This is a genomic window from Celeribacter naphthalenivorans (assembly GCF_020524585.1).
GTDB classification, from domain to species: Bacteria; Pseudomonadota; Alphaproteobacteria; order Rhodobacterales; family Rhodobacteraceae; genus Celeribacter; species Celeribacter naphthalenivorans.
Genome location: NZ_JAIVLK010000002.1, coordinates 397,732 through 506,848, shown reverse-complemented (window position 1 = coordinate 506,848; position 109,117 = coordinate 397,732). Strand labels below are relative to the sequence as shown.

At 59.4% G+C, this 109,117-nt stretch carries 126 protein-coding genes, 3 tRNA genes and 2 pseudogenes (2 of these 131 running past the window's edge); 41 read left to right on the top strand and 90 right to left on the bottom strand.

The window, feature by feature from the left end; all coding sequences use genetic code 11:
• Positions 1-117, top strand: partial view of an efflux RND transporter permease subunit gene (locus LC094_RS06160; protein WP_226550891.1) — the 3' end only. It extends 3,609 nt beyond the left edge of the window; 117 of the gene's 3,726 nt are visible here — the last part of the coding sequence; its start codon lies beyond the left edge, outside the window; its stop codon occupies positions 115-117.
• 6 nt (positions 118-123) lie between these two features.
• Here the strand turns inward: LC094_RS06160 and LC094_RS06155 are convergent, their stop codons facing one another.
• The 7 genes from LC094_RS06155 to betI form a co-directional block, all read right to left on the bottom strand.
• A complete protein-coding gene (locus LC094_RS06155) occupies positions 124-936 on the bottom strand; it encodes a class I SAM-dependent methyltransferase (RefSeq protein WP_226550890.1) in 813 nt (270 codons plus the stop codon).
• A 17-nt stretch (positions 937-953) separates the two neighbouring features.
• Complete coding sequence (dusA, locus tag LC094_RS06150; protein ID WP_226550888.1) at positions 954-1,940, bottom strand: tRNA dihydrouridine(20/20a) synthase DusA; 987 nt, start codon at positions 1,938-1,940, stop codon at positions 954-956.
• A gap of 97 nt (positions 1,941-2,037) precedes the next feature.
• Positions 2,038-2,574, bottom strand: coding sequence for a flavin reductase (locus LC094_RS06145; protein ID WP_226550887.1), 537 nt, complete (start codon positions 2,572-2,574; stop codon positions 2,038-2,040).
• Positions 2,575-2,716: 142 nt separating this feature from the next.
• Positions 2,717-4,366: a choline dehydrogenase gene (gene betA / locus LC094_RS06140; RefSeq protein ID WP_226550886.1), complete on the bottom strand. Its 1,650-nt coding sequence runs from the start codon at positions 4,364-4,366 to the stop codon at positions 2,717-2,719.
• Positions 4,367-4,378: 12 nt separating this feature from the next.
• Entirely contained in the window at positions 4,379-5,842 is a 1,464-nt protein-coding gene (betB, locus tag LC094_RS06135) for a betaine-aldehyde dehydrogenase (RefSeq protein ID WP_226550885.1), read from the bottom strand.
• Positions 5,843-5,865: 23 nt separating this feature from the next.
• A complete protein-coding gene (gene betC / locus LC094_RS06130) occupies positions 5,866-7,380 on the bottom strand; it encodes a choline-sulfatase (RefSeq protein ID WP_226550884.1) in 1,515 nt (504 codons plus the stop codon).
• A gap of 23 nt (positions 7,381-7,403) precedes the next feature.
• Positions 7,404-7,991, bottom strand: coding sequence for a transcriptional regulator BetI (betI, locus tag LC094_RS06125; RefSeq protein WP_226550883.1), 588 nt, complete (start codon positions 7,989-7,991; stop codon positions 7,404-7,406).
• An 81-nt stretch (positions 7,992-8,072) separates the two neighbouring features.
• Between betI and choX the strand changes: the two genes are divergently transcribed.
• The 7 genes and pseudogenes from choX to LC094_RS06090 form a co-directional block, all read left to right on the top strand.
• On the top strand, positions 8,073-9,002 hold the full coding sequence (gene choX, locus LC094_RS06120; protein WP_226550882.1) for a choline ABC transporter substrate-binding protein: 930 nt from the start codon (positions 8,073-8,075) through the stop codon (positions 9,000-9,002).
• Between the two features lie 81 nt (positions 9,003-9,083).
• Positions 9,084-9,917 (top strand): choline ABC transporter permease subunit, encoded by an 834-nt coding sequence (choW, locus tag LC094_RS06115; RefSeq protein WP_226550881.1) that lies wholly within the window; start codon positions 9,084-9,086, stop codon positions 9,915-9,917.
• Positions 9,914-10,936 carry a choline ABC transporter ATP-binding protein gene (choV, locus tag LC094_RS06110; RefSeq protein WP_226550879.1) on the top strand — a complete coding sequence of 341 codons (1,023 nt, stop codon included), beginning with the start codon at positions 9,914-9,916 and terminating at the stop codon, positions 10,934-10,936. Before choW ends, choV begins: the two co-directional genes overlap by 4 nt.
• A 309-nt stretch (positions 10,937-11,245) precedes the next feature.
• On the top strand, positions 11,246-12,343 hold the full coding sequence (locus LC094_RS06105) for an ABC transporter ATP-binding protein (protein ID WP_226550878.1): 1,098 nt from the start codon (positions 11,246-11,248) through the stop codon (positions 12,341-12,343).
• Between the two features lie 67 nt (positions 12,344-12,410).
• Entirely contained in the window at positions 12,411-13,508 is a 1,098-nt protein-coding gene (locus LC094_RS06100; protein ID WP_226550877.1) for an extracellular solute-binding protein, read from the top strand.
• Positions 13,509-13,613: 105 nt separating this feature from the next.
• On the top strand, positions 13,614-14,900 hold the full coding sequence (locus LC094_RS06095) for an ABC transporter permease (protein ID WP_226550876.1): 1,287 nt from the start codon (positions 13,614-13,616) through the stop codon (positions 14,898-14,900).
• Between the two features lie 5 nt (positions 14,901-14,905).
• Positions 14,906-15,754 (top strand): annotated as a pseudogene (locus tag LC094_RS06090) (ABC transporter permease); the annotation flags it as partial.
• A 13-nt stretch (positions 15,755-15,767) separates the two neighbouring features.
• Here LC094_RS06090 and LC094_RS06085 read toward each other — a convergent pair.
• Positions 15,768-16,937 carry an aminotransferase class V-fold PLP-dependent enzyme gene (locus tag LC094_RS06085; protein WP_226550874.1) on the bottom strand — a complete coding sequence of 390 codons (1,170 nt, stop codon included), beginning with the start codon at positions 16,935-16,937 and terminating at the stop codon, positions 15,768-15,770.
• A 36-nt stretch (positions 16,938-16,973) separates the two neighbouring features.
• Here LC094_RS06085 and LC094_RS06080 point away from each other — a divergent pair, with 36 nt between their 5' ends.
• Complete coding sequence (locus LC094_RS06080) at positions 16,974-18,407, top strand: aminotransferase-like domain-containing protein (protein ID WP_226550873.1); 1,434 nt, start codon at positions 16,974-16,976, stop codon at positions 18,405-18,407.
• A gap of 295 nt (positions 18,408-18,702) precedes the next feature.
• On the opposite strand, the gene LC094_RS06075 is transcribed toward LC094_RS06080, so the two are convergent.
• Positions 18,703-19,371, bottom strand: a complete 669-nt coding sequence (locus tag LC094_RS06075; protein WP_226550872.1) for a TetR/AcrR family transcriptional regulator — start codon at positions 19,369-19,371, stop codon at positions 18,703-18,705.
• Between the two features lie 80 nt (positions 19,372-19,451).
• Between LC094_RS06075 and LC094_RS06070 the strand changes: the two genes are divergently transcribed.
• Positions 19,452-20,012 (top strand): pyridoxamine 5'-phosphate oxidase family protein, encoded by a 561-nt coding sequence (locus LC094_RS06070; protein ID WP_226550871.1) that lies wholly within the window; start codon positions 19,452-19,454, stop codon positions 20,010-20,012.
• 42 nt (positions 20,013-20,054) lie between these two features.
• On the opposite strand, the gene LC094_RS06065 is transcribed toward LC094_RS06070, so the two are convergent.
• From LC094_RS06065 to pdxR, 3 genes are all read right to left on the bottom strand, one after another.
• Positions 20,055-20,474 carry a carboxymuconolactone decarboxylase family protein gene (locus LC094_RS06065; RefSeq protein ID WP_226550870.1) on the bottom strand — a complete coding sequence of 140 codons (420 nt, stop codon included), beginning with the start codon at positions 20,472-20,474 and terminating at the stop codon, positions 20,055-20,057.
• Complete coding sequence (locus LC094_RS06060) at positions 20,413-20,838, bottom strand: MerR family transcriptional regulator (protein ID WP_226550869.1); 426 nt, start codon at positions 20,836-20,838, stop codon at positions 20,413-20,415. The genes LC094_RS06065 and LC094_RS06060 overlap by 62 nt, the downstream gene beginning before the upstream one ends.
• Before the next feature lie 148 nt (positions 20,839-20,986).
• On the bottom strand, positions 20,987-22,399 hold the full coding sequence (pdxR, locus tag LC094_RS06055; protein WP_226550868.1) for a MocR-like pyridoxine biosynthesis transcription factor PdxR: 1,413 nt from the start codon (positions 22,397-22,399) through the stop codon (positions 20,987-20,989).
• A gap of 90 nt (positions 22,400-22,489) precedes the next feature.
• Here pdxR and LC094_RS06050 point away from each other — a divergent pair, with 90 nt between their 5' ends.
• From LC094_RS06050 to LC094_RS21675, 4 genes are all read left to right on the top strand, one after another.
• Entirely contained in the window at positions 22,490-23,176 is a 687-nt protein-coding gene (locus tag LC094_RS06050; RefSeq protein ID WP_226550867.1) for an MOSC domain-containing protein, read from the top strand.
• Positions 23,173-24,033, top strand: a complete 861-nt coding sequence (gene pdxY / locus LC094_RS06045) for a pyridoxal kinase (protein ID WP_226550866.1) — start codon at positions 23,173-23,175, stop codon at positions 24,031-24,033. Before LC094_RS06050 ends, pdxY begins: the two co-directional genes overlap by 4 nt.
• Positions 24,034-24,398: 365 nt before the next feature.
• Entirely contained in the window at positions 24,399-24,812 is a 414-nt protein-coding gene (locus LC094_RS06040; RefSeq protein WP_226550865.1) for an arginase family protein, read from the top strand.
• Positions 24,809-24,940, top strand: coding sequence for an arginase family protein (locus tag LC094_RS21675; RefSeq protein WP_226551013.1), 132 nt, complete (start codon positions 24,809-24,811; stop codon positions 24,938-24,940). Before LC094_RS06040 ends, LC094_RS21675 begins: the two co-directional genes overlap by 4 nt.
• Before the next feature lie 134 nt (positions 24,941-25,074).
• Here LC094_RS21675 and LC094_RS06030 read toward each other — a convergent pair whose 3' ends face one another.
• Positions 25,075-26,082, bottom strand: a complete 1,008-nt coding sequence (locus tag LC094_RS06030; RefSeq protein ID WP_226550864.1) for a helix-turn-helix domain-containing protein — start codon at positions 26,080-26,082, stop codon at positions 25,075-25,077.
• A gap of 112 nt (positions 26,083-26,194) precedes the next feature.
• Between LC094_RS06030 and LC094_RS06025 the strand changes: the two genes are divergently transcribed.
• Entirely contained in the window at positions 26,195-27,259 is a 1,065-nt protein-coding gene (locus tag LC094_RS06025) for an alpha/beta hydrolase family protein (RefSeq protein WP_226550863.1), read from the top strand.
• A gap of 119 nt (positions 27,260-27,378) precedes the next feature.
• Here LC094_RS06025 and LC094_RS06020 read toward each other — a convergent pair.
• Positions 27,379-27,441, bottom strand: a tRNA-OTHER gene (locus LC094_RS06020).
• 467 nt (positions 27,442-27,908) lie between these two features.
• On the bottom strand, positions 27,909-30,320 hold the full coding sequence (locus tag LC094_RS06015; protein WP_226550862.1) for a calcium-binding protein: 2,412 nt from the start codon (positions 30,318-30,320) through the stop codon (positions 27,909-27,911).
• A gap of 340 nt (positions 30,321-30,660) precedes the next feature.
• Between LC094_RS06015 and LC094_RS06010 the strand changes: the two are divergent.
• Positions 30,661-31,926, top strand: a pseudogene (locus LC094_RS06010) (IS3 family transposase).
• A 724-nt stretch (positions 31,927-32,650) separates the two neighbouring features.
• On the opposite strand, the gene LC094_RS06005 reads toward LC094_RS06010, so the two are convergent.
• From LC094_RS06005 to LC094_RS05880, 26 genes are all read right to left on the bottom strand, one after another.
• On the bottom strand, positions 32,651-32,893 hold the full coding sequence (locus LC094_RS06005) for a hypothetical protein (RefSeq protein ID WP_226550861.1): 243 nt from the start codon (positions 32,891-32,893) through the stop codon (positions 32,651-32,653).
• A 1,477-nt stretch (positions 32,894-34,370) separates the two neighbouring features.
• Entirely contained in the window at positions 34,371-34,532 is a 162-nt protein-coding gene (locus LC094_RS06000) for a hypothetical protein (protein ID WP_226550860.1), read from the bottom strand.
• Positions 34,533-34,835: 303 nt separating this feature from the next.
• Entirely contained in the window at positions 34,836-35,570 is a 735-nt protein-coding gene (locus LC094_RS05995) for a lysozyme (protein WP_226550859.1), read from the bottom strand.
• A gap of 63 nt (positions 35,571-35,633) precedes the next feature.
• Positions 35,634-35,993 (bottom strand): tail fiber assembly protein, encoded by a 360-nt coding sequence (locus LC094_RS05990; protein WP_226550858.1) that lies wholly within the window; start codon positions 35,991-35,993, stop codon positions 35,634-35,636.
• A 1-nt stretch (position 35,994) separates the two neighbouring features.
• Positions 35,995-36,741 carry a hypothetical protein gene (locus LC094_RS05985; protein WP_226550857.1) on the bottom strand — a complete coding sequence of 249 codons (747 nt, stop codon included), beginning with the start codon at positions 36,739-36,741 and terminating at the stop codon, positions 35,995-35,997.
• The gene (locus LC094_RS05980; RefSeq protein WP_226550856.1) at positions 36,738-37,628 is read right to left on the bottom strand and encodes a hypothetical protein; all 891 of its coding nucleotides are present in this window, start codon (positions 37,626-37,628) and stop codon (positions 36,738-36,740) included. The genes LC094_RS05985 and LC094_RS05980 overlap by 4 nt, the downstream gene beginning before the upstream one ends.
• A complete protein-coding gene (locus tag LC094_RS05975; RefSeq protein WP_226550855.1) occupies positions 37,628-40,486 on the bottom strand; it encodes a phage tail length tape measure family protein in 2,859 nt (952 codons plus the stop codon). Before LC094_RS05975 ends, LC094_RS05980 begins: the two co-directional genes overlap by 1 nt.
• Complete coding sequence (locus LC094_RS05970) at positions 40,479-40,748, bottom strand: hypothetical protein (protein ID WP_226550854.1); 270 nt, start codon at positions 40,746-40,748, stop codon at positions 40,479-40,481. Before LC094_RS05970 ends, LC094_RS05975 begins: the two co-directional genes overlap by 8 nt.
• Positions 40,749-40,780: 32 nt before the next feature.
• Complete coding sequence (locus LC094_RS05965; protein ID WP_226550853.1) at positions 40,781-41,209, bottom strand: hypothetical protein; 429 nt, start codon at positions 41,207-41,209, stop codon at positions 40,781-40,783.
• Positions 41,210-41,232: 23 nt separating this feature from the next.
• Entirely contained in the window at positions 41,233-41,658 is a 426-nt protein-coding gene (locus LC094_RS05960; RefSeq protein ID WP_226550851.1) for a phage tail protein, read from the bottom strand.
• 25 nt (positions 41,659-41,683) lie between these two features.
• Positions 41,684-42,127 (bottom strand): HK97-gp10 family putative phage morphogenesis protein, encoded by a 444-nt coding sequence (locus LC094_RS05955; protein ID WP_226550849.1) that lies wholly within the window; start codon positions 42,125-42,127, stop codon positions 41,684-41,686.
• Complete coding sequence (locus LC094_RS05950; RefSeq protein WP_226550848.1) at positions 42,124-42,522, bottom strand: DUF3168 domain-containing protein; 399 nt, start codon at positions 42,520-42,522, stop codon at positions 42,124-42,126. The genes LC094_RS05955 and LC094_RS05950 overlap by 4 nt, the downstream gene beginning before the upstream one ends.
• Entirely contained in the window at positions 42,519-42,848 is a 330-nt protein-coding gene (locus LC094_RS05945; RefSeq protein WP_226550846.1) for a hypothetical protein, read from the bottom strand. Before LC094_RS05945 ends, LC094_RS05950 begins: the two co-directional genes overlap by 4 nt.
• Entirely contained in the window at positions 42,848-43,420 is a 573-nt protein-coding gene (locus LC094_RS05940) for a head-tail connector protein (protein ID WP_226550845.1), read from the bottom strand. The genes LC094_RS05945 and LC094_RS05940 overlap by 1 nt, the downstream gene beginning before the upstream one ends.
• A gap of 12 nt (positions 43,421-43,432) precedes the next feature.
• Positions 43,433-43,903, bottom strand: a complete 471-nt coding sequence (locus tag LC094_RS05935; protein ID WP_226550844.1) for a hypothetical protein — start codon at positions 43,901-43,903, stop codon at positions 43,433-43,435.
• A gap of 59 nt (positions 43,904-43,962) precedes the next feature.
• Entirely contained in the window at positions 43,963-45,276 is a 1,314-nt protein-coding gene (locus LC094_RS05930; protein ID WP_226550843.1) for a phage major capsid protein, read from the bottom strand.
• A gap of 95 nt (positions 45,277-45,371) precedes the next feature.
• Positions 45,372-46,280: a S49 family peptidase gene (locus tag LC094_RS05925; protein ID WP_226550842.1), complete on the bottom strand. Its 909-nt coding sequence runs from the start codon at positions 46,278-46,280 to the stop codon at positions 45,372-45,374.
• On the bottom strand, positions 46,277-47,569 hold the full coding sequence (locus LC094_RS05920; RefSeq protein ID WP_226550841.1) for a phage portal protein: 1,293 nt from the start codon (positions 47,567-47,569) through the stop codon (positions 46,277-46,279). Before LC094_RS05920 ends, LC094_RS05925 begins: the two co-directional genes overlap by 4 nt.
• Positions 47,566-49,233 carry a terminase large subunit gene (locus LC094_RS05915; RefSeq protein ID WP_226551011.1) on the bottom strand — a complete coding sequence of 556 codons (1,668 nt, stop codon included), beginning with the start codon at positions 49,231-49,233 and terminating at the stop codon, positions 47,566-47,568. Before LC094_RS05915 ends, LC094_RS05920 begins: the two co-directional genes overlap by 4 nt.
• A complete protein-coding gene (locus tag LC094_RS05910) occupies positions 49,220-49,660 on the bottom strand; it encodes a P27 family phage terminase small subunit (RefSeq protein ID WP_226550840.1) in 441 nt (146 codons plus the stop codon). The genes LC094_RS05915 and LC094_RS05910 overlap by 14 nt, the downstream gene beginning before the upstream one ends.
• Positions 49,661-49,783: 123 nt before the next feature.
• Positions 49,784-50,170 (bottom strand): HNH endonuclease signature motif containing protein, encoded by a 387-nt coding sequence (locus LC094_RS05905; protein ID WP_226550839.1) that lies wholly within the window; start codon positions 50,168-50,170, stop codon positions 49,784-49,786.
• Between the two features lie 122 nt (positions 50,171-50,292).
• Positions 50,293-51,138 carry a hypothetical protein gene (locus tag LC094_RS05900; protein ID WP_226550838.1) on the bottom strand — a complete coding sequence of 282 codons (846 nt, stop codon included), beginning with the start codon at positions 51,136-51,138 and terminating at the stop codon, positions 50,293-50,295.
• Positions 51,139-51,223: 85 nt separating this feature from the next.
• Complete coding sequence (locus LC094_RS05895) at positions 51,224-51,916, bottom strand: hypothetical protein (RefSeq protein WP_226550837.1); 693 nt, start codon at positions 51,914-51,916, stop codon at positions 51,224-51,226.
• Positions 51,913-52,509 (bottom strand): hypothetical protein, encoded by a 597-nt coding sequence (locus LC094_RS05890; RefSeq protein WP_226550836.1) that lies wholly within the window; start codon positions 52,507-52,509, stop codon positions 51,913-51,915. The genes LC094_RS05895 and LC094_RS05890 overlap by 4 nt, the downstream gene beginning before the upstream one ends.
• A 24-nt stretch (positions 52,510-52,533) precedes the next feature.
• A complete protein-coding gene (locus tag LC094_RS05885) occupies positions 52,534-53,262 on the bottom strand; it encodes a helix-turn-helix domain-containing protein (protein ID WP_226550835.1) in 729 nt (242 codons plus the stop codon).
• Positions 53,263-53,290: 28 nt separating this feature from the next.
• Positions 53,291-53,578 carry a hypothetical protein gene (locus LC094_RS05880; RefSeq protein ID WP_226550834.1) on the bottom strand — a complete coding sequence of 96 codons (288 nt, stop codon included), beginning with the start codon at positions 53,576-53,578 and terminating at the stop codon, positions 53,291-53,293.
• A gap of 292 nt (positions 53,579-53,870) precedes the next feature.
• Between LC094_RS05880 and LC094_RS05875 the strand changes: the two genes are divergently transcribed.
• Positions 53,871-54,425, top strand: a complete 555-nt coding sequence (locus LC094_RS05875; protein WP_226550833.1) for a hypothetical protein — start codon at positions 53,871-53,873, stop codon at positions 54,423-54,425.
• Positions 54,426-54,427: 2 nt separating this feature from the next.
• On the opposite strand, the gene LC094_RS05870 is transcribed toward LC094_RS05875, so the two are convergent.
• Both LC094_RS05870 and LC094_RS05865 read right to left on the bottom strand, forming a co-directional pair.
• The gene (locus tag LC094_RS05870) at positions 54,428-54,901 is read right to left on the bottom strand and encodes a hypothetical protein (RefSeq protein ID WP_226550831.1); all 474 of its coding nucleotides are present in this window, start codon (positions 54,899-54,901) and stop codon (positions 54,428-54,430) included.
• Positions 54,902-55,006: 105 nt separating this feature from the next.
• Positions 55,007-55,240 (bottom strand): hypothetical protein, encoded by a 234-nt coding sequence (locus tag LC094_RS05865; protein WP_226550830.1) that lies wholly within the window; start codon positions 55,238-55,240, stop codon positions 55,007-55,009.
• An 87-nt stretch (positions 55,241-55,327) separates the two neighbouring features.
• Here LC094_RS05865 and LC094_RS05860 point away from each other — a divergent pair, with 87 nt between their 5' ends.
• From LC094_RS05860 to LC094_RS05810, 11 genes are all read left to right on the top strand, one after another.
• On the top strand, positions 55,328-55,633 hold the full coding sequence (locus tag LC094_RS05860) for an XRE family transcriptional regulator (protein WP_226550829.1): 306 nt from the start codon (positions 55,328-55,330) through the stop codon (positions 55,631-55,633).
• A 229-nt stretch (positions 55,634-55,862) separates the two neighbouring features.
• On the top strand, positions 55,863-56,051 hold the full coding sequence (locus LC094_RS05855) for a hypothetical protein (protein ID WP_226550828.1): 189 nt from the start codon (positions 55,863-55,865) through the stop codon (positions 56,049-56,051).
• Positions 56,048-56,293: a hypothetical protein gene (locus LC094_RS05850; RefSeq protein ID WP_226550827.1), complete on the top strand. Its 246-nt coding sequence runs from the start codon at positions 56,048-56,050 to the stop codon at positions 56,291-56,293. Before LC094_RS05855 ends, LC094_RS05850 begins: the two co-directional genes overlap by 4 nt.
• A complete protein-coding gene (locus LC094_RS05845; protein ID WP_226550826.1) occupies positions 56,290-56,427 on the top strand; it encodes a hypothetical protein in 138 nt (45 codons plus the stop codon). Before LC094_RS05850 ends, LC094_RS05845 begins: the two co-directional genes overlap by 4 nt.
• Positions 56,424-56,717 (top strand): hypothetical protein, encoded by a 294-nt coding sequence (locus tag LC094_RS05840; protein ID WP_226550825.1) that lies wholly within the window; start codon positions 56,424-56,426, stop codon positions 56,715-56,717. The genes LC094_RS05845 and LC094_RS05840 overlap by 4 nt, the downstream gene beginning before the upstream one ends.
• A 30-nt stretch (positions 56,718-56,747) precedes the next feature.
• A complete protein-coding gene (locus tag LC094_RS05835) occupies positions 56,748-56,936 on the top strand; it encodes a hypothetical protein (protein ID WP_226550824.1) in 189 nt (62 codons plus the stop codon).
• A 91-nt stretch (positions 56,937-57,027) separates the two neighbouring features.
• The gene (locus tag LC094_RS05830) at positions 57,028-57,294 is read left to right on the top strand and encodes a hypothetical protein (protein WP_226550823.1); all 267 of its coding nucleotides are present in this window, start codon (positions 57,028-57,030) and stop codon (positions 57,292-57,294) included.
• A gap of 99 nt (positions 57,295-57,393) precedes the next feature.
• Positions 57,394-57,669 (top strand): DUF2312 domain-containing protein, encoded by a 276-nt coding sequence (locus LC094_RS05825; protein WP_226551007.1) that lies wholly within the window; start codon positions 57,394-57,396, stop codon positions 57,667-57,669.
• Positions 57,670-57,672: 3 nt separating this feature from the next.
• Positions 57,673-58,329, top strand: a complete 657-nt coding sequence (locus tag LC094_RS05820; protein ID WP_226550822.1) for a hypothetical protein — start codon at positions 57,673-57,675, stop codon at positions 58,327-58,329.
• Positions 58,326-58,475, top strand: coding sequence for a hypothetical protein (locus LC094_RS05815; RefSeq protein WP_226550821.1), 150 nt, complete (start codon positions 58,326-58,328; stop codon positions 58,473-58,475). Before LC094_RS05820 ends, LC094_RS05815 begins: the two co-directional genes overlap by 4 nt.
• Before the next feature lie 266 nt (positions 58,476-58,741).
• On the top strand, positions 58,742-59,824 hold the full coding sequence (locus LC094_RS05810; protein WP_226550820.1) for a site-specific integrase: 1,083 nt from the start codon (positions 58,742-58,744) through the stop codon (positions 59,822-59,824).
• A gap of 61 nt (positions 59,825-59,885) precedes the next feature.
• Here LC094_RS05810 and LC094_RS05805 read toward each other — a convergent pair.
• The 15 genes from LC094_RS05805 to LC094_RS05735 all read right to left on the bottom strand — a co-directional run bounded on the left by LC094_RS05805 (position 59,886) and on the right by LC094_RS05735 (position 70,385).
• Positions 59,886-59,962, bottom strand: a tRNA-Arg gene (locus tag LC094_RS05805).
• A 143-nt stretch (positions 59,963-60,105) separates the two neighbouring features.
• Positions 60,106-60,585 carry a hypothetical protein gene (locus tag LC094_RS05800; RefSeq protein ID WP_226550819.1) on the bottom strand — a complete coding sequence of 160 codons (480 nt, stop codon included), beginning with the start codon at positions 60,583-60,585 and terminating at the stop codon, positions 60,106-60,108.
• A gap of 95 nt (positions 60,586-60,680) precedes the next feature.
• Entirely contained in the window at positions 60,681-61,898 is a 1,218-nt protein-coding gene (locus LC094_RS05795; RefSeq protein WP_226550817.1) for a cysteine desulfurase, read from the bottom strand.
• Position 61,899: 1 nt separating this feature from the next.
• Positions 61,900-62,394 (bottom strand): YIP1 family protein, encoded by a 495-nt coding sequence (locus LC094_RS05790; RefSeq protein ID WP_226550815.1) that lies wholly within the window; start codon positions 62,392-62,394, stop codon positions 61,900-61,902.
• 5 nt (positions 62,395-62,399) lie between these two features.
• Positions 62,400-63,638: a Fe-S cluster assembly protein SufD gene (sufD, locus tag LC094_RS05785; RefSeq protein ID WP_226551006.1), complete on the bottom strand. Its 1,239-nt coding sequence runs from the start codon at positions 63,636-63,638 to the stop codon at positions 62,400-62,402.
• Between the two features lie 59 nt (positions 63,639-63,697).
• Positions 63,698-64,459 carry a Fe-S cluster assembly ATPase SufC gene (sufC, locus tag LC094_RS05780; protein WP_226550814.1) on the bottom strand — a complete coding sequence of 254 codons (762 nt, stop codon included), beginning with the start codon at positions 64,457-64,459 and terminating at the stop codon, positions 63,698-63,700.
• Between the two features lie 123 nt (positions 64,460-64,582).
• Complete coding sequence (locus LC094_RS05775) at positions 64,583-64,849, bottom strand: hypothetical protein (protein WP_226550813.1); 267 nt, start codon at positions 64,847-64,849, stop codon at positions 64,583-64,585.
• Between the two features lie 147 nt (positions 64,850-64,996).
• Positions 64,997-65,569 (bottom strand): hypothetical protein, encoded by a 573-nt coding sequence (locus LC094_RS05770; protein WP_226550812.1) that lies wholly within the window; start codon positions 65,567-65,569, stop codon positions 64,997-64,999.
• Positions 65,570-65,689: 120 nt separating this feature from the next.
• Positions 65,690-66,313 (bottom strand): hypothetical protein, encoded by a 624-nt coding sequence (locus LC094_RS05765; protein ID WP_226550811.1) that lies wholly within the window; start codon positions 66,311-66,313, stop codon positions 65,690-65,692.
• 12 nt (positions 66,314-66,325) lie between these two features.
• Positions 66,326-66,538 (bottom strand): hypothetical protein, encoded by a 213-nt coding sequence (locus LC094_RS05760; protein ID WP_226550810.1) that lies wholly within the window; start codon positions 66,536-66,538, stop codon positions 66,326-66,328.
• Between the two features lie 3 nt (positions 66,539-66,541).
• Positions 66,542-66,853 carry a heavy metal-binding domain-containing protein gene (locus LC094_RS05755; RefSeq protein WP_226550809.1) on the bottom strand — a complete coding sequence of 104 codons (312 nt, stop codon included), beginning with the start codon at positions 66,851-66,853 and terminating at the stop codon, positions 66,542-66,544.
• 2 nt (positions 66,854-66,855) lie between these two features.
• On the bottom strand, positions 66,856-67,176 hold the full coding sequence (locus LC094_RS05750; protein WP_226550808.1) for a hypothetical protein: 321 nt from the start codon (positions 67,174-67,176) through the stop codon (positions 66,856-66,858).
• A gap of 43 nt (positions 67,177-67,219) precedes the next feature.
• A complete protein-coding gene (gene sufB / locus LC094_RS05745; RefSeq protein WP_226550806.1) occupies positions 67,220-68,761 on the bottom strand; it encodes a Fe-S cluster assembly protein SufB in 1,542 nt (513 codons plus the stop codon).
• A gap of 76 nt (positions 68,762-68,837) precedes the next feature.
• A complete protein-coding gene (locus LC094_RS05740) occupies positions 68,838-69,887 on the bottom strand; it encodes a cysteine desulfurase family protein (RefSeq protein WP_226550805.1) in 1,050 nt (349 codons plus the stop codon).
• Positions 69,888-69,923: 36 nt separating this feature from the next.
• Positions 69,924-70,385, bottom strand: a complete 462-nt coding sequence (locus LC094_RS05735) for a Fe-S cluster assembly transcriptional regulator IscR (protein ID WP_226550804.1) — start codon at positions 70,383-70,385, stop codon at positions 69,924-69,926.
• Between the two features lie 374 nt (positions 70,386-70,759).
• On the opposite strand from LC094_RS05735, the gene LC094_RS05730 reads away from it, so the two are divergent.
• The 3 genes from LC094_RS05730 to LC094_RS05720 all read left to right on the top strand — a co-directional run bounded on the left by LC094_RS05730 (position 70,760) and on the right by LC094_RS05720 (position 72,991).
• A complete protein-coding gene (locus tag LC094_RS05730; protein WP_167600530.1) occupies positions 70,760-71,413 on the top strand; it encodes an alpha/beta hydrolase in 654 nt (217 codons plus the stop codon).
• A 10-nt stretch (positions 71,414-71,423) separates the two neighbouring features.
• On the top strand, positions 71,424-71,693 hold the full coding sequence (locus LC094_RS05725; protein ID WP_226550803.1) for a hypothetical protein: 270 nt from the start codon (positions 71,424-71,426) through the stop codon (positions 71,691-71,693).
• Positions 71,694-71,812: 119 nt separating this feature from the next.
• Positions 71,813-72,991: an HD domain-containing protein gene (locus tag LC094_RS05720; protein WP_226550802.1), complete on the top strand. Its 1,179-nt coding sequence runs from the start codon at positions 71,813-71,815 to the stop codon at positions 72,989-72,991.
• On the opposite strand, the gene LC094_RS05715 is transcribed toward LC094_RS05720, so the two are convergent.
• The 3 genes from LC094_RS05715 to ctaA all read right to left on the bottom strand — a co-directional run bounded on the left by LC094_RS05715 (position 72,988) and on the right by ctaA (position 76,648).
• Complete coding sequence (locus LC094_RS05715) at positions 72,988-73,929, bottom strand: SRPBCC family protein (RefSeq protein WP_226550801.1); 942 nt, start codon at positions 73,927-73,929, stop codon at positions 72,988-72,990. The two genes, LC094_RS05720 and LC094_RS05715, sit on opposite strands and share 4 nt — an antisense overlap.
• Positions 73,930-74,008: 79 nt before the next feature.
• Complete coding sequence (locus LC094_RS05710) at positions 74,009-75,490, bottom strand: carboxypeptidase M32 (protein ID WP_226550800.1); 1,482 nt, start codon at positions 75,488-75,490, stop codon at positions 74,009-74,011.
• A complete protein-coding gene (ctaA, locus tag LC094_RS05705) occupies positions 75,491-76,648 on the bottom strand; it encodes a heme A synthase (protein WP_226550798.1) in 1,158 nt (385 codons plus the stop codon). It abuts the gene before it with no gap.
• 199 nt (positions 76,649-76,847) lie between these two features.
• On the opposite strand from ctaA, the gene LC094_RS05700 reads away from it, so the two are divergent.
• The gene (locus LC094_RS05700; protein WP_226550797.1) at positions 76,848-77,267 is read left to right on the top strand and encodes an SH3 domain-containing protein; all 420 of its coding nucleotides are present in this window, start codon (positions 76,848-76,850) and stop codon (positions 77,265-77,267) included.
• 89 nt (positions 77,268-77,356) lie between these two features.
• Here LC094_RS05700 and LC094_RS05695 read toward each other — a convergent pair whose 3' ends face one another.
• Positions 77,357-78,106, bottom strand: a complete 750-nt coding sequence (locus tag LC094_RS05695) for an RNA methyltransferase (RefSeq protein ID WP_226550796.1) — start codon at positions 78,104-78,106, stop codon at positions 77,357-77,359.
• 116 nt (positions 78,107-78,222) lie between these two features.
• On the opposite strand from LC094_RS05695, the gene LC094_RS05690 reads away from it, so the two are divergent.
• Positions 78,223-78,849, top strand: a complete 627-nt coding sequence (locus LC094_RS05690) for a thiamine phosphate synthase (RefSeq protein ID WP_226550795.1) — start codon at positions 78,223-78,225, stop codon at positions 78,847-78,849.
• Between the two features lie 6 nt (positions 78,850-78,855).
• Here LC094_RS05690 and LC094_RS05685 read toward each other — a convergent pair whose 3' ends face one another.
• From LC094_RS05685 to LC094_RS05670, 4 genes are all read right to left on the bottom strand, one after another.
• Complete coding sequence (locus LC094_RS05685; RefSeq protein WP_226550794.1) at positions 78,856-79,596, bottom strand: hypothetical protein; 741 nt, start codon at positions 79,594-79,596, stop codon at positions 78,856-78,858.
• A 31-nt stretch (positions 79,597-79,627) separates the two neighbouring features.
• On the bottom strand, positions 79,628-80,485 hold the full coding sequence (locus LC094_RS05680; protein ID WP_226550793.1) for a lysophospholipid acyltransferase family protein: 858 nt from the start codon (positions 80,483-80,485) through the stop codon (positions 79,628-79,630).
• On the bottom strand, positions 80,482-81,270 hold the full coding sequence (locus LC094_RS05675) for a GNAT family N-acetyltransferase (protein ID WP_226550792.1): 789 nt from the start codon (positions 81,268-81,270) through the stop codon (positions 80,482-80,484). Before LC094_RS05675 ends, LC094_RS05680 begins: the two co-directional genes overlap by 4 nt.
• 194 nt (positions 81,271-81,464) lie before the next feature.
• On the bottom strand, positions 81,465-81,644 hold the full coding sequence (locus LC094_RS05670) for a DUF3553 domain-containing protein (protein ID WP_167600825.1): 180 nt from the start codon (positions 81,642-81,644) through the stop codon (positions 81,465-81,467).
• Between the two features lie 66 nt (positions 81,645-81,710).
• Between LC094_RS05670 and LC094_RS05665 the strand changes: the two genes are divergently transcribed.
• Positions 81,711-82,346: a histidine phosphotransferase family protein gene (locus tag LC094_RS05665; protein WP_226550790.1), complete on the top strand. Its 636-nt coding sequence runs from the start codon at positions 81,711-81,713 to the stop codon at positions 82,344-82,346.
• A gap of 171 nt (positions 82,347-82,517) precedes the next feature.
• On the opposite strand, the gene LC094_RS05660 is transcribed toward LC094_RS05665, so the two are convergent.
• The 8 genes from LC094_RS05660 to LC094_RS05625 all read right to left on the bottom strand — a co-directional run bounded on the left by LC094_RS05660 (position 82,518) and on the right by LC094_RS05625 (position 89,530).
• On the bottom strand, positions 82,518-83,783 hold the full coding sequence (locus LC094_RS05660) for a glutamate-5-semialdehyde dehydrogenase (RefSeq protein ID WP_226550788.1): 1,266 nt from the start codon (positions 83,781-83,783) through the stop codon (positions 82,518-82,520).
• Positions 83,780-84,883: a glutamate 5-kinase gene (proB, locus tag LC094_RS05655; RefSeq protein WP_226551005.1), complete on the bottom strand. Its 1,104-nt coding sequence runs from the start codon at positions 84,881-84,883 to the stop codon at positions 83,780-83,782. Before proB ends, LC094_RS05660 begins: the two co-directional genes overlap by 4 nt.
• Before the next feature lie 8 nt (positions 84,884-84,891).
• Positions 84,892-85,941, bottom strand: a complete 1,050-nt coding sequence (gene obgE / locus LC094_RS05650) for a GTPase ObgE (protein ID WP_226550786.1) — start codon at positions 85,939-85,941, stop codon at positions 84,892-84,894.
• A gap of 78 nt (positions 85,942-86,019) precedes the next feature.
• Positions 86,020-86,529 (bottom strand): GNAT family N-acetyltransferase, encoded by a 510-nt coding sequence (locus LC094_RS05645; RefSeq protein ID WP_226550784.1) that lies wholly within the window; start codon positions 86,527-86,529, stop codon positions 86,020-86,022.
• A 39-nt stretch (positions 86,530-86,568) separates the two neighbouring features.
• Positions 86,569-87,051 (bottom strand): GNAT family N-acetyltransferase, encoded by a 483-nt coding sequence (locus LC094_RS05640; protein ID WP_226551004.1) that lies wholly within the window; start codon positions 87,049-87,051, stop codon positions 86,569-86,571.
• A gap of 385 nt (positions 87,052-87,436) precedes the next feature.
• Complete coding sequence (gene rpmA, locus LC094_RS05635) at positions 87,437-87,706, bottom strand: 50S ribosomal protein L27 (RefSeq protein ID WP_167600543.1); 270 nt, start codon at positions 87,704-87,706, stop codon at positions 87,437-87,439.
• A gap of 22 nt (positions 87,707-87,728) precedes the next feature.
• On the bottom strand, positions 87,729-88,319 hold the full coding sequence (locus LC094_RS05630; RefSeq protein ID WP_226550782.1) for a 50S ribosomal protein L21: 591 nt from the start codon (positions 88,317-88,319) through the stop codon (positions 87,729-87,731).
• Between the two features lie 305 nt (positions 88,320-88,624).
• Positions 88,625-89,530 carry a DUF2059 domain-containing protein gene (locus LC094_RS05625; protein ID WP_226550780.1) on the bottom strand — a complete coding sequence of 302 codons (906 nt, stop codon included), beginning with the start codon at positions 89,528-89,530 and terminating at the stop codon, positions 88,625-88,627.
• Between the two features lie 195 nt (positions 89,531-89,725).
• Here LC094_RS05625 and LC094_RS05620 point away from each other — a divergent pair.
• Both LC094_RS05620 and LC094_RS05615 read left to right on the top strand, forming a co-directional pair.
• Positions 89,726-89,815 (top strand) — tRNA-Ser (locus LC094_RS05620).
• Positions 89,816-90,322: 507 nt separating this feature from the next.
• Positions 90,323-90,622 (top strand): hypothetical protein, encoded by a 300-nt coding sequence (locus LC094_RS05615; protein WP_226550779.1) that lies wholly within the window; start codon positions 90,323-90,325, stop codon positions 90,620-90,622.
• A 236-nt stretch (positions 90,623-90,858) separates the two neighbouring features.
• Here the strand turns inward: LC094_RS05615 and LC094_RS05610 are convergent, their stop codons facing one another.
• From LC094_RS05610 to LC094_RS05545, 14 genes are all read right to left on the bottom strand, one after another.
• Positions 90,859-91,161 (bottom strand): hypothetical protein, encoded by a 303-nt coding sequence (locus LC094_RS05610; protein WP_226550778.1) that lies wholly within the window; start codon positions 91,159-91,161, stop codon positions 90,859-90,861.
• Positions 91,158-92,651 carry a DUF3987 domain-containing protein gene (locus LC094_RS05605; RefSeq protein WP_226550777.1) on the bottom strand — a complete coding sequence of 498 codons (1,494 nt, stop codon included), beginning with the start codon at positions 92,649-92,651 and terminating at the stop codon, positions 91,158-91,160. The genes LC094_RS05610 and LC094_RS05605 overlap by 4 nt, the downstream gene beginning before the upstream one ends.
• A gap of 2 nt (positions 92,652-92,653) precedes the next feature.
• Positions 92,654-93,343 (bottom strand): DUF7146 domain-containing protein, encoded by a 690-nt coding sequence (locus LC094_RS21740; RefSeq protein ID WP_449727668.1) that lies wholly within the window; start codon positions 93,341-93,343, stop codon positions 92,654-92,656.
• 191 nt (positions 93,344-93,534) lie between these two features.
• Positions 93,535-93,840, bottom strand: a complete 306-nt coding sequence (locus LC094_RS05595; protein ID WP_226550775.1) for a hypothetical protein — start codon at positions 93,838-93,840, stop codon at positions 93,535-93,537.
• A 3-nt stretch (positions 93,841-93,843) separates the two neighbouring features.
• A complete protein-coding gene (locus tag LC094_RS05590) occupies positions 93,844-94,020 on the bottom strand; it encodes a helix-turn-helix transcriptional regulator (RefSeq protein ID WP_226550773.1) in 177 nt (58 codons plus the stop codon).
• A 698-nt stretch (positions 94,021-94,718) separates the two neighbouring features.
• On the bottom strand, positions 94,719-96,374 hold the full coding sequence (locus tag LC094_RS05585) for a DUF262 domain-containing protein (RefSeq protein ID WP_226550772.1): 1,656 nt from the start codon (positions 96,372-96,374) through the stop codon (positions 94,719-94,721).
• A 296-nt stretch (positions 96,375-96,670) separates the two neighbouring features.
• On the bottom strand, positions 96,671-97,876 hold the full coding sequence (locus LC094_RS05580; protein WP_226550771.1) for a tyrosine-type recombinase/integrase: 1,206 nt from the start codon (positions 97,874-97,876) through the stop codon (positions 96,671-96,673).
• Positions 97,877-98,194: 318 nt separating this feature from the next.
• Positions 98,195-99,055 (bottom strand): aldo/keto reductase, encoded by an 861-nt coding sequence (locus LC094_RS05575; protein ID WP_226550770.1) that lies wholly within the window; start codon positions 99,053-99,055, stop codon positions 98,195-98,197.
• A gap of 194 nt (positions 99,056-99,249) precedes the next feature.
• The gene (locus LC094_RS05570; protein WP_226550769.1) at positions 99,250-99,645 is read right to left on the bottom strand and encodes a (R)-mandelonitrile lyase; all 396 of its coding nucleotides are present in this window, start codon (positions 99,643-99,645) and stop codon (positions 99,250-99,252) included.
• Positions 99,646-99,673: 28 nt separating this feature from the next.
• The gene (locus tag LC094_RS05565; RefSeq protein WP_226550768.1) at positions 99,674-100,312 is read right to left on the bottom strand and encodes an NADPH-dependent F420 reductase; all 639 of its coding nucleotides are present in this window, start codon (positions 100,310-100,312) and stop codon (positions 99,674-99,676) included.
• A 19-nt stretch (positions 100,313-100,331) separates the two neighbouring features.
• Positions 100,332-101,105 carry a carboxymuconolactone decarboxylase family protein gene (locus tag LC094_RS05560; protein ID WP_226550767.1) on the bottom strand — a complete coding sequence of 258 codons (774 nt, stop codon included), beginning with the start codon at positions 101,103-101,105 and terminating at the stop codon, positions 100,332-100,334.
• 105 nt (positions 101,106-101,210) lie between these two features.
• Positions 101,211-102,113 (bottom strand): LysR family transcriptional regulator, encoded by a 903-nt coding sequence (locus tag LC094_RS05555; RefSeq protein ID WP_226550765.1) that lies wholly within the window; start codon positions 102,111-102,113, stop codon positions 101,211-101,213.
• A 104-nt stretch (positions 102,114-102,217) separates the two neighbouring features.
• Complete coding sequence (locus LC094_RS05550) at positions 102,218-103,255, bottom strand: PQQ-dependent sugar dehydrogenase (protein ID WP_226550764.1); 1,038 nt, start codon at positions 103,253-103,255, stop codon at positions 102,218-102,220.
• Complete coding sequence (locus tag LC094_RS05545) at positions 103,245-103,697, bottom strand: (R)-mandelonitrile lyase (RefSeq protein ID WP_226550763.1); 453 nt, start codon at positions 103,695-103,697, stop codon at positions 103,245-103,247. Before LC094_RS05545 ends, LC094_RS05550 begins: the two co-directional genes overlap by 11 nt.
• A gap of 199 nt (positions 103,698-103,896) precedes the next feature.
• On the opposite strand from LC094_RS05545, the gene LC094_RS05540 reads away from it, so the two are divergent.
• The 4 genes from LC094_RS05540 (at position 103,897) to LC094_RS05525 (ending at position 106,824) form a co-directional block, all read left to right on the top strand.
• Positions 103,897-105,099, top strand: coding sequence for an NAD(P)-dependent alcohol dehydrogenase (locus LC094_RS05540; RefSeq protein WP_226550762.1), 1,203 nt, complete (start codon positions 103,897-103,899; stop codon positions 105,097-105,099).
• A 60-nt stretch (positions 105,100-105,159) separates the two neighbouring features.
• Complete coding sequence (locus tag LC094_RS05535; RefSeq protein ID WP_226550761.1) at positions 105,160-105,612, top strand: cyclophilin-like fold protein; 453 nt, start codon at positions 105,160-105,162, stop codon at positions 105,610-105,612.
• An 87-nt stretch (positions 105,613-105,699) separates the two neighbouring features.
• Positions 105,700-106,341, top strand: a complete 642-nt coding sequence (gene cobO, locus LC094_RS05530) for a cob(I)yrinic acid a,c-diamide adenosyltransferase (protein WP_226550760.1) — start codon at positions 105,700-105,702, stop codon at positions 106,339-106,341.
• Between the two features lie 72 nt (positions 106,342-106,413).
• A complete protein-coding gene (locus LC094_RS05525; protein ID WP_226550759.1) occupies positions 106,414-106,824 on the top strand; it encodes a hypothetical protein in 411 nt (136 codons plus the stop codon).
• Here the strand turns inward: LC094_RS05525 and LC094_RS05520 are convergent.
• Together LC094_RS05520 and LC094_RS05515 are read right to left on the bottom strand one after the other, a co-directional pair.
• Positions 106,821-107,660: a fumarylacetoacetate hydrolase family protein gene (locus LC094_RS05520; protein ID WP_226550757.1), complete on the bottom strand. Its 840-nt coding sequence runs from the start codon at positions 107,658-107,660 to the stop codon at positions 106,821-106,823. The two genes, LC094_RS05525 and LC094_RS05520, sit on opposite strands and share 4 nt — an antisense overlap.
• Before the next feature lie 104 nt (positions 107,661-107,764).
• Positions 107,765-108,376 carry a GNAT family N-acetyltransferase gene (locus LC094_RS05515; protein WP_226550756.1) on the bottom strand — a complete coding sequence of 204 codons (612 nt, stop codon included), beginning with the start codon at positions 108,374-108,376 and terminating at the stop codon, positions 107,765-107,767.
• 88 nt (positions 108,377-108,464) lie between these two features.
• Between LC094_RS05515 and LC094_RS05510 the strand changes: the two genes are divergently transcribed.
• Positions 108,465-109,117 carry the 5' portion of an alpha/beta hydrolase gene (locus tag LC094_RS05510; protein ID WP_226550755.1) on the top strand. Its footprint extends 340 nt past the window's final position, so 653 of the gene's 993 nt are visible here — the first part of the coding sequence; the start codon lies at positions 108,465-108,467; its stop codon lies off the right edge, out of view.

The following is a 109,117-nucleotide window of genomic DNA, read 5'->3' as shown; positions in this document are numbered from 1 at the left end:
CAGCCCATGGCCACGCCCGAAAGCGTGATCGAGGTCGAACCGGAACGCCCGGAGACAAGGAAAATTGAAACTGGGAAGATTGAAACTGGGAAGATCGGCAAAGACGCGGCGGAGTGAGGCCCCTCACCCGTCGCGCGCGGCCAGCAGCGTGTAGCTCATCGGCAATTGCGCCGCGCGCCCCGCGTAAATGTCATATTCCGGCTCGCGGTTGCTGTGGCCGTGCTCTGTCAGACGCATGATCTTAAGCCCCGCCTGCACGCAAGATGTCACGATCTCGCCCATGGTGTGAAAATACCAATAGCTCACCGTGCCTTCGCCGTGGTCCACCCCGTCATAGGAAAACGTCTCGGTCGCGCTCAGCGGCGCGGTTTGGAAATAGTTGAACGACGGCTCGAACGGCGTCTCCGCCTCGTAATCGAACATCTCCAGAACCGGATGTGTCTCGTAGATCACCAGTTGCGCGCCGGGGGCCATCAGCCCCGCGACGATCTCGAAGAACCGCGGCAGGTCGGGCATCCAGTTGAGCACGCCAATGGTGATCAGGACAAAATCAAACGTGCCGATGTCGGAGGGCAGATCGTAAATATTGGCCTCGATCCAGTTCGGCGCAATTTGCGCAGCCTCGGACAAGACCCGCGCCTGATCCAGAAACGCGCCGGATTGGTCGATCCCCGCCACAGGCACCGCCCCGAAAGACGCCAGAGACAAAAGCTCGCGCCCGTTGTTGCAGCCAACTTGAACCGCGCGCTTGCCTTTGAGATCGAGCCCGGAGAGCGTCTCCGTCAAACAGGCATCGAAGGTGGAAAACCCCGGCTCAGAAGCTGCCTGTAAAAGCGCCTCCCAGCCCGCCCCCGCCCCATGTAAATGCGCAGACGCGTTCCAAGCGGCTCTGTTGGCGTCTGTGGCCTCGAACCAATTGGGTGTCTCTGTCATCATGTCCGTCTCCGACGATGTCAGCGCGGCAAAGCCTCGCGCACCAAATCAAACCCTGCGCCGTCTTTGTGCGCGCCCTCGGACAGCACACGTTTCCACCGCCGCGCGCCGGGTTGACCGGCAAACAGCCCGAGCATGTGTTTGGTCACCTGCGCCAGCTTGCCACCATCCGCGACATGCCGCCCGATGTAGTCCTCCATCGCGAAGACCACCTCGGCACGGCTCAGAGCTTGGCGGGCGTCACCGAACACCTTTTGATCGGCCTGACCCAAAATGTCATAGGGCTGATGATAGGCCGCACGACCGACCATGACGCCATCCATGACATTCAACTCTTCCTCAACCGTTTCAAGGCTTTGCACACCGCCGTTGATCGACAGATGCAGCTCGGGAAAGGCGCGTTTCATCTCATGCACGAGGGCGTAATCCAGAGGCGGAATGTCGCGGTTTTCCTTCGGGCTGAGGCCTTCGAGCCAAGCCTTGCGGGCATGCACCGTGATCCGCGTCACACCCGCGCCGCGCATCTTTTCCAAAAAGTCAGGCAGCACCTCTGTGGGGTCCTGATCGTCCACCCCGATCCGGCATTTCACCGTCACCGGCACGTCACCCGCGCCCTCCTGCATGGCACTCACACAGTCCGCCACAAGATCGGGCGATTTCATCAGCACGGCGCCGAAGGCCCCCGATTGCACCCGGTCCGAGGGGCAGCCGACGTTAAGGTTCACCTCGTCATAGCCGCGTTCGACACAAAGCGCCGTCGCCGCCTTCAACTCCGCCGGATCGGACCCGCCGAGTTGCAGCGCGACAGGATGCTCTTCCGGGTTATAATCGAGCAAATGCAGCGCGCCGCCACGCACCAAAGCGGGGGACGTCACCATCTCCGTGTACAACAGCGCATGATGCGACATCAGCCGATGCAGATAGCGGCAATGGCGGTCCGTCCAATCCATCATCGGGGCGACGGACAGGCGGGCGGCCTGCTCTAAATTCAGGGGCAAACGGCTCATTTCAGGGCTTTCAGACAGATCTCGGGCAGCAGCGCGTCGGATAACATTGCCCCCCTCAGATGCCAAGCCTCTTTGCGGTCAGGCAGCTGAGACGCGCTCAGCTTTCCAGCGCGTGGAATTTGCGGGCGTAATAGACGGAGGCACTCGGGCTGTCGGCGCGTTTCACGCTCAGCACCTCGCAGAACAGCACCGCATGGGTGCCGATCTCCTGACGCGCCGTCACATGGCAGTCGAAGGACACAGCCGCCCCTTTGAGGCAGGGCGCGCCCGTGACATCCGCACTCCAGTCCTCGTCGACAAAGCGTTCGTCCACCGGAAGTTTGCCGCCAAAGGCCATCGCCAGTTCGGCCAGATCGGGCCCCACGGTGTTCACGCAGAGCGCGGTGTTTTCCAGAAAAGCCGGAGCGACCGAGCTGGACAGGTTCACACAGACCAAAAGCGTCGGCGGCATGTCGGTCACGGAACAAACTGCCGTCGCGGTGAACCCCGCCCGGCCCGCAGGCCCGTCGGTGGTCACGATGTTCACCGCCCCGGCCAGATGCGCCATGCCATCGCGAAAGGCCTCGCGCGAGACATGCGGGAGAGTCGCCGAGGTCGTTTCCTGATCTGGTTTTGAACTCTTCGCGTCCGCCATGCCCAACTCCTTTTGCCCCCATATATGCCGTCCCGCCGGGGGCGGCCAGTCCTAACGCCGCCCGAAAGGCGTTGGAACTGGCTCAACCAGCATAGAGGAGGAGTGTCAACCGCGACTGAGGCCCGCGCAAAGAGGTCTAGACCTATCGCTGTGCCCTCTCCCATCGCGGATTGATCCAAGGCTCGGCGTTCGAGGCCGGCAGAGGCGTTTTGCCCAGAATGTGATCCGACGCCTTTTCGCCCGACATGATCGAGGGCGCGTTGAGGTTGCCGTTGGTGATCTGCGGAAAGATCGAACTGTCGGCAAGGCGCAGCCCTTCGACCCCAATCACCCGGTTTTCCGGGTCCACGACCGCCATCGGATCGTCCGCACGCCCCATGCGACAGGTGCCACAGGGGTGATAGGCGCTTTCAACGTGTTCCTTGATGAAGCCGTTCAGCTCGTCGTCGCTTTGGATCGCAGCGCCCGGTTGGATTTCGTGTTTGACGTAGGGTTTGAAGGCGTCTTGGCCGAAAATTTCACGCGTCAGGCGGATGCAGGTCCGGAAATCCTCCCAATCCTTCTCCTGCGACATGTAGTTAAACAGGATTTTCGGCGCCTCACGCGGGTCTTTCGAGCGGAGCGTGACCTCGCCGCGCGAGGGCGAGCGCATCGGGCCGACATGGGCCTGAAACCCGTGACCTTCGGCCGCTGCCTGACCGTCGTAACGCACGGCGATGGGCAGAAAATGATATTGAATATCAGGGTATTCCACACCGGCTTTCGAGCGGATGAAGGCCGCACTTTCGAATTGGTTCGACGCGCCCAACCCCTGTTTCGTAAACAGCCATTGCGCGCCGATCAGCGCTTTGGACAACAGGTTCCAGTGTTTGTAGAGCGTGATCGGTTTCGAGGCCGCCATTTGCAGGTAAAGCTCTAGGTGATCCTGAAGGTTCTTGCCCACGCCACGGCGGTCGGCTTTGACCTCGATGCCCAATGCGGCCAGCTCATCGGCGGGGCCAACCCCCGACTGCAAAAGGATTTTCGGCGAATTGATCGAACCCGCCGACAGGACCACCTCGCGCCGGGCCTTGATCACCCGACCATCGACCAGACGCACGCCGGTGGCGCGACCCTCTTCGATCTCGATCCGCTCCACAAGCCCCTGCACCAGATCGCAATTTTCGCGTTTCAACGCTGGTTTCAGATAGGCATTGGCGGCGGACCAGCGACGGCCTTTCCAGACCGTTTGCTCCATCGGGCCAAAGCCCTCTTGTTTCTCGCCGTTGTAATCGCCGGTGACCTCATAGCCCGCCTGCGCGCCCGCATCGACAAAGGCCTGAAACAGCGGGTTGTCGCGAGGACCACGCGTCACATGCAAAGGCCCATCGGTGCCACGCCAGCTCGGATCGCCGCCATGACCGCCGTCATGCCAGGTCTCCATGCGTTTGTAATAGGGCAGCACATCTTTATAGGCCCAGCCCTCCGCGCCCATCTCCGCCCAGGTGTCGAAATCGCGCGCATGGCCGCGCACGTAAACCATGCCGTTGATCGAGGACGAGCCGCCGATCACCTTGCCGCGCGGCGTAGCGAGGCGACGCCCGCCCAAATGCGGCTCAGGCTCGGATTGATAGCCCCAATCGTAGCGCTTCATGTTCATCGGATAGGACAGCGCGGCGGGCATCTGAATGAGGGGCCCCGCATCCGTGCCGCCATGTTCGATGACCAGAACCGAGGCGCCGCTTTCCGCCAGACGATAGGTCATGGCCGAGCCTGCGCTGCCCGCGCCAATGATGACAAAATCTGCTTCCATAACGTGGTCCTCTCAGAAGGCGGATTCGACCGGAGAGAGGCCGACATAGACGGATTTAACTTCGGAATAATGCTCGATGGCGGCATGGGCATTTTCGCGCCCGACGCCGGAGGCTTTGACGCCACCAAAGGGCATCTCGATGGGCGTCAGGTTATAGGTGTTGATCCAGCAGGTCCCCGCCTCAAAGCCTTTCACCACCCGATGCGCGCGGGTCAGGTCGGAGGTGAACACGCCCGCCGCCAGCCCGAATTCGGTGTCATTGGCGCGCGCCATGACCTCTTCTTCAGTGTCGAACGGCAGAACGGACATCACCGGGCCGAAAATCTCTTCGCGGGCGATGGCCATGTCGTCGGTGACGTCGGAGAACACCGTGGGTTCGATGTACAATCCGCCCATCTCATGTGCCTTGCCGCCTGTGATCAGGGTCGCGCCCTCCTCAATCCCCTTCTCGATATAGCGCAGCGTGATGTCGAGTTGGGTTTGCGACACCATAGGCCCGAAATTCGTCTCCTCATCCATCGGATCGCCGATCACCGCACGCTCGGTGCGGGTTTTCAGACGGGCGAGGAAATGCGGCAGGATGCCCTTTTGCACGAAAACCCGCGTGCCGTTGGAACAGATCTGGCCGGAGGAGTAGAAATTGCCGTTGATCGCGGCCGAAATCGCGTCCTCGATGCTGGCGTCGTCGAAAATAATCAGGGGCGATTTGCCGCCCAATTCCATGGTGACATGCTTCATGCCTGCCGCCGCCGCCGCGTAGACCTTGCGCCCTGTTGGCACGGAGCCGGTGAGCGAGACTTTCGCCACGCGGTTGTCCTCGACCAGCGCAGCGCCCACGTCGCCATAGCCCTGCACCACGTTGAACACGCCGTCCGGCAAACCGGCCTCAGAGAGGATTTCCGCCAGTTTCAACGCGCCCAGAGGCGTGACCTCCGAGGGTTTGAACACCATCGTATTGCCGCAGGCGAGCGCCGGCGCGGCTTTCCAACAGGCGATCTGCGTCGGGTAGTTCCACGCGCCCAGCCCCACGCAAACGCCCAAAGGTTCGCGGATCGTATAGGCGAAATCCGCGCCCAATTGGATGTGTTCGCCCGTCAGACCCGCCGCGATCGAGCCGAAATACTCAAGGCAATCGGCGCCGGAGGCGGCGTCGGCCACCAGGGTCTCCTGCAAAGGTTTGCCGGTATCATAGGTCTCCATGACAGACAGCTCATGATTGCGCGCACGAATGATCTCGGCGGCGCGGCGCAGGATGCGGCCGCGTTCGGAGCCGGTCATCGCGGCCCACCCGGCACGCGCGGCGTCTGCTGCGGCGAGGGCCTGATCCACGATGGCGGGCGTCGCGGAATAAAGCTCGGCAATCACCTCGCCCGTGGCCGGATAGGTGGAATTGAGCGCCGCGCCGTCACTGTCTTCGACATAGCGGCCATGGATGAAATGGCTCGCTTTGGGTTGCTGGAGGGGGGAGGTTGTCATCACTTAAGTCCTTCGGGTCAAAGTCATTCGCCACGCGGGAAACGCGCGATGTCTTCGACGACATTCAAATCCATGTGGTTGCGCATGTAGCGCTCGGAGGCTTTTTGCAGCGGCTGGTAATCCCAGGGGAAATAATCGCCGTTGCGCAGCGCCTCATAGACGATCCAGCGCCGGGCCTGGCTTTCGCGGACCTGCGCATCGAACAGGTCCAAGTCCCAGCGCGCATCCGCCATGGCTTGCAATCGTGCGAGCGTGTCGGCATGGGCCGGGTCGTCTGCGAGATTGGTCAGTTCGTGCGGGTCATTTGCCAGATCGAAAAGCTGCTCGGGGTCCAAAGCACAGCGGGTGAATTTGTAATCCCCGTCCCGCAAAGCGACGAGCGGCGCGTAAGAGGCCTCGGCGGCATATTCCATGGCGACGAGGGCGGTGCGGGCCTCGCCTTTGGCCAGCGGAATGAGGCTTTCGCCATCGGTCCAAGGCATGACATCCGCCATCGACACGCCCGCAATGTCGCAGAGCGTCGGCGTGACGTCGATGGTCGACACCGGCGTCTCGATCAGACCCGGCGCAAGATCGGGAGAGGCGATCATCAAAGGCACCCGCGCGGAGCCCTCGTAGAAGTTCATTTTGAACCACAGCCCCCGCTCGCCCAGCATATCGCCATGGTCGGAGACAAAGAGGATCACCGCCTCTTGCCGCGTCGCCTCCAGCGTGTCGAGGATGCCACCGATCTTGTCATCGAGATAGGAGATATTGGCAAAATACGCCCGACGCGATTTGCGGATGTCCTCGTCCGTGATGTCGAAATTGCGCCAGTCGTTGGCGTCGAAAATGCGTTTCGAATGCGGATCGTGGTCCTCATAACCCATCGCCGGAACTTCGGGCAACAGATGCTCGCAATCCTCGTAAAGGTCCCAATATTTTTGACGCGTCACATAGGGGTCATGCGGATGGGTGAAGCTCACCGTCAGGCACCACGGGCGGTCATCCTTACCGCGCGACAGGTCCTGAATTTTGCGCGTGGCGTGATAGGCGACCTCGTCGTCATATTCCATCTGGTTGGAAATCTCGGCCACGCCTGCGCCGGTCACCGAGCCCATGTTGTGATACCACCAGTCGATGCGCTCGCCGGGTTTGCGGTAGTCCGGGGTCCAGCCGAAATCGGCGGGATAGATGTCGGTGGTCAGGCGTTCCTCGAACCCATGGAGCTGATCGGGGCCGACGAAATGCATCTTGCCCGACAGGCAGGTCTGATAGCCCGCGCGGCGCAGGTGATGCGCGTAGGTCGGGATGTCGGAGGCAAATTCGGCGGCATTGTCATAGACGCGCGTGCGCGAGGGCAACTGACCGGACATGAAACTCGCCCGCCCCGGCGCGCACAGAGGCGAGCCGGTGTAGCTGTTGGCGAACCGCGTCGAGCGCGCGGCCAGGCGCTTGAGATTGGGGGCATGGAGCCACTCGGCCGGCCCGTCGGGAAACAACGTGCCGTTCAACTGGTCGACCATGAGGATGAGGATATTGGGGGTTTGTGCAGTCATGTGAGGCTCCCGTCAGACATGTGTCAGATGCCCTGCTCTTTCGGAAGGTGCAGGTTGAGATAGTCGAGCACGATGGCTTCCGGGTGCTCCGGTCGGTCGCGTTCGTCGCAAAGCACGAAACGGATGTAGGCGCCGTCGATCAGCGCCGCGATGCCTTCGGCCACCATCGGGGCCTGAGCGGGAATCACCTGCCGCAATTCAGCCAGAAGATTCGACCGCAACCGCCGGTGATAGACCCTGAGAAGGCGCGAAACCTCGCCTGATCTTTGGGCATAAACGTAAAAATTAAGCCATGCGCCAACCGTATCCGGCTGCATATTCATGTCGGAAAAACTGCTGCGAATGATCGTCTCGATGCGCGCTCTCGGATCGGTTTTGCCCTTGAGATCTTGCCGAATCTCTTCGCCGTATTTCGTCAGAATGTGACGCATTGCGGCAATGAACATATTGGTTTTGCTACCGAAATAGTGATGCGCCAAGGCGCTCGACATGCCCGCCCTTTTCGCAATCTGGCTGACGGTCACCTCCATGGAGCCGGTCTGTCCGATCTCCGCGATCACCGCTTCGATCAGGGCCGTCGTGCGGATCGGTTCCATTCCTACTTTGGGCATCGCTCTCTCTTTCTGTTGTCAAACCAGACTCAACACGTTTTGATTAACTCATCAATCAAAATAAAACAGGGACCACCTCAGATGCTCAGAACAACCGCTCTCGCGACCATTCTTGCAGCCACCCAATTCAGCGCACTTGCGGCCACTGCCGAAACACCCTGCGACGCCGTATCCTTTTCCGATGTGGGCTGGACCGACATCACCACCACCACCTCCATCGCCAAACAGATCCTCGAACCGCTGGGCTATGACGTGGACATCTCCGTGCTTTCCGTGCCGGTGACCTTTGCCTCGCTCTCTGGCGGCGACACCGATATTTTCCTCGGCAACTGGATGCCCGCACAGGCTGGCGCCGTGCAGCCCTACCTCGACGACGGCAGCATCGTCGCCGTGCACGAGAACCTGCAAGGCACCGTCTACACCCTCGCCGTGCCCGCCTATACCTATGAGAAAGGCCTGCATGATTTCGCCGACATCGCCAAATTCGCCGATGAGCTGGACGAAACCATTTACGGCATCGAGCCGGGCAATGAAGGCAACGACTACCTGATCGGCCTGACCGAGGCGAACACCCACGGTCTGGGTGAGTTCGACGTCAAGGAAAGCTCCGAGCAAGGCATGCTGAGCCAGGTGCGCCGTGCTTATGACAAGGGCGAAGACGTGGTCTTCCTCGGCTGGGCGCCGCATCCGATGAACGTCAACTTCGATCTGAAATACCTCACCGGCGGCGAAGAGTTCTTTGGCGGCGTGGGCGTCGTGAACACGCTGACCCGCGCAGGGTTCTCTGAGGAATGCCCGAACGTCGGCACGCTCCTGACCAACCTCGACTTCACCGTCGAGATGGAAAGCGAAATCATGGGCGCGATCCTCAACGATGGCGAATCCGCCGATGATGCGGTGAAAGCCTATGTGACGGCCCATCCCGAGATCCTCGACCCCTGGCTCGAAGGTGTGACCACCACGGCGGGCGAGCCGGGTCTTCCGGCTGTGAAAGCGGCTTTCGGTCTCTGATCAAACATGGCCCGGGGGCGCACACCCTCGGGCCTTTCGTTTTGAGACCTACCGCTAACACCCCTGAAGATCGGAAACGCAATGAGCTGGATCACAGAGTATAAAATCCCGGTCGGAGAGGTCGCATCCGACTATTTCGACTGGATGCAACACCACGGAGGCTGGTTCTTCGACGCGCTGTCTGCTGCGCTCGAATGGATGATCGAGGCCGTCCTTTGGGTGCTGCAAACCCCGCCGCCGCTGGTGGTCATCGCCGTTTTTGTGGCGGGCACATGGGCGGTGCAACGCAATTGGAAAGCCTGTCTGCTCGTCGCCCTCGGGTTTCTGTTCATCCTCAACCAAGACTATTGGGAAGAGGCCACCGAAAGCCTCACCCTCGTCGTCGCCTCCTGTGTCGTCTGTATGGCGATTGGCGTGCCCATTGGCATTTATGCCGCGCGACGTCCCGGATTTTACCGCGTGCTGCGCCCGATCCTCGATCTGATGCAAACGCTACCGACCTTCGTCTATCTGATCCCCGCCATCGTGTTCTTTGGCATCGGCATGGTGCCGGGCCTTTTGGCCACCGTGGTCTTCGTGCTGCCCGCGCCGATCCGTCTGACGCATCTCGGCATCAGCTCCACCCCGCCAGCGCTCTTGGAAGCTGTCCAGGCCTTTGGCGGCACCTCGCGACAACTCCTCTGGAAGGTCGAGCTGCCCTTTGCCCTGCCGCAGATCATGGCCGGCCTCAACCAGACCATCATGCTGTCTCTCTCCATGGTCGTGGTCGCCGCCCTCGTGGGGGCCGATGGCCTCGGCGTGCCGGTGGTGCGCGCGCTCAATCAGGTGAACACCGCTTTGGGCTTTGAAAGTGGCTTTGTCATCGTCGTGCTGGCCATCATGCTGGACCGTGTCCTGAGGATTGAACGCAAATGACCGCTGTGATTTTTGACAATGTTTCCATCGTCTTCGGAAACAAACCTGAGACCGCCCTGCCCCTCATGGATCAGGGCAAGGAACGCTCCGAGGTTCAGGAGAAAACCGGCCAGGTTTTGGGCGTGCACAACTGTTCGCTCGAGGTTCAGGAAGGCGAAATCCTCGTCCTCATGGGCCTCTCGGGGTCGGGCAAATCCACGCTTTTGCGCGCGGTCAACGGGCTTAACCCGGTGGTGCGTGGCGAGGTGAAGATCAGCGACGGCAACGGCATGGCCAGCGTGACCCACGCCGACGCCAAAGGCCTGCGTGCCCTGCGTCAAAGCCGGGTCGCCATGGTGTTCCAACAATTCGGCCTCCTGCCCTGGCGCACGGTGCGCGAGAACGTGGGGCTTGGCCTTGAGCTGGCCCATGTGCCACCGGATGTGCGCGCGAAAAAGGTCGATGCGCAGCTGAGCCTCGTGAACCTGACCGACTGGGCCGAGAACAAGGTCTCCGAGCTGTCGGGCGGTATGCAGCAACGTGTGGGCCTCGCCCGCGCCTTTGCCGCCGATGCGCCGATCCTTTTGATGGACGAGCCCTTCTCCGCGCTTGATCCGCTGATCCGCAACCACTTGCAGGACGAATTGCTGGAGCTGCAACGCAAGCTCAAACGCACGATCATTTTCGTCAGCCACGATCTCGATGAGGCGTTCAAACTGGGCGACCGGATCGCGATCATGAAAGGTGGTCGCATCGTGCAATGCGGCACGCCCAAAGACATCTTCGAGAACCCCGCCGACGATTACGTCGAAGAATTCGTCAACCATATGAACCCCTTGGGCGTTCTGACGGCGGGCGATGTGATGGAAGAGGCCAAGGGCGATCACGTCGAAACCATCGAGGCCTCCGTGCCGGTGATCGACCTCATGGCGCGTCTGGCGGAGCTCGACACCCCTCTGGGCGTGATGCGAGACGGGGTGCTGATTGGACAGGCCTCGCGCGCCTCTTTGCTCAAGGAATTGGCGAAGAAATCGACCTGAACCACACCCCTCGCGGGGATCAAATCCGCGAGGGGCCTCGACCCGCATCTGCGGCAGTGCTTGCGCAAACAATTTTGCTACGTTTCCAAGAGGTTTTTTGTATCTTTCGGAAAGGATGATCAAAATTTTCTTTGGACAGCGGCGTGAAAACACGCAAGTATGATCAAAAATCAACCAACCCCGACTGGGTGGCCCAAATCATAAAAGCGCGCGGTAGACATTCTCGCGAGGGCTGCTTTTCTTAAAGAACAACGGGGACGGCCCAGACGTCGCAAAGATGCAGAGGCCAAAAACAGGAAAATAAACACTGTGCTTGATCAAGGCTCAGACGACTTTGTCGTGTTCGACAAGGTGCAAAAAAGTTATGACGGACAAACACTTGTCGTCAAAGACCTCAACCTCTCGATTGGCAAGGGCGAATTTCTGACCATGCTCGGGCCGTCCGGTTCCGGCAAGACCACCTGCCTGATGATGCTCGCGGGCTTCGAGACCGCCACCCATGGCGACATCCTTTTGGACGGCCAAGGCATCAACAACATCCCGCCGCACAAACGCGGCATCGGCATGGTGTTTCAGAACTACGCGCTTTTCCCGCATATGACGGTGGCCGAAAACCTCGCCTTCCCGCTCGAAGTGCGAAAGCTCGGCAAATCGGACCGCGAGGCCAAGGTCAAACGCGCGCTCGATATGGTGCAGATGGGCGATTTCGCCAACCGCCGCCCGGCGCAGCTCTCGGGCGGTCAGCAACAGCGGATCGCACTGGCGCGCGCGCTGGTGTTTGAGCCGGAACTCGTTCTGATGGACGAACCTCTGGGCGCGCTCGATAAGCAGCTGCGCGAGCACATGCAATTCGAGATCACCCGTCTGGCGCATGAGCTGGGCATCACCACGGTCTACGTCACCCACGACCAGACCGAGGCTTTGACCATGTCCGACCGGGTTGCCGTTTTTAACGATGGACGCATCCAGCAACTCGATCCGCCGGACACGCTTTATGAAGAGCCGAAAAACAGCTTCGTCGCGCAATTCATCGGCGAAAACAATTCCTTGGAAGGCACGGTGAAGGAACTGAACAACGACACAGCCGTGGTCCAGCTCGACGATGGCAGCCTGATCGATTGCAGGCCTGTGAACGTCAAACAGGTGGGCGATCGCACCAAAGTCTCGATCCGCCCCGAGCGCGTCGAATACCGCTCCGAGCGGTTTCAAGAGGGCGCGCATCTGCTCAAGGCCGAGGTTTTGGAATTCATCTACATGGGCGATGTGTTCCGCACCCGACTGCGGGTCGCGGGGCGGGACGATTTCATCATGAAATGCCGCAACGCGCCGGATCAAATCCGTTTGAAACCGGGTGAGACGGTCAACATCGGCTGGATGCCCGAGGATTGCCGCGCGCTGGACGCCTGAGCGTGGCCATAAACACCCGCCAGAAAGGCGGGGTTCATAAAACAAAACCACCAACTTGGAGAGTTACATGAAACTGACAACCCTTGCTGCCGCCCTGTCCGCGACCGCACTCACCCTGCCGGCCGTTGCCGAAGACATGACCATCGTGTCCTGGGGCGGCGCCTATCAGACCAGCCAGCAAAAGGCCTACACAGAGCCCTACACAGAGATGAATCCCGACTTCAACGCGATCTGGGACGAAAGCTCCGGCGAGGCCGTGGCGAAACTGCGCGCCATGGATGAGGCGGGCAATGTGACCTGGGATCTCGTCGACGTCGAAGGCCCGGACGCCGTGCGCCTCTGTGACGAAGGCCTCGCGATTGAGGTCGATGTCGATGAGGTGCTGGCCGCGGGCGACGATGGCTCCGCGCCGACCGACGATTTCGGCCCCTCTTTGATCAGCGACTGCTTCATCCCGCAGATCGTCTTCTCCACCACCTTTGGCTATCGCACCGATGTCGAGGCCTGGGGCGACAGCAAACCCGAAGAGCTTTGTGCCGTCTTCGATCTGGAGACCTTCCCCGGCAAACGTGCACTGCAAAGAAGCCCGAAGAAGAACCTCGAATGGGCTCTGCTCTGTGACGGCGTGGCACAGGACGATCTCTATGACGTGCTCGACGAAGACGGCGGCGTCGAACGCGCGCTGGCCAAGCTCGACACCATCAAGGACGAGGTCGTCTGGTGGTCCGCAGGTGCGGAAACCCCGCAACTTCTGGCCGACGGCGAGGTCGTGATCGGGTCGACTTATAATGGCCGCCTCTTCTCCGTGATCGAAGAACAGCATCAGCCGGTCGCCATGCTTTGGGACTATCAGGTCTTCGACTTCGACGGTTGGGTGATCCCGGCTGGCCTGACCGAAGAGCGCGAAGCCGCTGTCATGGAGTTCGTGAAATACGCCACCGACACGCAGCGTCTGGCGGATCAGGCGAAATACATCTCCTACGGCCCGGCGCGCGCATCGTCCCAGCCGCTCGTTGGCAAACACGCCGAACTGGGCATCGAAATGGCGCCGCATATGCCGACCAACCCGGAGAACGCTCAGCGCTTCCTCGTGAACAACCTCGACTGGTGGGCCGACAACCAAGACGACGCCGAAGCCAAGTTCCAAGCTTGGCTGGCACAGTAAGTGTTTAGGCTAAACACCTGAACATGAAATAAAAAAGCAAAGGGGCGCCCTGCCCCTTTGCCCCCAAATACGCCCCCAATACGCCTCACACACGATGGACGGATCATGAGCGACACGACCACAGACGACAGCCCCCAAAACGGCCCGGTTCTGGCAGCAGATGGCACACCGCTGCGCCGCAGCCTTGCGCGGGCGCTCCGCCGCCAGAAACTGCGGGCGCTGATGCTGATCGCGCCGCTTCTGATTTTCATCATGGTGACCTTCATTTTGCCGGTGGCGGATATGCTCTACCGCTCGGTCGAGAATGGCATCGTCTCCGAGACCCTGCCGCGCACAGTGGTCGCACTTGCCGATTGGGACGCGGGCGGTGACACCCCGCCCGATGAGGCCGTCTTTGCCGCTCTCGCCGCAGACATCCAGATCGCCGCCGAGGAAAAGACCCACACCAAGCTTGGCTCGCGCCTCAATTACGAAAATCCGGGCATGTCGTCGCTGTTCCGCAAATCCGGGCGCCAAGTGCAGCGCTGGGATTTGAACACCGACGGGCCCTTTAAAGAGAAATTCCTCGACATCGACGATGACTGGGGCGACATCGACGTTTGGCGCACGATCCAGACCTATTCGCCCGCCATGACCTCCGGCTATTATCTCGCCGCTGTCGACATGCAGCTCGGCGCCGACGGCCCCGAAATGCGTCCCGAAAACGAACGCATCTACCTCAAACTCTTCGGCCGCACCCTGATGATGTCTTTGGCGATCACCTTGAGCTGTATCGCTTTGGGCTATCCGGTCGCCTGGCTTTTGGCCAACCTGCCGATGCGGACCTCCAACCTCTTGATGATCCTCGTCCTTTTGCCCTTCTGGACCTCTCTTTTGGTGCGCACTTCGGCGTGGAAAATCCTGCTGCAACAGCAAGGCGTGATCAACGACATCCTTGTCTGGATCGGGCTTGTGTCCGATGACGCGCGGCTTGTGATGATCAACAACCAATTGGGCACGATCATCGCCATGACGCATATCCTTTTGCCCTTCATGATCCTGCCGATGTATTCCGTGATGCAGTCCATCAACCCCTCCTATCTACGCGCCGCCAAAAGCCTTGGCGCGACCGATTGGACGGCGTTTTGGCGGGTCTATTTCCCGCAAACGGTGCCGGGCATCGGCGCGGGCTCGATCCTCGTGTTCATCCTCGCCATCGGCTATTACATCACGCCCGCTTTGGTCGGCGGCACCACCGGGACCTTCATCTCGAACCGCATCGCCTTTCACATTTCGACCTCGCTCAACTGGGGCTTGGCGGCCGCGCTTGGCGGCATCCTCCTCGCGGTCGTTCTCGTGTTCTACTGGGCCTATGACAAATTTGTCGGCATCGACAACGTGAAGCTGGGGTAATTGCCATGAGTTTGCCATCCTACGCCACCACCGGTCAGCGCATCTGGTACTACAGTTTCCGTGTGCTTTGCGGGCTGATCTTTTTCTTCTTGATTGCGCCGATCGTCGTCGTCATCCCGCTCAGCTTCAATGCGCAGGATTTCTTCACCTTCACGCCGGAGATGCTGCGCCTCGATCCCGAGGGCTATTCGCTCAAGCACTACCGCGATTTCTTCAGCAACAGCGATTGGCAGCATGCGCTGTGGAACTCGCTCAAGATCGCGCCCTTGGCGACGCTTTTGTCTGTCGGTCTCGGCACGCTCGCGGCCATCGGCCTCAGCCAGCCGCATGTGCCGTTTCGCCGGGCGATCATGGCGCTGTTGATCTCGCCCATGATCGTCCCGCTGATCATCTCCGCCGCCGGCATGTATTTCTTTTTCAGCCGCATCGGCTTGCAGGGCACCTATACAGGCGTCGTTCTGGCCCATGCCGCGCTTGGCATCCCCTTCGTGATCATCACGGTCACCGCCACGCTCGTGGGCTTTGACAATTCGCTGACCCGCGCCGCCGCCAATATGGGCGCCGATCCGGTGACCACGTTTTTCCGGGTGCAAATGCCGCTCATTCTGCCCGGCGTGATCTCCGGCGCGCTCTTTGCCTTTATCACCTCTTTCGATGAGGTGATCGTCATCCTCTTTGTCGGCTCGGCCAGTCAAAAAACCCTGCCGTGGCAAATGTTCATCGGCTTGCGCGAGCAAATCAGCCCGACGATCCTCGCCGTGGCGACCATCCTTGTGGTGATCTCCATTGCGCTTTTGACCACCGTCGAGCTTCTCCGTCGCCGTTCTGAGCGGCTGCGCGGGATCACACGATAAATGGCGCGGGGGATTATCCCCGCCCCAAACACGCGGACAAAGCCCCCAAAAGCCGCGCTTCATCGGCCTCCGTCACGTGCAGATACGGCGCAATCCGCAACGCATTGCCGCGACGGCTGACATAGACTTGTCGCTCGGCCAGCGCCGGGATCAGGCCGTCTGGCAAATCATCCCCGGCGGCCACGCCCAAAATATGCGGGCTGCGTTGGGATTTCGGCACGGGGGTCAAGCCGATCTCGATCAGCCCCTCGGCCAGCCGATCATTGATCGCCTGAAGCCGCGCCGCGATGTTTTCAACACCCCAATCGCCGATCTGCCGTAGCGCCACCAAAGCGCCGGGCAAAAGCGTCGGCATGCTCTTTTGCCCCATATCGAACCGCCGCGCGCCGGGTTGATAGGCCTCGGCATAGTCAGACAGTTTTTCAAACACCTCCGCCCCCGCCCGGTTGAGCCAGCTTTCCTCCAAAGGCCGCGCGTCGTGCCACTTGGGGGCGGCGTAAAACAGGCTCAACCCATAGGGAAACAACAGCCATTTATAGCCCGAGGCGATCATAAAATCCGGCTGCACCCGCGCCAGATCGAGCGGCATTGCGCCCAAGGATTGCGTCACCTCCACCACCAAGGCTGCCCCCACCGCGTGCGTGGCCTCGGAAATCGCGATGAGATCCAGCACCGCACCATTGCTCCAATGACAATTCGGCACCGCGACCAGCGCGGTTCTGGGCGTGATCTTGGACAGCACCTGCTCGGTCCAATCGCCCTCCGCCTCTGGCCAGGGCGCAGTCACAAGCCTGGCCCCAGTCTCGCGCGCAAGCCGCTGCCACGGCAGGAAATTCGACGGAAAGGCCTCTTCGATCACCACGATTTCGTCCTCTGCCCCCAGCCGCGTCTCAAAAATCCGCCCCACGGTCGAGGTGCCATAGCTGGCCGAAGGGATCAGCGCATAATTCTCCGCCACCCCGCCAAAAGCCCGCGCCGCCAACGTGCGAAAGCGTTCCGCATCCTCAAAGAAATCCGCAGGCACCCGAGTCCAGGGATAGCACTTGCCCCGCACGCCCTGATGCAGCGCCACTTCCGCCTCCACCAGCAGCGGCGCGTTATAGGCGGCGTTGAAATAGGCGATCTCATCGGGAATATCGAAGAGGGCACGTTGGGGGCTAAGCTGGGCGGCGAGCTGGGTCATGATGGGTCTCACGTGAGGGATGTCATTTGAGACAATGTGGTAATTGTCTTGCATCCGATCCCGCAAGCACAGCATTGTATATGGGACAATATTCTCGAAACCACGTCCCACTACGCCCCCAACCTCATGCGCGCCAAATATCACAAGATCGTCGCCCGGATCGCCGATGACATCCACGCCGGACGGTTGCAGCCCGGCGCGCGCCTGCCGACGCATCGGCAATTGGCCTGGGAGCACGGGCTGTCTCTGGGCACGGCGACGCGGGTCTTTGCCGAGTTGGACGCCATGGGGCTGACCATCGGCGAGGTCGGGCGCGGCACCTTCGTGCGGCGGCAAAGTGATGTGCGGGCGGGCGAATTCGTGGTGCGCGGCGCCTCTTCTGAAATGGTCGACCTGCGGCTCAACCACTTTCTGCTGCCGGAACAGGACGAGCTGTTCCAAAGCGCGCTTCAGGATGTGTTGGCCCGTGGCACCGATGTTTTGGGCTATCGCGACACGTTCGGCGACCCTGAGGACCGCGCCCGGATTGCAGGCTGGCTCAGCGCCTCGGAGCAGATGCCAAGCGTCGATCCGGCACGGCTGGTGGTTTGCGCCGGAGGGCAGCACGGGCTGTTTCTCAGCCTCGCCGCCACCTGCCGCCCCGGCGATGTCATCGCCATCGAGGCGCTGAGCTATCCGGTGATCCGACAGGCCTGCGCACTTCTGCATTTGAATGTCGTCGAGGTGGCCTCTGATACGGACGGCATCCGTCCCGATGCGCTCGACGCGCTCTGTCGCGACACGCCGGTCAAGCTATTGTTTACCATGCCGAACCTGCAAAACCCGACCTCTGTCACGATGCCCGAAGCGCGCCGCCGCGCACTGACCGAGGTCATCCAGCGGCATGATCTTTGGGTGATCGAAGACGACGCCTATGGCTTTCTGCTGCCCGATCCGCCCGTGAGCTTGGCCGCCCTGATGCCCGAGCGCGTGTTCTACCTGCGGCCCTATTCGAAAAGCTGGGCGCCGGGGCTGCGCATTGCGCATCTGGTGTTCCCGGCAGGCCTTGAGAAGCGCATAGAACAGGCGCAAAGCGGCACGATCTGGACCGCCGTGCCGCTCATGGCCTCGGTGATCGGCGCCCTGATCGACAGTGGCGCCTATGCACAGATCACCGCCGCGAAACGCAAGGACATCGCCAAAAGGCAAAGGATTTTCACAACGGAGCTTGGGGCTTACCGGGTCCAGACCGCGCCGCAGAGCATGCATGCGCTGGTGCACCTGCCGCCCGGACAACGCAGCAGCACGCTGGTCTCCACCCTGTTCGAGGCGGGCGTCATCGTCGCACCGCTGCGCCAATTCGCGGCCCCGCATGGCGAGGGGCAACCGATCCCCGAAGGTGTGCGCCTCTGCCTCGGCGCGCCGCCCGACCGGCGCCGGTTGCAACAGGGACTGTCCCTTTTGGCCGCGCATCTCGGCCCGCGCCCCTGAAGCGGCGCTCATTGAGATCCTGTGCGATCCATCGCCCGCGCCTGCCCCCCATCCGATCCGGCAGCATTTTGTTCTGACTGACTTTCCACAGGCCCTCTAGCTCTTGGAGGGTGATCTCAAACCCGACAAAGCCTCTCAACGGCCGGGTGACGAAGTCCTCGGGCGCGGTGGACACGATCGTCGCAAAGGGATGCTCCCTCATCATCGCCTGCATGACCTCGACGCGGTTTCTCTGAAAATCGGAGGCGTTGCAGAGGGGTGTCCTTGTGAGGCGCTTTGGTGCGCTGTGGTGCGATCAGGTCAAAAGATCGCTTTGCGCCGCGATCACGCGGTCTGCGAGGCGCCTTTCCACCGCAGTTGCCGCGCGCCAGTCCCCCAGCATCTGGGTCAACAGAGCTTTGGCCTGTTCGTCGGGCTCCGGCCCGAGCAAACCGTCGGCCCGCGCCAAAAGCGCCCGCCGGACGCGCTCCATCGGCTCGGCATTGCCGTAGAGCGCCAGCCAAAGCGTCGCGCCCTCCACTGCGGTCAGCGTGTCGAGGGCCAGTGGCTCGGCAAGCGTCACATCCAGCCCCTGCATCAACAGATCGCGCAGGAATTCCCTAAGATCGAGAAAGAAACTGCTCACCGCCTCTCGGACGTCGGACTCGTCTTCACTCAGCCCGTAAGCCAAATGCAGCCCGAGACAGCGCCGGTTGCGGATCAGCACGGAACTCAGCCGATCCAACGCCGCTTCATAATCTGCACGCCAGTCGCCGGTGGCCTCAAGCCCCTCGATGATCTCACCGAAGGTCAAATCGAGGACCTCGGGAACCAAGTCTTCCTTGCTGCCAAAGTGGCTATACAGGCTGCTTTTCGACAGGCCGACACTGAGAGCGACATCCTTCATGGACATGCCCGCGTATCCCTTTTCCCGCATCAAATCGCGCGCGGAAGCGATGATCTCTCTGCGAGATGTCTTTGCCATGTGTTTCCTCATTTACAAACGACCGGTCGGTCGTATTTATGTCGTCCTATTGTGATTGATCAAGTGAGAAAGCGAGACATATGACACAGCCCGACAGCAAAGGCTCTGACGCGTCAGCCGTCGCCCCCGACACGCCGCTGGGACATCCCGGCGAACTTGAGATGAGACAGCGCTTTCCAAGCGACTATCACTGGAACGATCACAGCCTGACCGCCATGATGCGCCCCATCCTCTCCACCGGGCTGGCACGATTCGTCGAAGCCCTGCCCTTTTTCTTCATCGCCACCTCCGACGCCGAGGGGCATTGCGATTGCAGTTTTCGCGGCCGCGAGCATGATGACACCGGAGCGCCGCTGCCTGCCTTGCGGGTGATCGACACCGGATCGCTTGTGTTCCCCGATTTCTCCGGAAACGGGCTTTACAACAGTCTCGGCAATATTCAGGTGAACCCGCATATCGGCATGTTGTTCATGGACTTCGACCGCCGCCGCCGCGCCCGCATCAATGGCATTGCGCAGATCATCGACGCAAACGAGGACATCCGCTCCACCTGGCCGACCGCTCAGGCGGCGGTCCTGGTGTCGGTCGAACAGGCCTATGGCAATTGCCAGGCCCGCATCCCGCGCATGATACCCACTTAGGCCGGGCACAAGCCGCCGTTGGGTCAACCTGTCGGGTCAGCCTCATGTCCGGGCCTCCACCGCCTCCTGCGCCCGCGCGGCAAAGACCTCCTTGGCGGCGAAAAGCCCGTTCAGCGCGGCGGGAAACCCCGCATAGACCGCCATCTGCATCAGAACCTCGGTGATTTCCTCCTGCGTCAGCCCCACATTCAGCCCGGCCTCGACATGCACCTTCAGCTGCGGTTGTGCCGTGCCCATGGCGGCAAGCGCCGCGATTGTGGCGATCTCGCGATCCCGCAGCGACAGGCCGGGGCGGCAGTAGATGTCCCCGAAAGGAAATTCGAACAGATAGGTGGCAAAATCCGGCGCAATATCGGCCAAGGCATCAATCACGTTTTGCCCGGCCCGCCCGTCAATGGCCTCAAGGGCGCGCTGGCCGCGCTCGAGTCTGCTGTTCGTCGAAGGAATGTTCTGTATCGTCATGGGAATGCGTCCTTTTTTCCGTTTCGACATAGGTGTCGATCTTGGTGTCGAGGACGAGAAGACTGGCCTGCAAATCGCGCACATGGGCGCGCACCCGGTCGCGATGCGCCTCAAGAATGCGCCGCCGCGCAGGCCCGGTGTGATCCCCGGCCGCACGCAGTTTGGCATATTGCAACATCTCGCGGATGGGCATCCCGGTGGTTTTCAGCCGGTCGAGAAACGCGATCCAGACGAGGATCGCCTCATCATAGTCGCGCCGCCCGCCCGCATCGCGATCCGCATAGGGCAAAAGCCCGATACGCTCGTAATAGCGGATCGTATGGGCCGACAGCCCGCTGCGTTTCGCCAGTTCACCGATTTGCATTGCACCTGCTTCTCATCAAGACGCTCCCGACTCTAGGGGTTTGAGCGCGCTCTAAGTCAAGGCGGAAAAATTGAGGTGAGAATTCAAGACAAAATCAGGCGTCCGGCGTGGCACCCGGTGTGGCAACCCGTGCCGCCGCCCCGCCCGGTTATGCCGGCCAGCTTTTGGCCAAAATCTCGACCGCGCGGGCGATCCGCTCCTCGTCCAACGCCGCATAGCCCAGACGAAAAGCCTGCGGCTCCGCGCCCTCCAGAGCAAAACGTTTGCCCGGCAAAAGCGCCAACCCCGCCTGCCCCGCGCGTTCGGCCCAGAGATCTGCCGCCACACCGTCGCAGCGCAGCCAAAGCGCAAGCCCCCCGGCGGGCAGCTCAAAACGGGCACGCCCGGCCAGTTGCACCCGCAAAAGCTCCGCCAGAAAATCCCGCCGCGCCCGGTAGATCCGCCGCGCCTTGCGGGCATGGCGGCCAAGATCGCCATCAACGATCAACTCCGCCAGCGCCGCCTCCAGAGGCGCGTCGCCTTGCCGGTCGATGGCCGCCCGCGCCTCCGCCATCCGCCGCAACACAGGCCCGGACGCCAAAGCATAGCCCAGACGAATGCCCGGCGAGAGCAGCTTTGACAGCGATCCGACGTAGATCAACGGCAGGTCTTCCGGCGCGCGGGCCGCCAGCGGCAACACCGGGCGGCCCTCAAAGCGGTACTCGTGGTCGTAATCGTCCTCGATCAGCGTGATCCCGTGACGCTGCGCCAGCTCCAAAAGCTGCAATCGCCGCGCCGCGCCCATGGTCACCGTGGTCGGATATTGGTGATGCGGCGTCACATAGACGGCCCGGATGCGCGGATCGCGGGCCAGCGCCGCCTCCAGCGCGTCGATCCTGAGCCCCCCGCCATCCACCGGCACGCCCCGCACCACCGCCCCCGCCGCGCCAAACGCCTCCCAAGCGAGCGGATAGCCCGGGTCTTCGACCGCGATGACGTCGCCCGGCGACAGCGCCGCCCGCGCCGCGAGAAACAGGGCCATCTGGCTGCCGCGCGTGATGATCATGCTGGACGGGTCCGCCACGACGCCCCGGTCGGAGGCGAGATAGCCTGCGAGGGCCTGTCGCAACACAGAGGTGCCGCGCGCGTCGCCATAATCCGCCCCGGCGCGGAACCCCGGCGACAAGAGCGCACGGCGAAAGGCCCGTGCCAATGCTTTGTCCGGGACAAGTTTCGGGTCGGGCGCGCCATCGGTGAAGGCCAGCGCGGGAGGCGGCGTCTCCGGCGCGACGGGCTCCGGCGCGCTGCGGCGCACCAGCCCGCCTTGCGGCAAATCCTGCGCCACGAAGGTGCCCCGCGCGGGCCTCGCCTCCAACCACCCCTGCATCAGCAGCTCTTGGTAGGCGGCATCGACCGTGTTGCGATGTACGCCAAGCTCTTGCGCCAGCGCCCGTGTGCCGGGCAGCCGCGCACCGGGCCTCAAACGCCCACGGGTGATGTCGAGGGTGATGGCCTCGGCAATCGCGAGGAAAAGCGGGCCATCGCGGCCAAGCTCAATATCGAGGGCAAGAGGCTCGCGCATCCTAGAAACCGGCCTATCTCTTTCATTCATACTGGCACTTTTAGACAGGCCAAATTGTCGCCAAAGAGGAGAAAAAGACAAGAGGCTCCCATGACCCCGTCCCCCATCACCCTCATGACCGGCCGGATTGCACCGCTTTCCGGCACGGAGACCCCCAGCGGCATCATCAAGACCTGTGTCGAGCGCCCGTTGAAACTCGACCCCAACGGCTTTGAGAGCGACGAACAGGCCGACCTTCGTGTCCATGGCGGCCCTGAAAAGGCCGTCCACCACTATCCGCACGAACATTATGCGCTGTGGCGTTCGGAACTTGGCGCGCTTCCGGCGCTCGAGGCCCCGGGCGGCTTTGGCGAAAACATCTCGACCGAGGGGCCGACCGAGACAACCGTCGCGGTCGGCGACATCTTTCGGCTGGGCAGCGCAGTGGTGCAGGTCTCACAAGGGCGCCAACCCTGTTGGAAGCTCAACCGGCGGTTCGATGTCCCCGACATGGCGCGACGCGTGCAAGACACGGGCCGTACCGGCTGGTATTACCGTGTTCTTCAGCCCGGCACGGTCGCGCCCGGTGACAGGTTGGAACTGACCGATCGGGTCGCGCCGGACTGGACCTTGCACCGGCTCTGGCATGCGCTCTATGTAGACCGCATGAATCTGTCGGAGCTGGAGGGCATCGCGGCGCTCGATGTTCTGGCGGACGGCTGGCGAAAATATGCCGTCCGCCGCTTGGCGAACCGGCGCGTTGAGGACTGGAGCCCAAGATTGGACGGCAAGGCATGACCCCTTCTCCCTTTGTGATCTCGATCCAGAGCCAAGTGGTTTTCGGCCACGTCGGCAATTCCGCCGCGCTTTTCCCGATGCAGGCGGCAGGTCTTCAGGTTGCGGCGATCCCCACCGTGATCTACTCGAACACCCCCGATTACCCGACGCTGCGCGGGCGCGCTTTGCCGCCCGATTTCTTTGCCGATCTGTTGCAAGGTGCGCGCGAACGAGACCTCCTCACGCGGGCTGATTATATCGTCACGGGCTACATCGGTTCGCTTGAGGTGGCCGAGATGGTGGCGGATTTCGTGGCCGAGGCCAAGGCGGTGAACCCGACGCTGACCTATCTCTGCGACCCGGTGCTGGGGGACAGCGGCCCCGGTCTTTACGTGCCCCAACCCATCGCCGAGGTCATGCGCAAGCGTCTCTTGCCGCTGGCGGACATCGCGACGCCGAACCCGTTCGAGCTTGGCTGGCTCACCGGGCGGCAGATCGCGACCGTGCAAGATGTCGAGGCCGCAAGGCGCGATCTCAACATCCGCGATGACGCACATCTGATCGCGACCGGCTGTATTCTGGACACCACACAACCGGGTCAGATCGAGAGCATCATTTGCGGCCCGCATACAGACAGCGCGCCGAGCCGCCACCCGACCGCGCATCTGCCCTGCGCGCTGCCCGGCACCGGCGATCTGTTCAGCGGCTTGATTTTGGCCGGGCTGGCCCGAGGGCAGTCATTGGTTGAGGCGGTGGAAACGGCGCAGTCCCTGACCTCCCGCGCCCTTGCCCATGCGCAGGCGCTGGGGGCCGGAGAGGTGGTGCTCAGCGAGGCGGACTTCCGACAGGCGCTTTTGTCCCTCGGCCGGACGCCGTAGACGTCACAACTCCCGGTGCTCTCCCGGTGCTATACGCGCGCAGGGAGTTTGGATCGGCAAAAATGCTCGCGATATTCAGCCGGCGTCGTCCTGACCCGGCGCAGAAAAGCCCGGCGCACATCTCCGGCCCGCGCGTAGGACTACGCGGAAAAGGCGGGAAAATCGGCCGCGCGGTCGTATCGACCGCAAAAACCTGCCGTGGGGCTGATCAGCTTTGCCGGAGACCCCGCGCAGGAGGACTGGAGCCAGCTGAGAGGTGCCGATGTTGCCATTTTGGGCGTGCCCATCGACACGGGCGTCGAGCGATCGCGTCGGCACCCGATTTGGGCCGCGCGCGATCCGAGAGGCCTCGATGTTCCACAGCTTTGGCCCCCAAAGGCGTGTTCGATTTCGAGGATGAGGTGACCTATCTGAGCGCCGATGAGGTGCGGATCGTTGACGCGGGCGACAGCGATGTCATCTATGCCGACACGAAACGCAGCCTCGCCAATGCCACCGAGGCGGTGCGCGCGCTTTTGGATCAGGGCACCCTGCCCTACATTTTGGGTGGCGATCATGCGATCACCATGGCGCCCGTGGCGGCATACTCCGATGAGCCGCCGCTCCACTTCCTCCATATCGACGCGCATTTCGACTTTATCGACGAGCGCAATGGCATTTCCTGGGGTCACGGCAGCCCGATGCGGCGCGCGTCGGAAATGTCCCATGTGACCGGCATCACCACGCTGGCGCCGCACAATATGGCCTCGGTCAGCCGCAAGGATGACGAGGCGGCCTGAGCTATTACGAAGGCGAGGACATCCTGCGCGAAATCGCCTCGCGGTTCGATGTTGTTGGCGTCGATTTCGTCGAGGTCTCGCCTCCCTATGATCCGTCGGGATCATTTCGCTTCTGGCGGCGCGCCTGACGCTCGATGTTCTGGGCGCGATGTATCACGAGAAGACCGGCAAAGGATCGTGACGCTCCCATAGAGGGCGAGACAAAGCCAAAAGCTTGTCTGAGCTTTTGGCCTCCTCTTTTCCTTGCTGATGGCAAAAGGCGTCATCCCTTCCCGGCCCCCTCTGCGCGCAGAAAGGCGGAGGGCGTCTGCCCCATGACGCGCGAGAATTCCCGGTTGAAGTTCGATTTCGTATTGAACCCGCTCGCAAGCATGGCCTCGGTCACCGTCTCGCCTTTTTGCAACACCGTGCAGGCCGCCTGCACGCGGTATCCGTTGACATAGCGAGAGACATTCTCTCCCGTCATCCGGTTGATCGCCACTGAGAGCTGTTTGATCGGCACGTGAAGCCGACGGGCGAGACGGGCCAATGTCAAATCGGGGTCCAGATGCAGACGCTCGGCCTGCATCAGCACCTCCAAACGCGCGATCAGGGCGGCGTCTTCCTCGGTCGGGCCTGGCGTCTCAGAGGTGTCAGTCTCGGGCTTCTCCTGAGCCGCCCCCTCGGCGTCTCGGGAGAGGGACAAAAGACCGATGCCAAGCAAGGTGAAGGAGGTGAAAATGCTGATGATCAGCGGCCGCCATGCGACATGACCGGCCCAAAGCGCAAGGGCGATCAGAATATCGGACAGGGCCGAAAGGATCAGCAAAATACCGACGGCTTGCCAAATCCGTGCGGGCACCGGCCCCGCGCCGAGCCGCGCCAGCGGCAGAGCCTCATCGCCCCGCAGGTACAGCAGGATGGCCCCGCCATAGCCGAGGAACAGCATCGGCAGAACCACGTCCAGCGTCGACCCCGCGAAAGCGGCACAAAAGAGGGTGAAAACAGGGCCAAGCAGATGGACCCAATCACGCCCAAGATCGACCGGGCGCAAGACAGCGGTCTGAAATGTCAGCCACGCCAGCGGCGCCATGACGACGGCGGCAAGGAGCTGCAAGGGCCATAGCATGACCAGCCCGTAATGTTGGGTCAAGGAGATCACCAGCGCCTGAAACGCGCAGCTTGCGAGCAGCACGAGAAACAGCACGGATCGGTCGCCCGCAAGAGCATGTCGCAAGGCGAGAAAGCCGAGGATCAGGGCGACCACAAGCGGAATCGGAAGCATCAACATGGCATTCGCTTAGTCCAATATCCCGTCCTGCACGACCTCAAACCGGTTTCAGGTCGCAAGTATGGCGATTGGAACGGACAAAAGGCCATCCCCTCACTCATGGAGACATACTTTGAAACATTTGCTTCTTACCGTCCCCCTCATGGCCGCTCTCGCAGGTCCCGCTGTCACAGGTCCCGATGTCGCAGCTCCCGCTGTCACAGCTCCCAGTGCCGCGGCCCCCACCATCGGCTTCGACCGCTTCGACGTCAAAACCGATCACCGTTCGGCGCCTCTCGCAGCGGGAATCTGGTATCCCTCCGGCCGGGCGACCTATGCCGCCTCCGTCGGCGACAGTCTGGTCTTCGAACCGGTCGAGGCCTATCTCGGTGCGGCGCTTCCCGAGGGCACGCTACCGCTGATCGTCCTGTCCCATGGTTCTGGCAGCAGCATCGATGGCACCGCCTGGCTTGCGGCCGGGCTGGCGGAACGTGGCGCCATGGTTCTGGTTCTGAACCACCCCGGCACGACAACCGGAGACAGCTCCCCGCGCCGCACCGTGCGCCTCTCTGAACGGGCCGCAGACATGAGCGCCGCGCTGGATCATGTGTTGTTCGACCCGCAGATCGCACCGCATATCGACAACAGAAGAATTTCAGCCGTCGGCTTCTCTCTCGGCGGCTCAACGGTGCTGGGCCTCGCCGGTCTGCGTCTCGACCCGGAGGCCTACCGGGACTATTGCGCCCGCTTCAAAGAGACGGCGCAAGATTGCCTGTTCCTGATGCGCGGCGGCGTCGATCTCGACACTCTGCCGCCCGAGTTTTCCGCCAATATGTCGGACCCGCGGTTCACCGCCATCGTTGCGGTCGATCCCGGCTGGACCTATGCGGCCACCCCCGAAAGCGCCGCCAAAATCGACCGGCCTATCCAGCTCTTGTCCCTCGGCGACAGCTTTCCCTGGCCCACAACCGATGTCCGCACGGAAGGCAGCGGGCTGGTCGATATGCTCGCCCAAGTCGAGCACACGATCATTCCCAATGCCCACCACTATTCCTTTCTTCCGCTCTGCAAGGATCATGCGGCGCAATTGCTGATCGAAGAAGGCGAAGACCCGATTTGCGACGACCCCGAAGACTGGGACCGCGCGACGGCCCATAACGCCTCCCTCGCGGCCATCGCGCAGTTCCTGGATCTCTAGCGCCAGACACCCCTTTCGCGGCCTGACCGTGGAAGGGGCCCAAGTGGGCAGGCCTGTCTCGCGATGCAGAGGCACACGCATCAGAAACGTCATTTAACAGTCTGGAATTTCGAGAGTAATGGCGCACCCAAGAGGATTCGAACCTCTGGCCTCTGCCTTCGGAGGGCAGATTTATAGCCTATGTCCTCCAAAAGTTCGATATTTATACTTGTTTTGATCACGCACTGAAAGATTTAGAAGTGCTAGTATCAGTTACACGTACCAGTAACTGTGACGACGCCGCCTACATATAATTATTCTATTTCTATAGCCCCTTTGAGAGCACAGAACTGTCTGGATTTTAGGGAGACGCCAAACAAATAAAGTGCGCCTGTCGCTAACCATTAACAATTTCAATAGGCACTACGGCGAAAAGTGGTTGATTTTGGATTGCAACAGGATGATCCGGGGCCTTTTGAGAAGGGAAGAGCAAAGTATGTCTAGGGGCGGCGTGCAGACCTTTGCTGTGGATTGCGTCAATGGCAGCTATGCGCAGAAACGGATACTTCTCTTGGCATGCAGTTTCGGACTTCGCCAGTTGCTTCCGGTCCAATTACAGACATTGGTAGCGCTCCTCACAAAGGGAAGGGGTGCGTTGAACTGACTTTTGTCAAAACAGAAACATATCGGCAGATATGTCTCCCATGGTAAGATTGTCGAAAGTCACGGTTCCATATCCATCAAGGATTATTTGCGCATTTCCGTACTCATCTTGACCTATTGTGAGGTCCGACATGCCGGATAAATTATAATCGCTTAGGTCGATCAGATCTCCTTCGTCGATCACAAAGTCTGTGATACGATCATTTTCTATGACGCCAGAAAAAATGAAAACGTCTGCGCCCTCACCGCCACTGGCAACATCATTCCCCCCGCCCAAGTGAATTTCATCATCTCCCGCGCCACCGTGAACGATGTCCCGACCGTATCGCCCTTTTTGTGCATGGTCCAAAAACACATCGTTACCATCGCCAAGATAGACGATGTCCTTGCCAAAACCACCTACCACGACATCGTCTCCATCCCCGGCGAGAATTGTGTCCGCGTGTGCCCCGCCGTCAATTGTATCGTTTCCCTCTCCACCTAGAATGTAATCAGACCCATTCCCGCCATAGATGGTGTCATTTCCCGAGTCTCCCTGAATGGTGTCATTTCCAGTCCCACCTTCGATGTAATCGTTGCCGTTACCACCGTAAAAGGTATCATCCCCACCTCCGCCGAAAATGGTATCGTTGCCGTCTCCGGCATCGACGAAGTCATTTCCCCACACATTTGTTTGATTAATTTCGTCGTAAAATGTGTCGTCACCGTCGCCAAGATAGACCTCGTCCATACCGTAGCCTCCGGTGACAATGTCATCACCCTCCCCTGCAACGATAAAGTCACTACCTCCACCTGCATCAATGACGTCATTTCCCGCGCCCGCATCAATTATATCTGCGCCACTGCCGGTTTCTATTACATCATCTCCTGCATATCCGAAAATCCATGCACTCTCATCCCCGTCGATAATGATTGTGTCATCACCATCTGTAGCGAATTCTCCATTGCTCGTAACGGTAATCTGCAAGACTTCGTATGCCCCGAGAGTAATGCCATCAACTATCGGATCAACTCCAAGGATTTCACTACCATATTTCTCCATATCAGAACTTTTATAGAAACTATCATAAGCGCCTTTCGCAGCTCCAAATTTCACGACTTCAATATCATCCAGCCCAGATGAAAAACCTGGCACGGAGCTGAGAAATTCCGTCAGGTCAAGATCGATTTGATCTTCATCAGATTGATGGTTCATTACATAAATGACTGCCCTACCCTGCTCATCGACAAAAGCTCGTACAATATAATCTTGCTCAAGTTCTTCTGCGCCACTCATTCCCATGTCTAATTCGACAGCTTTCATTCCTGTCACATGGCTTTGCATTTGAATCATCAGTTCGCCCAACAAACGAACTCTGCCATCATTATTGTCCGTAAACGCAGCAGACTTTGTCGTATAATCTCCGCCTGAGAACGCCGTCCAAAGCGTGGCTGATTCAACCCCGCTGAGCGACATGGAATGGAATGTCAAAATGGCTTGAGTTAGGTGGTCTAACCCAGCTTCCTCTACAGCCCATGCCTCATTCAAATAGTTCAATTCGCCGAAGCCGTACTCAGAGCTAGCTTCCTCCATATACGAAATAAGAATTTCAAGGCGCTCTGCTACAGAATCATTATCGTACCAAGTTGTGCTGCTGGCGTTTGTACCGAGCAACTCATCCATGCTAGCTTCAAGGCTGGAATGTGGTGCATGAGTATCAACAGCTCCAATATACTCGATTGCGTTTGTGTCGAAGCTAGCCAGCATCCTGTCGATACCACCAGTCCAATTAGGCATCTCAAGAACAATATCCGGCTGATCATAGAACCCAGACAGGGAATTGTTGCTTGAAAAGCTCTCTAAGGCTTCACCGACAATGATCGCTACAGCACTCGCGGCAGCGCCATATTCCTCCGGAGACATGCTTGAGAGATCCATGCCAACACTTGTTCCGTCCGCTGAAGCAAGAAATTCATTACCTAGCTTTATGTTCTCAACAGTCACACCTACGCTGGCAGCGTAGCCCATGAGATCTTCTTCAATGAATGATGCCAGCGCGGCAGCATCTGAATCGGAGATTTGTACGGTTCTTTGTCCTGTGGAATCCAAGTCTGAAGACAAAAACCAACGTACGGGAACAGTGAACTGTAAGGTGATATTTTGACTAGCACAGTAGTCAATGACAGCATAAAGTCTGGCAACATCATCCGGATTCCGGAAATCGAACGATCCATCCCAAGCTTCTGTGCCACCAGGGAAACGAATTGAAGAAATTCCCAAGGTATCTACACCCTCATCAAAGACGGTTCCTTGTTCGAGACGATCTTCTGAATCTTGAAACACGTATTTGTTTACCAGTACACTTTGAAAATGCGCCTTCGTAATCTCAGCTGCAGAAGAAGCCTCAGTAACTTGGCCAGGGAGAGAAAAGCTCGTCATGGTACCTAGATCCTTAGTCGTTGAAGCATTGGGCGAATATTGCTTCGTGTCGGAATAGCTGCTTGGAGGGTACCTAGATGTGTTTAAGAAATACTTTCTACGATATGGCAAAAATGTAGCGAGCCATTAAAAGGCTGAATAATTTTGAACTGAGCTACTCCCCATCCGTTGGACAGTATCTGGCGTAAATTAAGCTACTCTCTGTCCCTGCTGATCAGGTTGGGTTGAGCTAGCCCCCCGAAATTCGGACAGTGACGCAAGCTACGATTTGCAGTCTGCTGATCTTCGACGAGAAGGAGAATGAGACCTTGTCCGCCATTGGTCCGAGGACAATGGTCGAATGATGTCGAAACGGAAACAACACGAGCCCGAGTTTAAGGCGATGGTGGCGCTTGAAGCCCTGAAGGATGAGGAGACTGCCGCCGAACTGGCAAGCCGGTTTGGGGTGCATCCGACGATGATCCATCAATGGAAACGTGCGCTGTTGGAGGGCTCTTCCGGTGTGTTTGAGCGTGGGGGCAAGAAAGCCTCCGAGATTGACGAAGAGCGTGTGAAGAAGCTTCACGCCAAGATCGTGCGGTGAATCTGTGAACGCCATCGGTTCGAGAGAACAGGCGAACGCTGTGGCCAACGGTACGGGGGCTTACGCGGCCCCACTGGGGCCAGGGCCCCACTTAACTTTGTCCAGAAAGCTCAAACCATGGATCGGCAAGTGAGGCGCAGCATGATTGAGCCGGCCAATTCGGCGTTGTCCATCGGTCAGCAGTGCAAGCTGCTGTCGATCGCGCGTTCGTCCTTCTACTCCACTCCCAAGGGAGAGACGGAGCAGAACCACGACTTGATGCGGCGGATTGATGAGTGTCCTGCGGACCTAGAAACGCCGTTCTTCGGTGTCCGCCAGATGACTTGGCATTTGCGCAACGACGGCCATTTGGTGAACGAGAAACGGATACGGCGGCTGATGCGCCTGATGGGGCTGATGCCGATCTACCAAAAGCCCAATACCAGTAGGCCGGCGAAAGGGCACAAGACCTATCACTCGCCATTGTGCTTGAACCAATGGCGCACAAGGCTCGTCTGCTGAGAGGTCTGCGGATGGAGCGTCCGAGCGAGGTCTGGAGCTCGGATATTACCTATCTGCCCATGCGCCGCGGGTTCCTCTACCTCGTGGCGATCATGAACTGGCACACCCGCAAAGTTCTGTACTGGCGGATCTCGAATACGTTGGAAGCCCAATTCCGCGTCGACGCTTTGAACGAAGCCATCCACAAATTTGGCGTGCCCGGGATCATGAATGCAGATCAGGGAAGCCAGTTTACGTCCTTCGCCTGGACGGATCGGTTGCGGCGGTCTGGCGTGCGTATCTCAATGGATGGGAGAGTCCGGTCCCTCGACAACATCTTCATTGAGAGGTTGTGGTGAACTCTGAAATACGAATGTGTCTACCTGCATGCTTGGGAAACCGGCTCGGAGGCAAAGGCGGGCATCCAAAAATGGATGACCTTCTCGCCCACACTCAGCCCTTGGCGGTCGGCCACCAGCCGTGACCTATTGGCCGAGAAATAACGAAACCCAACCCGATCAGCAGGTGCGACGAGTAGCTTAATTTACGCCAGATCCTGTCCAAACATTGGGAAGTAGCTCACTTGTTCAAAAAATAAATTCGTCATTCTGGAACATAAGAGCTATTTTCGCCTTTACGCTAGGTGCTTTTGGTTTTCTTTTGACTGGAAACACAGGATTGTCAAAATCAAATTCCATAAGCAAAAGAAACAATTCATTGCGGCTGCGTTGCCTCGCCTTTTTAGATATATCTTTCCGCATGCTTACTCCTAATCGTTTTTTTCTAGCTAGCAGAAAGGTACGAATAATTATTTAATTGGCGCCTAACATTGTGAAGGAATTAGATGAATAGCTATCAGTCTGCCGACCAATAGGAAGGAACCGACCGGCCCGCATATCAAGACGAGTATAAGAAAAACTTTTTGCCTGCTCATTGTTTGCTTTCCCTGATTGATCTATGCGTGAGCACAAATTGCTTAACAACGCGCTTCTCAAATTAAAGGGGAGCTTATTGCATACCGAGAATCTTCGACGCGAGCTGGTTAATAAAGGGTGACTTACCTGCAAATTCTAGCAACGGCGTCAGCCCTTTACGATCATACCTACCCCGTGCAGAGATTGACCGACCTCAAGCCATTTAGTCCGCCGGTGATCTCCAACATGTGGCCTTATACCTTGACCAAAACAGCAGAAGGCCATTGAGAAAGTTGTCTTTTACGACATGTGTAGCAGGCATTACGAACTTCAGACGCTGGCGCAGCAACTATTTACACTTTCTGTTGTTCCCGCGCCCTCACGTCTCTAAGTTCCTCTTCCACCTCGCGTAGCATTTCAGCCAAAGCCATTTTTGTGGCTTCAAATCCCGAAATGTCGGCGTCAGAAAAAGCTGTTAAAAGCTGGTTGCGGTAGGTTGCCAGCTCAATTCGCAGCGGTGAAGGAGATGGGGGCTGTTGAGCCTTCTCCGCCCCTTCTTGAAGGGGGTTGGTCAGTAAAAGTGTCTGAATATTCACGGTAAGCCTCCGTGTTTGGGATATGACTATTGCGCGCCGAGTCCCTTAACAAAAAGTTAAATGAAGAGTATGGGCAGTTTCGTGCGCGATTTCTCGCTCTTAGCTAGGCTAGATGCGGCGAAAAACCACCATTTTCACGCGCTTTCGCTGGCATTTGGTGGAGAGCTATTTGGGGAAACGAAGTTTAGCCCGTAGCTCGACATAGTGCTGCCGATGCAATGTTGCGGACATCCTTCCACACAACTTCAGGATGGGCCTTAATGAAACGGAGACGGTCTGCAAAATTACCCTGACTAACCGACCAATTTGCGGCAGCACTTTGCAATATCTTAAACATACATCCTCCATAGATAATTTCAGCGTAAGATTTCGTTCAAATTGGTTACCAGATGATTAACAAAACGCTCGAGAACCCGAATTGCATGTGGATTATCTTGTGGAAATCATTTGTGGAAAAGAACCCGATCTAGAGCCGTGGAGCAGCTCCTTTGATCGAAGGATGACTTTTCACTCAAGCGGTCTTCACCAACTTCCATACGGATTGCCAAAACAAGTCGCAATGCGGCTCGGCGCATATTGAGCGATTGGGTCTCGTCCCGACTAAGGACCAAAGCATCCGCATAGACGCTCTTCAAATTTGGATGCTCCGAGATCGTCATTCATTTCCCTCCCCAAAGTACCTGTTGTAAATGAACACAGCTAAACCAGTAACAATTACCAGCGTGAGATATGTCGCGATGCTCGCGAATGACTGAACAGCTATCAGTCTGCCGACCAATAGGGAGGAACCGACCAGCCCGCATATCAAGACGAGTATAAGAAAAACTTTTTGCCTGCCAATTGTCTTTCTTCTCCCGCTTCCTCTCAGCATGAACAGATGTTGGTTAACAAGTCGTTACTCAACCTGAAGAAGAAACATTTTCCATGCCGAAAAACTTCGACGCGAATGCAATCGAAGTTTTTTCAGTTTTCGAAATCGTAGAGCTTTAGGATTGGTAAGTTGATAGGTTTAGTGGGCACTGCTTGAGCCAAGTTCAGCTTAAGCGCAGGTTGGTTAATAAAAAGTAACTGAGCTGCAAATTTTAGAAACGACATCAGCCCTTTTGCGATTATTCATGCTCAGTACAGAAGATGACCGCTTCCCACCCAAACTGAAGGAACTTCGGTATCGGCCCTGAGCCGACCTTCTCTGCCCCAACCTCTACTCAACTCCCAACCCAAATCACCAAGCAGAACAAAATCACAACGAAACAGGAAAGTGGGCGTCGCCTGTGTGAGCAACATGCGCTCACACTTCGGGCTTTGGTGGAGAACCTCTTGTCCAAATTGGTACCCGTGGCCGGCCTCGAACCGGTAAGGCCGCAAAGCCGGGGGATTTTGAATTCATGCGATATTCATTTAAAACATAATGTTATTTGAAATGTCTCACAGAGACATAACAAGAACAAAATGTGAAGGTGTGAGCCTCGAAAATCGTCTACTCGACGCTCACTCGACACTCTTTCCGCCACACCTCGTTCTCTGTTTCGACCTGCTCCGCCACAGCGCGATCCGTGTTCACAATCGCCAACGCGGTCTCCGGCTGAAACAGCTTCTCACCCTGAACCACCTCGCAGAAATTCACTTCTGTATCCGGCACAGTGATTGCTTCTCGTGTATCCCAGCACCCGCTAAGGACGAGAAAGACGGTTGGAAAGGTCATCGTCCGCAGCATGGGATACCTCACTTTTGATGGACACGAGCGCCCGACAGTTGCCGAGGCGCGTGGCGTTGGAAGATGCAAGAGCGGTCTGCGTGGCCAAATCCGTGCGCAGACCCCGCAAATCTTGCCTGAGAGACGCATTGCCCAGTTGCAGCCACCAAGCCCACCCGCCGAGGGATAGAACGACCACAGCAAGCGCGAGAACAAGCGGCGTGACGATCTTTGCCCACAACCGGGACATCACACCAAACCCGACAGGCAAAGCGCCCGGTTTGACGGCGGCATGCCGGGCAAGCCTCGCCAGCGGCGGTTTTCAAGGCCGCGCACGATGAAGCCTTTGACGAACACCCAGCGCGGCAATTCCTCGCAGGCCTCCTTGACCTTCCCGGCGTTCAAAAGACGTACCAGTGTTGAGCCACAGGCCGCCCCTGCCCCGACATTGAACGTCCAGTCGCGCACCGCCATGACGGTATTCTCAGGCAGGCTTTGGTGGCTGATGCAGCGGCTCAGAGGTCGATCCACTTTCCATTCCATATCCTGCCAGAACCACGCCTCGATCTGGGCGTCGGAATAGCACGCGCCCAGTTCAAGCGATGGGTCCATGTGTCCGACACCAACCGTCGGGTAACCACCGCTGTCGAGATAAACGCAATTCTCGTAGCCCTCCCATGCGGAGGTATAGGCCCACTGCCCGCTTGCCAGTGCTGCGGTCAAAACACCGCCGACAATCAGGCCACGCTTTCCGACCGCACCGCTTTCATCCTTATGAAACCCCGACGCCCGCCCGCGCCAAAATTGCCGCCACTTGATCAAAAAGGTGACCACGGCAATCAGCGCACCGATGGTCGGCACCACAATCAGGTTCAAAAAGCTGGCATATTGGTCCGGTGACGGGACGAGAAAAGGCCAGGCCATCGAGCCGCCCGAAACGGTCAAAGCGGCCTTCGTCGAGGCGATGTGTTCAAGTTTGCTCATTGTGTCCTCAAGTCATAAAAAAGCCGCCCGAAGGCGGCTCGTATTGCTGTTTTGTGGGTGAGATCAGGTGGGCGCCGTGGGCCAGACCACGGCACTCAGGTCTTCGGATTCCGTAATGTCACGCAACGCTTGGCGGTACGTCGCCCAGACGGATTTCTCGGCTGCGGAAAGCGGGCTGTCCGGCATCTGTGTCCAGTCGGAAGCGACCAGAAGAGACGTGCGTGTGGCGCGAATTCCGATCAAAAGATCATCGCGCGCCGGTGCCACAAAAACCCATTCGCCATCCTGCCAGTGATAATCCGCGCCGGGCTTGATTTGAACCCGAACCGTCCCCTCTGGATAGGTCGCTCGGACCTCTTCGCTCGGCTCAGATGTCGCCTGCCAGTACCCGCGCTCGGGATGATAAAATCCGATGTGTGCCATTTTACACGGTCCTCTTAACTTTCCATCCCAACACGGCCCCCGCGTTGCTTGAGCGAAAATACCCAAGCGGCGGGACAGAGAATGAAATTGTCTTGCCGTTATTGCCGCTGATATTGGCGAGCGACACCCAAGTCACACCATCGTGTGAAGCTTGGATGTCGGTGCTGCCAGACCCGGCATTCGTGTTGATCTGCACCGCAAACTCAATCTCTCTAGGCTCAGTGTTTTGATACGCAATTCCGCTGGAATATTCACTCGACACATCATCCCAGCGTTGCCCCAATCCCGGCACTTCATCTGCCCGCGCAAAACGAACAGGGGTTTGCCATACCCCACCAACCTTGGCCTTCAGGTAAAGGTCAGACGTGAGCGCATTGATCAGCAAAAGCGTCAGGTTGTCATAGTTGTTACGAACCGCGATAGCATGATGTCGCCCCTCAGAAGGGAGGTTTCCAGCCGTGCCATCGACGACAAAGAACCCCGTTTCTGTGAGCGCATGCAGGTTGGCACCCTCATGAGGGGACACTCTGGCAACGTTCTTAAGATCACCCCGCAACGCTTGAAGAGACGCCAACGTGTCTTCCTCACCATTCAAAGCCGTGGCGATTTCGACAGCCAGCGCCTGCAATTCAGGTGCAAAGTTTGCCACCAGCCAGGACATGAGAGCCGCGGCCCGACCATCGAACGACGCGGAATCATCCGAGCTCGGCAATTGCCCATCGTATGGCGTGATTTCGGTAAAGCTCATGACAGCCCCTTGATTGAGAAGGAATAGAGATATTCGTCCGGGCCATCTTCGGCCCAGTCGATTGTGCCCAGAATTCCGAATTGAATGGTGGATGGGATATTGAAGGCCCCGACGGTGACAACCAGTGACCCGGCCAAATCCCCCATGCGTGGCTCGATAGACTCGAACGCAAGGCGATCCGCCTCGACGATATAGGTCATCTCTCGCCGCGTCGGACGCTTGGTCCAGATCGTGCGCCCGAAGTCATTGACTTCATAGCGAGACGCCGTCACCGCCCGCCCTGCGGTTCTGGGCTGCGCTTCTCCGACATAAAACGACCGCCCCAAGAAGACCTCACCAAGGCGCAATGCCCCGCCTTGGAGCTCGACCACGGCCCGCCGCGCTGAGACCGGAATATTGTAAAAGAACGCCTTGTCTCGGCGCGGCGTTGGCTGGACGGTAAACCACTCCATCCATCCCGACACGATGCGCCCACCGAGCGACAGGTTGCGCTCTCCGACCTTCTGGCCCGCTGCGTTGTAAAACGTCACGGAGACCGAGACACCCCGGACGCCAAACAGGCCCAGCACGTCGAAACTTTCCGCGACCGTGACATCGATCTCGATCTTCTCAGAGCCGACCGTCGGATTGTCGAGCACGCCGTCGAAGGCGCGGAAGGCGTTGGTATATTGCACCTCCAACCATTCCGCCGACACCTTGCTCTGATCGACCGTCGCCGGATCAATGCCGGTATTGTCCGCGACCATGCTCTCAAAGATGCGATGATCGCGGACAACCCACGCCCCAAGCTCCCAAACCGTGACCCCATCCCATGCCGGCGCATCGTCTTCGGGCAAGGAAACCGAGATTGCATCCAGCGACATCTCGACCGGCTCACATACCAGCATCAAAAGCTCCTTTCTTGCGGATAACCCTCTTCGTCCCAGTTTTTGAAAATCCCCAGCATGGCTTGCAGAAGCTGCACCGCAGCCCCCTCATCCCCGCCAAGCGACGTTCGCCCGTATTGGGTTGTGCCCGACGATTGCGCGACCTCAGTCACCACCGAGTACCCGCGCGCCGCCGCGACCTGCGCCAGACGCGCCTCATATTCGTTGGCATACCAGCCGCCCGAGGCGTCAAAGCTCTCATCAAGTCCGGCGTGCACCGCCGCGAAGGCATCCGCAATACCCAAGAGCGCGGCATAGGTTTCGCGCCCGCTTTCGGTCATGAGGTCCTGAGACAGGATCAGCTCACGAAAGCCCTTGAGCGTGCCGGGGATCGCCATATTCAAATCGTCGAAAACAGCGGCCACTTGATCAGAGACCATTTGGAAGCGTTCAGCCCCGCTAAAATAGGTCGCCACGAAAGAACTGACGCCAGACGACAACGCAGATGTGCCACCGACAAGATCGGCCACTTGAGACGCCGCCTTAGCCATCTCGGCGAATGTCCCGAGAAACGCCTGACCACTGGGCTCAAGAATGTTTTTCACCTGTGCAAAGGTCGAGGCCAGCTCAAGACCGACGCCCCCGATAGCTTCCGAAATCGCATCGCCGTAATCGGAGAAGGCTTCGGAGAGCTTTTCGGAAATCTCGTCCTCGCTCAGGCCTTTGGTTTCGATCTTGCCGAAGTCATAGTTGAACCCTTCGACAAAACCGTCCTCAACGGCTTCACCTGCTGCTTTGTAGGTCGCCGCGACAGCCTTTTGGACCGCCTCGATTTGCTCCATGATCGCGTCGGAGGTTTCATCGTCGAAGGCTTTGAGCTTGGTGGACGTCTTGCTTTTCAGCCCCCACCAGCTCTTTTTCTTCCAGGTCTCATAGGTGCCACCAAAGAGCGCCCCATCCTCGAACGAAAAGTCAAAGCCTGCCCCGGTCATTTTCTTGGAACTGAAACCCTTGAAAATACCGATGACAGCACTGACCGCACCGACAATCGGCATGGCCGCAGAGATCGCACCGCCGATGCCGCTGAACACAGACCCGACAGAGGCCCAAGAAATGCCAGAAATGGCAGAGGTGATCCCACCCCAAGCCGTCGACAAGCTGTTGCCGATGGACGCGAGACCACCGCCAGAGAACGCATCGGACAAAATCGAAGTGAAGGATTGCGTTGCCCCGGACATATAGTTCGAGAAGACGCCTTTGATCCCGCCCACCAGATCACCTTGAGCCAGAGATGATGCAAACCCCTGCGCAATCGCTTGCCCGGTTGAGGCCGCAATCTGAATAAGGCGTTCACCCAGCGACATCACCGCTCGCTCTGCAAGAGGTGCGGCGCCATCCACACCGACCACAAGCCCCTCGACAATATTGACGCCGTAGCCTTCAAACACCTTGGACGGGGAATGAATGCCAAGTTTGTCCTTGAACCACCCGGCGACATTATCGCCGAAATCGGTGACTGCCGCTTTGGCGTCCGCCACTTTGTCCTTAAACCCCTGCACGAACCCATCAACGACATTGCCCGCCCATTCGCGCATCTTGTCGCCAAGCTTGGCCATCTCTTTCGCGATGATCTCGCCAAGAGCCGAAAGGACCTCGAAAAGCTTCTCTCCGAGGCCTGTCATGATCGACACATAGGCTTTGACGGCATTGTTCAGGACTTGGCCGCCCGCATCCCATGCCGCCGCCCAATCCCCGGAAATCAGCGCAGAAACGGTTTCCACAACCAGTGAAAACTGCTCCATGAAAAATTCAACCACAGGCGTCAGGGCCTCGAACGCAAGGCGCGCGCCATCTGCGACCTGCTGCAACACCGGGAAGCGTTCGGACAGCTCGTCCCATTTGACCACGAGATAGGTGCCCGCGCCCACAAGCGCGCCGATGCCGACGACCGCCAAACCAATCGGAGAGAGCAGCGCGCCGATCCCGACGACCACCGCCCCGACCGCAATCGCAACCGGTCCCATCGCGGCCGCGAGAGCCGCGCCCAGAACCGCCGCCTTTTGCGTCTCGGGGGACAGGGCTTGGAATTTCACCGCGAGGCGTTCGACATGCGTCGCCACATCCGCCACGATAGGCAGGATGATCGAGCCGACCTTTTCCATCGCATCGCCAATCGCCATGATTGCCGCCTGAATTTTGCCCCTTGGAAGATTTCGCAGAGTTTCCGCCTGCCCCGCATATTGCTTGTTCAGCTCATCCAGAATGAGGCTCTGTGCCCCGGCGACATCCCCCGCCTCGGCCATGGCCTTGATCTGGTTCTTTTGCTGTTCCGTGAACGACACACCGACACGTGTCAGCGCCGTGACCCCCTTCACCGGATCATTCAGCGCCTTGCCCAACATCACAGTCGAAGATTGCAAATCCTGCTTCAGGCGCGCCGACAAATCGAGAGCGGATTGTTGCGCCCGCGCGAAGACCTCACCCGAGACATTGCCAAAGGTCAAAAGGTTGGCCGTAACTTTATCCAAAATCTCCTCATCGCCGTAGAGAGATTTATTTTGCAGTTCGGACGCCATGGCTTGCAGGCGCTCGGAAGTGTACCCCGCAACATTGCCCATCGAGGACAGAGCCGTTTCCATGGATGCGACGGCGCTTTCCTGCACCTCCGCCGCATTCATGGATTTTTTCGCGAAAGCCACAAGCGGCAGGGTTGCCCCAACCGACAACTTGGTCCCCACACTGCGCATCCGCGAGGCAATCGCCCCCATGCGCTTCTGGATACGCTCGACCGAAGAAATGGCCTGATCCGCGCCCTTCGTGAATTCCGCGCTATTCATGCCGAGGTCAACGCGAAGCGCCCCGATCAGACCTTTAAACATGCCCTGCCCCTTGTGCTTTCTTCACGCTTTGCAGCGTCCTGAAATAGGCGTCGATTTGCGCCTCGCTGGAGAAACGCGAACGGGCGCGACCCTCGATGAAGTCACGCCCGCGCGGGAGTTGTTTCGGATTGTTAACGGCGACCCCGACCAGAGAGGCAAGCGCGTGAATGTCCGCGCGCCGCATTCTGGCCTTACGCTCTACCCCCTTCACATAGGCGGAGAGCACCAAAGCGATCTCGGCGGGGGTCAGGAGCCAGAACAACGCCCACGGCTGCCCTGCCTCGACCCAGAGTGTCAGGAGGCGCTGGCGAGCGTCTCTTGCACTTTCTCCACGTTTTTCGGAGCCGCCTTGGCCTTTTCCGCCGTGTCCTCGATCTCGACGCCAAAGGCCAGCGCCAGCGCCTCGGAGAGCGCCACCATGACGCCTTCGTGCCCGGCCTCGTCGATGATCTCGCCTGCGCGCTTCATCGACACGCCCTTGCCCGCCTCATCGCCCCCTTTGAGCGCCGCCCAGAGCATGGCCCGCATGGTGCGGATCGACAGCTTCACGGGTTTGGCGTTCCCAGCCGCATCCTTATTCGACGCGTTGCCGAAAAACTCGGTGACAGAGCTGAAATCACAGCTCATCTCATCCTCATATTCGGCCTGCGCATTCGTCGTGAAGGCAAGCGCCAGGGTTTCGCCTCCGACCTTGAGCCGGGCGATTTTCTTTGTGTCAGTCATGGAATTGAACCTCTTGTGTCAGCTCACGCCGCAGGCGTGAATTCAGGCAGGCCGGAGACCGCGCCTTTGATTGTGAATTCGAGATCTTCATCGACCTCGCTCGGCGCGGGCGGCGTCACCAGCGGGAAGGACTCGAAGGCCCATTTCTTGCCGCTCTTGAATTCGATCTCGTAGAAGGTCGACGCGCCCGACAGGGTGCGGGCCTGATCGTCCATCGCCTCGTCGATGTCGCCCTCGTCGTCATAGACCGTGATCTCGAACTCGCCGGGATCGGCCCAGCCCGGACGCTTGCGCACCACGCGATCCGGAGAGTCGAGGGATTTGCGATCCTTCATGTCAATCGACAGCTCCGGGATTTTCACCCCCTTCACGCCACGAATTTCCGTGAACGTGAGACCATCCGGGGAGCGTCGCACGACGCCCCCGAAAAATTCCTTATCACCAGCCATTTCGGCCCCCTTTTCAGTTGAAACTTTACTTGGCCGCGCGCGCAGCCTTGCGACGGGCGCGCGCGACAGATTTCTCGACCTCTTCGGCCATCTCGTTCTGGATCAGATCGAACATTGGTTTCGCCGTCTCATCGAAAGCAGGCCGCGCATGAGGCTGCGCAGGGTGGCGCGAATTGCCGAATTCTTGTTGTTGCCCCGCCGGATCATTCGTGCCCGCATACATGAACACATCGTCCCGCCCCTCTTTGCGCGCCGCTGCCGCCTGTCGCTTGCTCAAACGCGTTGTGACCCCATAAGAGCCCGACAAGTTAGGCGAGCCGCGACCTTTGGGCGCCAGGGCATTCGCGCGATCTGCGAACATCTGCCCTGCCCGCTTGAGAAGTTTTCGGGCGATGGATTTGCGTGTGGAAAGCTTCAGCTCGCGCAAAGCCTCTTCCACGTCTTTCCCGCCGTGAAATTCCATCTTCATGTTGCGTCCCTCCAACGAAACGAAAAATCCCCGGAACGGCCAGCGAGCAGCGTCCCATCTTCTAGCCGGTCAGACAGGCTGCGCAGGCCTTCGAGACGGATCATCGAAAACTCGACACCGAAGAGTGTCCCTGCGAACCCGGACAACCGCGCCTCGACCGCCGCCCAGACATCATTCGCAGAGGCGCCGCCCTCGGCCCAGACATCGACCTGAACCCGTGATCCACGCCAACGGCGCGGGCCGTCGAGACTGTAGTCGCGCCGCCCGCCCACCAGTTGCAGGTTCACATAGGGCCGCGCGGTTTGGTCCGGCGGCTGCACCCGCCAATTGACCCGCCCGCCGACAAGCGCGGTGATCTCGGGCGACAGAAGATGCGCAAGAAACGCTTCCATCATGACGACACCTCACGCACCGCAATCAGGTTGAGATACCGACGCCGGGCCTCTGGACGTTCGCCCTGTGACACATAGCGATAGGATACACCGTCAAGCGCGATCCGGTCCGTCGTGCGCAAATCGCGCAGCGCCGCAACGTCCCCCACGACAAGCTCAACCGCTTCGACCGAGCCAGACAGGCCCAACGCATCGAACCTTTCCCGCGACACGTTCAAAGCGGCGCACCAGCCTCCGGCGATCTTTTGAGGCTCCGTCACCGGCTCATTCATCGCATCGCGTCCGGTTTCGACCTCACGATGCACTGCAAATTTCCGATCAAACCGCATCACGCCGCCCTCCAAATGCAGGGCCGCTTGTAGCGGGCCTGTTTGATCAAGGCCTTGGCTCCAAAACTCATCTTGGCTTCGGAGAAGTCTTCCACCGCAATGCCCGCTTCGAACCAGCTTTTCGCGATCAGGATCACGGCCTGTTTCAGGGCCTTCTCGCGCGCGCCTCCATCAATACCAACCGTGGCTTCAACCGCGATTGCGGTTTGTCCTGCGCTAAGAAAACCCGTCGACATGACGAATTGCGGCTCATCATGTCCAAATTCGACGCGCGCCGCGCTCACATCGAGATCGGCCCACGCCCCGCCGATCAGACCTTGCACCTTCGAAAGGGCGGAGACCGGCGCAACTGGGAACCACCAGCGCAGACACCCCGCCTGTATCGGAACCTCGAAGCGCACAGATCGCGCCCCGATCGGTCGCCCGCTGGCCGTCTCGACAACCTCTTGCGCCGCCATGAGATAGGCGGCGAGAGACAGATCGTCGTCTTGATCCCCGCCCGAGAAATGTGTCGCGCGCTTGAAGTCTGCCACCGACACAGCACTCGGCACCTCGCCGCCAATCACCTGCATGACATCGCCCTTTTACTTGGTTGCCCCTTGCTTCGGCGGCGTTCCGGTCGCTTTCGCCGCCTCGGTCTTCTCCGCAACCGTCGCCGCAACGGTTTGAGTGCCCGCTTTGGCATCCTGCGCCCCATCGGAGACCTGCGCCTTCAACACGTCCAGCTCGGCGCGAGCGACGTCCAATTGCGCCTGTACCGTGTCACGCTCGCGTTTCGCGGTTTCAGCCGCCTGCACGGCCTTAGCTTCCGCGTTGCGTGCCGCCGCAATTTCGCCCGACGCAACACCCAAGCGCTCCTTGAGATCGGCCATCTCATTCAAAGGCGTGGAAGACTTGCCCGCGACTTCGCGCGCCGCCGCCACTTCGGCGCCCGTGAGACGCCGGACAAATCCGCCCTTTTCCAGAGCCTTCACCTTTTCATCGGAGAACGCCGCGCGATCCCCCGTGACGAAAGAGCCCTTCACTTTCGTAAACTCGACAGCAATCTTTGCCATATCCCTATCCTTTTCTGTGAGAGTGACGCGCGGCTTAGATCGCCGCGCGACGGTCAGGCTCAGACCAGCGTCCAGCCCTGAGCATTGAAGCCCGCAAAGGCCTCTTCATGATCCGGCGCGAAGTCGTTTGCCGTGACCGCAAGGAGCAAGGTCTTGCCCTGTTGGAAGGCCGACTGAAACTCACCATTGCTGTCGCGGTAAGCTGCCTCGCGCGATTGCGCGATCTGGATGCGATCCTCTTCGCCGATCATCAGCTCGGCCCAGTCCCCGAAGGTAATCTCGGTTTCATCGCCACCCACGCCCAGGTCTTTCGGGACCTGCGAGGTGGTGTAAATCGGGTAGCCCTTCAACATGCCCTTTTCGTCGATCTCGGGGTAATAGGGCTTGCCGTAATTATCCTTGAGCGACGCCAAGAAGTTCTTGGCACTGGCGCGCATCACCCAGCCCGGCTTGAGCATCATCACATCGGCATCTTCCACCTTGTCCACCAAGGAACGCAGAGCAATGTCGATCAGAGCCACCGAGGAGGCATCGACCGTGGCCAACCAGTTCCCCGCCGGAATCCAATGCCGAACACCCTTCGGCAAAAGCCCCGTGCCATCATAGCGCAGACCGGCGATGTCGCGTTTGAGCGCCATGGCCGACAGCATGTCGTCGAGCACCATCATGGCGACGGCCACGTCCGACCGCTCAAGAAGGCGGTTCGACACCGGCACTAAGGCTTTGAGGTCCTTGAGCGTTTCAGAGACCGGCTCATAGGTCGGGTTGCTCTCGGCGGCCTCACCGATCTCATCGGCATAGGCGGCGCTGGCGCGGCCCGTTTGTTTGGCGTTGCGCATCTCGCCTGCGGAAACCGGGACCGGACGCGCCCCGCATTTGTCGAGCACGGTTTTGGCACGCAGCATCGGGATCACCTTGGACACCTGCGCGCGCGGGATCAGCACCCCGCCGGAGCTTTCATCCGCACCGATCAACGTGGCCGCGACCGCGCCATAGCCCGTCTTTTCGAGCCGCGTCACGGCCTTGTCCTTGTCGCCGCCAGACGCGGCCAAGGCATGCACCATCAGCGCCGCTTCCGCGCCCTTGTGTTCGGGGTTGATGGCCTGTGCCGGGACCGATCCGGCAGCACCGCCCTCATCCCCGGCGCCAGCGGCGGCGGCTTGCGCAGCTTCGGTTGCCTCGGCCCGCGCGACCGCCTTTTGCGCCTTTGCAAACGCGGCTTCGGCGGCATCGAAATCAGCCTGAGCTTTGGCAAGCGCCTCTTCATCCGGCGCTTCGGCCTCTTCAAGCGCGGCGATCTGGTCCGCGTGTTCTTGCATTTTGTCCGCAGCCGCTTTGCGGTCACGGCGCAGATCGTCGATGTTTTTCGCCATCGAAAGTCCCCTTTGTGAGTGAAGTCACGCCGCCGCAGCGGCAACAAAAAACCCCGCCGAATGGCAGGGCAAAAAGACCGTGTGTCAGTGCGCCGTCACATCTGTGACGTGGCCAAAGCAACGCGGGCACGCGCCAGACTGGCGCGCGACTTCGACCTCGGCTGCGTGGGCGCAGCGCCAATCAACCGAGTGAAGAATTCGGCACGGGTTTCCATGCGATCCGCCAAGCTGCGCGCCATGGCGTCCGCCGGACCAAAGACAGCGCCGCCATCGCGAGGATCATCCGTCACAGACAAAATCGCTGTCAGCTCATCACGCGACATCCCGCGCGCCGAAGAAACCGCATCGTGAAACTCTGCCTCCGTCGCATCGAGATCACGCTGGATTTCGGCGCGGCCCTCTTCGGTCGATGGGTCCGGCCATTTGGCGCGGGCATGTGTCGAGGTGAACTCAAAGAGCTGGACCCCGGACCCGCCCGGCTGCACATAGGCATAGCTCGACACGCCAACCCCGATGGACCCGACCACGGCCCCCGCCGTCATGGAAATATCGCCCGCCTGTGAGGCCAGCCAATAGGCCGCAGACGCGCCGACCGTATCGACCAGAGCATGCACCGGCTTCGACTGCGCCAAACGAGACAGCGCGTTGGCGGCACCTTTGAGCCCCAACACCATCCCGCCGCCGCTGTTCACATCGAGGATCACGTCCTGCACACTGTCGTCGGCCGCAAGCGTGTCACAGGTTTCTTCCAGCCCCCGATAGGTGGTCCAACCGAAATACTTCTCAAGGATCACAGAGCTTGCGGTGAGCACGCCACGGACCGGCACAACCGCAACACCACGTTCAACATGGAACCGCTCGGGCGTGGCCATCACTTTCGGCGACCGCTCTCCGGCCTCGGCCAGAACCTCCGGCCACGCTTGGGCCAGATGATCCAGAGACAGGGCGCGATCCAGCGCCATCATCCCGCCGCGCGCAATCACCTGTTCAATCGTCCGCGTCATGTGTCACTTTCCTTTTCGCTGTCATCCTTGCGCGTCATGTTCGACGGCGGATAGGGGCTTTGCCCCTCTGGCAGGTCCTTCATGCCTTCGATCTCGCGCGCCTCTTGCCAGAGCATGAACGGTCCCCCGACCGCCTTGGTCAGCGCTTCGAACCGCTCTTTGGTCGTGGCCGCGAGCAAGGCGTCATAGTTGTGACGCAGGAACAGGCCACGCCGCCGTTCGCCTTCGCTCAAAAGGCCAAGCGTCAGGCCGTTTTCCACAAACCCGCCCCAGTGGGTCAGACAGTCCGCCTTGTAGTCGATGGCCTGTTGCTCGCCATTTGCTTTGACCCCGTGTTCAAGCATTTGAAGCTTGGACGGCGGGACGCGATAGAGCGCGATGATCTGCTCGCGATCAAACTTGCGACTTTCCAAAAGCTGCAAGTCCGCAGCCGAAGCTCCGAGCGTTTTGAAATCATCCTCTGAGCCGACAATCAGGACACCACTGTCGCGATCCCGCCGCATGTGATCCTTGAGGCGAGAGCGTTGCCGCTCCCAAGTCTCGTCATCCGCATCAAAGGCGGAGATTTTGGCGATCTGTTTGAAACTCTCGCCGCTGGCCTGACGCGCCGCCGCTTCCTGCCCGGCGAGCGCGATCCCGAGGCTTTCAGCGGCCACCTCAATCGGAGAGCGCGACGTCCAGCCATCCTCTGCCATGTAGCGCAGATGGACCATGACACGGCCCGCAACCCGGCGGCGTATCCCGGCGCCATCCTCGAATTCATAAAACCGCGCCCGGCCATCGCGCAGAACCATCATCTGATCGGGGCGAATGGACTCGATCAGCTCGAGCTCTCCTCCGGCGTCACGGGGTGCATAGGCAAAGCCGCGCCCCCGAAGACAAAAGGAATAGCTCAATCCGAACCGTGCCACTTTCGCAGGGACACCGGCCGAGCTTTCGGTGTTCAAAAGGTACTCCGCCGGGTGATCCCGCAGCCGACGTTCGCGCCCATCCGCCCCCCGCTCGAAGACCTGCAAAGGAAGCTTTGCCAGATCGCCCGCGATCACCGAACATGCGGCGGTGACCGTCGCGTGTTTTTGCGCCAGTTCCGGCGAGACACGCGGCAAGGTGGTCACGTTGCTCCGTGAGACCCCACCAAACCCAAGCCCCTCGAAGACGGACGCCGACGCAGGATTCGACACAGAGACCGAGGCCTGTGCAGGCTCACGCATACGCGGCACAGCCGGAACCGAGCTGGCCCGCTCCACCACATGATGCGCCCGGTGTTTGGAGCGGGACAGAAAAGTCATATCGAGTCAAACTCCCTCGTTTTGCGTTTGCGATGCCCGGCCTCGGCCCGACCGATTGCCATGATGGCCGCGACCGCCGCGTCGATGCGGCCAGTCGAGCGTTTCTTGTTCGGCTTGATATTCTCCGCCGCATCTTCGTCGCGGTGAACATTGCCCACTTGCCAGGACAAAACCGGATTGCCGCCATGGCGCAGCCGGTTTTGAGCGACCAATTCCTCGACGCGTTTCATCGGGTTCGACATCGAGGCAAAGCCTTGCCGGTGCTCGACCAGAGGAAACCCCTTCTTGTCGAGCCGGTCGGCCAGGTACTTCATGCCCCAAGGGTCATAGGCCACTTCCTGCACATCGAACTTGGCTTTGATCCAATCGAGACGTGCTTCGATCAGCTCTTCGTCGATGGAGCCGCCATGATGCACTTCGAGCCAGCCCTGATCGCGCCAGCCGACATATTCGCGCTTTTCCTTTTGCGCGCGGGCGACAAACCCATCCTGACCCGCAGGCAAGAAGGTGTAGCAGATCAGATAGATCAGCCCATCGACCGGCACGGCCACGACAATCGCCGTCGTGTCGATCTTGTTCGACAGATCGACACCGACCCACGCCTCGCGTCCGAAAAGTTGCGCGTCATCGAACGCCTTGTCCGCATCGCCCTTGTTCCAAACTTCACTGGCGATCCACGTCTGTGCCCCCTCGGTCCACATATTGAGATGGAACCGCCGAAAGTTTGGCATTTCGGCCTGAATAATCTGGGCCCGTTTGCCCGCTGCCTCCATCGCTTCCAGCGGCTTGGAAACGCCCAAGTTCGGGTTGCCCATTTTCCAGTAACGCGGGTCCATCGGATCGCAGTTCTTCGGCGGCTCGGCGACATAGCCAAAGAAACGATCATCCTCGACCTGCCCCGTCAGCACGCTTTCCGCATAGCCCCGCAGTTCGCCGCACAGCGATTGCCGGTCATGGCCTGAGGTGGTGATCACCCAATCGATCGGCTGAGCCCGCGCGATCATGGATTGCACAATCGTTTCTGCGAGCTCGCGATCCGTCCAGCGGTGCATTTCATCGCGCGCGACGAATGACGGGTTGATGCCATCCGCGCTGTTCCCATCTCGCGACAGGCATGTAATCAGCCCATCAACCTCGGGCGTTTCGATCACAGAGACACCCGGAACCATCAACCCGCGCAACACCCGGTTGCGCTTGATGATCCGTTTGACCTCTTTGAACAGAATGCCCGCCTGATCGCGCGTTGTCGCCGCGATATAGGCTTGTGGGGCCGCTTCCCCGTCGAGAATTTGCGAGTAGAGCAAAGGCACCGACGTGTCTGTCGTCTTGCCGTTCTTCTTGCCCACTTGGTGATAGGTCGAGCGGAAGCGGCGCACCCCGGTCGCCTCATATTTCCAGCCAAACACCGAACCGTGCCGGAAAACCTGCCACGGCTCCAGCTTGAGCGGTTGTCCCGCCTTCGGCCCGACCGTGTGTTGCAACACATTGGCAAAGTTGGCGATTGCGCTCGCCGCTGCGCAATCGAAAATCAGGCCGCGTTCATGAGCGGTTTCAAGGTCGCGCAAATGCCGTTCGCATTGAAGCCGGACCAGCTCTCCTGCGATTTCTTTCCCTTCGACAACTGAAACGGCATATTGCGTGACCGGGTGGTCAAGCGGATTCACCGCGCACCGCCCGTGCCAGCTCATCGAGCAAGCTTCCTTGCCCGCCATCCGAGAGCCGCTGTTCGTCCACTGGCGACATGCCGAACAGGGCGCCAATCTGACGCAGATTTGCGATGGCCTCTTGCCGTTGCCCCCAAGCGGCGGCTTTCTTTTCCTGCTCCCCATTGCGGGTCTGAGAGGTGTAGTTATAGCGCCCGTCGACAAGTTGGATCGTGAACCGCATGAGATCCGCAGCAGCCTCGCAATAGGCGCCGAACAGATCGCAATACTGCGGCTTGAGACGATCCAGTTTGACCATCTCCGGTGCGAGCCGCTGCCAGACGTCTTTGCCCTCATCCGACAGGAAGGCCAACGGCTCCGGCACCGACCTCGACGCATCGCCCTTCATGGGGATGACATTGTTAGGCTTCGGTTTCGGCCCTTTCATTTCATTCCCCTTTCTCCTAACCCTCCTGAAAAGTGGGCTTTTTTCCTCAATTACAGAGCCGCAAAAAGAATTGTCCCCTCTCCGGTGAGACGTTTCCGCCCCGGATTTTCAGGATACCCCCCCTTATTCAGCTCCATGAAACACCTCGCGCGCCGTCTTGCGACTATGGCACCGCTTGCACAAACCTTGCAGATTGTCCCAGTCAAGGAACTTGCCGAGATCGCCCATATGGCGCTCGATGTGATCGACTTCCGTCGCGGGCACGACCACCCCAAGCTCCCCGCAATCCGAACACAACGGATGACGGGCAAGATACGCGCCACGCAACCTTTGCCAGCGCGGATCACTGTAAAGCTTATGCCACTTCACCGCCTCATCGCTGCGTTTCACCCGCGCTTTGCTCTCAGCAATCTTGCGCGCTTGTTTTTCGGCATGACAGGCACAGCGATTTCCGCCCGGCTCGGCAAGCTCATCGCACCCAGCCACGACACAGATCAAACGCCGCGCCATATCTTCCCCCTTCGACCACACAAAGAAAAACGCCCAACCGTTTCCGGCGGGCGTTCTTCTGGATGATGGATATATCCCTACAGTCACGCGACCTGACCTGTCACCCCCTCCAACATAAATTTTTATGTAGGCAATCTTGCAGCCATTTCTCGGCAATGATCGGAATAATGGTTCTTAGCGAGCGGAACTCCAAGTCTACGGCTATTGGCGTCAACCCAGCGCTTCCAAGCCCCATCCATTGAAATCAGCTTACTTTGCCAAGACTTACCATCCTTTTCGAATGTCACAAAAAAGCTTTCCTCATTCTTCAAAGCTCTCGAGAAAATACTATCGATAGCTTCAAGCTCCCACTTCTGAACTCGTTCTATATCGCTATAAAATATCCGTGTGGGTGTTTGAACCATATCACTCTCAGAGAGCTTAATCACCGCTGCACGCCCTGATGATGCAAACAGAAAAGAAGCTCCAATGGTTGAAATAGGATCTTTCCCAAAGATCTTTTCAAATTCTCTGGTAGCCTCTTCATCCGAAAAGAATAGAATGCTCACGTTAGCCATCAAAGGATTGCAGGCAAATGATACTTGGGGCGATGTCTGAGTAAGCAGAAGGTCACTTGTGTACATGCCATCTCTCGCCTCCTGATCAACCACAAGCATATTCATCACAGTGTCCTGCTTGTCCGTATTCGTACTTGAAGTCTGATTTTCATCAACAACGTAAGCATCAAGGTGCATCCAGCGGTTCAACACATCAACTTGTGATAGGTAGTAAACCCAGCGCGACGGCAAGATTTTCAGCTCATCTAGGTAAAGAGGAGCCGACAGGATGAATAAAAAAATGGCGACTATACCAGCCGCTCTTTTCCCAAAATGAGCTCTTGGATCATCCCCGTAAACAACGCGAAAAAAAATATATGTCGCCAGAGCACTCGCCAAGACGATCAAAGGGTAGATGAATGATACTTTCATATGTCTAAGCTCTAATAAACCCGCCGTTTATTAAGGCTAAACGATTTGCCCTATCAAACCATAGAAAAAATCATGCCTAAGCCCTTCAAAAAGCGCCAATCCCTCTCATTCGCTCAAAAGCTTCCCCAAGCGCTGCCCTAAGTTTACCAATATGGCCGCCTCTGCTGGACACGCAATGCGCCCGCAAAACCGCACTCAGGCTTTGCTGCCCGACACAAACCCGCTCGACCAGATCGCCCGCCAAGATCACGCGACGCTTACCTGAGCCGCAAACTTCCAAGGCCACGACCTCGCGCCCCTCGCGATCAAAGCTTGCCGCGCGCTTCAACGCCGCAATCTCACGCCCCTCGGCGAGAAACGCGTCCATGAACGCCCCGGCACCACCGCCGCCAACCGCTTCAAGAGAGCTGCACTTCGTCGCCCCCTTCGAATGACGTTCGACCAATGCACCATACCGGCGCCCGACATCGACCTGCGCTTTCGTGAAGAGCGACCGCTTGGCTCGCACCTCCATGAGATCGAACACATCGCACACCTTCGCGACCTTGCGGCCCTCATGGCTCACCGCCACACGCTCGGCGTCTTTGGCCCCATCCTCGACAACCCGCGTGACAGTCGGCACCACCAAACGGATCGGCCCGCGCGCAGGCGCTTCCTTCACCTCTGGCCCGCATACGGAAGGAACAGCGCCCATCCGGCGCACAATCCGCAAGGCCTCATCCGCCCGATCCGCCCGCGCAACCCGCTCTTTCTCACCAACAAAAACAACCCGCATCATGCCGCATCCCTTTCCGCGTCTCGCTTCTCGATCCCTTCGCGGATCAACGCCTCTGCCTCATCACTCATCCGCAGATACCCTTCGAGCCAACCCCGCTCCGCCTCAGTTACGATCCCGCGCTTGATCCGATCCTCGATCAGCCGCTTGCGGTCGCGATCTCCCTGCGCCTTCTCGCGCAGCCGCAAAACCTCATACTTCGACGGCGGTGGCCCAAGCTTGCGCGCGGCGGCATAGAGTTGCAGCGCATACCCGCCTGTCAAAGCCGCCTCGCCCGCCCGTGACCGCATCAGGCTCAGCAAGAAATCATTGTCACGCGGCGGCGGCGCCTCCATCGACCACGCCGCCCGCAAAACGATGTTGAGCTGGGGCCAGGCGTTCTTCTCCCCCGCCATGCGGATCAGATACATCGCCAACCCCTTCAACCCGTCCTCGGTCATGTAGCTCAGCCGATCCGCTATCTTCTCCAACGTCTTCTCATGATCCGCCGCACTCACCCCGCGCTTGCGCCCCATACCGCCCGCTTCCAGAGGGGAGATCAAAACCCGCTTCACACGCGCCCGACCGCTCTCCACCTGTTGCATACCCCTTTCCATCTCAGCCCCCTTTCTCAGCAAATCTCAAACATCGATCCCAGCAGCCCGACAGTCGGCAATCGTGACCAGATTGACCTTTCGAGCCTCTTCGACGGTGACCAAACCTTCCTTGATGAAGACCAAAGCTTCCCCCATCCGAACGTTGCGACACATCGCGGCAATCCCCCGCTTGATCGACTGAACCTTCGTGTCCCAAGCCTCGATCTGACCGACAACCTCAGAAGGCGGTTCCTCGCGCGCACCCTCGCGCCCACGCGCACCCGCGTGAGGTTTATTTACGGTTAACTTACGGTTCGTGTCCGACAGTTCGGACACGGGAATGCTGTTTTTTCGGACACGGGAATCGCATTTTTTCGGACACGGCTTTTCTGTTTTCCGTGTCTGACTATTCGGACACGGCTTTCCCGATTTTTGCCCCACCGGCGGCGATCCAAAACCGCCGTCATCCCGTGTCCGGTTTTCGGACACGGGCTTTTGTTCATCGCAGCCCAGAATGTAGAGAGTATTTTCCTGCTTGTTCGTTCGCTTGTCCGACCTCTGGATACGCCGAATAAGACCGTCCTTTTCGAGCTTTTGAAGGTGCAGATTTACCGTGGAGCGGGACATGCCGCAGCCGTCAGCCAATGTCTTCTGAGCCGGATCACAACGCCCAGTGTGGTCGTTATGACAGTCTGCCAGATAGACCAAAATCAACTTGGTCGCGGGCTTCAAACCCTTCTGAGAGAAAGCCCAAGATGTGGCGCGATGGCTCATTTCGTCCCCCCAACCTGCAATTGTGTACTCATCGCCACACCTCCACCTCAAACGGCAGTCCCGCCTCGCGCAGCGTCTCGATCTGCATGAGAACCACCGAGGGCTCTATGCCGATGAAACCGCACACATCGTCAAAATCGGGAGAGCCGATCCAGGCGACCGCCTCGATGCGCTGCACGACGGAAATATCCCCTGTGCCATGACCGAGCGCCGTGTTGACCCCTTCGACCAACGCCGCCAGCCACATGAGCCGCACCCGATCTGGATCGGTGGCCGCCATCCCGATTTCGGGCGCCACACTCAATTCACAGCCCATGAACCACCTCTCTTGAGAAAATCTGCGGACGCGGCGGCAAGTTCGCCCCTGATCGCCGCCGCGCCCGTCGGGGCAACGGGTGACACCCCGAACCCGCTGCCCATGCGGAACGCGCACAAGCGCGCTCGACGCATCTCGAATTCACGCGCGCGCCCCTTTGGGAGGAGGAAATGGAGCGCACGCCCCTGCCCGCCGCACAAGGTGAGGAGGCTTTGGGCAGGCCCAGACGCCGCGCTCGACAGGGCACCCACCCCGCGCTACGCTGCGCCCGGATTTGAGAAAGGAAATTGATATGGGACTTTTGAGCTTTTTGTTTGGCCGCAAACCTGCGCCCCAACAACAGCCCGCAAAAGCTGCACCGAAGAGCCAGCCAAACCGGAAAGGCAAACATAAGCTCTATCCGATTTTCCAATCGGATTATGAACCCGCCTACGATTGGCAACGCTTGGACGTCGAACGCAGCAACCCGGCTGGCTTCACGCACATCAAGGGCGCCAACGACATCACCGTCGAGGGCGTTAACATTGAAGGCCGCACCGAGGACTTTTTCGGCAGGTTCGACAGATCGACCGCCGAATTGGAGATCCGCAGAGAACCAGACAACCCCGAAGACGCGAACGCCCTGGCTGTCTTTGGCAAGCCCAACCAAAGCGCGACAGCAAACCTTCTCGGCTACGTACCCGCCACGATCTCCGCTCAAGTTGCAGCAGAATTTACCGACGGCCTCCCGCTGAAAGCACGGTTGCGCACCATCGGACAGAAAAGCAATGGGCAAGCTGTCTTTATTCGCTTTGCCCTGCTCTACCCCAAAGCCGCCGACCGTAAACTGTTCTTGAAAAACGCCTGACATCATCCCCGCCCCTCCAAACTCTCCACCAGCCCGGCGCGCAGCCGAGCGGTGGCCTTGGACAGGCGCGAAAGGCTTTCGATCATCTTGCGCAGCTCGTCGTCGGTGTAGCCCGTCGGGTCTGGTGAAGCGGGCGAATGCGCAGCCGCATAGTCCCGCAAAACCTCGGAAAACTCGGCGGTCAGATCGTGGATCGCCACCCCGTCTAGCCCGGTCAGATCGACCGGCTGAAAGAACCCGCCCGCCAAGGTCGAAAAATGCTGAGCCAGCGGCAAAGCCGCCGCGCGATGCATGCGTCCGAGGCGGTCGAGGTAATTCACCCCTAAGCCTCCGGGCCGCGCCTCGTCTACGGACGTGCCATAGGACAGCGTGGACACCGAAACGCCCAAATCGACAGACGCGTTTTCCAACCCGCCGACCGACGAAAACGCCGCCCGCACCGCGCTTTGAACGGACCCTGCCCGTACGCCGCGCATGTCAAAAACACCCCGTCGAGTTCACATGACAGACGCCCGCGCATGACACTTCATGAGGGCAGTCGGCAACAAATGTGAGGATGAAACGATGAAGGAAAGCGCAGATCATGCGGCCTTCTCCTCTGGCAACGCCACAAGAGGCACGAAAGAGAAAAATGCGCGCTTCGGCTCAGCCTTCCCCAGCTCGCGCGCGAGATCGCACAATGCGTCATACCACGCCGCCGGAAGCGCTCCGGCCTGCATATGGGTGTGAACCGTCGTCGGTTTCTTTCCGAGCCGAAGAGCTACGGAACGGTATCCGCCAAGGTCCGAGATAAAACTGCGAACATCATGTGCCATAAATCGGCTTTAGTGCGACAATTTCGTATTTGCAACGGTGCGGACGAAAAATGATGCGAAAAAATCGTATCGAGGCAATTTACACTTATGGATTACGAACAGATCGAAAAGCTAACGCAGCGCGGAAACACGTCGCCAGAAGCCATTCACAGGCGACTGGTTGCAACTAGACTTGCAACCACGAACATGACCCAAAAGGAACTCGCCGAACACGCGGGTATCAAATACACGACCTTCCGATCCCAAGAACAATCTGGCGCACCATCAGTTAAAATGATGAGCTATTACCTCGCAAACCATCAGGTTGATTTCAATTTCATCCTTGGCGGCGACCCATCTCGACTTCCCGCAGATACTCGCGACGCGATCCTTCGCAATCTTTCCGAACTCTAAGCCAAACCAAAGGCGCAAAAACCCAATTTAAATTCACCCCTAGCGGCAAAAGCACGTGTGCAATAACTCGTGGCCACATTCGATTCCCCCACATGTTCTTGCTTTGTTCTAATTTGCAAGATCGCAGTTGGAAAGCGCCGAACACGATAAATACGATTTTTTCGCACTTTTGGTTTGACTAATACGATTTTTCCGTATTTCTTGCCTCCCATCAACAGGAGGCACACAGATGCAATCTTCTCACCTTGCAACCACACCTGACGGGGCGCGTCACGTCGCTCTGAACGGCCACCTCTTCACCGCCACCGTGCGCACGCTGGCATGGCGCACCCTCATGCGCAGCAAAGGCCAGACCATGAACTCGGGCCGCATGCTGGTCCAATCCATGGCCGTGATCGACGGAGGGCGCCCGGCATGAGTGATCAAATTCAGCGCATGCTCAATCGCATCGACCCGCAATCTTCGACCTTCAACGAGCGCCACGACGCGCTCATGAACGAGGCGATGGAAACCGGCGGCACCTACGCCCCGCGTGTAGAGGGTCACTGGCTGATCGATCTGCACGGCGTCCGCGTAACCGGCGAGACCGAAGACAAGGCCCAACGCCTCTGGTTCCGCATCGCCGCAACCCGCACCGCGATCAAAGAGGCCACATCATGAGCACCGCCATCATCGCCCTCGGTTTTATCTCCGCCCTCGGCTTGGCGCTCGCCTTTGCCTTTCTCGATGAGAACAAGAGCAAAACCCCGACCGTCCATCAGGCCAAACCCTTCACCAAGCGCGGTCGCAAATGATCGGCGCCGTTCAGAAACTCGCCGCAATGCGCCTTGATCACCGTCACAAGGCGATCAAGCGCATTTGTCAGGAACGCGGCCCGGAGGTCGGCAAATACATCCTGAACCGGATCTGTCGCCAGACATGGGGCGACAGCCCGCACCTCTGGCAAGAGCGCATCCGTCACCGTCGCATGCACGCCGCCAAGATGCGCCGCAAGGCAGAGCGCGACCCGCTGGCCGAGCTTTGGCTCGGCACAACGCCGGATGATTTCCACCGCGCCAGCCATGGAGATCGCAATGCAGCCTGACACCGCAGTTCGCCGCACGGAGATGCGCCCATGAGCCTTATTTTCGCGCGCCTGTTGGCGATCATTTTGGCATTGGCCGCACTTTTGCTTGCTGGCGCATTCGGAACGACAGTCTCCAAGGAGAACAAGACCGAAGAGAAGAACGTCGCCACGCCAATCACGTTTTTCGCAGCGATCATCTCCATGAGCGCGGCTCTCACCCTCATGGCCCTGTCATGATCTGCGCCCTCGCCTGCCTAACCATCGGCGCCGGGTTCGGAGCCTTTGGCCACTGGGCCTATCTCGAAATTCTCTACCGGATGGACTGACCATGACCAAACAGCCCTTCGACACCCTGCCCCTGCCACAGCAAGCGGGCATCCTCTGCAACGACCCGCGCTTTCAGAAATTCGCGGTTCTTCGTGGTGGCATCACAGTAGACCCATTCACCCCCGAAGCCGCCGCCGAATATCTCCGCGATGTCTGCCAGATCGAAAGCCGCCGCGACCTCGCCACCAGCAAAACCGCCCAAACCAAATTCGCCGCCCTGCGCACCGACTTCGACGCATGGATCGGCAAGGTCGCAAGCCAACGGTAAGCGCAAATCATGAGCGACACAGACGACACCGGCGACGGCATCGAAAAAGCCATGCGCGACAGCCACGAAAAGCAGCGCCGCAAACAAGGGAAACCACCCATGAAGCATGATCCAGATTTCCAACAAGCCGCCGATCAAGCTTACCGCGTGACCGCCGATGAGCTGCGCAGCTTTGTCGAACGGTTCGAACGTCTGGAGCTTGAGAAAAAGGACATCGCCGACCAGCAAAAGGAGGTGATGGCCGAGGCCAAGGGCCGTGGCTACGACACCAAAGTCATGCGCAAACTGATCGCCCTGCGCAAGAAATCCGCCGACGAGATCGCCGACGAAGAGGCAATTCTCGACATGTACAAAGAAGCGCTGGGGATGCGTTGATCGATGAGCTCGCCAAGAATTCTCATCGGTTGCGAAACCTCTGGCATGGTGCGCAATGCTTTTCTCGCATTGGGCTATGATGCGTGGTCCTGCGACATCCTCCCCTCAGACGCGAGTTCTAACCGCCACATCCGGGGAGACATTCGCGACGTCATGTTGGACGCATGGGACCTTATGGCGGTTATGCATCCCCCTTGTACCCGGCTTTGCAATTCCGGTGTGCGCTGGCTTACACGCGCACCGAAGGGCCGCTGTCTGGACGATATGTGGCGTGAGCTCGATGATGGCGCGGCACTGTTCTCCGCCGTCTGGAACGCCACCCACATCCCGTGCCGAGCCATCGAGAACCCGGTGATGCACCGCCACGCGAAAGAGCGCATCGAGAATTACAAGCCGCCTTCACAGACGGTCCAGCCTTGGCAATTCGGGACAGATGAAAGCGGGCCGGACAATGAGCGCAAGCGTACCTGTTTTTGGCTACACAATTTGCCGCCTCTAACACCTACCGGATCACTCGACGGAACAACAGCTCGCGACAGTGTTCACAAGGCACGCCCAGGTCCTGACCGCTGGAAAATCCGTTCGAAATTCTACCCTGGCCTCGCCTCAGCAATGGCCGACCAATGGGGCCAAGCCGCAAGCCGGAGGATCGCTGCATGACGCACAAAGCAAACCCTAATTGCCCGGCCTGCCATGGCCACGGCGTCGAAGATCCGATGGGATTTGCCATGATCCCGTGCCCGCGCTGCTTTCCCGAGACCATCGAAGACTTCAAACCACCTTCAACCAAAGAGGACACCCAATGATCGCCAGCACTACTATCATCGCGGTCACAATGGACGTGCCAACATGTGAACCGGAGAAGACAAATGATGGGTTCAACCATGGGTAGACACATACAGATTAACGCTTTAGAGGCGCTTCCTCCGCTTTGCTCCGTTCAAGTAGCCGCCAAAACGCTTGGCGTTCCCAAAGCATCCCTGCGCTCCGCCGCAGAAACTCACGGCTTCATCGTCCGCATGGGGCGGGCCGTATTGCTCGAAAGCGAGCGACTTCCTGATTTGGTGAAAAAATGCCGAGACCAGCCAAAGGAGCCAGGCTCCACAAATTCAAGCACCGTCCGTACTGGTACATCCGAGACACCGGGCAACCAGACCGCAGCACGGGCCACACAAGCCGCGAACAAGCTGAAAAAGCCCTTGCCGCGTACATCGCCACAAAAGGCCGGGAAGGTTCTGCCAATGAACCGGGAAACATAACCTGCGGTGAGGTACTGACAGTCTACGCCGAAGAATATGCACCAACCGTCGCCGCGCCAGAACGGATCGGATATGCGCTTGATGCCCTCATACCATTCTGGGCTGAACTCAAAGTGTCGCACGTCAAGGGCGAGACTTGTAGGCGCTATGCGAAGTTTCGAAAGAAGGTCATCAAACGCGATGCAGAAGGCGAACCCATCGAGTGGGCGCCAGTTTCTGCAGGCACCGTGCGAAGGGAGCTTGGGACGTTACAGGCCGCGCTGAACTATTGCCAAAGAGAAGGCTTCCTCACGAGCGCGCCGCTTGTCACTCTGCCTGAGAAACCAGAAGCGAAGGAACGATGGCTGACGCGAGATGAAGCAGCCCGCCTGATTTGGGCAGCATATAGAGGTCACAAGGCCAAACACATCGCACGGTTCATTCTCATCGGCCTCTATACTGGTACGCGGAAAGACGCGATCATAAGAATGGCCTTTGAGAAGAACACCATAGGCGGCTGGTTCGACCTAGATCATGGCATCATGTATCGTATGAGCGCATCAGAGCGAGCAACAAAGAAGCGCAGAACCCCTGCCCCCATCCCTCGCCAACTTCTCGCCCACCTGAAACGCTGGAAAGCTCAAGGAGCCGTTTGGGCCGTCGAATATAATGGTGGATTGATCAAAGACCCGAAGCGCGGCTTCGCCAATGCCGTGAAAGATGCTGGCCTTTCAGGCGTCACACCTCACACCCTCAAACACACGTCCATCACCTGGGCATTGCAAAACGGCGTGAGCATTTGGGATGCGGCAGGCTTCTTTGCGACAAGCCCGGAAACCATAGAAAAGGTCTACGGCCACCACGCCCCAGACTTCATGCACAGTGCAAAAACAGCCATGGAGCGCCGCCGGAAATGACAGTTCTTGTTACGCGTAACAGGTACGGACATATCGTAAAATCTGTAAGCTATTGATTTTGTGGCGCACCCAAGAGGATTCGAACCTCTGGCCTCTGCCTTCGGAGGGCAGCGCTCTATCCAGCTGAGCTATGGGTGCGCGGGCTGACCGCGTCAGTGGGGTTTCTATAGGGGATGAAAAACCGGCGCGCAATCGGTTTTCATGGCCACGGCCTTTTCTTCCTGAACTTGTTCCTGCTCATGTTGCTGCTCATGTTCCTGCACATGGGCGCTCAGGCGCAGTCACGGCCCGACATAACGGTGATCCACGCGCGAGGAGATGACACAGGGCGCCGATGTGCCCATCATTTGCGCCAAAGCCGGTGGGAAGGAGACCTGCAAAACAGAGATTTGCTCCAGCGCGGTCTCAGACCGCACATAGAGATCGATCTTGTGATCGGCCACCAAAGCGCCCATGCCAGTCTGGTTGCTCTGTTGAAAGGCCGCCTGCCAGTGGTTTTCGCCCAGTTTGACCCAAGCGAAATCCCCCGCAAAGCTCTCCGGGGTAAACGGATCGGGGAAGGCGATCTGCTGCGGACCGTAATTCGCATTTTCGGAAAAGGCGCCGGGCATTTGATCGACCATTTGCGGCGGGCAACCGTCCTGCCCCAAAAGCGTCGCCTGCCCTTGCCACTGGCCGGAATTCGGCTGAATATCCGCCGCCATGGCCATCAGCGGCACCATGCCAACCACGGCCATCACAGAGAGTCTAAAAGGCGTCATGCCGCGTCTCCTCTTACCTCACACGAGCAGAAGCGTGGCATGACATCCCGTTTCAGACAAGCCCTGCCTCACAGACGCCAATTCAGCCCCCAAATTCAGCCAAAGAATTCCCGACACAACTCCAGCGCCTCAACGAGACGGTCGACTTCTTCGGTGGTGTTATACATCGCGAAAGACGCCCGGCAGGTGGCGGTGACGCCCAGATGCTGCATCAAGGGCATGGCACAATGGCTCCCTGCCCGCACCGCGACGCCTTTTTTGTCGAGAACCGTCGAGATGTCATGCGGATGCGCGCCCTCCATGGTGAAGGAGAAAATCGCGCCCTTGCCCGGTGCGGTGCCTTGGACATTGAGCCAATTGAGGTTCTGAAGCTTCTCGGAGGCATAAGCGGCCAGTTGGGCCTCGTAAGCGGCGATGTTCTCCATGCCGATCTGCATCATGTAATCGAGCGCCACGCCCATGCCGATGGTTTGGACGATGCCGGGTGTGCCGGCCTCAAATTTCAACGGCGGTTTGGCATAGGTCACAGCGTCTTTCGTCACCGTGTCGATCATGTCGCCGCCGCCCATGAAAGGCCGCATCTCCGCCTGACGTTCCGCGCGAATATAGATCGCGCCGGAGCCCGACGGACCGTAGAGTTTATGCCCAGTAATGGGATAAAAATCACAGCCGAGGTCCTGCACATCGACCGGCCCATGCACAGAGGCCTGAGAGCCATCAATGAGCGTCGCGATGCCACGCGCGCGCGCCGCGTGACAGATGGTTTTGACATCGACCACGGTGCCGGTGACGTTGGACATATGCGTCACGGCGACCAGTTTGACCTTCGGCCCCATCGCGTCGATCACGGCTTGAGGATCAAGGCTGCCATCGGCTGCGCAATCGACCCATTTCAGAACCACGCCTTGACGTTCGCGCAGGAATTGCCAAGGCACGATATTGGCGTGATGCTCGAGCACAGAGAGCACGATCTCATCGCCCGGCTGCAAATTCTCCATCGCCCAGGAGTAAGCGACAAGGTTGATCCCCTCGGTGGTGCCAGAGGTAAAGACGATCTCGTCTTCATGACCGGCATTCAGGAACTTGGCCACCACTTGCCGGACGTTCTCATATTTGTCGGTCGCAAGATTAGAAAGATAGTGCAAGCCACGGTGAACATTGGCGTATTCTTCGGAATAGGCCTTGGTGATCGCATCGATCACCACCTGCGGCTTTTGTGCCGAGGCACCGCTGTCGAGATAGGTCAGAGGCTGACCGTTGACCTGCCGCGACAGGATCGGAAAATCGGCACGAATGGCGTTGACGTCGAACATCTCAGCTCTCTTTCTCAGGTGTGTGGGCGACTTCGGACAGCATCGCGCCCCAGAAATAGATCAAGGCAGCAAGCGCCAAAACGCCCACCGCAGTTGTGGCTGCACCGGGGCCCACGAAGCCTGCGGTCAGGCCCCACAAAAGCCAGAGGGGCGCAGCACAAAGAAGGCCCCAAAACAGCGCCATGCGGGTCTCGAACCCGGTGGCAGGCGTCTTGAGCAAACGCAGAACAAAAGCGACAATCCCCGCCAAGACGTAGAAGACCAAAGGCATGATGAACAGCCAACTCAACAGAGTGGCCCCCATCAGCATCTGCACCTCTTGGCCGGTCTCATAGGCCAGCCGCGACAGTCGCGGCCATTGCGCCACGAAAATCAGCCCACAGGCCAGCATCAGGGTGACAAGGGCACTGCCCTCATTCTCCCCGCCCGCCAGCCTGTGACGGAGCACCGCGCGGGGCGCGCGGTAGCTCTTTGCAATGTCGGTGACGACACCCATCAGGCTCAGCCTGCACGGCGGCGTGTCAGCCAGCCTTCGAGACGGTGCAGGATGTCTTCGGCGATGGCCTCATCCTCGATCTCCTCGATGGCTTCGGCCAGAAACGCCAACGTCAAAAGATCGGTCGCCTCCGCCGTCGGCACACCACGCGAGCGCAGGTAGAACAGCGCCTCATCGTCGATCGCGCCCACGGTGGAGCCATGCGAACAGGCGACGTCATCGGCGTAGATCTCAAGCTCCGGCTTGGCCAAAAACTGGCTGTCGCCATCGAGCAGAAGGCCTTGGCTGATCTGATAGCCGTCGGTCTTTTGCGCGCCCGCTTTCACGAGGATCTTGCCCTGAAACACGCCTTTCGCGCCGTTGCGCAGCACCTTTTTGAACACCTGACGGCTTTCGCAGCGCTCGGCGTCATGGGTGATGAAGACCGTGTCGTCGTGGTGGAAATCGCCATCGCCAAGCGCAGCACCGGCGACATGCGCCATGGAATCGTCGCCTTGGATATCGAGCACCACTTCATTGCGGGTCAGTACGCCATTGGCGGTCATGGTGAAGCTTTTGAACAAAGCCTCCTGCCCGATCGTGGCAAACACATGCGTTACCGCACGACGTTCGTGATCGCGGCCCTGCGCGCGGACGTGGTGGAAGGCGGCTTTGTCGGAAACCTCGACCTCCATCACCTTGTTGAACCGCGCAGCGGCCGGGCCGTTTTCCAGAACCGTCAGATCGGCGCCCTCTTCGACGCGGATCACATGGTGCAGGATCGCATCCGAGGTCTCATTGCGGTGCAGATAGATCAGCGACACCGGTTTCGCGACCTTGCCCGTGGCGCGGATCACCACGCCATCCGTGGCAAAGGCGGTGTTGAGCGTCGCGAAAGGCCGCTCGACCGGGTCTTGCGCCTTTTTCTCCTGCACGCCGTAAGCGTCTTTCACCCAATGGATGTCAGCGCTGAGCGCATCCGACAGGCGCATAATCTCGAGGTTCTCGCCGTCGAGCGCGTCCGAGGCCTCGGCATCGAACACACCATCGACGAAAACGATCTTCAGCCGGTCGATCCCGGAGAACACCGGCGCTTCCTTGGCGTCGAACACCGTGGCGGGTTTCGGCGCGTCGGCATTCAGCGTGTCCGGACGGGTCCAGCGCCAATATTCGTCGCGCCCCTGCGGCAAGCCCATGGCGAGCAAGCGGCTCAAAGCGTCCTGACGCAGCGCCTCGGCCCAAGCCGCCCCCGCAGGCAGGGTCATGCCCTCAACACGGGCGCTGGTGGCGTCCAACTTGCGTTGTTTCAACTCTGCGCGTTTCATCAGGCTTGCTCCACCTCGGCCAGAAGATCGGCATAGCCGTTGTTCTCGACCTCAAGCGCCAGCTCGGGGCCGCCCGACTTGATGATCCGACCGTTGGACATGATGTGCACGACGTCCGGTTTGATGTGGTCCAGAAGGCGCTGGTAGTGGGTGATCACGATGAAAGACCGTTTGCCGTCGCGCAGCGCGTTAACGCCCTCGGACACCAGTTTCATCGCGTCCACGTCGAGGCCGGAGTCGGTCTCATCGAGAATGCAGAGTTTGGGCTCCAGCATCGCCATCTGGAGGATTTCATTGCGCTTTTTCTCACCGCCGGAGAAGCCGACGTTGACCGGACGCTTGAGCATCTCGGCGTCGATCTGAAGCGATTTCGCTTTGGCGCGGATTTCTTTGAGGAAGTCGGTGGCGGACAGTTCTTCCTCACCGCGCGCTTTGCGTTGGGCGTTCACGGCGGTGCGCAGGAAGGTCATGTTGCCAACGCCCGGAATTTCGACCGGGTATTGGAAGGCCAAAAACAGACCGGCGGCGGCGCGCTCTTCCGGCTCCAGCTCAAGGATGTTTTCGCCGTCCAAAAGCACTTCGCCCTCGGTCACCTCATAGCCGTCACGGCCCGAAAGCACATAGGAGGTGGTCGATTTGCCGGAGCCGTTCGGGCCCATGATGGCATGCACTTCGCCCTCGCCGACCTTCAGGTCGACGCCTTTGAGGATTTGCTTGTCCTCTTCTTCAAGTTTGACGTGGAGGTTTTTGATTTCCAACATATTATTGTCCTTTCACGAGGAAGGGCCCGCGCGGGATGAACCCGGCAGGCGCCTGTGTGTTTTTCATGTGCGTGGAGGTTGTGACGCGCGGGCGCGCCTTATCAGAACGGGAACCTGATGCGATCAGACGCCCGAAAAATGCAAAAAGATCAACAGGCCGGAGCCCAGTGCGATCAGTTTCAGAAGGCCGGATTTGAGCCCCATGGCCAAGAGCGTGCGTCTGAGCAAGCGGTCTTGCTGCACGACACCATGGTGTTTGACGCCCGAAACGAGTTTGCCCTTGGGCGTGTCCACATTCTGTAGCCCCGTGTAGACGGTCGCGAATGTATTCGGCGCCCCGGCCTCGATCCGTTTGATCCTGTCGGCGAACTGAGCGTGCTGATGCTGCATCTTCTCCCTGCCCCTCTCTTCTGTCTTCACAAACAGATTGGCCGGGAATTTGGGAAAGATTGCGGCGGACGACGGGCATTCTTGCGCCCGATACGAATGACGCAGCGTCACCCGCGCGCACGATCACGCGCTGGGTCACGCGCTGGGTCAGATGTGATAGCTGTGCCCCCGAAAATAGAGCGTGCCCGGCTCGGTCGTGCCGGTCACATATTGCACCCATTGCTGGGAAAACAGCTTCGAGAACAGGTCGGGCATTTCGTGCACCACATTGTGCATCGTGACGATCGCCAGCAAAATCCCCGCGAATTGCGTCCCCATGCGTTTGACCGCCGAGAGCGACACCAGTTCGCGCAGGATAAAGGCCACGAAGATCGCGAAGATCACGTCGAGCGCCAGATCGGCGTCCGCCGATCCCATGACCTCTGAACCAGAGATTTGAAACCGCAGCACCCGCGCGATCACCGCCGCCATGCCGCCCATGGCGAAGGCCAGCACATAGGACATGATCTGCGAAAGTTTGAGCCGCGGTTCGCCCGCATAGCTCCGGCCATGCACGCCCTGCGCCTGATGCCGTTCGAGCATTTCGGAGAGACGTTGATTGCGGCCATGGGTGCGGGTTTGCGCCGGTCCCATATTGTCGAGCCCCATCCCTTCGAGGCGCGATTGCGGCGCCTGCGAGACGCGACCAATGCGGCTTAGAAAGTCTTGTCGCTGATCCATCGCGATCCCTTTTCCCTAGCATAAGCCCCACGTTAACCGTGTTTACCAATGAATCGTGGCAGAATTCGGGCAGAGCCAGAGCACAAGAATGATCGGAAGGAAGGAAAAGGCGCGTTCTGGTCATGCTTTCACCTGAAACGCTTTGAGCAGACTGTAGAGCGCCCCCGCAGGCAGCGTCGAGATCGGCGAGAGGTCGAATTGCGCCATCCGGCCGTGAAAACCGGTGGGCGTGGCAAATTCGGTGATCACGCCGTATTTGTCTTCGCGCCCGACAAAATCGTCGACCAGCACCCGCGTGGGGCGCGTGATGGACACCATGGTGGCAAGGAAACAGCCCGCGCGGAACCGCCCGTCGATCAGCACCAGATCGGGCGATTTCAGGTCATCGCGCTGCCAGATGCCAAAGCAATAATCCGGGTAGCGGAACCATTTTCCATTGCCCTTGGGCCAGGACCACTCCCCCGTCTCACCAATCTCGGCATGGATCAGATGCAGCGCGGCCTTGGGCGGATGGGCTGCGAAATGATGCTCCATCGCCCTGTGCCAGGTCTTGTCGCCTTCGACCGAATAGAGCGTCTTTCCGGGCTGCGCCGCACCGTAAGCCGTCGAGCCGCCGGAGCCATACTCAAGGATCACCTCAGCCGCATCATATTGCGCACACACGACCTCCCTGACCTCCTCGGGGAAGGTCAGCTCCGGCCCATCGGGGCCAAAGGTGGGGATATGTGCGCTGTGCAGGGTCATATCTGGGTCATGTCAGCCGGAGAAGGTCACCAGTTTGATCAGCGCGGAAATCACCAGCGCCGCGACAGAGGCGAGAAAGGCGGTGGCGGCCACCGAATTCATGAACAACCCCTCGCGCTTACCGGCCTTTACGCGAACAAGAAGCCCGATGAAAACGCCGATAAAGACACCAAGGCCGATGCCGGCGGAGCCTGCGAGGAACATGGGAAAAAGATCGAAACGCATGAGTTACTCCACTGTCACCGCGGTGCCGGAGGCAGAGACCATAAGCATCTGTCCGATCACCTCGTAATCGAGATCGACACCGACAACCGCATTGGCCCCCATGGCCACCGCACGCTCCTGCATCTCGCGCAGAGCGGTCTCGCGGCCTTCGCCCAGTTTCTGTTCATAGGCGCCGGAACGCCCGCCGATGATGTCGGTGACCTGCGCAAAGAGATCGCGCACGATATTGGCGCCCATGATGGCCTCGCCGGTGACGATGCCATGATAGGCCATGATCTTGCGGCCCTCGATGGAGGGGGTCGTGGTGGTGATCATCGTCAGTCCCCCGTGCTGGTGTTCTCGGCTCTGCTGTCACGCGCTGTGTTGAGACAGGTCACGAGACGCAGCATCAGAAAGCTCCAGATCAGGAACAGCACGGCACAGAGCAGAACCTCCCAGGTTTCCGCCCGCAAACCGCTGAGCCAGCCCCGTTCGACCAGCTCTGCGACGATCTCGTCATGTAGCATCGTCAGCCCGAAAACGCCCACCATCAGCAGGACGAGAACGGACACTTCGCGCCCCTCACCCGCCGCACGTGCTCCATGCCCCGGATAAATCCGGCGCGCCTTGGCCACGTTCTTGGAAACGGATTGGATCATTGGTCTTCTCTCCCGCTGTTATGGGCAGATGTCACTGCACCGGTTACCCCACAGACCCCTCAAGCGAAATCGCAACCAGTTGCTGCGCTTCCATGGCGAATTCCATCGGCAGCGCTTGCAGCACCTCCTTGGCAAAGCCGTTGACGATCAGCGCCACGGCTTCCTCTTCGTCCATGCCACGCTGGCGGCAGTAGAACATTTGTTCATCGTCCACCTTCGATGTGGTGGCCTCATGTTCGACCCGCGAGGAGTTGTTGCGCACTTCGATATAGGGCACGGTATGCGCCCCGCATTTGTCACCGATCAGCAAGCTGTCGCACTGCGTGTAGTTGCGCGAATTCTTCGCCTTCGGGTGCATCGCCACCTGACCGCGATAGGTGTTCTGCGCCACACCCGCCGAGATGCCTTTGGAGACGATCCGCGACTTGGTGTTTTTGCCCAGATGGATCATCTTCGTGCCAGTGTCGGCCTGTTGATGGTTGTTGGTGATGGCGATGGAATAGAATTCGCCCTGGCTGTCGTCGCCGCGCAGGATGCAGGACGGGTATTTCCACGTCACCGACGAGCCGGTTTCGACCTGTGTCCACATCACTTTCGCCCGGTCGCCCCGGCAATCGGCGCGTTTGGTCACAAAGTTGTAGATGCCGCCCTTGCCCTCTTCGTCGCCGGGGAACCAGTTTTGCACCGTGGAATATTTCACCTCGGCGTCTTCCTCGATGACGATCTCAACGACCGCCGCGTGAAGCTGTGCGGTGTCGCGTTGCGGTGCGGTGCAGCCTTCGAGGTAGGACACGTAGCTGCCCTTGTCGGCGATGATCAGCGTGCGCTCGAACTGGCCGGTGTTTTCCGCGTTGATGCGGAAGTACGTCGAAAGCTCCATCGGACAGCGCGTGTTCGGCGGGATATAGACAAAGGACCCGTCGGAGAAGACGGCGGAGTTCAGCGTCGCATAGTAGTTGTCGGACACCGGCACCACGGAGGCGAGGTATTTTTTCACCAGTTCCGGGTGGTCCTTGATGGCTTCCGAGATGGAACAGAAAATGACGCCTGCCTTCTCGAGTTCCTTCTTAAAGGTCGTGCCCACGGACACAGAGTCGAACACCGCGTCTACGGCCACTTTGCGCTCGGAATTGTTGCCGTCCGCCGGCACGTCGCCCGCACCTTCGACACCCGCGAGGATCATTTGCTCCTTGAGAGAAATGCCGAGTTTTTCGTAGGTTGCGAGGAGTTTCGGATCGACCTCATCCAAGGATTTCGGCTTGCTCTCCATCGATTTCGGACGCGCATAGTAATACTGGTCCTGAAAATCGATCTCAGGGTACTCGACCATCGCCCAATCCGGCTCTTCCATCGTGATCCAGCGGCGATAGGCCTCAAGACGCCACTCCAGCATCCATTCCGGCTCTTCGTTCTTGGCGGAAATCAGGCGCACGATGTCCTCGGAGAGGCCCTTCGGCGCGTAGTCCATCTCGATTTCCGTGTCCCAGCCGTATTTATACTTGCCGGCCAGCGCCTGAACGGCGGCGACGGTTTCTTCCTCGACGCCGTCTTTGACCTGATCCTTCAATTGTACGTCATCCGCCATGGGATCACTCCTTACCGTATCTCTGGAGGCTTGCGCCTCATGTGCTATCCGGGGCCTCTGGCCCTCTCGTTTATCTTTACGCCGCGCGTTTGCGCCAGCGACTGTGCGCGGCCAGCCACGCCGTGGCGAACCGCTCCAAATCGTCTTTCGTCACCTCAGGGCCGATCGACACCCGAAGCGCGCTTGCCGCCTCCTCTTCGGTGTATCCCATCGCGGTCAAGACCTTGGACGCCTTGACCTTACCCGACGAACAGGCCGAGCCTGCGGAGACCGCAAACCCCGCCAGATCCATCTGCATCACCTGCGTCTCGCCCTTCCAACCGGGCGTGATCAGGCTCATCGTATTGGGCAGGCGCGCGACGTCTTTCCCCACAAAAACAGGGGCTTCGATCTCACCCGCAATCAGCGTCTCAAGATGATCGCGCTTTTCCGCGACCTCTTCCCAAACGCCGTCCGCCAAAGCTTTCGCCGCCGCCTCCGCCGCCGCGCCAAAGCCTGCGATGCCGATCAGGTTCTCGGTGCCGCTGCGGCGCCCCATCTCCTGACCACCGCCACGGATATTGGCCTCGACATCCAAACCCTGCTTCAACACCAAAGCACCCACGCCCTTCGGGCCCCCGAGCTTATGCGCCGACACCAGCGCCATATCGCAGCCCAGCCAATTAAAGGCCAGCGGCATCTTGCCAAAGCCCTGCGTCGCGTCGCAAACCGCCAGACCTTCGGGCAGGCTTTGAATGATCCCGGTCTCGGAATTCGCCACTTGCAGTGCACTCTCATGCGGCGCGGTCACTGTCACACGGCCATCACGTCCGACCGGCAAATCAGCCACGCACCACGAGGACACCGCCTCATGTTCGACCTCCGCACAGTGTATCCCACGCCCGCTCAAAGCCAAAGCCGCCGCTTCCGTCGCACCCGAGGTAAAAACAATGTCCGCGCCTTGGGCACCGAACGCCTCAGAAACCTGCGCCCGCGCGCGCTCCATCAACGCCTTCGCCGCCCGCCCCTCGCCATGCACCGACGACGGGTTGCCGACCACATCCATGGCCGCCATCATCGCTTCACGCGCCGCCTGACACATAGGCGCCGTGGCGTTCCAGTCGAGATATGTGCGGGTCTTGGTCACGGGTTTCCTTTGCTGGTCAAATACTCAAAAGAGTGATTATTCTTCATCCACAACGGCGAACAGGGTCGGCACCGCCGGACAGGGCCGCAGCTCGTTTTTCACCACATCCGACAGGCGCGTCTGGTGCAGGAAGACATAGACATGCGCCGACAGCCCTTCCCAAAGCCGGTTTGTCATCGACTGCGCCCGAGAGCCAGACACACCACCCGAGGCCCCCGCGCCCGTGTGCATCGCCGACACGGTCTCATCCACGGCGCCCAAAATGTCCGAGACGCGAATCTCGGACGCCGGTCGCGCCAGTTTGTAGCCACCGCCCGGCCCCCGCACGGAGGTCACAAGATCGGCCCGGCGCAGTTTGACGAAAAGCTGTTCGAGGTAAGGCAGAGAAATATCCTGACGCTTGGCAATCTCCGCCAGCGACAACAGGCTCTCATCCTTCTGCAGCGCCAGATCGGCCAGCGCCACCATGGCATAACGCCCTTTCGTGGACAGTTTCATCGGCTTTCCCCTTCAATTTGAGCCCCGCCTTTCGGCCAGATGCCCTCTCTTCGACCGCGTTTTTACCGCGCCATCGGCCCTTAGACCCAGGCTTTCAGCGATTCCTATGCCCGGACCCGCGAAAAGCCGCGCAAAAACATTGACGTGCGCGCGTGAGAGCCTTACCTCCATACCACCCGCGTGCGCCTTGCTCCTGGTCAATTTAGAATGCTTCTAAATAGCCTGAGCAATTCCGTCAACTATAAAGCGCCCGCGCCACAGACACGAGAGCAAAACCGCCATATCGGCTTTGCCGCAAAAGAGCGCCACGGCCTGAAGATGCCCTTCGGGACACACCTTCAAGGCCGCAGCGACATGAGGAGACAGGGACGACTATGCCCGAAGTGATTTTTCCCGGCCCAGAAGGCCGGCTAGAAGGCCGCTACCACCCGCAACCGCAAAAAGACGCCCCCATCGCCATCATTCTTCATCCGCATCCGCAATTTGGCGGCACGATGAACAACCGCGTGGTCTACAACCTGCATTACGCCTTCCACAACATGGGCTTTACCGTTCTGCGGTTCAATTTCCGTGGCGTGGGCCGGTCTCAGGGCGAGTATGACCAAGGTGTGGGCGAACTGTCCGATGCGGCCTCCGCGCTCGATTACCTGCAATCGATGAACCCCAATGCGAAACATTGCTGGGTCGCGGGTTTCTCCTTTGGCGCATGGATCGGCATGCAGCTTTTGATGCGTCGCCCGGAGATCACCGGTTTTATCTCGGTCGCTCCGCCCGCCAACATGTACGACTTCTCCTTCCTGGCGCCCTGCCCGTCATCGGGTCTGATCATCAACGGCACCGCCGACCGTGTGGCGCCGCCGAAGGACACGCAGTCCTTGGTGAACAAGCTCCACGAGCAAAAAGGCATCACCATCACCCATGAGGAAGTCGAGGGCGCGGGCCACTTCTTTGAAGACCCGCATATGGAACAGATGATCGGCTCCGTGGACGAATATGTCCGCCGTCGCCTGACCGAAAACACCCGCTGAGGAGCGCGCTATGGGGATCATGGAGGACATCGCCGACGATCTGGCGAAGGAAACCATTGAGGCGCTCGACATTGTCGGCACCGACGAATTGATCCAGGACGTGGCCCGTGTGATCGGCGCCTCGTCCATCACCACGCAAGAAGCCTTCCTCACCGCCGCGCGCGTTCGCCTCTCTGAGGCCCGCGCGCGTGCGTATTTGCAAAAACGCATCGCTGAGGCCAAGGCTGGCCTCCAAGCCTCCGCGCCCCCGCCGGGCTCAGAGGACGACATCGAATACTAAAGCGTTTTTCGTTTAATCTGAATCAGATTGAGCGAAAAACGTTGCCACACTGTATTAATATTGCTGCGTTTCTCAAAAACTGAGTGCCTCAAGCTTTTTGAGAAACGCTTTAGGACCCCATGCCCAAAGACAGCGCCTCCCCCCGCCTCGACGCTCAATACGCTTTCCTGATGGAGGCCGACCGGCTCAAGACGGTGGAGCGCGCCAATCAGGTCATGGACCGCTCCCGGTTCGAAAACTCCGCTGAACATAGCTGGCACGCCTGCCTCTTGGCCTTTCTCATGGCGCCGCTGGCCTCGGATCAGGTCGATCTCAGCCGCGTGATCCAGATGCTCATGCTACATGACATCGTCGAGGTCGACGCGGGCGATCACCCGATCCACATCCTCTACGACACCGACGACATTGCCGCGCGCGAGGCCGCCGCCGCCGACCGCATCTATGGCCTTTTGCCCGAAGACCTCGGCACCGCCTTCCGCGCCATCTGGACCGAATTCGAAGCGATGGAAACGGAGACCGCGCGGTTTGCCAAATCCATCGACTACCTCGCGCCTGCGCTGCAAAGCATTGGTGCCAAAGTGCAATTGGACGAAGAGCGCGAGATCGTTGCGGGCAACCTGCGCCGGGGCCGTGCGGTGAAAACCAAAGACATCCTGCCGGAGCTTTTCGCCTTTACGAAAGCCGTCTTCGAAGGCGCGGACACCGATCCCACCCTCGCCAAACGCTTTGCGTTCTGGTGCGAGGCGGATCGTCTGAAAACCGTCTACCGCGCCACGCCGATTGCCGATGGCTCGCGCAAGGAAAACACCGGTGAGCACAGCTGGCACATCATGCTCTACGCGCTCACGCTCGCGGATCATGCGGGCGATGGCGTGGACGTCGATCTGGCGATCAAAATGCTCCTCCTGCATGACATTGTCGAGGTTGACGCCGGCGACACACCGATCCACGGCGCCGTGACGCCCGAGGCCTTGAAAGCTCAGGAAGAGGCGGAACTCATCGCCGCCGACCGGCTCTTTGGCCTTTTGCCCACCGATCAGGCCATGGAATTCCGCGCCATCTGGGACGAGTTCGAGGCCGCAGACACACCGACCGCGATCTATGCAAAATCCATCGACCGCTGCCAGCCGGTGCTGCACAACCTCGCCGATGACGGTGGCTCTTGGCGGACCTATGACGTGAAACTGCACCAGCTCGACAGCCGCGTCGGCGTCAAAATCGCCCGTGGCTGCCCCAAACTCTGGCCCTATATCCGCGCCAAATGCGAACCTTGGTTCGTCGCGCGGAACGCCCTCTAGGGTCTGGCGGCTTCCATCCGGTGCTTGACCAGATCGAGGATCACCAGATGGAAATCCTCGATAAAGAAATGATGCCAGAACCGCGCGTAGGCCCCGAACCCTGAGCGATCAAGGCTGCGCGTGGTTAGGGTCAGCCGGGTCTTGTCGCCCATCGGCTCGATCTCATAGCCGCCACTCAAAATATCGAGATAGGCGCCGCCGACCTGCAGATGCGGGTCTTCGACACCCTCGGCCCAGCCCTCGGGGAACTCGAAGCGCCATTCGATCACACGCCCCGGCTCGATGCGGGTGATATGTTCGAGAAACCGCACCTCATCGCCCCATGAGGACTGCCTCACCACGCCCTCAGTGCCTTCGACCCAAAGCGCCTCTGTCGGTTTCGGCACGCCCAAAAGATGCGAGGCACGGGTGTCTATCTCTTCGGGACGGATGTCGCGGATTTCTTTGACGAATTCGAACACCGCGGCGGCAGGTGCGTCGATCACGACCGTGTTGGAGATTGCGTAAATCCGCGGCGCATTGGGAAGCTGATCCAACGCCACAAAGGCCAGAAGAGGCAAAAGATAGACGCCCGTCGTGGTCTTGCGATCCACCTTGGCGCGTCGCACGGTCAGGGCGATCACGCCGCCCAAAAGTGCTGCCCCAATCATCGGCACGCCCGCCATGGCGATACAGATCAGCCCCTCGAACCCCGAGGCCTGTGAGCCCGCAAGGCTGAGCACCATGACCAGCACGATCCAGAAGATCAGGCCGATCAATCCCCGAAACGCTCCTCTAGGGCGAAAAACCGTAAAAACGCCCCCCGCCACAAAGGGAAAGCCGATGACAAAGCTCAGAGAAACCAGATCGCGATCGCTCCAGAGCGTCAAAAAATAGATCACGAACATTCCCGCGACCAAACAGATCAGCGGCAACATCACCTTTAGCCAACGCGCCACGAGACTCACCTTTTACCCGGCCGATTTTACCGAACGGAGACACCACCTCAGGGCGATGTCTCCTTTGCTGTTCAAATACTCAAAACCCGTAGATGCCCGCGAATTTCTCTTCGAGATAGTCCAAAAGCGGCGCTTCGGTGGGTTCAAAGCCACAGGCATGCACGATGGTATCGCGCGGCTCGCGCAGGCCGCCGAACTGTTGCAGGTTCTCCGCCAGCCAGCGGGTCGCCTTGGATGTGTCGCCCTTGGCCATCTGTGCATCGAGATCGGACATCTCGGCCCGGAGCGCCTTGTGCAGACAGCCCGCGTAGACATTGCCCAAAGAATAGGTCGGGAAATAGCCGAACAGTCCAACGGGCCAGTGCACATCCTGCAAACAGCCGTTCGAAACCTTGTCGACCTTGACCCCGAAATCCGCCTCGAACCGCGTGTCCCAGGCCTCCGGCAGATCGTCGATCTCCAGCGCGCCGCCGATGATCTGACGCTCCAGATCAAAGCGCAGCAGCACGTGCAGATTGTACTGCACCTCATCGCTTTCCGTGCGGATATAGCCCGGCGTGACGCGGTTGACGGCAGCGTAAAACGCTTCCGCACTGTCCACACCGATCTCACCGAAGGTGTCGCGCATCTGACCGTAAAGATATTCGGTGAAGGCGCGCGAACGGCCCAGTTGGTTTTCAAAAATCCGCGACTGGCTTTCATGCACGCCCATCGATACGCCCTCGCCCAGAGGGGTCAGCAAATAGTCGCGGGAGATGTTTTGCTCATAGCACGCATGCCCGGTCTCATGGATCGTCGAATAGATCGAGTTGAGCGGGTCTTCCGGGTTGGTGCGCGTGGTGATGCGCACATCAAGGCCAGACCCCGAGGAGAACGGATGCACCGCCTTGTCGACCCGGCCATGGGCGAAGTCATAGCCGAAAGCGGCGGCCAAACCCTCGGTGAGCGCCATTTGTTTGGTCTCATCGAAGGTGCCGGAGAGGCCTTTGGGCTGATCCGCCCCCATAATTTTATCACGCAGCGCCACAAGACGCGGGCGCAGCGCGCCGAACATCGCGTCCAGCTCCGCGCCCGTCGAGCCGGGTTCGTAATCCTGATGCAGCGCGTCCCAGAGGTCGAAATCCGTGCCCTCTTGCAAAGCTGCCGCCTCTTCGCGGCGCAGGCGGACGACCTCTTTGAAGGTCGGCGCGAAATGGGCGAAATCATCGCGCGCACGGGCCTCGGCCCATGTGCCCTGCGCGACCGAGGTCACCCGCGCGATCTCGGCGGCCAATTTGGCGGGCACCTTGGTGTTGCGCTCATAGGACCGGCGGATGTGACGCAGTTTCGCAAGCCCCACCTCGCCCAAGACAGAGGCGTCGATTGCCTCCAGCCAAGCGCCGATTTTCGGATCGGTGCGCCGGGCGTGGAGCACGCCTTCGAGAGCGGCCATTTCCTCGCCGCGTTGCTCGGCGGCCCCGCGCGGCATCATGGTTTCCTGATCCCAGCTCAGCCGCCCCATGATCGCGCCAAGCGCCTCGGTCTCACGGGTGTAGCTCATCAACTCATCATAGGCAGACATTCAAAGGCCCTCCCGGACCGATTGGGGTTTCGGAAACTGGCTCAGAAAGCGCGCGCGGGAGATCGCCACAAACAGCGCCACGGCGCCCACCTGGTGCGCAAGGCCCAAAGCCAAAGGTGCGCCATGCAGCACGGTGACAATGCCCAGAACGACTTGCAGGAACAGCAGCGCGCCCATCATGTTAAAAGCAGCCACGGTGGTTTTATTCGCGGATTTGCGGCCCTTGAGCCAAGTCACGACGCCGAAGGCAAACAACAGGTAGCCCGCAACGCGGTGAATGAATTGCACGGTTGCCGGGTTTTCAAAGAAATTGCGCCACAGAGGTTCGATGTAGAACGGATCGGGCGGCAAGACCTGCCCGCCCATCAGCGGCCAATCGGTATAGCCGCGGCCAGCGTCGATGCCCGCGACCAAAGCGCCCAAGAGGATTTGCAGGAAGGCGAAATGCAGCATGCCGGTGGACATGCCGAAAAGTTTTGCATCCTTGGCGCGGCGCGCCTGCATCAATTCGGCCTCAGTTCGGCCCAGAAGGAAAACATACCACGCGATGAAGCCCAGAATAATAAAGGCCAACCCCAGATGGATCGCCAAACGGTAAGAGGCCACATCGAGCATCTCGCCCGTCAGCCCAGAGGACACCATCCACCAACCGATCGCGCCCTGAAGCCCGCCCAAAGCGCCGATGAAAATCAGCCGTTTGTGCCAGCCGGTCGGGACTTTTTTGGCGACCGCAAAGCCGACAAACCCGAGCGCCCAGACGAGGCCAATGACTCGGCCCAACTGACGATGGCCCCATTCCCACCAGTAGATCGATTTGAATTCCGACAGGCTCATGCCTTCGTTTTGCAGCGTATATTCCGGAATTTGTTGATATTTCTCGAACTCCGACTGCCACGTCGCCTCATCCATCGGCGGCACAGCACCGGTGACGGGTTTCCACTCGGTGATCGACAACCCACTGTCCGTGAGCCGCGTCAGACCGCCCACGGCGATCATCATCATCACCAGTGCGAAAATCACCATAAGCCAGGCCCGGATGCCCTTGCGCGCGCCCCGGTTGCCCTTTTCGATCAGCCCGCCTTTGGGTTTGGACTCCGTTGCGGTTTTGGGCTTTTGATCTGTGCCCACCTCTTCGAAAATGCTGCGTTTTTGTGCCATTTGGGCCTCTTGGGGTCTCGTCTCGTTGCGTGCGCAGACCCTAGGTTCGTCCACCGCGAAGGGCAAGCGTTTCGGGATGAATTTCACAAGGAGAGACTTGGCAAACGTGCGGCAAGTTACCGCCGAGAGAGAAATTTTTGGGGAACCCTGCCCGGCGCCTTAAGCGTTTCTCCTTCGTACAGACGAAAGGAGACGTCTCATGACTGCTCAACGCAACATTCTCGCCGCCACCCTGATGGGCGCCGCGCTCATCACCGCTCCGATGCTCGCCCCCACCGCCGCCACAGCACAAACGCAAGCCGTGGCGCATGCGAATTACAGGGCGGATTACAAGGTCAAACCCGGCGTGACGCTCAACGCGCGCTCTGGTCCCGGCACCGGCTATCGCGCCGTGACCGCCTATGCACCCGGCACGCCGCTCACCGCTCTGGGCCACAGCGGCGGTTGGGTGAAGGTGTCCGCCCATGGCGCCGCGCCGCTTTGGGTTTCGGGCAGCTATCTGGTCCCGGTGCAACAGACCGCACCAGACGGGCTTTTGGTGGTGCCGCAGGCGAAACCCGACCCGAGCAAACCCGCCTTTGAGGGGCAATACCCGCTCGTGGTGCGCCCGCAGTCGTAATCCACGACTTAAAAACGCACCAGACTTGAAACGCAAAAGAGCGCGAGGGCATCCCTCGCGCTCTTGTCCGCATGTCCAAAGTGACCAGATTAGCTACGATCTTTCCAACGCTTCATCTGACGCATCACCCCGTGCAGCATCTGCACATCGGCCCGCGTCAAAGGCATGCGCGACCAGAGATTGCGAAGGTTGAGCTTCATGTTCTCGGCCTTATGCTCCGGGAAAAAGAACCCGGCCTCTTCCATCACCTCTTCGTAGTGATCGCCGAGTTTCTCGACCTCAACGTGACCGGCCCACTCCGTTTTCGCCATCTCCATAACCTCGGGCGGAACGTCCGTGGTCTGACGCCCCCATTCGTAGGACATGAGCAGAACCGCCTGCGCCAGATTGAGCGAGGCGAACGCGGGGTTCACCGGCACGGTCACGATGGCATTGGCCTCGACCACATCCTCATTCTCCAACCCCGCACGTTCCGGGCCAAACATCACGCCAACCTTCTTGCCCTCCGCGACCAAGGCACGCGCGTGCTCCATCGCGCGTTCCGGCGTCATGATCGGTTTGGTGATGCCGCGCATCCGGGCGGTCGTGGCAAAGACGTAATCGCAATCGGCCACCGCCTCGCGCACCGTACCGAACAATCCTGCCTCATCCAGCAACCGCCCCGCACCCGAGGCCATTGCCACCGCTTTCTGGTTCGGCCAGCCATCACGCGGCGCCACAACCCGCATCCGGTCCAACCCGAAATTCCACATCGCACGGGCCGCGCCCCCGATGTTCTCGCCCATCTGCGGGCGCACAAGGATCATGGCGGGGGTGATGAGGTCAGGGGTTTCGGACATGGCGGCGTTTCCTTTCGGCTTTGCCTGCCGATTAGCGGCATTTCCCCCTGTGAGCAAGGCTTCCCCCGGCGCGTCGCTTGCGCTATAGCGGGCAAAACTCCACCTGAGGTGCCCAAATGTCCGAGCCGCAATCCGAACTGCCGCAGATCTACCTGCTGACGCCGACAGCTTTTGAGCCGGAAGACTTCGCGCCGAAACTGGCCGCGGTTCTGGATGCGCATGAGGTGGCCTGCGTGCGCCTCGTGTTGGCCTCGAAGGACGAATATGTGCTGGGCAAGGCCGCCGACGCCTGCCGCGAAGTGTGCCACGCCCGCGACGTGGCCATCGTGATCGAAAGCCATGTGGCGCTCGCCGAACGTCACGGCCTCGACGGCGTGCACCTCACCGATGGCGCGCGCTCGATCCGCAAAGTGCGCAAAACCCTGGGCGATGACGCCATCGTCGGCTCGTTTTGTGGCGCCTCGCGTCATGACGGCATGACGGCGGGCGAAGCGGGCGCGGATTACGTGGCCTTTGGCCCCGTGGGCGACACCGATCTGGGCGACGGCACCAAAGCGCCGCGCGATCTCTTTGAGTGGTGGTCGCAGATGATCGAAGTGCCCGTGGTGGCCGAGGGCGCGCTCTCTGTGGACATCGTCAAAGAGCTGACCCCCGTGACCGATTTCTTCGCCGTGGGTGAGGAGATTTGGGGGGCGCAAGATCCGGTGGTTGCACTTGGAGAGTTGATCGCGGCGATGGGGTGAGCCCGATCAGTTATATTTATCGAACAGTTTCGGGTTGCGCGCGCAAGGATAGCGCGCGGCGTAATCCGATTGCGCAAACGTCACACCCAAACCACACATCATTCGCATGTGCTGTGTGGCAAGGTTGTCATACCCCAAAACTTCGCCGTCATACATGTCGATAGCCGCCGCGACATTGTCGAGATAGGCGTATCCATTTTCACCGCGCCGGTTCAAAACCGCGACGAAACGGGTCAATTCCTGAAACCCGTCGCCTTTCCCGCGCTCGTAATAGCCTCGGGCCATATTCCGCATAAACTGGAAAGGCTCGCCAATCTTTTCACTGTCATGAACGATGGCAGTGGCCAGCCCTGCCTGTTGGCCCGCATCATCATCTGTGCCGCCGAAAAACCTCGAAAGTTCATCGAGACTTGTCGAGTCGCAGTTCAAGGTTTCAAACATCTCAAGCGCCGCGCTCCGCCCTCTCGGATCGACAGGGGCGCATTTCTCGAGGCGGGCAAAAAAATCCAGATCGCTGTTGAACCAAGCGCTTGAGACACACCAGTTCCTGTCGAAGGTCGCGGGATCATTGTCCTCGATACAAGCCACCCGATCCATTCGGAACAGGTTGTCTTCAGACATTTCGGAGCGATCGTTGCGATATTTTTCGCAAAACTCGCAACTGTCCGCGTCTGCCGTGTCAACCTGCACGAGCGCGAGGGCCAGAAAAACAAGTCCGCTCGCAATACCGCGACGCCGCATCCCCATGTTCTTCTCCCTTCCCCTGCCCGTATTGGTCCTAAACGTGTTTATAGGTCTCAGGTATCTCCGGCAATCCCGACCGCACCGCCGCCTCACAGCGCAGGGCCATCTCCTTGCGGTCCTTCACGTCTTTCACCGCAATAGGATCGTGAAACGTCACCTCGACGCGGCCCTGCGGGTTGGCTTTCAGCACGTGTACCAGAGACGGCCCGAACTCCATCTCGCCCCACCAGCCGTAGAACCGCACGTCTTGCCCCTCCGGCGCGATGTAGCGCGCGGTGACGGGTTGAATCCAGACCTCTTCACGCAGCTCTGGCGTAAAGAAGGCGGCAAAAAGCGTTGGTTTGAAAGGCAAAACCCGAAGACTGTCGCTGGACGTGCCTTCCGGGAAAAACAAAAGTTTATGCCCGAGATGCAGCCGCTCTTCGAACACGCGCTTCTGCTCAGCGGCCTCTTTGCGGTCGCGGTTGATGAACACAGTGCCGGTCGCCTTGGCCATGGTGCCGATGCCGGGCCAATTCGCGACCTCGGCCTTGGAGACAAAGAAAATCCGCTGCACGGCATTGAGCACGAAAATATCGAGCCAAGTCGAATGGTTCGCCACGACAGCCCCGTGGTGGCGCATCGGCTGGCCTTTGACGCTGAGTTTGACCCCCATAAGCCGCAGCGCGTTGCGCGACACGAAACGCGGATAAAACGACGACCACGGACGCCGCAACCCGTAGAACAGCCGCTCCACCGCGCGCGTCGCAAACATCAGCACCATGCAGATCACGATGAGCAGGATCACCGGCAGACCCCGGCGGATCATCCGCCATGTGCCGCCTTTGACGGCTGCGGGTTCGGAGGGCGGAATGCGGCTTTCCCAGAGAGGTCCATTCGGCGCACGGCTCATGATCCGGCTCCTGTGAGGCCCTTGGTATACATCGCGCGCTGGCGTTCGGAGATTTGGTCGACGTCGAGGATCAACAACACATCCACCGTGTTGAACGCCCGATCCACGAACGCCCCCTCGCCCACCGTGCCGCCAAGCCGCAGATAGGCCTTGATCAGCGGCGGGATCGCCAGCATCGCGCGTTTGCGGTCGATCTGATCCTCAGGCACCAAATCCATGCTCTGGAAATGCGCCTCTTGGGCGCGGGCCCGCAGGACCTCTGGCGCCAGATGTCGGGAATGCAGCAAAGACAAAGCCTCGGCATGTTGCGCCACATCCGCGCCGAAAAACGAGGCCGTGCCGAAGAGCACGTCATAGCCCTCTTCGATCACATATTTCGCCAGCCCCGCCCACATCTGAAACAGCGCCACGCCACCGCGATACTCGCGCGCCACGCAGGACCGCCCCAGCTCCAAAAGCCGCTTGCCAGAAGTTTTCAAAGCCGTCAGATCGTATTCGCCCTCGGAATAGAAATGCCCCAAGTCTGCGGCCTTTTCCCCGGTCAAAAGCCGGTAAACGCCGACGCACTGCTCCAGAGGGTCGTCAGAGCGCGTCGGGTCCATCAACATGAGATGCTGGTAATCCGGGTCAAAGCGGTCGGCCTCCAACATGGCCACATGATCCACCATTTCGCCGTCGGAGCCCAGTTCCTCAACGAACACCCGATAGCGCAAACGCTGCGCCGCGCGCAGATCGGCCTCGGTCTCGGCGAATTTCAACTGGAACGGCTGCGCCTCTGCGCTCATGTCGATCTCTTTTGCTTGGCCCTGATTTGTTTGGCCCTGACGGGTGACAGGTGGGCGGGTTTTAAGATTTTGTTGATTTCAATGCAACAGACTGGCGGGGTTCCATGCGGCGCGAATACCGCTTAGGTTGAAAATTCGACCAATTCGCGCCACCATAGGGCGCAAACGCCACGCGACACGGCCTCGACCGGGCCTCAGTCGAAAACGGGGAGGAGCGCAAGCCGCCGACTGTCGATCACAACCTTGCCCTGATGCTGAAACATCACCGTCAACTTGCCATTGATGTTCGATTGCACCTGACCCAGCCCCCAATCGGGCTCCTGCGGGTGGCGCACCATCTGGCCCGGCTCCAGCATGGCATTGAGATCGTCCAGAGTGCGATTTTGCATCGGTTTCTTCCTCGAAATACCGGCCTGACCCGGCCAAAAACGGAGACTTGAATGACCCACGACATGCCCACAGATGCGCCAAAAGACACGAAACGTGACATGACCCGCGACATCGCCGCCCTGATCGGTTCCCGTATCTGTCACGACCTGATCAGCCCGGTGGGCGCGATCTCGAACGGTGTCGAATTGATGGCCATGTCGGGCGCGGGAACCGGCCCTGAGCTTAGCCTTATCTCCGAAAGCGTCGACAATGCCAATGCCCGGGTGAAATTCTTTCGCATCGCGTTCGGCATGGCCTCGGCCGGTCAGATGACCTCGCGCGCCGAAATCTCCGGCATCCTGAACGCGATCTCCACCCCGCGTCTGACCTATGTCTGGGACCCCGCAGAGGATCTGCCGCGCGAAGAGGTCAAACTGGCCTGCCTCATGCTCATGTGCCTGGAAACCGCCCTGCCCCGTGGCGGTGAAATCAAGGTGACCTATTCCAACAGCCAATGGAAAATTCGCGCCTCTTCCGAACGCCTTGAACCGGCGCCCGATCTCTGGGCCCGGCTCGGCAGTGTGACAGGCACCGAGGGGCTGAAACCCTCTCAGGTGCAGTTCATCCTCGCCCCTTTGCAAGCCGCCGCCCTCGGGCGTCGGATCACACAGGGCTCTGGTGATGGCGTGATCTCTCTGATGGCATAAAGCGTTTCTCAAAAAACTTGAGGCACTCAATTTTTGAGAAACGCAGCAATATCAATCCAGTGTGGCAACGTTTTTCGCTCAATCTGATCCAGATTAAACAAAAACGCTTTAAGAAAAGGCGCGCCGGTTTGGCGCGCCCTATTTGTCTTCATTGCAGCTCAAATACTCAGATCAGGCCCGAACGGCCCCGTCCGAGGTCACGAGATATTTAAAGCTCGTCAGCTGTTCCGCGCCCACCGGCCCGCGCGCGTGCATCTTGCCTGTCGCGATGCCGATCTCTGCGCCCATGCCGAACTCGCCGCCATCGGCGAATTGCGTCGAGCTATTGTGCATCAGGATCGCGCTGTCGATGCGGGAGAAAAACGCTTCCACATTTTCCGGAGTCTCAGACAAAATGCATTCGGTATGCGACGAGGAATAGCGCTGGATATGCGCGATGGCCTCATCCACATCCGCCACGACTTTCGCCGCGATGATGCTATCAAGGTACTCGCGCCCCCAATCCTCCTCCGTGGCGGGCATCACCTGATCGACCAGCGTTTGCACCCTTGCATCGCCGTGCACATCGACGCCCTTCTCAACCAGAGCCGCCACCAGATCACGGCCCAGCGTGTCGGCAATGTCCTGATGGATCAGCAAACATTCCGCAGCCCCGCAAATCCCCGTGCGCCGGGTTTTCGCGTTCAATACGACCTTCATCGCCTTTTCCGGATCGGCGGAGGCATCGACAAACACATGCACGATGCCCTCGAGATGGGCAAAGACCGGCACGCGGGCTTCGCGCTGCACGAGGCCCACGAGGCCCTTGCCACCGCGCGGCACGATGACGTCGATATAATCGGTCATGGTCAGCATTTCGCTCACCGCCGCCCGGTCGCGGGTCGGCACGCGTTGGATGGCGTCTTCGGGCAGACCGGCGGCTTTCAACCCTTCGGCCAGACAGGCATGGATCGCGCCGGAGCTATGGAAACTCTCGGAGCCGCCGCGCAGGATCACGGCATTCCCGGCCTTGAGGCACAAAGCCCCCGCGTCCGCCGTCACATTCGGGCGGCTCTCATAGATCACGCCGATCACCCCCAAAGGCGTGCGCACGCGTTTGATGTGCAGCCCCGTCGGTTGATCCCACTCGGCGATCACATCGCCCACCGGGTCCTTTTGGGCCGCGATGGCCTTGAGCCCGTCAATCATGCCCTGAATGCGCGGCTCATCGAGTTTGAGCCGGTCCATCATGGCATCCGTCAGGCCTTTGTCGCGGCCAAATTCGAGGTCTTTCTCGTTGGCGGCGATGATCTCCGCACGGTTGGCCCAAAGCGCGTCGGCAGCAGCCAAAAGCGCCTGTTCCTTGGCCTCGGAGGAGGCCGTCGCCAATACCTGCGCCGCGGCTTTCGCGCGACGGCCCAGGTCTTTCATCATGTCTTTCACGTCACTATCGGTCATGTCACCAAATCGTCTCTATGGATCAAGGCGGCCCGGCCGGGATAGCCGAGGATCGCCTGTATGTCTTCGGAATGCGCGCCTTTGATGGCTTCGGCTTCGTCAGAAGTGTAGCGCGACAGCCCGAGCCCGATGCGCGCCCCGTCAGGCCCGAGCACCACGACTGGTTCGCCGCGGCCAAAATGGCCCACAACCTCCTCGACGCCGACGGGCAACAGGGATTTTCCTTTCGCGAGTGCCGCCACGGCGCCCGCATCGATCTGCACTTCGCCCTTGGGCTTCATCGCGCCGATCCAGCGTTTGCGGGCATGTGCCGGGTCCTCTTTGGCCAGGAACCAGGTCACTCGCGCGCCCTCTTCGAGCGCCTTCAAAGGCCGCATGTGCGAGCCTTCGGCAATCGCCATGGAGCAGCCGCCGGAGATCGCGGTTTTGGCCGCCATCACCTTGGTCTTCATGCCGCCTTTCGACACACCAGACACGGGATCGCCCGCCATGGCCTCGATCTCGGGCGTGATTTCCTCGACCACCGGGATGTGTTTGGCATCCGGGTCGACCGAGGGGTTCGCCGTGTAAAGTCCGTCCACATCGGAGAGCAACACCAGACGATCCGCGCCCACCGTGACCGCGATATTCGCAGCCAGACGGTCGTTGTCGCCGTAGCGGATTTCATCGGTCGCCACCGTGTCATTCTCGTTGACGATGGGCACAACGCCCAGCGACAAAAGCGCATCCAACGTGGCGCGCGAGTTGAGGTAGCGACGGCGATCCGCGCTGTCTTCCAGCGTCAAAAGCACCTGAGAGGTGGTGATGCCACGGGGCTCCAGCACCTCCTGATAGGCACGCGCGAGGCGGATTTGACCGACGGAGGCGCAGGCCTGCGAGTGCTCCAGCGGCAATTCGCCGGACGGCAGACCCAAAATGCCCCGCCCCAAAGCGATGGAGCCGGAGGAGACCAAAATCACCTGCGCGCCGCGCGCCGTGAGCATAGCGACATCTTCCGCCAGCCCATCGAGCCACTGGGCGCGCAGCTCACCGCGCTCGACCAATAGCGCCGAGCCGATCTTGATCACGATACGTTTCGCGCCCGCAAGCGCTGCGGGCATGGAGGCCGTCAGGGTTGCCAAGGCGTGTCTTCCTCGTCATCCCCTTCTTCGGCCTGTTTGATCCGAAGGCGGTCCATGGAAATCTCGGCTTTGAGCGCACGCAGCACCGTGTCGACGCCCTCACGCGACACGCCCGACATGGTGTAAACCCGCCCGCCGGAGGCCGCTTGCAGGGCGCTCAGTTTCTCTTCGACTTCTTCTTCGAGAAGGCTGTCGATCTTGTTGAGCACCGTGATCCGGGGCTTGTCGCCCAGAATATGCGAGTAATTGTTGATCTCTGTGATGATGGTCTCGTAATCCGCCACCACATCCTCCGACGTGCCGTCGATCAGGTGCAAGAGCACCGCACAGCGTTCGACGTGACCGAGGAACAGATCGCCCAGACCACGGCCCTCGGACGCGCCTTCGATCAGACCGGGAATATCGGCCACAACGAATTCCGCATTGTCGATGCCGACCACGCCCAAATTCGGGTGCAGCGTGGTGAACGGGTAATCCGCGATCTTCGGTCGCGCGTTCGAAGTCACCGACAGGAATGTCGATTTGCCCGCATTGGGCAGGCCCAAAAGCCCCGCGTCCGCGATCAGTTTGAGGCGCAGCCAAATGGTGCGGTCGATGCCGGGTTGGCCGGGGTTCGCCTTGCCCGGCGCCTGGTTGGTCGAGGTTTTGAACCGCAGGTTGCCCCAGCCGCCATTGCCGCCCTTGGCCAAAACGAAGGTCTCGCCCACCTCGGTGAGATCGGCGATTACGGTTTCTTCGTCCTCGTCCAGCACCTCAGTCCCCGCCGGCACGCGCAGGATGATGTCCTTGCCGTCCTTGCCGGTGCGGTTGTTGCCCATGCCGCCCTGGCCGTTTTGGGCAAAGAAATGCTGTTGGTAGCGAAAATCGATCAGCGTGTTGAGCCCCTCGACCGCCTCGATGATCACCGAGCCGCCCTTGCCGCCATCGCCGCCATTCGGGCCGCCGAATTCGATAAATTTCTCGCGCCGGAAGGACACGCAGCCGTTGCCACCGGAGCCGGAGCGGATGTAGACCTTGGCGAGATCGAGGAATTTCATTGTCTTATCCTTTGCTGCCCCTGCGACCGGATGTCGATGGGGGCTTTCGGGCAGATGTATCTTGCCCGCACGTTAAACTCAATTGCCGTTTCGCGCCTCAAAGGCGTCTCGGGTCAGGATCATGTCGATCCGGTCGACCTCTTGGCCCCTCGCGAGACTAAAACTGCGCGAATGCCCGGTCTCGACAAAGCCCATTTTGCGCAACACATTTGGGGAGCGGATATTTTCCGCGAAATATCCGGCTTTGATCCCGTCATGACCTTCGGCGAAATAGGCCGCAAGCACGGCCCGCGCCGCCTCCGTCATCAGCCCCTGCCCCCAATAGGCGCGCCCGAGCCAATAGCCGAATTCGCCTTCGCAGCCGATGGTGCCTATGAGACGCCCCTCAAATTCAAGGCCGAAGACAAAGGCTGTCGCGGCCACCCTGCGGGTGAACCAGTTCGCATCGTGAACAGAATACGGAAAAGGCACACGGGTCAGCCATTTGCTCACTTCGAAATCGTTCAACGCGCGCACGACATCGCCTGCGTCCTCAGCTCGAAGGGCGCGGAGAGTCAGGCGGTCTGTGGTGAGAATGGGCTGGGTCATCGGGGTCTTCCAATATGGCGACCCCGATCTCCGAGGTCTTTAAAGTTTGCGCAGGTAGGTCCAGGTTGGGACCTGCGCGCCGCGGGCAACGGAATAGGTCTCGGCATCGCCGATATAGTCGAACCCTGCGGCGGTCACGACACGGGCCGAGGCCTGATTGTCCTGAAAAATCTCCGCAAAAAGCGTCTTGGCGCCCATTGGGTTGGCCTCGACCAGTGCCTTCAACGCGGTGCGGGCCAAACCAGTGCCCCAGAAACTCGGCGCCACCCAAAAGGCCACTTCGCATTGATCGCGGTCAAGCGGCTTGAGGGAGATCACGCCCAGAACTTCGGACAGACCATGCGCAGAACCGTCGAGAATCCAGACTTTTTCACGGGTCTCAGGTTTCAGCGCGCGGGCCACAAAGGCCTCCGTCGCGCCCGGCGGCATCGGATGCGGCAGGGAACGCGAATTGCGCGCCACGCGGGCATCGCTGGCGTACATGTTCAACAGACCGGCGTCCGAGAGACGCGGTGGGCGCATGACAAAGCGATCGGTTTCGATCACCGGCTGCGTGACGACGCCCTCCACACTGCCCAAAACAGCCTGTGCGGCTCTGTCTTTCACGGTCTCCATTTTCATCCCTCTTCCTCCAAAAGAGTTTCCGCGCCCTCTTCCTCCCTGAAGAGAGGTTGCCCTGCCCGTCGGTCCCGAGACGTCGGATATGAAGACACAGCCTAGCGTCCCAATACGACAGTTCCGTTAACTTCGGCTGAACAAACCCATGCGCGAAAGCTGATTTGGCCTGAAATTTCAAAATTTTTCAAGGCCTTCTGAATCTTACTTAAGTCAGAAAACGCAAAAGAAAAGGGACCGGCTCTCGCCGATCCCCTGATTGTGATGTCCGATGTCTGGACGGTGGGTCGGCTTACTCAGCGGCCTCCGCCACCGGAAGCACGTCCACGAAGGTGCGTTTTTTGAGACCTTTGCGGAAGGTCACAACGCCATCGGTGGTTGCGAAGATCGTGTGATCTTTGCCAAGGCCAACGCCCTCACCCGGCCAGAACTTCGTGCCGCGCTGACGGACGATGATGTTGCCGGAAATGGCGGACTGGCCACCGTAGAGTTTGACGCCGAGGCGACGACCTGCGGAGTCGCGACCGTTACGGGATGAGCCGCCTGCTTTTTTATGTGCCATGGTGTTCTCTCCTTAACGTAACTTACTGAGCCAGATCTTTGGCTTGTGCGACCCACTCGGCCTTCACTTTGACGGCGTCGAAGGTGTCGACGTCAACAGCGGCGAGCTGAGCGTAGGTGGTGATACCTGCTTCAGCCAATTTCTTGGCAGCAGCCGGACCCACACCGGTGATGGCGGTCAGATCGTCTGCACCAGCAGCGACCGGAGCCTCAGCTTTGGCAGCAGCTTTCTTCGGAGCAGCGGCAGCAGCCGGAGCAGCGGAAACGGAACCCGCGCCGATGGCAGCTTTGACACCGGATTTGTCCGCACCGGATTCGAGAATGTCGGTGATGCGGAGCAGCGTGAGCTGCTGACGGTGACCTTTTTTGCGCTGCGAAGAGTGCTTACGACGACGCTTCACATAGTGGATGAGTTTCTCACCCTTGATCTGGTCGATGACTTCGGCTTGCACGCCGGCGCCTTCCACGAGGGGGGCACCGATGGTGGAGCCAACCATCAGAATCTCGTTGAACTGGATTTTTTCACCAGCATCAGCGGCAAGTTTTTCCACGCGAAGAACGTCGCCGCTCTGCACTTTGTATTGCTTACCGCCAGTTTTCAAAACCGCAAACATGCAGTCTTCCTTTCGATATACCCGCGTTCTGTGGCCCCGAAATCGTAGAGTTTCGGCGTTGGGGTGCCTTCAAACAGCGCGCCCCTTTGGGGACGAGATTTTCATGTAAGATGCGGTTTTGGCCCTGATTTGTTGGAAAACTTCCGGACAAAAACACATCACCCGGTCGCACCAAGGGTCCGCCGGGTGGCGCGTGTATCGGGAATCGGGGCTTAAAAGTCAAGCATATATTGGCGATCAGGCCTGTCTTGACGACCAAGACGGGGCAGCCGCCTGCCCCGCTCAGACTTTGGCGACGACGTCACTCAGAGCTGCTGACCGTCGAAATCCTGCATCAGCTTCGCAGTGCCCGCGCCAAGGCCGCGCGAGACATGCTCATAGACCGCATCGAAGGAAGAGAAAAGCGCATGATTGAGCTTTTGCCCGGCCTCCGTGCGACCGAAATCGATATAGGCCTCGAATTCATCGTCCGACAGCGTCTGATAGGCCATGGTCGAAAAGCCGTAGACCCATTCCGACACATCCGCGCGCACCTCGGGCTCAGACGCCCAGATTTCGTTCAGGATGTCGCTGTCGCTCGACCCTTGGGCGTTTTCGAACCCGGCACTCCAGAGACCCTGATAATAGGCGATGTCACTGTTCATGGCGCCCACGACATTCATCTCGACCAGATCGTTGACCTGCACGTAGTCCTCGATCAGATGCGCGCGCGCAGTGTCCGGGTCGAGCTGGGCCCAGGCGTCATTCGCCACCTCCTGGGTCGCCTCGTCGGACATGGCCTTGCGGGTCTCAAGTTCGAGCCGGGCAATCTTTTGGCCCAGATCCGACTCGTAAAACGCGATCATCGGCGCCAGATCGGTATCGCCAAGCGCCTCGCCCATCTCTTCGTGAAACGCCTTGGCCATCACATCTTCATCGTAAAGACGCGAGAGCATCTTGTCCCACATCGGTTTCGGCACGCCGTAACCCGCCTCGACGAAATCCTCGGACATCTCGGCCCCCTCGTCGCAGAGCACATCGACGACATCCTCGAACATCATCGCCTGCATCAGCGTCGTGAGCTGTGCCTCATCCGGGCCCGCCTGCGCGCCCACGCCGAAAAGACAAAGCGCCGTCGACAAGAGCGTATATTTCACACCATTTTTCAAACCGTCGCGCGGCGCAAAGCCGGACAGGCAGGAAAACATCTTAGGAGTGGCAATCGCAGTCATTTCGGTCCCTTCCGATCGTAATGTCACCCAAACAGCTAAACAAAGAGTGAAGCACAGAACAAGACTGGACACGTATTTGTGCCCGAGCGGCATGATTTTGCGAGCCGTTGAGCGTAAATATGCTAAAAAGAATGTCACGAAAGGGGTTGCACACCCCCGAATGCAAGGATAAATCACCCGCCACCAGACCCCCGCGGAGAGGTGCCGGAGTGGTCGAACGGGGCGGTCTCGAAAACCGTTGTCCCTTCACGGGGACCCAGGGTTCGAATCCCTGTCTCTCCGCCATACATTTTCTGTAAGTCAATGTATTTAAACAGTTTTTCCTCAAATCGCGAAATCTGATCCCCCTTTTGATCCCTTTTGCGGATTTCATGCCTGAGTTTGGATTTCCCAAAACAACACGCCGACCACGGGGGGTCGTGACGGCGGGTAGCGTGTTTTGGTTTTGCAACGGGAAGACACCGAAACGTGCTGATCAGGGCCAGAGCAGACATTCACCCGTTGAACTGCGAACGTTGACTATGCGGGACGGAGCACCATTTCGCTGCGCCTGCGCCAATGTCAGGTTTGTGCGTTAGGCGACTGAGGCGAGCGCACCTCGGGCAGAACGCTGAACTTTTCTGCATCTGCAGAACTATCTGGTTATCGCCCGCAAACGCGGAATCTGGATATAAACAACCGGGGCGTCGGCTGAGCGGATGGTCGGAATAGGTTGTCAAAGCGCTTTGCGAGCAGCACTATCGCAACCAATGATGTCATATTTGGAAAATATCGCTTTGAATGGAGGAAGCTATGGAAAACGGAGAAAGTGTTGTGAAAACGGCTTGGGCAACCTTCTGGGGAGGCCAAACAGGTTCCCTTCTTATGGTCATTGTTCTGATAATGTTTCTGGCAGGTTTGGCTTTGGTTTGGTCAGTTCTCAGGCGAAAGGATGATGGTTTTGGTCCCCAGACTGTGCGCGCACTTGGGATCGTGTTGTTCCTACCCATTCTGCTGGGCGTGACAGCAATTAATGAATTTCCGGGAGAGGCAGTTGCTGCGCTTCTTGGAACGCTTGCCGGGTATGTTTTTGCAAGCGGCAAGGATTCCTAATTGTACCTGCGGTGCAACCCGGAGACCAAGGTGCGCCAGTCTTCCTCTCAGCAGTCTGTGCCACTGCCAAGTCAAACCCTAACCGAGTATTAAGGTTCTTCGAACGTTAACAAAGCAGATTGCGAATGCTGCAACCAGACTGGGCCTCCGATGTCCACTATGATTGCATTTGCCAATGTCTGTCTGCGCGCTTCGCAGCCGTTCATGCTTTCTGCAGCATTCGGCAGTTTGGGCTCTTAGTTCGCTTTCGCCGCGCGCTCCACCAATGTCTGCATTGCACGCAGAGACAACCCGAGACGCCTAGCCGCTTCGCGCTCCGCCCGTTCCCGGCTCATCCCGGCGTCAAATTGCAGGATCGCGGCGCGTTCTTCCCAGAGATCAAAGAGATCAGAGGGGGTAAGCTCTCCCCCCTCTGACAAAACCGACTTAACTGACAAAACCTCCCCCGAAGCCCCCGGACCGGATTGGGGTTTTGTCGGTTTTGTCAGTTTTGTCATCGCCCCCGGACCCTGCCGGGCGGCATCGAGCCAGATGCTCATGACATCCCCGCCAAGAGCGCCGGATTGACCGCAAAGAGCCGTGTGGGGCGGCCTCCGTTGGGATTGGGCGGCGGTGCAATCGGTCGGATCGCGTCCCCATCCTCCAATACCGTCAGCGCCGCGTTGAGTTGTGCTGCGGAGCTTAGGCCGGACAAATCGAGGCGCAGGGCCTCCCGGCTGGTAAAACGCGGCCAGCCCCTTGCCCGGATCGCATCAAGCAAACGCCGCGCGCCGCGTTCCGCCTTGGAAGTCGCCGCATCGGCATAGGCCCGGCGGGCCATCGGCAGCGCATAGAACTCGACAAAATGCGCCGCACGACCGAAGGCGTTACGGCCGATTTCTTGCGGCTCCCCTTCGTCACTCATCGCCCAATCGAGATAGGACAAGATCAGCGACAGGCGCACCGCGAGACCCGACATTTTGCCGATGAAGGATAAGAGCAGCCCTTCGGCATCGCGCTCCCATGCCCGCACCGACAAGCGGAAGGCGTCGAGCACATCCCGCGCCGGATCGGAGAAAGGCATGACCCAAGGCCGCTCCCTGTCGTTTTCGTCGCGATACATCGAAAGGCCGTATAGCCGCCGCAGGGCTATGGCGCAGCGTTCCGCCCCTGCTTGCGCCCGCGGTCTGCGCAGCGGTACGGGATCGGGCCAGATCGGGATGAAACGCGCCAGCAACCCATCATCATCGCTCCGCAGCAAGAGCGATTTGAGCCGGTCCGGCTGAATGCCGCCTGTCACGGCAATCGACAGCCGGTCGATATGGACAGGTTCGCGCCCCATCCGTTCGACCGAATAGGCCCGCCCGCCATAGGCCTCCAACCAGAAAGGCCGATCCGAGCCGCCACCGGAATAGCGCGTCATACCCTGCAACCACCCGGCCAGCTCATCGCGCGCCAGCAAGGTGCCACGCGGCTGTTTCGAAACAATCACCGCCAGCCGTTCTACCGTCCCGTCCGCAATCGAAAAGCGCGGAAGAAATGGTTCTGGTTCAATACGTAACGTATCCGGACGCTCCGGCGGCTCGCTCCCGTCCTTCAGCGCCGCTTTTGCCACCTCTTTCCACGCGCTTTCGGCGAGCTTGGCAATCTCGGCTTTCTCGCGCCACTCCGCCAGATCGCCTTCCATGGCATGTCGCTTCTCGCGCTCAACTTCCTTGATCAGTCCCAGCACAGCATCGAGACCGGGTGATTTGTTCGAGGAGGGCGAGCCAATGGAAATGGTCCAGAGGATCGGCGGCTCCTGCCAGCCCTCCCACGGCGCAGCCCAACGGGTGTTGCCAATGGCAGAGCCGACCGTCGCGAGCAGACCCGCCACGACATAATCCGGCGGTGCGGATTTGGCCTCTGCCGCCCGACTGATCCAATCGGCCCAGAGCGGGCCAAACACATCAGCGAGAGGCAATTCCGGGGCGGGCAAGGTCGCGCCCTGCGTGAGACGCGGGGACGGCACCGGCCAATCGCCCATGAACGGGGTCTCTTGTGGTAGCATGTTCACAGCACCCCCTCCCGTTCTCTGAGCACGTCATTCCAGTCTTGCCCTTCAGGGGCGATCATGAGCGAGACCTGCCACCCCATGTCCGACGCCCGCCGAGCCAGTTGCCCCGCCGCCGCGCGTCCGGCAGGATCGCCATCACCAGCAATGGTTAGCAGGCCCGGTTGTTGCTGCAGGCGCAGGGAGATCATGCCTGATGCGCTCAGGGCCGCCCAGATCGTGGGGCGGTCTTTAATGAGGCCCGAGGCAAGCGACAGCGCGGTTTCGACCCCTTCCGCGACCACCAAACGCCCGTGGCCCCTAATTAAGCGCACAGCGCCGCCTTTGGTGCGCCCGAGCATAGCCTTAGCGGGTGTCACCGGGGCTTTCCCGCTCCCATCGTTACATAGGTAAGTGCGATGCAATGCAAACCCGTCCCCGACCGATACGTAACATAACATAGCGGGGAGCCGCTTGGCCGTCGGGTGCCAGCACGTCTCTACGTAACGAAGCGTATCAGGCAGAGGGCAACTGATCCCGCGCTTACGTAGGTAGCGCTCCGCAATGCTACTGTAGATAGGTTGCGCCACCTCCCAAAGCCGCCGCGCCTGATCCGAACGCTTGCGGTGGTCTGCATCCGCCTTGGCCCGTCGCTCCGCGTCTCGTTCGGGATCAAGGCTCAGATTCCCGCGTAACGCGCTCCGATCCATACCGCCCGCCTCAAGCGCCGCGCGAATATCCGCGTAAGAGCACCCCGCGTGACATTTAAGCAAAATGCGCCCGTCATTTCCCAATGTGATACTGAGGCTTGGGCTGCGATCTTCATGTGAAGGGCAAAGCGCCATACCGTAATGACCGTGCCAGCGCCCGCCGAGCTGGCGGGTCAGGTTCTCCGCCCGGCTCATTCTTTGGTCTCCCGATCCATCCCCTCGGGGAGTGCATCCAATTCCGGCCAGTTCGCGCCCGTGGACCTGTGTTGCAGCGCGCGCAGCGCCTCGCGGGTGACAAAGTACCCGACCGTCTTCCAACGCGCCCGAGCACAGGGTTTTTCGCGAGTGCATTTTTGAAACAACCATTGCACCCCATCGCGACAGATCGCGACCCGGTAGCGGCCATGAGTGACAATGACGCGGCGATAGTTCGCGGCGGTTTCGCAATGGCCCTGATCGGAGGACGCAGTGCCGGGCGTCGGGTTTGATCCCTCCATCGCTCACACCTCCCGGCTCGCAAGCCAGCGGCGCAAATCCGCCTCGCGCCAACCGACCGCGCGGCGTCCCAGCCGCACCGGCTTCGGAAAATGCCCCTCGGCCATCATCGCGTAAATCGTCGAGCGGGACAGGCCCACCATATGTTCGACCTCGGGTCGTCTCAGAACACGGCTCTCCATTTTGGACAAACCTCCTCTGTTCCGCGCCAAGAGCTTTGACGCGGTCATGTTTCTGGCGATATGAGGGAGTGGGTCTTGCTGAGTCCCAACTCGTCGGGACCGATGTTAGCGCATCGGTTCCGACACAAGCCGCCTACCACCGGGAAGCGCCTCGCAAGGCCGAAATAAGCGCAAGACAGCGTCGGAGTTCAAACAAAATCAGCGTATTTACATGGGCTTGCGCAAGAAAAGTTCATAAGAGGAATGTCCGCAAACTAAGGCTCCCTTAACCATAAAAAACAGCATTTTATGAACAAGCTTTCTCATAAACACGTTTCCACCTCTGTCCGCAAATCATTGTAAAATATACAAAATTAAATTTTACTCGAGATTGCCTTATTAACTCTTCCTACGAACAAAAATGCTTCATAGAGATTCGAAATGGAGAAACCCGCGAAATGTCGAAGCAGATTTGACGAATCGATTGTGGACGTTCGAGCAGTCGAACTTGCGGGAGTAAGACTACTATATTTTAGATCGAGGGCCGTAAGGCGGGCAGCCACCGACCCAAAGTTGCCGCTTGAAATAATGTTACTATGCTGCAGCTGCAGGCCGCATTGCGACCATTCACTGCGAGAGCATAGCTATAGTAACTCGAACGCCTATTCTGAAAACGGAATTGTCGTTAGTTTTGTCTGAATGACTGTCCCACGATCAAATTAAGGAATTGAACCTTCGCAAAGTTTTTGCATTGACGCGTGGATCAGATTTGCGCGAGTTTCGATGAACTCGCGAAAATCACCTTTTACCAGATCATCGTAAGGCACACGGTGGCTTTCCAGCCTATGCCGAACCTGTTCTTTTGTGGCATTCGCATCCTGCCCACGCTCTTTAAGGTACTGTTTGGGATTTTTGGCTGCAATCTTTCTGTTGGTCTTCCACGAAATTAGCGCGCAGTTGAGGGCGGAATTCACTTCATTATCAGGGAACTTATTTTGAACGAGGCTACGCGGATAGACGTGGTGGTACTCGCGGAAGCGTACAGTGTCTGCAGTTGCTTTCGCGCCATCGGCGAAATCATAGCCTCCTCCATAGAGGGAGACCGCTACGATTGCTCGCCCAAGCCTATCCTTGCGACTCGGCCAACCGCCACGAATCAGTTCTGCGGCCGGAGGTAACGGATTTTGAGCATCATCAAACAGATCCGGTGCGGCTCTTGAATTTGGATTTACGATCATATCCTGAATTGCCTTGTAGTCAGCAAAGGCACGGGTGCTTGCCGTCTTGAGATAGCGATCCGTGAAACTTGCTCGCCAGATCGTTTTCCTGATTAGCGTGCGAGCGCGCCCCTCTTGATCTGCACCGTCGACAGGAACATGGGCCCAGAGGGCTCCCGTCAGGTAGACAATCACCTCAGTCGGCAGCAAACGCTCATTGAAAATTGCTTCGTCCCTCAAAAATGCCATGCCACGCTCCAACCCAACGACGACTTGTTTCCAAACTTGGGCCAACTCATTGCCAAATGCTGGATCGAGGTAAGTGCGTTTCAATGGTGGCTTACCGTTCAGCAACGCTCCAACCGCCAAGGCCATATCTTCCACCTTACCGTAGTCCGCTGCGGTAGGAACCTTTTCGTTGAGTTGGGCAATCATATCATGAAGAGAGTCGCCAACAGCCCCCTCGAGCTGCGCAACAACGATATCGAAATCCTTCAACGGAGATGCCGACGTGTTCATCTTGATGAATACGTCGAGCGCGGTTTCCTGTTCCGTAGTTACGGGTAGCGATAGAAATGGAATCGGATAGGAGGCAAGTCTTTGGCGCAAGCGCATGATGGTTTTGTCAGTCGCCTTGTTCGTCTCAGCTACCTCAGTCCACTTATCCATCGCATCTTCGCCTTTGGCGCCCGGGCAAAGAAGAGAAACCGGGAAATAACGACGCTCCAAACACTCAACGGGATTGTCGGCCCAAAGAGGCATGCGCTTTCCCGACTTGGAAAAATAACGTTTTACGATCTCGATCTCTGGACGCTCTTCATTTCCCAAAGAAACAAAGACCGTGAACTCCTCGTAGTTATCAATCAATGACCTCCAAAGCGCAGTCATGCGCTGCTGCCCATCAAGTAAGTTCATTTGCGGCATGCCCTTTGGGTCTGGCGCCCCGGAAAGTGGCCGTGAGTGGAAAAGCTCCTTATCGCCCACTTCCAAGAGCAGAAGTGCACCGATGGGTAATGATGGAACACGGAGAATATTTTCAAGAACGCCTTCAATCTGGCTTGGTCGCCATGCCTCGAAGCGTTGAAATCTGGGCAATGTCAGAAGCCCCTCGCGGATCATTGCAAACCAGTCTTCAACCGTTTTGGTACGTGCTTCCATATGAAATTCCTTTATTAAACTACTGTTTCTAAAAGCTACTACAGTTCACAAAGCAAAAGACAGTTTCTTTTCACAAGACGGTGAGAGGCACCATAGTTTACTCGCAGAGAGAGACAGTTCTCCGCCGATTTTTCTGAAAATTTCTGTGTTTGAGTGGCTACTTTCAGTTTTGCAAGATACTTGCCCACCAAGCAGCTTTCTACAAAAATAGTGTTTCCCAGCATGCGGTTTAGGAGAACAGGGTTCCAAGCTTGCGGCACCAATTTCTGATCGAAGAGTGTTCAACAAAACCCACCCTACCCTCCCGCAAACGCCGCCCACCGCTCCAACAACGCTCTTCTTTGCTCCACCATATCCGTCCGCCGATACGCCCGCTCCACTTCACTCCCCACGGTATGGGCCAACGCCAATTCGGCTTGGATATGATCCACGCCATTCTCTGCCGCCCAAACTCGAAAGGTGGAGCGCAGGCCGTGCGGGACTGCGGGGCGGTTGGAACGCGGGTCTAGGAAGCGTTTACCGCCGGTTTCCTGCGCCTTCTCGTCAATCCGCCGCATGACCGCAGACAGGGACATATCCGAGAGTGGACCGTTGCGGGTCGAAAAGAACACATGGTCACAGCCCTTCACCCGGGGCACGGCCTTGAGTAGGCTCACCGCCGTATCGGGAAGCGGCACACGATGTTCGCGCCCGGCTTTCATCCGCTCTGCCGGAATGACCCACAGACGGTTGTCCAAATCCACCTCGTTCCAGACCATCCCGCGCACCTCGCCCGAGCGCGCCAGTGTCAGGCACAGGAAACGCAGCGCCATGACGCTCATCCCGTCCCGCGCCGACAGCGCTTGCCAGAACTCCGGCATATCCGCGACCTTCACCGCCGCATGGTGGCGCTTGCTCGCGACTTTCGCGGGCTTGGGCAGTAGTTCCGAGAGATTGCCTTTCCAGATCGCCGGATTTGCATCGGTGCGGAACCCCGCCACAGTTGCCCACGACAGGACCGCTTCCATCCGTTGCCGCAACCGGGTCGCGGTTTCGGTTTTCGTGGTCCAGATCGGCTCAAGAACCCGCAGCACGTCATGCACGGTCAGGCTATCGACCGGCAGCGCCCCAATGATCGGCACGGCATAGGTGTCGAGCGTAGACCGCCATTGCTTTTGGTGCTTCTCGTTCCGCAACTCCCGCACCTTCACGTCAATGTAGCGATCCACGGCATCCGCGAAACTCAGCCGGGCGCGCGTCTTGCGGCGTTCCTCGATCGGGTCCAGCCCGTCGATCACCATGCGCTTATTCTCAATCGCCTTGTCGCGCGCCATGGCGAGGGTCACGACCGGAAAAGACCCAAGGCCGGTTTCCCTGACCTTTCCACTCACGGTGAGGCGCTGAATCCAATTTTTCCGACCATCCGGTTTGACCCGCAGACGCAGCCCCATGCCGCCCATATCCGAATAGCTCCCCGGCGTTTGAATGTTGCGCACGAAGGTCGCCGTCAGTTTCTTGCCCATCTCGTTTTCCCATGAAGAACTATACTATGTTCCCTCTTTTGTTCCCCCTTTTAAAACCGGAAACAGCAAGAATCCACAAGAATTGTTCGGAACGTGAAAATCACCTAATACGTTGTTATATTAGGAACAAAATGCACATTTCAGGAACACCATAGAATCTACGATGGGCGTCTGTCTCTCCGCCATATTCCCCAAACCATCGAAGTATCTTATTCATCGGACCAGCCTGCCGATGCCCTGCTCCCTTAGTTAACAGCCAACAAAAAAGGCCCCACTGTCGTGGAGCCTTTGAAGCATAAAGCCTAGCGATCCAGAAGATCACACGCCGCTGTAGACCGGGAACATGCTGGCGTCGCCGTAGTCCTTGATTTTCTCCATGGCTTTGAGGGCATCCATGTCCTCGGCGGAGATTTCGAAATCGACGGCGGCGTTGCTTTCCATGTGGGCAGGCGTCGCGGTTTTCGGCAGCGGCAGTAGATCCAGTTGCAAGCAATAGCGGATCGCCAACTGCGGCAGGCTCACACCGTATGTGTCGGCCATGGCCTGCACTTCGGTGTTTTTCATCAGCTCGCCGTGGCCCATCGGGGAATAGGCTTCAACTAGGATGTTTTTGCTCTGGCAATAGTCGATCAGCTCAAAAGGCGTGTTGGTGATGTGGGCGAGGATCTGGTTCACCATCGGTGCCACGGTACCGTTGTCGATCAGGTTGTCGAGATCGGCCTTCTCGTGGTTGGACACGCCGATCGCACGGATTTTGCCCTCTTTGTAGGCCTCTTCCAGTGCGGTCCAGGCGGCGAGGTTGCCTTCGAAATAGCGGTCTTCGCCACCGAATTTGTCCCAAGGCGTCGGGCTGTGAATGATCATCAGGTCGATGTAGTCGACGCCCAAAAGATCGAGCGAGCCTTGGATGGCGGCTTTTGCGCCTTCATAATCCTTGATGCCTGCGTCCAGTTTGGTTTGCAGGAACAGCTCTTCGCGGGCCACGCCGCAATCGCGCAGGCCTTCGCCGACGCCGCGTTCGTTGCCATAGGCCTGCGCGGTGTCGATGTGGCGGTAGCCGAGTTTGACGGCGGCCTTTACGGACTCGGCCACTTTGTCATCGTCGATCATCCAGGTGCCGAGGCCGAGTTTCGGAACTTCGACGCCATTGGAGAGAGTGAATGTCTCTTGAAGGATCATTGGATCTTCCTTTCTTTTGCGTTTCGCCGTTTGCGCAACAAAGGCGCCAAGGGAACGGCGCGGCCCCCAACCGAAGCAGGAGACCTCTGTCTTGGCTCAATCTAGGTCAAAGCGTGAGCTATGATAATCCGGGCAAAATAGATGCCACTCATGACGAGAAATCATGAGTGACCCTATTGAGCTCAGATCAGAGATCAGCCGTTGTAATCGTCGTCCGCGACCTTCTCCATCCAGGTCACGGCGGAGCCATCCACGGTCTCTTGGATCGCATAGTGGCTCATGGCATTCTCGGGCGCGGCCCCGTGCCAATGTTTCTCGCCGGCCGGGAACCAGACGACATCGCCTGCGCTCACCTCTTCGACCGGGCCGCCTTCGCGTTGAACGCGACCACGGCCAAAGGTGATGATGATGGTCTGACCTGCGGGGTGGGTGTGCCATGCGGTGCGCGCGCCCGGCTCGAAGGTCACATGCGAGCCACCGACGCGGCCCGGGTCTTCGGCTTGGAACATCGGATCGACACGCACGGTGCCGGTGAACCAATCTTCGGGACCAGGCATGGAGGGATTGCTGCCGGAACGGATGATTTTCATGGGGATACTCCTTTCAGAAACGCGGGGCTCAGCCGCGCAATTTGTCAAAACGATAGGTCAGCGCCGGGCCGCCGGGTTGAACATAGGCCAATTCCACGGTCGCCATGGCGAAGGGTTCGATGAAGCGGGCGTTGTGCAGGCCGCCGCAGTCCAAGGGCTCGAACCCGACGTCGCGGATCAACCCGAATGCAGTCTCCTTGGCGCTCTTGTCGTCGCCATAGGTCATGACCTGCGGGGCTGGTCCCTGCCCCTTTTGGGCAAAGACCGGATAAAAGCTCTCCGACGGGTTGGTGTTGAAACAGGACACCCAGCGGGCATGAGGCCGCAACCTCGCAAGCTCTTCTGCGCCAGAGGAGGTGGTGCCAACGACCAGCGCGGTGTTGCTGTCGTTCAAAGGCAAAGAGCAGTTCAGCACAACCTTGCCCGCCAGATCGCCCGCCTGTTCCAAGACATCGGCGCGGCGGGACCAATGCACCGCCAAAAGCACCGCATCTGCACCTTCGACGGCCTCGGCCACGCTGCCCGATGAGGCGCCAACCGCGTTTGCGAGCCGGTCGAGCTTGGCATGATCCCTGGCGTAGGAAAAGGTCACGTCATGACCCGCCTCGGCCCAGATGCGGCCCAGTTTGCCGCCCATGAGACCCGATCCCAGAATGCCGATTTTCATGCCAAACTCTCCCTGTTCTTTACTCTGCGCGGCTCTCGAACACGGCTTTCGCCACCGGCAGGGCCGAAAAGACCTTCGGCCAGCCCGCATAGAAAGCGAGATGCGACAGCATGGCCCCGGCTTCCTCTTGGGTCAAACCATTGTCCATGGCACGGTTGAGGTGGAATGTCATCTGTTCCGGCTGACCGGCGGCGATGAGAGCGGCGACAGTAACGAGGCTGCGGTCACGCGGTGCGAGGTCCGGACGGAGCCAGAGATCGCGGAACAGCACGTCGCGGGTGTTGTCCACCACGCCGATGCTGACATTGCTGAAATTGCCGCTGACAAGCTCTTCGCGCGCGTCCTCGGCCTCTTGGTTCAGCGGCAGGAATTCAACCTCCGCGCCGGGCAGGCTATCGGGCGTGATGCCACGGGCCTCGAACACGGGGGCCGCAACTTCGGCGGCGGCGGTGGCGTTGCCAAGACCGGTGTAGAAGGCCAGATGGGTGATGGTCTCGGAGAGTTCCGCAGGCGTCACACCAGCGTCCAGCGCCAGCGTCACATAACTTGCGAGGTTTTCGGTCTCATGGCGCGTCATCAGGGCAGCAAAGGTCACGAGCGCACGGTCGCGCACGGACATCGCCTCGCTTTCCCACTCGGAACCGAGGATGGTCTCAGAGGTGTAGGCCTCAAGCGCCGGAGCAACTTGGGCGAGCGACGAGGGCACGGTGTCGCGCACATCCTGCGCGAGGGCGGCACTGGTCACCAGAGCGAAGGCGGAAGCGGCAATCGGGGTCTTTTTCGAAAACGTCATGGGAACTCCTGTTGTGTTTCCAGACATATGGGGCGCAGGGCGGCGCGGTTAATGCCGCTCAGCATCACCCCACTCATGAACCGATTTCATCAATCCCAGTCAAACCTACGATGCCCCCCGCTCCCGAAGCGCCTCCAAGACCACCGTGAAGGCCGAGGACGGCCGCTGGCGACTGGGATAATAGAGGTGAAATCCGGGGAAATACGGGCAATAGTCATCGAGGCACATCTTGAGCGCGCCACGCTCGAGATGCGGCTGCGCGAGACGTTCGGGCACAAGCGCCAGCCCATGCCCGTCAATCGCCGCCTGAAGCACCGGGTTGACGGTGTTGAAACAGGCCTGCCCCTTGACCTTGACGTTGATCTCCTGCCCGTCCTTATCCTCGAATTCCCAAGCATAAAGCGCGCCATGGGTCGAAAGCCGCAGGTTGATACAGCGGTGATCCACCAGATCCTGCGGCACCTCCGGCGCGCCCAGCGCCTCGAAATACTCCGGCGCGCCGACACAGATCATCCGCTCGTCCGGCCCGATCCGCATCGCGATCATGCCGTCGCTGACCTGATCGCCGTAACGCACGCCCGCATCACATTGCGAGGCGGCCAGATCGGTATAGCCGTAATCCATGACGAACTCGACATTGACCGACGGATATTGCTTGAGCACGGGTGAGAGTTTCGGCCAAAGAATGCTCTCGATGGCATATTCCACGGCGACGATCCGCACGGTGCCGGTGGGCGTGTCATGCGCATCGTTGAGCGCCTGCAACCGGTTCTCGATCTTCTCGAAACAGGGGTTGAGGGTGGCCAAAAGATCCTCGCCCTCCAGCGTCGGCGCCACCGTGCGCGTCGTGCGGGTCAAAAGCCGCAAGCCAAGGCGCTTTTCCAGCCCCTTGATGGTATGGCTCAGCGCCGATTGCGACACGTTGAGCCGGGCCGCCGCTTTGGTAAAGCTGCGCTCTTCGGCCACGGCGGCAAAGGCGATGAGGTCGTTGATATTCTCGCGTATCATGAGGGAAGCCGGGGGTTGGGAGGTGATCATCTAACGGGTTCCCTCATGATATATGTTTCAGACTCATAAAGTCGACGGATTATGCGTGGCTCATAACGGGATCGTTATGGCGCGAGCCGCACGAGCCGATCCTCCGAGGCACCATCACGGCGCGGCGAGCGATTGGTGGTGATGGCATAGACCTCATCGCCCACAACCAGCACATCGCGCAGACGCTCGCCTGCGCCATAGGCCCCATAGGCCTCTGTGACCTCCCCCGTCTCGGAGAGACCAAGCACAGCACCTGCCCGAAGCCCAGCGAGCAAAAGCCCCTGCCCCGAAGACGTCAGCCCGGAAGGCGCCCAGGTGCTACGACCGGAGTGCGCAAAAGGCGCCAGCATCCCCTCACGGGTTTCATCGCCTTGGATCACGGGCCAGCCGTAATTGCCCCCCGCGACGATGCGATTGACCTCGTCGTGACCGGATTGCCCGTGCTCTGCGGCAAACATCTGTCCCGACGCGTCCCAAGTGATCCCCTGCGGGTTGCGATGCCCCAAGGAGTAGACAGGCGAGCCGGGAAAAGGATTGTCCCCCGGCACCGCGCCGTCGGGCGTCAGGCGCAGGATTTTGCCCGCAAGGCTCTCCACATCCTGCGGCAGCGCGCGGTTTTCGACCCAACCGGTGGTGACATAAAGCATCCCGTCCGGCCCAAAGGCCACGCGCCCGCCGTTGTAAAGCGGATGGCCGGGGATATTGTCCAAGAGCACACGGGTCTCACGCCAGCGCTCCCCGTCTCTCTCAACCTCGATCACCCGATTGTACCGCGCCTCCGGTGTCCCCGCGTGATGATAGAGCACCGCGCGGTTGGTCTCGGCAAAATCAGGACGCAGCGCGAGGCCCAAAAGCCCCCCGCCACGATGATTGAGGATCGGCACAGAGGTCTCGACGGGCAAACGCGTAAAGCCCTCCCCGTCGAACAGACCCAAACTGCCCGCCTTCTCGGTCACATAGATCACATCGCCCAGCGCCTCGATGTCCCACGGGTAGTCGAGACCGTCCAAGACGGCCTCCCCCGGCGTCATCCCCTGTGCCATTGCCGCAGCTGTCACGCCAGAGCTGAACACCAAGGCCAGCCCCAGCGCGGGCCTCAGCTTACTCGCCATATTCGGCATCCGTGACTTTCTCGCCCCATTCCACGGCGGAGCCTTCCACGCTGGCCTGAATGGCGTAATGCGTCACAGAGGTGCTGTCGGTGGCACCATGCCAATGCTCAACCCCCGGCGGACACCAGACCACATCGCCTGCGGTGATGATCTGTTTCTCCTGCCCGCGTTCTTGGGTCCAGCCCGTCCCGTGGGTGATCACCAACATCTGACCTGCCGGATGCGTGTGCCACGCGGAGCGCGCCCCCGGCAGAAAGGTCACTTCACCGGCGCTCACGTCATGCATCTCGGGTGCGAAGACCGGTGCGACATAGGCGGTGCCGGTAAAGGTCTCGTCGCTGCCGATCTGACCGGGGCGTTCGTGATGGTGGGAGATTTCGACGGATTGAGCAAAGAGTGCGGCGGGGGTCAGGGCCAGCGTCAGGCCAAGTGCGAGTTTCATAGGTAGTCCTCTCTCGTTTGATACATGTTGCAGACAACTTAGGTCGCGCCCCCTCTCGGATCATGGTCCCTTCTCTCAACGCATTCATGATGACCTCTCATGAATGGCTTGCATGGATTGGCGATTATCCTCGCCCCGTTTTGCGTCATCCTCTCTGCATATGTTTGCCCCCTTCCCACAAAAGGACGCCAAAGAGATCATGTGTGACGCCTGTAACTCCTCCCCCGAATTTCTGACCCGTGAAGGCGAGAGCCGTCGTGGCTTTCTGACCGCCAGTGCCGCCGCCGCTGTGGCCGCCCCTCTGGCTGCGACCGGTTTTGTCGGGACCGCTCAGGCGCAAGACGCCAATGCGCTTGCGGAAAGCCAAGTACAGTCCTGGGCCGCCTTCGACACCGAGGGCTCCTTTGCCCCCCACACCATCACGCGCCGCGCCGCCGGGCCGAAAGACGTGGTGGTCGAGATCATGTACAGCTCGATCTGTCACTCCGACATTCACACCTACAAAGGCGACTGGGGTCCTGCGGTCTATCCGCTGGTGCCGGGCCACGAAATGGTCGGCCGTGTGGTCGCCGTGGGCGCAGATGTCATCAAATTCCGCGAGGGAGATTTCGCCGGTGTCGGCACCATGGTCGACAGCTGCGGAGACTGTGCCAACTGCATGGCCGACCGGGAACAGAACTGTCTCAACGGCACGACCTTCACCTATGGCTCCGAGGATAAAATCTCCGGCGGTGTGACCTATGGCGGTTATTCCAAGAAGATCGTCGTCAAAGAAGAGTTCGCCCTGCGCATCCCGCCGGGGGTGGACCTTGCGGGCTTTGCGCCGCTCCTCTGTGCGGGCATCACCACCTTTTCGCCGATCAACCACTGGGATCTGAAACCGGGTCAGCGGTACGGCGTGATCGGTATGGGCGGTCTGGGCCACCTCGCCGTCAAACTCGCCGTTGCGAAAGGCGCCGAGGTCGTGGTCTTTACCACCTCCGAGGACAAACTCGCCGATGCCAAGGCCTTTGGCGCCACCGAAGCCTATCTCTGGTCCGACGAAGAGGCGCTTGCGCAACAGGCGATGAGCTTTGATCTGATGATCTCCACAGTCCCCGTGGCCTATGACATGCAGCCCTTCCTCAACATGCTGAAACTCGACAAAACGCTGGTCAATGTCGGCGCGCTCTTCGAGGTTCAGGGCGCTCAGGGCATGATGATGGCCTTCAACCGCCAGAGCCTTGCGGGCTCCATGACCGGGGGCATCGCGGAAACCCAAGCCGTGATCGACTTTGCCGCCGACCATGGCGTGGCCGCGTCTTACGAGATGATCACCCCGGATCAGATCGGCGCGGCCTGTGAAAAGGTCGTCAACAAACAGGCGCGCTACCGCTATGTCATCGACATGACCGCGGCCTGATGCCATTCTGTCGGGACGGGTCCTAGCCCCCGTCCTGATCCCCCTTACGGAGCCAAAGAGATGTTCGCCCCCATCCTCCGCACCGCGCTGCTGGGCCTTGCCCTGACCGCTCCGGCTTTCGCGGACACTTCCGCGACGACACCCCAGAAAGACAGCCCAATGACGAAAATCCAGTTCACCTTCGGCGCAGAGGTTCTCACCGCCACGCTCGACGACACCCCCGCCGGTCGGGATTTCGCCGCCCTGCTGCCGCTCGACCTAGACCTCACAGATTACCACGGCATTGAGAAGATCGCCGACCTGCCACGCAAACTCGACACCACCGACGCGCCTCGGGCCTATAAACCCGAGACCGGCGACATCACGCTCTATGCGCCCTGGGGCAATCTTGCGATCTTTTACAAACCCTTCCAGAAATCGAACGGCCTTGTGCGTCTCGGCGCTTTCGATGGCTCTCTTGCGCCTCTGGTCGACGCGGGCGAGACCTCTGTGCGGATCGAAATCGCGGACTAAGGCCACGCCGTCCTCAGCTTTCCCTGTTTACAGCCCGCGCTTTGACTGCCAGTTTCCCGGCAGAAACAAAAACTGTCAGGAAACGCCATGACCGATGCACCCACGCCCGACGCCCCCACCCCAGACGACATCACGGCCCGCCACAACGCAAAAATGCGCAAGATCAAAGCCGCGCGGGACAAGATCATGGCGACGAAGACCGAGGAAAAAGGTCTCATCATGGTGCATACCGGCAGTGGCAAGGGCAAATCCTCGTCGGGGTTCGGCATGATCATGCGCTGCATCGGGCACGGTATGCCCGCCGCCGTGGTGCAATTCATCAAAGGCAGCTGGGAGACCGGCGAAAAGACCCTCCTGCGCGAGCGGTTCTCCGACGAAGTGCGGTTTTTCGTCTCCGGCGAGGGTTTTACCTGGGAAACCCAAGACCGTGACCGCGATGTGGCGGCGGCGCAAAACGGCTGGCGCATCGCCAAGGAACAGATCCTCGACCCGGAGATCCAATTCGTGCTTCTGGACGAGATCAACATCGCGCTGCGCTACGATTACCTCGACATCGACGAGGTGGTCGATTTCCTGTTGACGCAAAAGCCGCCGATGACCCACGTCTGCCTCACCGGCCGCAACGCCAAGCCCGAGCTGATCGAAGCCGCCGATCTGGTGACCGAGATGACGCTGGTCAAACATCCGTTCAAAGACGGGGTGAAGGCGCAAAAGGGCGTGGAGCTTTGATTTTCTGATCGAAGCCGCGCGGTTTTGCCGTAAGCTTTCTCCATTGATCTGCATCTTCAATGGATTTTACGCATGACCGACCTGTTCAAAGCCCTTTGCCTCGCTCTTGTCAGCCTGCCCCTTGCCGGCCAGCCCCTGTCGGCACAGGAGCCACCGCTCCAGCTCTACTCCGGCACCTATCGGGCGGGCAGCGACGGCTATCGCGTCAGCTTTCAACTGACGGGCAACCGGGTCCTATTGACCGTCGGCACCCATAACTGTCTTGGCCAAATGACCGGCACTCTGATGCAGGATCAGCTCGGGAATTATGTCATCATGGATGACGAGTATGACACGACCCAATGCCTGATCGCGCTCAGGCCCAACGCCCAGAGCGCCACAAGGGGCAGTTTCGATCTCGATCAAGGCCCCGGCTGCACCTATCACCACGGCGCAAGTTGCCAATTCTCAATCGGCAACCTGCAGCTTCAGCCAAGCCCCTAAACGTCCGCCACGCAAACCTGACGCTGGGCGCCGAGGCCCTCGATGCCCAGCTCGACCACATCGCCGTCCTTGAGATACTGCTGCGGCGACTTGCCCATGCCGACACCGGCGGGCGTGCCGGTCGAGATGATGTCACCCGGATGGAGCGTGAAGAACTGCGACAGGTAGGAAATCAGGAAGGCCGGTTTGAAGATCATCGTCGCCGTCGACCCGTCCTGCATGCGTTCGCCATTCACGTCACACCACATCGCCAAAGCCTCCGGGTCTTTGATCTCGTCAGGCGTCGCCAGCCACGGACCGACGGGGCCGAAATTGTCCGACGACTTGCCCTTTGACCATTGCCCCGCGCGTTCCAGTTGAAAGCCGCGCTCGGAGACGTCGTTCACGAGGCAATAGCCCGCCAGATGCTCCAACGCCTTGTCCTCAGTGACATATTTCGCAGGCTTGCCAATCACGAGACCCAGTTCGACCTCCCAATCGACCTTTTCCGCGCCGCGCGGGATCAGGATCGGATCGTTCGGCCCACAGATCGCAGAGGTGTATTTCGCGAAAATCACCGGTTCTTTCGGCAGGTCCATGCCGCTCTCCTCGGCATGATCCGCGAAATTCAGCCCGATGCAGATGAATTTGCCCGTGCCGCCGACACAGGGCCCCAAACGCACCTCTTCGGTGATCAAGGGCAGCGTCTCGATGTCGAGCCGATTGAACTCACTGAGCCGCGTCAAAACATCGCCCGACATGTCGTCCAAATGATCCGACAAATCGCGCAAACGGCCCTTGGCGTCGATCAAACCGGGCTTTTCCGCCCCTTTGGGGCCAAAACGTGTGAATTTCATTGGGGGTCTCCTCCAGTTGCGCTGAGGATGGCTTTTCCGCCGAAAAGGTAAAGCAAAAATCCTGCACAGGCGTTTTGACCATCGCCAAAGCGCCCCAAAGCCCCTTAGCGAATGAGGCTTTTCGTCATCTCGGTGGCTGACGAAAAGCCAAAGACAGACCGCAATGGACCCAGCGACAAGACAGAGCGCTCCGCAAATCCCAACCGTTCGTAAAGCGCCCGCGCCCGTGGGTTGGTGTCGATGACATCGAGCCTGATCTGGCGCAGCCCCTGACGGGCACAATGGACCTCTATCGCGTTCAAAAGCGCGGTGCCGACACCTTGGCCCCGCGCCTCCGGTTCCACGAAAATCCCGTCCATCAAGAGCGTATCATCGTCGCATCTGCGCTCCAGGGCTTGGATCAAGGCGCCCCGAACACTGCCGCCGAGCCAGCCATAGACGCGCGCCATATCCCGCATATTCCCACCGACCAGCGCGCCCTGAGGCGATTTGAACCCCGCCATGCCGAGAAACGCCCCGTCTTTCGACACCGCAGAAATCGCGTGGGTCGGGTCCATGACGCTCTCAAGAAAGGCGACGGCCTTTTTCTCCGGCCCCAGAGGATAGCGCAGCTTGCGCGAGAAGGCGCGCCAATATCCCTGCGCCGCCTGCGCAAGATGCTGCGGCTGAACCCCCTGCTCCACGGTGAAGGGCTCGATTTGGAATATTGTACTCATTAAACGCACTCCATAGGTACAGAGCGTAGATGGTGACAAAGACAACTGATTTCAAATGAAGCGATGGTTTTTTGGGGCGGCCGGGGTTGTGGCCTTATTAGTGTGCGTCGTGATGTGGCGGCTGGGCGATCACGATCTGGAGCGCCGCCCCAGCGAGACGCTCTTTGTCACGGTCTCGGGCGCGCGCATCGCCGGAACGATCTGGCTGCCTGACGAGGCCCCGACCGCGGTGGTGGCGCTCGTGCATGGCGATGGCGCACAAGACCGGACGTCCTCGGGCGGCTACGCGCCTCTGATCAATGCCTTTCTCGACCGGGGTTTCGCCATCGCGTCCTGGGACAAGCCGGGCGTTGGCCAAAGCGAGGGCAACTGGTTGCGGCAAACCATGTCGGATCGCACAGCAGAGACCCGCGCGGTTCTCGCAGTTCTCAAAGAGCGGTTCGAAGACACCCCAGTCGGCGCCCTCGGCTTTTCTCAAGCGGGCTGGGTCCTCCCCGGCCTGACGCGTACTGATGCGGATTTTCTGGTGACCGTCGGTGCGGCGGTCTCCTGGCAGGATCAGGGCGACTATTACACCGCCGTGCGCCTGACCCGCGAAGGCACTGACGCAGAGGTCATCAAAGCCACGCTCGCCGCGCAAGAGATCGAAGACGACCGGCTCTTTGGCCCCAACGCGACGCCCGAAGACAGACCTGACGGCATGTCCCCGGACCGCTGGCAGTTCATCCACCTGAACCGAGG

What these genes read in the sequence shown, in the direction of transcription:
- LC094_RS06155 (WP_226550890.1), bottom strand. Translation starts at nt 936, where the DNA reads ATGATGACAGAGACACCCAATTGGTTCGAGGCCACAGACGCCAACAGA.
- dusA (WP_226550888.1), bottom strand. Translation starts at nt 1,940, where the DNA reads ATGAGCCGTTTGCCCCTGAATTTAGAGCAGGCCGCCCGCCTGTCCGTC.
- LC094_RS06145 (WP_226550887.1), bottom strand. Translation starts at nt 2,574, where the DNA reads ATGGCGGACGCGAAGAGTTCAAAACCAGATCAGGAAACGACCTCGGCG.
- betA (WP_226550886.1), bottom strand. Translation starts at nt 4,366, where the DNA reads ATGGAAGCAGATTTTGTCATCATTGGCGCGGGCAGCGCAGGCTCGGCC.
- betB (WP_226550885.1), bottom strand. Translation starts at nt 5,842, where the DNA reads ATGACAACCTCCCCCCTCCAGCAACCCAAAGCGAGCCATTTCATCCAT.
- betC (WP_226550884.1), bottom strand. Translation starts at nt 7,380, where the DNA reads ATGACTGCACAAACCCCCAATATCCTCATCCTCATGGTCGACCAGTTG.
- betI (WP_226550883.1), bottom strand. Translation starts at nt 7,991, where the DNA reads ATGCCCAAAGTAGGAATGGAACCGATCCGCACGACGGCCCTGATCGAA.
- choX (WP_226550882.1), top strand. Translation starts at nt 8,073, where the DNA reads ATGCTCAGAACAACCGCTCTCGCGACCATTCTTGCAGCCACCCAATTC.
- choW (WP_226550881.1), top strand. Translation starts at nt 9,084, where the DNA reads ATGAGCTGGATCACAGAGTATAAAATCCCGGTCGGAGAGGTCGCATCC.
- choV (WP_226550879.1), top strand. Translation starts at nt 9,914, where the DNA reads ATGACCGCTGTGATTTTTGACAATGTTTCCATCGTCTTCGGAAACAAA.
- LC094_RS06100 (WP_226550877.1), top strand. Translation starts at nt 12,411, where the DNA reads ATGAAACTGACAACCCTTGCTGCCGCCCTGTCCGCGACCGCACTCACC.
- LC094_RS06095 (WP_226550876.1), top strand. Translation starts at nt 13,614, where the DNA reads ATGAGCGACACGACCACAGACGACAGCCCCCAAAACGGCCCGGTTCTG.
- LC094_RS06085 (WP_226550874.1), bottom strand. Translation starts at nt 16,937, where the DNA reads ATGACCCAGCTCGCCGCCCAGCTTAGCCCCCAACGTGCCCTCTTCGAT.
- LC094_RS06075 (WP_226550872.1), bottom strand. Translation starts at nt 19,371, where the DNA reads ATGGCAAAGACATCTCGCAGAGAGATCATCGCTTCCGCGCGCGATTTG.
- LC094_RS06070 (WP_226550871.1), top strand. Translation starts at nt 19,452, where the DNA reads ATGACACAGCCCGACAGCAAAGGCTCTGACGCGTCAGCCGTCGCCCCC.
- LC094_RS06065 (WP_226550870.1), bottom strand. Translation starts at nt 20,474, where the DNA reads ATGACGATACAGAACATTCCTTCGACGAACAGCAGACTCGAGCGCGGC.
- LC094_RS06060 (WP_226550869.1), bottom strand. Translation starts at nt 20,838, where the DNA reads ATGCAAATCGGTGAACTGGCGAAACGCAGCGGGCTGTCGGCCCATACG.
- pdxR (WP_226550868.1), bottom strand. Translation starts at nt 22,399, where the DNA reads ATGCGCGAGCCTCTTGCCCTCGATATTGAGCTTGGCCGCGATGGCCCG.
- LC094_RS06050 (WP_226550867.1), top strand. Translation starts at nt 22,490, where the DNA reads ATGACCCCGTCCCCCATCACCCTCATGACCGGCCGGATTGCACCGCTT.
- pdxY (WP_226550866.1), top strand. Translation starts at nt 23,173, where the DNA reads ATGACCCCTTCTCCCTTTGTGATCTCGATCCAGAGCCAAGTGGTTTTC.
- LC094_RS06030 (WP_226550864.1), bottom strand. Translation starts at nt 26,082, where the DNA reads ATGTTGATGCTTCCGATTCCGCTTGTGGTCGCCCTGATCCTCGGCTTT.
- LC094_RS06015 (WP_226550862.1), bottom strand. Translation starts at nt 30,320, where the DNA reads ATGACGAGCTTTTCTCTCCCTGGCCAAGTTACTGAGGCTTCTTCTGCA.
- LC094_RS05995 (WP_226550859.1), bottom strand. Translation starts at nt 35,570, where the DNA reads ATGAGCAAACTTGAACACATCGCCTCGACGAAGGCCGCTTTGACCGTT.
- LC094_RS05990 (WP_226550858.1), bottom strand. Translation starts at nt 35,993, where the DNA reads ATGGCACACATCGGATTTTATCATCCCGAGCGCGGGTACTGGCAGGCG.
- LC094_RS05985 (WP_226550857.1), bottom strand. Translation starts at nt 36,741, where the DNA reads ATGAGCTTTACCGAAATCACGCCATACGATGGGCAATTGCCGAGCTCG.
- LC094_RS05980 (WP_226550856.1), bottom strand. Translation starts at nt 37,628, where the DNA reads ATGCTGGTATGTGAGCCGGTCGAGATGTCGCTGGATGCAATCTCGGTT.
- LC094_RS05975 (WP_226550855.1), bottom strand. Translation starts at nt 40,486, where the DNA reads ATGTTTAAAGGTCTGATCGGGGCGCTTCGCGTTGACCTCGGCATGAAT.
- LC094_RS05965 (WP_226550853.1), bottom strand. Translation starts at nt 41,209, where the DNA reads ATGACTGACACAAAGAAAATCGCCCGGCTCAAGGTCGGAGGCGAAACC.
- LC094_RS05960 (WP_226550851.1), bottom strand. Translation starts at nt 41,658, where the DNA reads ATGGCTGGTGATAAGGAATTTTTCGGGGGCGTCGTGCGACGCTCCCCG.
- LC094_RS05955 (WP_226550849.1), bottom strand. Translation starts at nt 42,127, where the DNA reads ATGAAGATGGAATTTCACGGCGGGAAAGACGTGGAAGAGGCTTTGCGC.
- LC094_RS05950 (WP_226550848.1), bottom strand. Translation starts at nt 42,522, where the DNA reads ATGATGGAAGCGTTTCTTGCGCATCTTCTGTCGCCCGAGATCACCGCG.
- LC094_RS05945 (WP_226550846.1), bottom strand. Translation starts at nt 42,848, where the DNA reads ATGCGGTTTGATCGGAAATTTGCAGTGCATCGTGAGGTCGAAACCGGA.
- LC094_RS05940 (WP_226550845.1), bottom strand. Translation starts at nt 43,420, where the DNA reads ATGCAGGTGATTGGCGGCGAGGTGCCGAGTGCTGTGTCGGTGGCAGAC.
- LC094_RS05935 (WP_226550844.1), bottom strand. Translation starts at nt 43,903, where the DNA reads ATGGCAAAGATTGCTGTCGAGTTTACGAAAGTGAAGGGCTCTTTCGTC.
- LC094_RS05930 (WP_226550843.1), bottom strand. Translation starts at nt 45,276, where the DNA reads ATGGCGAAAAACATCGACGATCTGCGCCGTGACCGCAAAGCGGCTGCG.
- LC094_RS05925 (WP_226550842.1), bottom strand. Translation starts at nt 46,280, where the DNA reads ATGACGCGGACGATTGAACAGGTGATTGCGCGCGGCGGGATGATGGCG.
- LC094_RS05920 (WP_226550841.1), bottom strand. Translation starts at nt 47,569, where the DNA reads ATGACTTTTCTGTCCCGCTCCAAACACCGGGCGCATCATGTGGTGGAG.
- LC094_RS05910 (WP_226550840.1), bottom strand. Translation starts at nt 49,660, where the DNA reads ATGAAAGGGCCGAAACCGAAGCCTAACAATGTCATCCCCATGAAGGGC.
- LC094_RS05905 (WP_226550839.1), bottom strand. Translation starts at nt 50,170, where the DNA reads ATGGCGCGGCGTTTGATCTGTGTCGTGGCTGGGTGCGATGAGCTTGCC.
- LC094_RS05900 (WP_226550838.1), bottom strand. Translation starts at nt 51,138, where the DNA reads ATGAAAGTATCATTCATCTACCCTTTGATCGTCTTGGCGAGTGCTCTG.
- LC094_RS05895 (WP_226550837.1), bottom strand. Translation starts at nt 51,916, where the DNA reads ATGATGCGGGTTGTTTTTGTTGGTGAGAAAGAGCGGGTTGCGCGGGCG.
- LC094_RS05890 (WP_226550836.1), bottom strand. Translation starts at nt 52,509, where the DNA reads ATGGAAAGGGGTATGCAACAGGTGGAGAGCGGTCGGGCGCGTGTGAAG.
- LC094_RS05885 (WP_226550835.1), bottom strand. Translation starts at nt 53,262, where the DNA reads ATGAGCCATCGCGCCACATCTTGGGCTTTCTCTCAGAAGGGTTTGAAG.
- LC094_RS05880 (WP_226550834.1), bottom strand. Translation starts at nt 53,578, where the DNA reads ATGGGCTGTGAATTGAGTGTGGCGCCCGAAATCGGGATGGCGGCCACC.
- LC094_RS05875 (WP_226550833.1), top strand. Translation starts at nt 53,871, where the DNA reads ATGGGACTTTTGAGCTTTTTGTTTGGCCGCAAACCTGCGCCCCAACAA.
- LC094_RS05870 (WP_226550831.1), bottom strand. Translation starts at nt 54,901, where the DNA reads ATGCGCGGCGTACGGGCAGGGTCCGTTCAAAGCGCGGTGCGGGCGGCG.
- LC094_RS05865 (WP_226550830.1), bottom strand. Translation starts at nt 55,240, where the DNA reads ATGGCACATGATGTTCGCAGTTTTATCTCGGACCTTGGCGGATACCGT.
- LC094_RS05860 (WP_226550829.1), top strand. Translation starts at nt 55,328, where the DNA reads ATGGATTACGAACAGATCGAAAAGCTAACGCAGCGCGGAAACACGTCG.
- LC094_RS05855 (WP_226550828.1), top strand. Translation starts at nt 55,863, where the DNA reads ATGCAATCTTCTCACCTTGCAACCACACCTGACGGGGCGCGTCACGTC.
- LC094_RS05850 (WP_226550827.1), top strand. Translation starts at nt 56,048, where the DNA reads ATGAGTGATCAAATTCAGCGCATGCTCAATCGCATCGACCCGCAATCT.
- LC094_RS05845 (WP_226550826.1), top strand. Translation starts at nt 56,290, where the DNA reads ATGAGCACCGCCATCATCGCCCTCGGTTTTATCTCCGCCCTCGGCTTG.
- LC094_RS05840 (WP_226550825.1), top strand. Translation starts at nt 56,424, where the DNA reads ATGATCGGCGCCGTTCAGAAACTCGCCGCAATGCGCCTTGATCACCGT.
- LC094_RS05835 (WP_226550824.1), top strand. Translation starts at nt 56,748, where the DNA reads ATGAGCCTTATTTTCGCGCGCCTGTTGGCGATCATTTTGGCATTGGCC.
- LC094_RS05830 (WP_226550823.1), top strand. Translation starts at nt 57,028, where the DNA reads ATGACCAAACAGCCCTTCGACACCCTGCCCCTGCCACAGCAAGCGGGC.
- LC094_RS05825 (WP_226551007.1), top strand. Translation starts at nt 57,394, where the DNA reads ATGAAGCATGATCCAGATTTCCAACAAGCCGCCGATCAAGCTTACCGC.
- LC094_RS05820 (WP_226550822.1), top strand. Translation starts at nt 57,673, where the DNA reads ATGAGCTCGCCAAGAATTCTCATCGGTTGCGAAACCTCTGGCATGGTG.
- LC094_RS05815 (WP_226550821.1), top strand. Translation starts at nt 58,326, where the DNA reads ATGACGCACAAAGCAAACCCTAATTGCCCGGCCTGCCATGGCCACGGC.
- LC094_RS05810 (WP_226550820.1), top strand. Translation starts at nt 58,742, where the DNA reads ATGCCGAGACCAGCCAAAGGAGCCAGGCTCCACAAATTCAAGCACCGT.
- LC094_RS05800 (WP_226550819.1), bottom strand. Translation starts at nt 60,585, where the DNA reads ATGACGCCTTTTAGACTCTCTGTGATGGCCGTGGTTGGCATGGTGCCG.
- LC094_RS05795 (WP_226550817.1), bottom strand. Translation starts at nt 61,898, where the DNA reads ATGTTCGACGTCAACGCCATTCGTGCCGATTTTCCGATCCTGTCGCGG.
- LC094_RS05790 (WP_226550815.1), bottom strand. Translation starts at nt 62,394, where the DNA reads ATGGGTGTCGTCACCGACATTGCAAAGAGCTACCGCGCGCCCCGCGCG.
- sufD (WP_226551006.1), bottom strand. Translation starts at nt 63,638, where the DNA reads ATGACCCTGCCTGCGGGGGCGGCTTGGGCCGAGGCGCTGCGTCAGGAC.
- sufC (WP_226550814.1), bottom strand. Translation starts at nt 64,459, where the DNA reads ATGTTGGAAATCAAAAACCTCCACGTCAAACTTGAAGAAGAGGACAAG.
- LC094_RS05775 (WP_226550813.1), bottom strand. Translation starts at nt 64,849, where the DNA reads ATGCAGCATCAGCACGCTCAGTTCGCCGACAGGATCAAACGGATCGAG.
- LC094_RS05770 (WP_226550812.1), bottom strand. Translation starts at nt 65,569, where the DNA reads ATGGATCAGCGACAAGACTTTCTAAGCCGCATTGGTCGCGTCTCGCAG.
- LC094_RS05765 (WP_226550811.1), bottom strand. Translation starts at nt 66,313, where the DNA reads ATGACCCTGCACAGCGCACATATCCCCACCTTTGGCCCCGATGGGCCG.
- LC094_RS05760 (WP_226550810.1), bottom strand. Translation starts at nt 66,538, where the DNA reads ATGCGTTTCGATCTTTTTCCCATGTTCCTCGCAGGCTCCGCCGGCATC.
- LC094_RS05755 (WP_226550809.1), bottom strand. Translation starts at nt 66,853, where the DNA reads ATGATCACCACCACGACCCCCTCCATCGAGGGCCGCAAGATCATGGCC.
- LC094_RS05750 (WP_226550808.1), bottom strand. Translation starts at nt 67,176, where the DNA reads ATGATCCAATCCGTTTCCAAGAACGTGGCCAAGGCGCGCCGGATTTAT.
- sufB (WP_226550806.1), bottom strand. Translation starts at nt 68,761, where the DNA reads ATGGCGGATGACGTACAATTGAAGGATCAGGTCAAAGACGGCGTCGAG.
- LC094_RS05735 (WP_226550804.1), bottom strand. Translation starts at nt 70,385, where the DNA reads ATGAAACTGTCCACGAAAGGGCGTTATGCCATGGTGGCGCTGGCCGAT.
- LC094_RS05730 (WP_167600530.1), top strand. Translation starts at nt 70,760, where the DNA reads ATGCCCGAAGTGATTTTTCCCGGCCCAGAAGGCCGGCTAGAAGGCCGC.
- LC094_RS05725 (WP_226550803.1), top strand. Translation starts at nt 71,424, where the DNA reads ATGGGGATCATGGAGGACATCGCCGACGATCTGGCGAAGGAAACCATT.
- LC094_RS05720 (WP_226550802.1), top strand. Translation starts at nt 71,813, where the DNA reads ATGCCCAAAGACAGCGCCTCCCCCCGCCTCGACGCTCAATACGCTTTC.
- LC094_RS05710 (WP_226550800.1), bottom strand. Translation starts at nt 75,490, where the DNA reads ATGTCTGCCTATGATGAGTTGATGAGCTACACCCGTGAGACCGAGGCG.
- ctaA (WP_226550798.1), bottom strand. Translation starts at nt 76,648, where the DNA reads ATGGCACAAAAACGCAGCATTTTCGAAGAGGTGGGCACAGATCAAAAG.
- LC094_RS05700 (WP_226550797.1), top strand. Translation starts at nt 76,848, where the DNA reads ATGACTGCTCAACGCAACATTCTCGCCGCCACCCTGATGGGCGCCGCG.
- LC094_RS05695 (WP_226550796.1), bottom strand. Translation starts at nt 78,106, where the DNA reads ATGTCCGAAACCCCTGACCTCATCACCCCCGCCATGATCCTTGTGCGC.
- LC094_RS05690 (WP_226550795.1), top strand. Translation starts at nt 78,223, where the DNA reads ATGTCCGAGCCGCAATCCGAACTGCCGCAGATCTACCTGCTGACGCCG.
- LC094_RS05685 (WP_226550794.1), bottom strand. Translation starts at nt 79,596, where the DNA reads ATGGGGATGCGGCGTCGCGGTATTGCGAGCGGACTTGTTTTTCTGGCC.
- LC094_RS05680 (WP_226550793.1), bottom strand. Translation starts at nt 80,485, where the DNA reads ATGAGCCGTGCGCCGAATGGACCTCTCTGGGAAAGCCGCATTCCGCCC.
- LC094_RS05675 (WP_226550792.1), bottom strand. Translation starts at nt 81,270, where the DNA reads ATGAGCGCAGAGGCGCAGCCGTTCCAGTTGAAATTCGCCGAGACCGAG.
- LC094_RS05665 (WP_226550790.1), top strand. Translation starts at nt 81,711, where the DNA reads ATGACCCACGACATGCCCACAGATGCGCCAAAAGACACGAAACGTGAC.
- LC094_RS05660 (WP_226550788.1), bottom strand. Translation starts at nt 83,783, where the DNA reads ATGACCGATAGTGACGTGAAAGACATGATGAAAGACCTGGGCCGTCGC.
- proB (WP_226551005.1), bottom strand. Translation starts at nt 84,883, where the DNA reads ATGCCCGCAGCGCTTGCGGGCGCGAAACGTATCGTGATCAAGATCGGC.
- obgE (WP_226550786.1), bottom strand. Translation starts at nt 85,941, where the DNA reads ATGAAATTCCTCGATCTCGCCAAGGTCTACATCCGCTCCGGCTCCGGT.
- LC094_RS05645 (WP_226550784.1), bottom strand. Translation starts at nt 86,529, where the DNA reads ATGACCCAGCCCATTCTCACCACAGACCGCCTGACTCTCCGCGCCCTT.
- LC094_RS05640 (WP_226551004.1), bottom strand. Translation starts at nt 87,051, where the DNA reads ATGCGCCCACCGCGTCTCTCGGACGCCGGTCTGTTGAACATGTACGCC.
- rpmA (WP_167600543.1), bottom strand. Translation starts at nt 87,706, where the DNA reads ATGGCACATAAAAAAGCAGGCGGCTCATCCCGTAACGGTCGCGACTCC.
- LC094_RS05630 (WP_226550782.1), bottom strand. Translation starts at nt 88,319, where the DNA reads ATGTTTGCGGTTTTGAAAACTGGCGGTAAGCAATACAAAGTGCAGAGC.
- LC094_RS05625 (WP_226550780.1), bottom strand. Translation starts at nt 89,530, where the DNA reads ATGACTGCGATTGCCACTCCTAAGATGTTTTCCTGCCTGTCCGGCTTT.
- LC094_RS05615 (WP_226550779.1), top strand. Translation starts at nt 90,323, where the DNA reads ATGGAAAACGGAGAAAGTGTTGTGAAAACGGCTTGGGCAACCTTCTGG.
- LC094_RS05610 (WP_226550778.1), bottom strand. Translation starts at nt 91,161, where the DNA reads ATGAGCATCTGGCTCGATGCCGCCCGGCAGGGTCCGGGGGCGATGACA.
- LC094_RS05605 (WP_226550777.1), bottom strand. Translation starts at nt 92,651, where the DNA reads ATGCTACCACAAGAGACCCCGTTCATGGGCGATTGGCCGGTGCCGTCC.
- LC094_RS21740 (WP_449727668.1), bottom strand. Translation starts at nt 93,343, where the DNA reads ATGGATCGGAGCGCGTTACGCGGGAATCTGAGCCTTGATCCCGAACGA.
- LC094_RS05595 (WP_226550775.1), bottom strand. Translation starts at nt 93,840, where the DNA reads ATGGAGGGATCAAACCCGACGCCCGGCACTGCGTCCTCCGATCAGGGC.
- LC094_RS05590 (WP_226550773.1), bottom strand. Translation starts at nt 94,020, where the DNA reads ATGGAGAGCCGTGTTCTGAGACGACCCGAGGTCGAACATATGGTGGGC.
- LC094_RS05585 (WP_226550772.1), bottom strand. Translation starts at nt 96,374, where the DNA reads ATGGAAGCACGTACCAAAACGGTTGAAGACTGGTTTGCAATGATCCGC.
- LC094_RS05580 (WP_226550771.1), bottom strand. Translation starts at nt 97,876, where the DNA reads ATGGGCAAGAAACTGACGGCGACCTTCGTGCGCAACATTCAAACGCCG.
- LC094_RS05575 (WP_226550770.1), bottom strand. Translation starts at nt 99,055, where the DNA reads ATGATCCTTCAAGAGACATTCACTCTCTCCAATGGCGTCGAAGTTCCG.
- LC094_RS05570 (WP_226550769.1), bottom strand. Translation starts at nt 99,645, where the DNA reads ATGAAAATCATCCGTTCCGGCAGCAATCCCTCCATGCCTGGTCCCGAA.
- LC094_RS05565 (WP_226550768.1), bottom strand. Translation starts at nt 100,312, where the DNA reads ATGAAAATCGGCATTCTGGGATCGGGTCTCATGGGCGGCAAACTGGGC.
- LC094_RS05560 (WP_226550767.1), bottom strand. Translation starts at nt 101,105, where the DNA reads ATGACGTTTTCGAAAAAGACCCCGATTGCCGCTTCCGCCTTCGCTCTG.
- LC094_RS05555 (WP_226550765.1), bottom strand. Translation starts at nt 102,113, where the DNA reads ATGATACGCGAGAATATCAACGACCTCATCGCCTTTGCCGCCGTGGCC.
- LC094_RS05550 (WP_226550764.1), bottom strand. Translation starts at nt 103,255, where the DNA reads ATGGCGAGTAAGCTGAGGCCCGCGCTGGGGCTGGCCTTGGTGTTCAGC.
- LC094_RS05545 (WP_226550763.1), bottom strand. Translation starts at nt 103,697, where the DNA reads ATGAAACTCGCACTTGGCCTGACGCTGGCCCTGACCCCCGCCGCACTC.
- LC094_RS05540 (WP_226550762.1), top strand. Translation starts at nt 103,897, where the DNA reads ATGTGTGACGCCTGTAACTCCTCCCCCGAATTTCTGACCCGTGAAGGC.
- LC094_RS05535 (WP_226550761.1), top strand. Translation starts at nt 105,160, where the DNA reads ATGTTCGCCCCCATCCTCCGCACCGCGCTGCTGGGCCTTGCCCTGACC.
- cobO (WP_226550760.1), top strand. Translation starts at nt 105,700, where the DNA reads ATGACCGATGCACCCACGCCCGACGCCCCCACCCCAGACGACATCACG.
- LC094_RS05525 (WP_226550759.1), top strand. Translation starts at nt 106,414, where the DNA reads ATGACCGACCTGTTCAAAGCCCTTTGCCTCGCTCTTGTCAGCCTGCCC.
- LC094_RS05520 (WP_226550757.1), bottom strand. Translation starts at nt 107,660, where the DNA reads ATGAAATTCACACGTTTTGGCCCCAAAGGGGCGGAAAAGCCCGGTTTG.
- LC094_RS05515 (WP_226550756.1), bottom strand. Translation starts at nt 108,376, where the DNA reads ATGAGTACAATATTCCAAATCGAGCCCTTCACCGTGGAGCAGGGGGTT.